This is a genomic window from Pseudomonas sp. NY15374 (genome assembly GCF_048068255.1).
Lineage (GTDB): Bacteria > Pseudomonadota > Gammaproteobacteria > Pseudomonadales > Pseudomonadaceae > Aquipseudomonas > Aquipseudomonas machongensis.
On the sequence record NZ_JBLUPZ010000001.1, the window covers coordinates 501,105 to 611,957 of the forward strand.

General features: G+C 64.7%; 100 protein-coding genes, 1 pseudogene and 1 riboswitch (2 of these 102 running past the window's edge). Of the genes and pseudogenes, 35 read left to right on the forward strand and 66 right to left on the reverse strand.

Annotated features, from left to right (window positions below):
* The 10 genes from ACNFHO_RS02520 to ACNFHO_RS02565 all read right to left on the reverse strand — a co-directional run.
* A protein-coding gene (locus ACNFHO_RS02520) for a GNAT family N-acetyltransferase (protein ID WP_416765079.1) crosses the window boundary here: on the reverse strand, positions 1 to 418 show its 5' portion. 38 nt of this gene lie to the left of the window's left edge; 418 of the gene's 456 nt are visible here — the first part of the coding sequence; it begins with the start codon at positions 416 to 418; the stop codon falls past the left edge of the window.
* The gene (locus ACNFHO_RS02525; RefSeq protein WP_416765081.1) at positions 415 to 1,707 is read right to left on the reverse strand and encodes a PD-(D/E)XK nuclease family protein; all 1,293 of its coding nucleotides are present in this window, start codon (positions 1,705 to 1,707) and stop codon (positions 415 to 417) included. The genes ACNFHO_RS02520 and ACNFHO_RS02525 overlap by 4 nt, the downstream gene beginning before the upstream one ends.
* Positions 1,708 to 2,011: 304 nt before the next feature.
* On the reverse strand, positions 2,012 to 2,353 hold the full coding sequence (locus tag ACNFHO_RS02530) for a copper-binding protein (RefSeq protein WP_416765083.1): 342 nt from the start codon (positions 2,351 to 2,353) through the stop codon (positions 2,012 to 2,014).
* Positions 2,350 to 5,508 (reverse strand): efflux RND transporter permease subunit, encoded by a 3,159-nt coding sequence (locus ACNFHO_RS02535; RefSeq protein ID WP_416765085.1) that lies wholly within the window; start codon positions 5,506 to 5,508, stop codon positions 2,350 to 2,352. Before ACNFHO_RS02535 ends, ACNFHO_RS02530 begins: the two co-directional genes overlap by 4 nt.
* Entirely contained in the window at positions 5,505 to 6,746 is a 1,242-nt protein-coding gene (locus ACNFHO_RS02540; RefSeq protein ID WP_416765087.1) for an efflux RND transporter periplasmic adaptor subunit, read from the reverse strand. Before ACNFHO_RS02540 ends, ACNFHO_RS02535 begins: the two co-directional genes overlap by 4 nt.
* Positions 6,743 to 7,996, reverse strand: coding sequence for a TolC family protein (locus ACNFHO_RS02545; RefSeq protein WP_063545160.1), 1,254 nt, complete (start codon positions 7,994 to 7,996; stop codon positions 6,743 to 6,745). Before ACNFHO_RS02545 ends, ACNFHO_RS02540 begins: the two co-directional genes overlap by 4 nt.
* Before the next feature lie 89 nt (positions 7,997 to 8,085).
* Entirely contained in the window at positions 8,086 to 8,439 is a 354-nt protein-coding gene (locus ACNFHO_RS02550) for a hypothetical protein (protein ID WP_416765089.1), read from the reverse strand.
* A gap of 245 nt (positions 8,440 to 8,684) precedes the next feature.
* Positions 8,685 to 8,993 (reverse strand): hypothetical protein, encoded by a 309-nt coding sequence (locus tag ACNFHO_RS02555; RefSeq protein ID WP_063545158.1) that lies wholly within the window; start codon positions 8,991 to 8,993, stop codon positions 8,685 to 8,687.
* A gap of 350 nt (positions 8,994 to 9,343) precedes the next feature.
* On the reverse strand, positions 9,344 to 10,321 hold the full coding sequence (locus ACNFHO_RS02560) for a D-2-hydroxyacid dehydrogenase family protein (protein ID WP_416765090.1): 978 nt from the start codon (positions 10,319 to 10,321) through the stop codon (positions 9,344 to 9,346).
* A gap of 71 nt (positions 10,322 to 10,392) precedes the next feature.
* The gene (locus ACNFHO_RS02565) at positions 10,393 to 10,800 is read right to left on the reverse strand and encodes an ACT domain-containing protein (RefSeq protein WP_416765091.1); all 408 of its coding nucleotides are present in this window, start codon (positions 10,798 to 10,800) and stop codon (positions 10,393 to 10,395) included.
* A gap of 180 nt (positions 10,801 to 10,980) precedes the next feature.
* On the opposite strand from ACNFHO_RS02565, the gene ACNFHO_RS02570 reads away from it, so the two are divergent.
* Entirely contained in the window at positions 10,981 to 11,436 is a 456-nt protein-coding gene (locus ACNFHO_RS02570) for a VOC family protein (RefSeq protein WP_416765093.1), read from the forward strand.
* 21 nt (positions 11,437 to 11,457) lie between these two features.
* Here ACNFHO_RS02570 and ACNFHO_RS02575 read toward each other — a convergent pair whose 3' ends face one another.
* Positions 11,458 to 12,345: an NAD(P)/FAD-dependent oxidoreductase gene (locus tag ACNFHO_RS02575; RefSeq protein ID WP_125929704.1), complete on the reverse strand. Its 888-nt coding sequence runs from the start codon at positions 12,343 to 12,345 to the stop codon at positions 11,458 to 11,460.
* 121 nt (positions 12,346 to 12,466) lie between these two features.
* Here ACNFHO_RS02575 and ACNFHO_RS02580 point away from each other — a divergent pair, with 121 nt between their 5' ends.
* Positions 12,467 to 12,913 carry an Rrf2 family transcriptional regulator gene (locus tag ACNFHO_RS02580; RefSeq protein ID WP_125929705.1) on the forward strand — a complete coding sequence of 149 codons (447 nt, stop codon included), beginning with the start codon at positions 12,467 to 12,469 and terminating at the stop codon, positions 12,911 to 12,913.
* A 30-nt stretch (positions 12,914 to 12,943) separates the two neighbouring features.
* Here ACNFHO_RS02580 and ACNFHO_RS02585 read toward each other — a convergent pair whose 3' ends face one another.
* The 4 genes from ACNFHO_RS02585 to ACNFHO_RS02600 form a co-directional block, all read right to left on the reverse strand.
* Complete coding sequence (locus ACNFHO_RS02585; RefSeq protein WP_112898466.1) at positions 12,944 to 14,197, reverse strand: OprD family porin; 1,254 nt, start codon at positions 14,195 to 14,197, stop codon at positions 12,944 to 12,946.
* A gap of 60 nt (positions 14,198 to 14,257) precedes the next feature.
* Complete coding sequence (locus ACNFHO_RS02590; RefSeq protein ID WP_054891438.1) at positions 14,258 to 15,562, reverse strand: CitMHS family transporter; 1,305 nt, start codon at positions 15,560 to 15,562, stop codon at positions 14,258 to 14,260.
* 95 nt (positions 15,563 to 15,657) lie between these two features.
* Entirely contained in the window at positions 15,658 to 16,974 is a 1,317-nt protein-coding gene (gene dctA, locus ACNFHO_RS02595) for a C4-dicarboxylate transporter DctA (RefSeq protein ID WP_063545153.1), read from the reverse strand.
* Between the two features lie 56 nt (positions 16,975 to 17,030).
* The gene (locus ACNFHO_RS02600; RefSeq protein ID WP_082430640.1) at positions 17,031 to 18,110 is read right to left on the reverse strand and encodes a 4-oxalomesaconate tautomerase; all 1,080 of its coding nucleotides are present in this window, start codon (positions 18,108 to 18,110) and stop codon (positions 17,031 to 17,033) included.
* 147 nt (positions 18,111 to 18,257) lie between these two features.
* On the opposite strand from ACNFHO_RS02600, the gene ACNFHO_RS02605 reads away from it, so the two are divergent.
* Positions 18,258 to 19,151, forward strand: coding sequence for a LysR family transcriptional regulator (locus ACNFHO_RS02605; protein WP_054891435.1), 894 nt, complete (start codon positions 18,258 to 18,260; stop codon positions 19,149 to 19,151).
* A gap of 36 nt (positions 19,152 to 19,187) precedes the next feature.
* Here the strand turns inward: ACNFHO_RS02605 and ACNFHO_RS02610 are convergent, their stop codons facing one another.
* Together ACNFHO_RS02610 and ACNFHO_RS02615 are read right to left on the reverse strand one after the other, a co-directional pair.
* Positions 19,188 to 20,123, reverse strand: a complete 936-nt coding sequence (locus tag ACNFHO_RS02610) for a cyclase family protein (protein ID WP_416765097.1) — start codon at positions 20,121 to 20,123, stop codon at positions 19,188 to 19,190.
* Positions 20,124 to 20,339: 216 nt separating this feature from the next.
* The gene (locus ACNFHO_RS02615) at positions 20,340 to 21,251 is read right to left on the reverse strand and encodes a LysR family transcriptional regulator (protein ID WP_054895604.1); all 912 of its coding nucleotides are present in this window, start codon (positions 21,249 to 21,251) and stop codon (positions 20,340 to 20,342) included.
* A gap of 212 nt (positions 21,252 to 21,463) precedes the next feature.
* Here ACNFHO_RS02615 and ACNFHO_RS02620 point away from each other — a divergent pair, with 212 nt between their 5' ends.
* Genes ACNFHO_RS02620 through ACNFHO_RS02630 form a run of 3 tightly spaced genes read left to right on the forward strand, consistent with a single transcriptional unit; the run spans position 21,464 to position 25,059 of the window.
* Positions 21,464 to 22,768, forward strand: a complete 1,305-nt coding sequence (locus ACNFHO_RS02620; RefSeq protein WP_054895603.1) for an MFS transporter — start codon at positions 21,464 to 21,466, stop codon at positions 22,766 to 22,768.
* Between the two features lie 27 nt (positions 22,769 to 22,795).
* Positions 22,796 to 24,037, forward strand: a complete 1,242-nt coding sequence (locus ACNFHO_RS02625) for a Zn-dependent hydrolase (protein ID WP_416765407.1) — start codon at positions 22,796 to 22,798, stop codon at positions 24,035 to 24,037.
* Positions 24,037 to 25,059: a histone deacetylase family protein gene (locus tag ACNFHO_RS02630; RefSeq protein ID WP_416765100.1), complete on the forward strand. Its 1,023-nt coding sequence runs from the start codon at positions 24,037 to 24,039 to the stop codon at positions 25,057 to 25,059. Before ACNFHO_RS02625 ends, ACNFHO_RS02630 begins: the two co-directional genes overlap by 1 nt.
* Positions 25,060 to 25,159: 100 nt before the next feature.
* Here ACNFHO_RS02630 and ACNFHO_RS02635 read toward each other — a convergent pair whose 3' ends face one another.
* From ACNFHO_RS02635 to ACNFHO_RS02660, 6 genes are all read right to left on the reverse strand, one after another.
* The gene (locus ACNFHO_RS02635; protein WP_416765102.1) at positions 25,160 to 26,815 is read right to left on the reverse strand and encodes a GMC family oxidoreductase; all 1,656 of its coding nucleotides are present in this window, start codon (positions 26,813 to 26,815) and stop codon (positions 25,160 to 25,162) included.
* 54 nt (positions 26,816 to 26,869) lie between these two features.
* A complete protein-coding gene (locus ACNFHO_RS02640) occupies positions 26,870 to 28,087 on the reverse strand; it encodes a mandelate racemase/muconate lactonizing enzyme family protein (RefSeq protein ID WP_416765103.1) in 1,218 nt (405 codons plus the stop codon).
* The gene (locus tag ACNFHO_RS02645; RefSeq protein WP_416765105.1) at positions 28,084 to 29,376 is read right to left on the reverse strand and encodes an MFS transporter; all 1,293 of its coding nucleotides are present in this window, start codon (positions 29,374 to 29,376) and stop codon (positions 28,084 to 28,086) included. The genes ACNFHO_RS02640 and ACNFHO_RS02645 overlap by 4 nt, the downstream gene beginning before the upstream one ends.
* A gap of 82 nt (positions 29,377 to 29,458) precedes the next feature.
* Positions 29,459 to 30,883: an aldehyde dehydrogenase gene (gene aldA, locus ACNFHO_RS02650; RefSeq protein ID WP_416765107.1), complete on the reverse strand. Its 1,425-nt coding sequence runs from the start codon at positions 30,881 to 30,883 to the stop codon at positions 29,459 to 29,461.
* Positions 30,884 to 31,396: 513 nt separating this feature from the next.
* The gene (locus ACNFHO_RS02655; RefSeq protein ID WP_416765109.1) at positions 31,397 to 32,335 is read right to left on the reverse strand and encodes a LysR substrate-binding domain-containing protein; all 939 of its coding nucleotides are present in this window, start codon (positions 32,333 to 32,335) and stop codon (positions 31,397 to 31,399) included.
* A gap of 47 nt (positions 32,336 to 32,382) precedes the next feature.
* Entirely contained in the window at positions 32,383 to 33,552 is a 1,170-nt protein-coding gene (locus ACNFHO_RS02660; RefSeq protein ID WP_416765111.1) for a porin, read from the reverse strand.
* 292 nt (positions 33,553 to 33,844) lie between these two features.
* On the opposite strand from ACNFHO_RS02660, the gene ACNFHO_RS02665 reads away from it, so the two are divergent.
* Positions 33,845 to 34,720, forward strand: coding sequence for a LysR substrate-binding domain-containing protein (locus ACNFHO_RS02665; RefSeq protein ID WP_125929716.1), 876 nt, complete (start codon positions 33,845 to 33,847; stop codon positions 34,718 to 34,720).
* Between the two features lie 53 nt (positions 34,721 to 34,773).
* Here ACNFHO_RS02665 and ACNFHO_RS02670 read toward each other — a convergent pair whose 3' ends face one another.
* The 8 genes from ACNFHO_RS02670 to ACNFHO_RS02705 all read right to left on the reverse strand — a co-directional run bounded on the left by ACNFHO_RS02670 (position 34,774) and on the right by ACNFHO_RS02705 (position 43,243).
* Positions 34,774 to 36,123 (reverse strand): MFS transporter, encoded by a 1,350-nt coding sequence (locus ACNFHO_RS02670; RefSeq protein ID WP_416765113.1) that lies wholly within the window; start codon positions 36,121 to 36,123, stop codon positions 34,774 to 34,776.
* Positions 36,124 to 36,220: 97 nt separating this feature from the next.
* Entirely contained in the window at positions 36,221 to 37,660 is a 1,440-nt protein-coding gene (locus ACNFHO_RS02675; RefSeq protein ID WP_063545142.1) for an NAD-dependent succinate-semialdehyde dehydrogenase, read from the reverse strand.
* On the reverse strand, positions 37,657 to 38,691 hold the full coding sequence (locus tag ACNFHO_RS02680) for an aldo/keto reductase (RefSeq protein ID WP_416765115.1): 1,035 nt from the start codon (positions 38,689 to 38,691) through the stop codon (positions 37,657 to 37,659). Before ACNFHO_RS02680 ends, ACNFHO_RS02675 begins: the two co-directional genes overlap by 4 nt.
* A gap of 9 nt (positions 38,692 to 38,700) precedes the next feature.
* Complete coding sequence (fae, locus tag ACNFHO_RS02685; protein WP_054895590.1) at positions 38,701 to 39,213, reverse strand: formaldehyde-activating enzyme; 513 nt, start codon at positions 39,211 to 39,213, stop codon at positions 38,701 to 38,703.
* Positions 39,214 to 39,579: 366 nt separating this feature from the next.
* Entirely contained in the window at positions 39,580 to 39,927 is a 348-nt protein-coding gene (locus ACNFHO_RS02690; protein WP_112898455.1) for a hypothetical protein, read from the reverse strand.
* An 83-nt stretch (positions 39,928 to 40,010) separates the two neighbouring features.
* On the reverse strand, positions 40,011 to 41,033 hold the full coding sequence (gene uvsE, locus ACNFHO_RS02695; protein ID WP_416765118.1) for a UV DNA damage repair endonuclease UvsE: 1,023 nt from the start codon (positions 41,031 to 41,033) through the stop codon (positions 40,011 to 40,013).
* A 64-nt stretch (positions 41,034 to 41,097) separates the two neighbouring features.
* Positions 41,098 to 42,672, reverse strand: a complete 1,575-nt coding sequence (locus ACNFHO_RS02700) for a sensor domain-containing diguanylate cyclase (protein ID WP_416765408.1) — start codon at positions 42,670 to 42,672, stop codon at positions 41,098 to 41,100.
* A 91-nt stretch (positions 42,673 to 42,763) separates the two neighbouring features.
* The gene (locus ACNFHO_RS02705; protein WP_063545136.1) at positions 42,764 to 43,243 is read right to left on the reverse strand and encodes a hypothetical protein; all 480 of its coding nucleotides are present in this window, start codon (positions 43,241 to 43,243) and stop codon (positions 42,764 to 42,766) included.
* Between the two features lie 178 nt (positions 43,244 to 43,421).
* Here ACNFHO_RS02705 and ACNFHO_RS02710 point away from each other — a divergent pair, with 178 nt between their 5' ends.
* The gene (locus ACNFHO_RS02710; RefSeq protein WP_112898452.1) at positions 43,422 to 43,760 is read left to right on the forward strand and encodes a hypothetical protein; all 339 of its coding nucleotides are present in this window, start codon (positions 43,422 to 43,424) and stop codon (positions 43,758 to 43,760) included.
* Between the two features lie 18 nt (positions 43,761 to 43,778).
* Here ACNFHO_RS02710 and ACNFHO_RS02715 read toward each other — a convergent pair whose 3' ends face one another.
* The 4 genes and pseudogenes from ACNFHO_RS02715 to ACNFHO_RS02730 all read right to left on the reverse strand — a co-directional run bounded on the left by ACNFHO_RS02715 (position 43,779) and on the right by ACNFHO_RS02730 (position 48,068).
* Complete coding sequence (locus ACNFHO_RS02715; protein WP_153773843.1) at positions 43,779 to 43,934, reverse strand: hypothetical protein; 156 nt, start codon at positions 43,932 to 43,934, stop codon at positions 43,779 to 43,781.
* 54 nt (positions 43,935 to 43,988) lie between these two features.
* Positions 43,989 to 45,140: a DUF1624 domain-containing protein gene (locus ACNFHO_RS02720; protein WP_416765120.1), complete on the reverse strand. Its 1,152-nt coding sequence runs from the start codon at positions 45,138 to 45,140 to the stop codon at positions 43,989 to 43,991.
* Between the two features lie 153 nt (positions 45,141 to 45,293).
* Positions 45,294 to 45,748, reverse strand: a pseudogene (locus tag ACNFHO_RS02725) (REP-associated tyrosine transposase).
* A gap of 193 nt (positions 45,749 to 45,941) precedes the next feature.
* Entirely contained in the window at positions 45,942 to 48,068 is a 2,127-nt protein-coding gene (locus tag ACNFHO_RS02730; RefSeq protein WP_416765121.1) for a TonB-dependent receptor, read from the reverse strand.
* 112 nt (positions 48,069 to 48,180) lie between these two features.
* Positions 48,181 to 48,384, reverse strand: a riboswitch (cobalamin riboswitch).
* Positions 48,385 to 48,545: 161 nt separating this feature from the next.
* Here ACNFHO_RS02730 and ACNFHO_RS02735 point away from each other — a divergent pair.
* Positions 48,546 to 49,292: an outer membrane beta-barrel protein gene (locus tag ACNFHO_RS02735; protein ID WP_054890880.1), complete on the forward strand. Its 747-nt coding sequence runs from the start codon at positions 48,546 to 48,548 to the stop codon at positions 49,290 to 49,292.
* 85 nt (positions 49,293 to 49,377) lie between these two features.
* Here the strand turns inward: ACNFHO_RS02735 and ACNFHO_RS02740 are convergent, their stop codons facing one another.
* The 3 genes from ACNFHO_RS02740 to lpxO all read right to left on the reverse strand — a co-directional run bounded on the left by ACNFHO_RS02740 (position 49,378) and on the right by lpxO (position 51,372).
* Positions 49,378 to 49,947: a GNAT family N-acetyltransferase gene (locus ACNFHO_RS02740; protein ID WP_416765122.1), complete on the reverse strand. Its 570-nt coding sequence runs from the start codon at positions 49,945 to 49,947 to the stop codon at positions 49,378 to 49,380.
* Positions 49,948 to 50,025: 78 nt separating this feature from the next.
* The gene (locus ACNFHO_RS02745; RefSeq protein WP_054890878.1) at positions 50,026 to 50,370 is read right to left on the reverse strand and encodes a carboxymuconolactone decarboxylase family protein; all 345 of its coding nucleotides are present in this window, start codon (positions 50,368 to 50,370) and stop codon (positions 50,026 to 50,028) included.
* A gap of 102 nt (positions 50,371 to 50,472) precedes the next feature.
* Positions 50,473 to 51,372: a lipid A hydroxylase LpxO gene (lpxO, locus tag ACNFHO_RS02750; RefSeq protein ID WP_054890877.1), complete on the reverse strand. Its 900-nt coding sequence runs from the start codon at positions 51,370 to 51,372 to the stop codon at positions 50,473 to 50,475.
* Between the two features lie 195 nt (positions 51,373 to 51,567).
* Here lpxO and thpR point away from each other — a divergent pair, with 195 nt between their 5' ends.
* Complete coding sequence (thpR, locus tag ACNFHO_RS02755; protein WP_416765125.1) at positions 51,568 to 52,116, forward strand: RNA 2',3'-cyclic phosphodiesterase; 549 nt, start codon at positions 51,568 to 51,570, stop codon at positions 52,114 to 52,116.
* On the opposite strand, the gene ACNFHO_RS02760 is transcribed toward thpR, so the two are convergent.
* Entirely contained in the window at positions 52,077 to 52,694 is a 618-nt protein-coding gene (locus tag ACNFHO_RS02760; RefSeq protein ID WP_054890875.1) for an NAD(P)H-dependent oxidoreductase, read from the reverse strand. The genes thpR and ACNFHO_RS02760 overlap by 40 nt on opposite strands.
* Before the next feature lie 90 nt (positions 52,695 to 52,784).
* Here ACNFHO_RS02760 and ACNFHO_RS02765 point away from each other — a divergent pair, with 90 nt between their 5' ends.
* Entirely contained in the window at positions 52,785 to 53,384 is a 600-nt protein-coding gene (locus ACNFHO_RS02765) for a TetR/AcrR family transcriptional regulator (RefSeq protein WP_112898447.1), read from the forward strand.
* Positions 53,385 to 53,392: 8 nt separating this feature from the next.
* Here the strand turns inward: ACNFHO_RS02765 and ACNFHO_RS02770 are convergent, their stop codons facing one another.
* On the reverse strand, positions 53,393 to 54,298 hold the full coding sequence (locus tag ACNFHO_RS02770) for an AraC family transcriptional regulator (protein WP_054890873.1): 906 nt from the start codon (positions 54,296 to 54,298) through the stop codon (positions 53,393 to 53,395).
* A gap of 181 nt (positions 54,299 to 54,479) precedes the next feature.
* On the opposite strand from ACNFHO_RS02770, the gene ACNFHO_RS02775 reads away from it, so the two are divergent.
* Positions 54,480 to 55,532: an NAD(P)-dependent alcohol dehydrogenase gene (locus ACNFHO_RS02775; RefSeq protein WP_054890894.1), complete on the forward strand. Its 1,053-nt coding sequence runs from the start codon at positions 54,480 to 54,482 to the stop codon at positions 55,530 to 55,532.
* Positions 55,533 to 55,588: 56 nt separating this feature from the next.
* Here the strand turns inward: ACNFHO_RS02775 and ACNFHO_RS02780 are convergent, their stop codons facing one another.
* Positions 55,589 to 56,881 carry a hypothetical protein gene (locus ACNFHO_RS02780; RefSeq protein ID WP_112898446.1) on the reverse strand — a complete coding sequence of 431 codons (1,293 nt, stop codon included), beginning with the start codon at positions 56,879 to 56,881 and terminating at the stop codon, positions 55,589 to 55,591.
* A 194-nt stretch (positions 56,882 to 57,075) separates the two neighbouring features.
* Here ACNFHO_RS02780 and ACNFHO_RS02785 point away from each other — a divergent pair, with 194 nt between their 5' ends.
* The gene (locus ACNFHO_RS02785) at positions 57,076 to 58,287 is read left to right on the forward strand and encodes a sugar transporter (protein WP_054890871.1); all 1,212 of its coding nucleotides are present in this window, start codon (positions 57,076 to 57,078) and stop codon (positions 58,285 to 58,287) included.
* Positions 58,288 to 58,290: 3 nt separating this feature from the next.
* On the opposite strand, the gene ACNFHO_RS02790 is transcribed toward ACNFHO_RS02785, so the two are convergent.
* Positions 58,291 to 58,875, reverse strand: a complete 585-nt coding sequence (locus ACNFHO_RS02790; RefSeq protein WP_151924839.1) for a LysE family translocator — start codon at positions 58,873 to 58,875, stop codon at positions 58,291 to 58,293.
* Positions 58,876 to 58,923: 48 nt separating this feature from the next.
* The gene (locus tag ACNFHO_RS02795; protein ID WP_416765128.1) at positions 58,924 to 59,754 is read right to left on the reverse strand and encodes an AraC family ligand binding domain-containing protein; all 831 of its coding nucleotides are present in this window, start codon (positions 59,752 to 59,754) and stop codon (positions 58,924 to 58,926) included.
* A 135-nt stretch (positions 59,755 to 59,889) separates the two neighbouring features.
* On the opposite strand from ACNFHO_RS02795, the gene ACNFHO_RS02800 reads away from it, so the two are divergent.
* Positions 59,890 to 60,759, forward strand: a complete 870-nt coding sequence (locus tag ACNFHO_RS02800; RefSeq protein WP_416765130.1) for a hypothetical protein — start codon at positions 59,890 to 59,892, stop codon at positions 60,757 to 60,759.
* Here the strand turns inward: ACNFHO_RS02800 and ACNFHO_RS02805 are convergent.
* The gene (locus tag ACNFHO_RS02805; protein WP_416765131.1) at positions 60,756 to 61,652 is read right to left on the reverse strand and encodes a LysR family transcriptional regulator; all 897 of its coding nucleotides are present in this window, start codon (positions 61,650 to 61,652) and stop codon (positions 60,756 to 60,758) included. The two genes, ACNFHO_RS02800 and ACNFHO_RS02805, sit on opposite strands and share 4 nt — an antisense overlap.
* Positions 61,653 to 61,754: 102 nt before the next feature.
* Between ACNFHO_RS02805 and ACNFHO_RS02810 the strand changes: the two genes are divergently transcribed.
* Positions 61,755 to 62,405 carry an oxygen-insensitive NAD(P)H-dependent nitroreductase NfsB gene (locus ACNFHO_RS02810; RefSeq protein ID WP_054890866.1) on the forward strand — a complete coding sequence of 217 codons (651 nt, stop codon included), beginning with the start codon at positions 61,755 to 61,757 and terminating at the stop codon, positions 62,403 to 62,405.
* A 37-nt stretch (positions 62,406 to 62,442) separates the two neighbouring features.
* Here the strand turns inward: ACNFHO_RS02810 and ACNFHO_RS02815 are convergent, their stop codons facing one another.
* Positions 62,443 to 63,003, reverse strand: a complete 561-nt coding sequence (locus ACNFHO_RS02815; RefSeq protein ID WP_054890865.1) for a TetR/AcrR family transcriptional regulator — start codon at positions 63,001 to 63,003, stop codon at positions 62,443 to 62,445.
* Between the two features lie 88 nt (positions 63,004 to 63,091).
* Here ACNFHO_RS02815 and ACNFHO_RS02820 point away from each other — a divergent pair, with 88 nt between their 5' ends.
* Entirely contained in the window at positions 63,092 to 63,823 is a 732-nt protein-coding gene (locus ACNFHO_RS02820) for an SDR family oxidoreductase (protein ID WP_416765132.1), read from the forward strand.
* A gap of 40 nt (positions 63,824 to 63,863) precedes the next feature.
* Positions 63,864 to 64,454 carry a 2-hydroxychromene-2-carboxylate isomerase gene (locus tag ACNFHO_RS02825; RefSeq protein ID WP_112898439.1) on the forward strand — a complete coding sequence of 197 codons (591 nt, stop codon included), beginning with the start codon at positions 63,864 to 63,866 and terminating at the stop codon, positions 64,452 to 64,454.
* On the opposite strand, the gene ACNFHO_RS02830 is transcribed toward ACNFHO_RS02825, so the two are convergent.
* From ACNFHO_RS02830 to ACNFHO_RS02850, 5 genes are all read right to left on the reverse strand, one after another.
* Positions 64,446 to 64,733 (reverse strand): DUF7693 family protein, encoded by a 288-nt coding sequence (locus ACNFHO_RS02830; protein WP_063545120.1) that lies wholly within the window; start codon positions 64,731 to 64,733, stop codon positions 64,446 to 64,448. The two genes, ACNFHO_RS02825 and ACNFHO_RS02830, sit on opposite strands and share 9 nt — an antisense overlap.
* Before the next feature lie 6 nt (positions 64,734 to 64,739).
* Entirely contained in the window at positions 64,740 to 65,285 is a 546-nt protein-coding gene (locus tag ACNFHO_RS02835; RefSeq protein ID WP_063545119.1) for a cupin domain-containing protein, read from the reverse strand.
* A gap of 88 nt (positions 65,286 to 65,373) precedes the next feature.
* Positions 65,374 to 66,585 carry an MFS transporter gene (locus tag ACNFHO_RS02840; RefSeq protein WP_063545118.1) on the reverse strand — a complete coding sequence of 404 codons (1,212 nt, stop codon included), beginning with the start codon at positions 66,583 to 66,585 and terminating at the stop codon, positions 65,374 to 65,376.
* A 56-nt stretch (positions 66,586 to 66,641) separates the two neighbouring features.
* The gene (locus ACNFHO_RS02845) at positions 66,642 to 67,175 is read right to left on the reverse strand and encodes a cytochrome b (protein ID WP_063545117.1); all 534 of its coding nucleotides are present in this window, start codon (positions 67,173 to 67,175) and stop codon (positions 66,642 to 66,644) included.
* Positions 67,172 to 68,218, reverse strand: coding sequence for a catalase family peroxidase (locus ACNFHO_RS02850; protein ID WP_065862706.1), 1,047 nt, complete (start codon positions 68,216 to 68,218; stop codon positions 67,172 to 67,174). Before ACNFHO_RS02850 ends, ACNFHO_RS02845 begins: the two co-directional genes overlap by 4 nt.
* A gap of 130 nt (positions 68,219 to 68,348) precedes the next feature.
* Here ACNFHO_RS02850 and ACNFHO_RS02855 point away from each other — a divergent pair, with 130 nt between their 5' ends.
* The 3 genes from ACNFHO_RS02855 to ACNFHO_RS02865 are packed head-to-tail and all read left to right on the forward strand — an operon-like array spanning position 68,349 to position 70,073.
* Entirely contained in the window at positions 68,349 to 68,870 is a 522-nt protein-coding gene (locus tag ACNFHO_RS02855) for a sigma-70 family RNA polymerase sigma factor (protein ID WP_416765135.1), read from the forward strand.
* Positions 68,867 to 69,619 (forward strand): anti-sigma factor family protein, encoded by a 753-nt coding sequence (locus ACNFHO_RS02860; RefSeq protein ID WP_063545115.1) that lies wholly within the window; start codon positions 68,867 to 68,869, stop codon positions 69,617 to 69,619. Before ACNFHO_RS02855 ends, ACNFHO_RS02860 begins: the two co-directional genes overlap by 4 nt.
* A 52-nt stretch (positions 69,620 to 69,671) precedes the next feature.
* On the forward strand, positions 69,672 to 70,073 hold the full coding sequence (locus tag ACNFHO_RS02865; protein ID WP_054890856.1) for a hypothetical protein: 402 nt from the start codon (positions 69,672 to 69,674) through the stop codon (positions 70,071 to 70,073).
* Between the two features lie 3 nt (positions 70,074 to 70,076).
* Here the strand turns inward: ACNFHO_RS02865 and ACNFHO_RS02870 are convergent, their stop codons facing one another.
* The 4 genes from ACNFHO_RS02870 to ACNFHO_RS02885 form a co-directional block, all read right to left on the reverse strand.
* Complete coding sequence (locus ACNFHO_RS02870; protein ID WP_414155583.1) at positions 70,077 to 70,694, reverse strand: LysE family transporter; 618 nt, start codon at positions 70,692 to 70,694, stop codon at positions 70,077 to 70,079.
* A 106-nt stretch (positions 70,695 to 70,800) separates the two neighbouring features.
* Positions 70,801 to 72,051 (reverse strand): carbohydrate porin, encoded by a 1,251-nt coding sequence (locus ACNFHO_RS02875; RefSeq protein WP_063545113.1) that lies wholly within the window; start codon positions 72,049 to 72,051, stop codon positions 70,801 to 70,803.
* Between the two features lie 78 nt (positions 72,052 to 72,129).
* On the reverse strand, positions 72,130 to 74,547 hold the full coding sequence (locus ACNFHO_RS02880; RefSeq protein WP_416765139.1) for a glucose/quinate/shikimate family membrane-bound PQQ-dependent dehydrogenase: 2,418 nt from the start codon (positions 74,545 to 74,547) through the stop codon (positions 72,130 to 72,132).
* Between the two features lie 219 nt (positions 74,548 to 74,766).
* Positions 74,767 to 75,681, reverse strand: coding sequence for an AraC family transcriptional regulator (locus ACNFHO_RS02885; RefSeq protein WP_416765141.1), 915 nt, complete (start codon positions 75,679 to 75,681; stop codon positions 74,767 to 74,769).
* 102 nt (positions 75,682 to 75,783) lie between these two features.
* Between ACNFHO_RS02885 and ACNFHO_RS02890 the strand changes: the two genes are divergently transcribed.
* Genes ACNFHO_RS02890 through ACNFHO_RS02910 form a run of 5 tightly spaced genes read left to right on the forward strand, consistent with a single transcriptional unit; the run spans position 75,784 to position 80,220 of the window.
* A complete protein-coding gene (locus ACNFHO_RS02890; protein ID WP_063545110.1) occupies positions 75,784 to 76,344 on the forward strand; it encodes a carboxymuconolactone decarboxylase family protein in 561 nt (186 codons plus the stop codon).
* A 46-nt stretch (positions 76,345 to 76,390) separates the two neighbouring features.
* Entirely contained in the window at positions 76,391 to 77,455 is a 1,065-nt protein-coding gene (locus ACNFHO_RS02895) for an acyl-CoA dehydrogenase family protein (RefSeq protein WP_416765143.1), read from the forward strand.
* Positions 77,452 to 78,273, forward strand: coding sequence for an ABC transporter ATP-binding protein (locus tag ACNFHO_RS02900; RefSeq protein WP_054890849.1), 822 nt, complete (start codon positions 77,452 to 77,454; stop codon positions 78,271 to 78,273). Before ACNFHO_RS02895 ends, ACNFHO_RS02900 begins: the two co-directional genes overlap by 4 nt.
* Positions 78,260 to 79,465 carry an ABC transporter substrate-binding protein gene (locus ACNFHO_RS02905; RefSeq protein ID WP_416765145.1) on the forward strand — a complete coding sequence of 402 codons (1,206 nt, stop codon included), beginning with the start codon at positions 78,260 to 78,262 and terminating at the stop codon, positions 79,463 to 79,465. The genes ACNFHO_RS02900 and ACNFHO_RS02905 overlap by 14 nt, the downstream gene beginning before the upstream one ends.
* A complete protein-coding gene (locus tag ACNFHO_RS02910) occupies positions 79,465 to 80,220 on the forward strand; it encodes an ABC transporter permease (protein ID WP_054890847.1) in 756 nt (251 codons plus the stop codon). Before ACNFHO_RS02905 ends, ACNFHO_RS02910 begins: the two co-directional genes overlap by 1 nt.
* Before the next feature lie 69 nt (positions 80,221 to 80,289).
* Here the strand turns inward: ACNFHO_RS02910 and ACNFHO_RS02915 are convergent, their stop codons facing one another.
* The 6 genes from ACNFHO_RS02915 to ACNFHO_RS02940 all read right to left on the reverse strand — a co-directional run bounded on the left by ACNFHO_RS02915 (position 80,290) and on the right by ACNFHO_RS02940 (position 89,267).
* A complete protein-coding gene (locus ACNFHO_RS02915) occupies positions 80,290 to 81,378 on the reverse strand; it encodes an LLM class flavin-dependent oxidoreductase (protein ID WP_054890846.1) in 1,089 nt (362 codons plus the stop codon).
* A gap of 30 nt (positions 81,379 to 81,408) precedes the next feature.
* Positions 81,409 to 83,961: a TonB-dependent receptor plug domain-containing protein gene (locus ACNFHO_RS02920; RefSeq protein WP_416765146.1), complete on the reverse strand. Its 2,553-nt coding sequence runs from the start codon at positions 83,959 to 83,961 to the stop codon at positions 81,409 to 81,411.
* Positions 83,962 to 84,177: 216 nt separating this feature from the next.
* Positions 84,178 to 85,731, reverse strand: coding sequence for an ABC transporter substrate-binding protein (locus ACNFHO_RS02925; protein WP_416765148.1), 1,554 nt, complete (start codon positions 85,729 to 85,731; stop codon positions 84,178 to 84,180).
* 4 nt (positions 85,732 to 85,735) lie between these two features.
* A complete protein-coding gene (locus ACNFHO_RS02930; protein WP_065862716.1) occupies positions 85,736 to 86,935 on the reverse strand; it encodes an LLM class flavin-dependent oxidoreductase in 1,200 nt (399 codons plus the stop codon).
* 12 nt (positions 86,936 to 86,947) lie between these two features.
* Positions 86,948 to 88,171, reverse strand: coding sequence for a lipase family protein (locus ACNFHO_RS02935; protein WP_063545105.1), 1,224 nt, complete (start codon positions 88,169 to 88,171; stop codon positions 86,948 to 86,950).
* A gap of 22 nt (positions 88,172 to 88,193) precedes the next feature.
* The gene (locus ACNFHO_RS02940; RefSeq protein ID WP_416765150.1) at positions 88,194 to 89,267 is read right to left on the reverse strand and encodes an ABC transporter substrate-binding protein; all 1,074 of its coding nucleotides are present in this window, start codon (positions 89,265 to 89,267) and stop codon (positions 88,194 to 88,196) included.
* A gap of 440 nt (positions 89,268 to 89,707) precedes the next feature.
* Here ACNFHO_RS02940 and ACNFHO_RS02945 point away from each other — a divergent pair, with 440 nt between their 5' ends.
* Positions 89,708 to 90,784, forward strand: a complete 1,077-nt coding sequence (locus ACNFHO_RS02945; protein ID WP_416765151.1) for a sigma-54 interaction domain-containing protein — start codon at positions 89,708 to 89,710, stop codon at positions 90,782 to 90,784.
* A 43-nt stretch (positions 90,785 to 90,827) separates the two neighbouring features.
* Here ACNFHO_RS02945 and ACNFHO_RS02950 read toward each other — a convergent pair whose 3' ends face one another.
* The 4 genes from ACNFHO_RS02950 to ACNFHO_RS02965 form a co-directional block, all read right to left on the reverse strand.
* The gene (locus tag ACNFHO_RS02950; protein WP_416765153.1) at positions 90,828 to 92,297 is read right to left on the reverse strand and encodes a carbohydrate porin; all 1,470 of its coding nucleotides are present in this window, start codon (positions 92,295 to 92,297) and stop codon (positions 90,828 to 90,830) included.
* Positions 92,298 to 92,383: 86 nt separating this feature from the next.
* On the reverse strand, positions 92,384 to 92,743 hold the full coding sequence (locus ACNFHO_RS02955; RefSeq protein WP_416765155.1) for a RidA family protein: 360 nt from the start codon (positions 92,741 to 92,743) through the stop codon (positions 92,384 to 92,386).
* A 110-nt stretch (positions 92,744 to 92,853) separates the two neighbouring features.
* Positions 92,854 to 93,849 carry a dipeptidase gene (locus ACNFHO_RS02960; protein ID WP_416765157.1) on the reverse strand — a complete coding sequence of 332 codons (996 nt, stop codon included), beginning with the start codon at positions 93,847 to 93,849 and terminating at the stop codon, positions 92,854 to 92,856.
* A gap of 2 nt (positions 93,850 to 93,851) precedes the next feature.
* Positions 93,852 to 95,504, reverse strand: a complete 1,653-nt coding sequence (locus tag ACNFHO_RS02965) for a serine hydrolase domain-containing protein (RefSeq protein WP_416765159.1) — start codon at positions 95,502 to 95,504, stop codon at positions 93,852 to 93,854.
* A 189-nt stretch (positions 95,505 to 95,693) separates the two neighbouring features.
* Here ACNFHO_RS02965 and ACNFHO_RS02970 point away from each other — a divergent pair, with 189 nt between their 5' ends.
* The 4 genes from ACNFHO_RS02970 to ACNFHO_RS02985 all read left to right on the forward strand — a co-directional run bounded on the left by ACNFHO_RS02970 (position 95,694) and on the right by ACNFHO_RS02985 (position 101,051).
* Positions 95,694 to 96,404: a helix-turn-helix domain-containing protein gene (locus ACNFHO_RS02970; RefSeq protein ID WP_416765161.1), complete on the forward strand. Its 711-nt coding sequence runs from the start codon at positions 95,694 to 95,696 to the stop codon at positions 96,402 to 96,404.
* A gap of 86 nt (positions 96,405 to 96,490) precedes the next feature.
* On the forward strand, positions 96,491 to 97,630 hold the full coding sequence (locus tag ACNFHO_RS02975; RefSeq protein WP_416765163.1) for an NAD(P)/FAD-dependent oxidoreductase: 1,140 nt from the start codon (positions 96,491 to 96,493) through the stop codon (positions 97,628 to 97,630).
* A gap of 54 nt (positions 97,631 to 97,684) precedes the next feature.
* Positions 97,685 to 99,025: a serine hydrolase domain-containing protein gene (locus ACNFHO_RS02980; protein WP_416765165.1), complete on the forward strand. Its 1,341-nt coding sequence runs from the start codon at positions 97,685 to 97,687 to the stop codon at positions 99,023 to 99,025.
* 22 nt (positions 99,026 to 99,047) lie between these two features.
* Positions 99,048 to 101,051, forward strand: coding sequence for a S9 family peptidase (locus ACNFHO_RS02985; RefSeq protein WP_416765166.1), 2,004 nt, complete (start codon positions 99,048 to 99,050; stop codon positions 101,049 to 101,051).
* A gap of 178 nt (positions 101,052 to 101,229) precedes the next feature.
* On the opposite strand, the gene metH is transcribed toward ACNFHO_RS02985, so the two are convergent.
* Positions 101,230 to 104,937 carry a methionine synthase gene (gene metH, locus ACNFHO_RS02990; RefSeq protein WP_416765168.1) on the reverse strand — a complete coding sequence of 1,236 codons (3,708 nt, stop codon included), beginning with the start codon at positions 104,935 to 104,937 and terminating at the stop codon, positions 101,230 to 101,232.
* 173 nt (positions 104,938 to 105,110) lie between these two features.
* Here metH and ACNFHO_RS02995 point away from each other — a divergent pair, with 173 nt between their 5' ends.
* From ACNFHO_RS02995 to ACNFHO_RS03015, 5 genes are all read left to right on the forward strand, one after another.
* Positions 105,111 to 107,411: a fatty acid cis/trans isomerase gene (locus ACNFHO_RS02995; RefSeq protein ID WP_112898424.1), complete on the forward strand. Its 2,301-nt coding sequence runs from the start codon at positions 105,111 to 105,113 to the stop codon at positions 107,409 to 107,411.
* A 189-nt stretch (positions 107,412 to 107,600) separates the two neighbouring features.
* Positions 107,601 to 108,635, forward strand: coding sequence for an acyltransferase family protein (locus tag ACNFHO_RS03000; protein WP_414155575.1), 1,035 nt, complete (start codon positions 107,601 to 107,603; stop codon positions 108,633 to 108,635).
* Between the two features lie 58 nt (positions 108,636 to 108,693).
* Positions 108,694 to 109,278, forward strand: a complete 585-nt coding sequence (nfuA, locus tag ACNFHO_RS03005; protein ID WP_063545100.1) for a Fe-S biogenesis protein NfuA — start codon at positions 108,694 to 108,696, stop codon at positions 109,276 to 109,278.
* A 297-nt stretch (positions 109,279 to 109,575) separates the two neighbouring features.
* On the forward strand, positions 109,576 to 110,184 hold the full coding sequence (locus ACNFHO_RS03010; protein ID WP_063545099.1) for an SCO family protein: 609 nt from the start codon (positions 109,576 to 109,578) through the stop codon (positions 110,182 to 110,184).
* Complete coding sequence (locus ACNFHO_RS03015; protein ID WP_153773802.1) at positions 110,185 to 110,667, forward strand: copper chaperone PCu(A)C; 483 nt, start codon at positions 110,185 to 110,187, stop codon at positions 110,665 to 110,667. It abuts the gene before it with no gap.
* A 51-nt stretch (positions 110,668 to 110,718) separates the two neighbouring features.
* On the opposite strand, the gene ACNFHO_RS03020 is transcribed toward ACNFHO_RS03015, so the two are convergent.
* Positions 110,719 to 110,853, reverse strand: partial view of a hypothetical protein gene (locus tag ACNFHO_RS03020; RefSeq protein ID WP_054890833.1) — the 3' portion only. 93 nt of this gene lie beyond the right edge of the window; only the last 135 of its 228 coding nucleotides appear in the window; the start codon falls outside the window, past its right edge; the stop codon is at positions 110,719 to 110,721.

Sequence of the window (110,853 nt, forward strand, 5' to 3'; positions counted from 1 at the left end):
GGTTGAAGCCGTCTTCGCTGCGCCGTGCGACCTCGACATAGCCAAGCCTGGGGTAGAGGCCGAGGTTGTCGGTCATTCGCTCGTTGGTATAGAGCTGCACTGCATTCAGCCCGAGTTGGCGCACGCGGCTTTCGCACAGGTTGATCAGCGCCTTGCCGATACCACGTCCGGCGGCACTGGGCAGCACGGCCACGTTTTCCAGCAGCATGCAATTGTCGTCGGGGTAGAACACGATGAAACCCTGCAGATTGGCCTGTTCATCAATGGCCACATGAACCTGGCCTTCGGCGATCTGACGGGCATAGTCGGCCAACATCGGTGCGGGCTTGCGCCCGATCAGCGGGATGTAGCGGGCGTAGGCCTGTTCGGCGCAGGCCTGGATGGCGGGTTGGTCGGTGGGGGTGGCGGGGCGGATCATGTTGGGTCTCCTGCTGAGGCCTGCGCCCGCATCGTGCTGTGCGAGAGGGGCGAGATCGTCCATAGCCTGGTGTTCTGCTCCTCGATCCTTTTCAGCAGTTCTACAAGCGACAGCCCCGTGGCGATGGGCACCCGGCGCAGTTGGCTATCACCGAACGAGCTGAACCGAGCGTCGATCTGCACAAGCTGTTGCTGCAATGCCTTGGCATCCTGCACATCAACGTAGGCAGCTGCGTTGCGGACCAGCCAGAGTGTAAATCGGGTCTGGTCTCTGTTCGAGAACCGTACGCACATGTAGACCGGCCACAGATTTCCATCCGTTTGTTCCCAGCCAGGGGGGCACAGGTTCAGCCAGGCACGAGCGTGTTCGACACTGGACAGCGGTATCGTCGGCAGGTGCTTGTGAATGGCTGTCTTGACCGACGTCATGCCCCTGGTATCGCGCAGCGTCTGGATGACGTCCTTGTTCTGCAGCATGAACATTAAGGTGTTACCAGGGGTCTGGGCATGCAGCCAGTTCTTCTCGATACGTTGCGAACTGGGCTTGAGCAGCTCTTTTATCGCGATCGGATGCTTCCAGTGAAGGGCAGCAGCCAGTTCGTTGCAGCGCTTGGTTTCCGGGCTCTGCCAGTCGCTCTGCCTGTTGCAGTAACTCACCACCAGCCTGGCGGCTGCGTTGCCGCGCTCAACGTGCACAAGCGCACGATCGGCCGAGGTTTTCAGCCATTCGTAGCCGAGATGAAGCCAGGTATCGACACACGGACGTAGCTTGTTGTCTTCAGCGTAGAAGTCGCGGTCCAAGGCAATGTAGACCGGCTTGTAATGGCGTAAATGGGGAGACTTGGCAACCAGTGCGGTGAAACTGTCGCGGTATCCATTGAGTTGGGCGGCAGTGTGCCCGCTGCGCGACTTGTTCTCTATCAGCAGAATGAACTTGTTCTGTGGGTCGATGATGAACAGGTCCACGCGTTCGGAGGGCTGCATGCCCAATTCCCGCGCATAGAAAGCCGCTCCGAAACTGGAGATACGGATTCGCGAGGGTGGCCATTTTTTGAAAAATTGCGCGGTGTTATAGCGGTTGTCCAGCCCGCTTTCGCCACTGGCTGCGCGCATCGAGGCGGCCATCAGCAAGTCGCGCAGGATCTGGTCGCCTTGCCCGTGCCCCTCTCGCGGGTCGAACATCCAGCCAAGAATATCGGAGTGCTGGTTCTCGTGGAGGGAGATGACGTCGAGTATTTCATCGCCGGTTCGCTGCAACTCGCAGAGCGAGATGAGGTCCTGGTCGGCCATGAATTGCTCTAGTGCTGCGTCGAGGTCGGTAACATCCATTTTGTTGGCCCGATGAGTAATCGAAACCTGCGAGTGTCGTGAAGCAGAGGAGCGGCTAGCACATTCCGTTGCAGGAGGCGGTGCAATCTACCTGACCCTCTGCGGCCAGGGAAGCGCTGTCCCGAGCAATGCCGGGCAGGATGCGAGGAGAAGGGCGTTTCGGTGCTTGCGAGACCGATAGGATTGCATGGTACGTACCGCGTTACATTACGCATGAGGCTACCTGGACTGGTGCCTGATGGCACAAGCCCAGGCGCGCCGTTACTTATTGCCTGCGGATACCGACGATAGTCGCTGCGCCCCCTTGCATGCGGAAGTCGAAATCGACCTTGTCACCAACCTTCAAGCCATCAAGTTGTTCGCCGGTGGCGCTGAAACCCATGGTCATCGCCGGCCATTTCAGCGCTGCCACAGCCCCATGGGCCAGCGTCACCTTGCCGTGCTCGGTGTCGATCGCCTTGACCGTGCCTTCGGCATGCGCGCTTGGCGCTGCCTTGCTGGCCGACATGTCCATGCCCTCCATCGTCATGCCTTCCATGCTTTGCTGCGCTTGCGCGCCGGCGGCAAAGGCGACCATCAATACAGCGCCGAGGTACAGATTTTTCATTGGGTTTCTCCTGGTTGGGGGGTATCGGTTACTGCAAGATCGCGACGCCTGATCAGCCAGTACGCCGCGGGAATCACGAACAACGAGAGCAGCGGGGCGGTCAGCATGCCGCCGACCATGGGTACGGCGATGCGGCTCATCACTTCGCTGCCGGTGCCGCTGCTCCAGAGAATCGGCAACAGCCCGGCGACGATCACTGCCACCGTCATTGCCTTGGGCCGGATACGTTGCACGGCGCCCTGGCGAATCGCCTCGCGCAATGCCGCTTCGGAGTGCTCGCCCGTGGCCTGGCGCTCGGTCCAGGCGTTGTTCAGGTAAATCAGCATGATTACCCCGAACTCCGCCGCGACCCCGGCCAGGGCAATGAAGCCGACCCCGGTGGCCACAGACAGGTTGAAGCCCATCAGGTACAGCAGCCACACCCCGCCCGTCAGGGCGAAGGGCAGGGTGCCCATGATCAGCAGCGCCTCGCCGAGACGGCCGAAGGTCAGGTAGAGCAGTACGAAGATGATTGCCAGGGTCGCCGGCACCACCCAGGCCAGGCGGGCATTGGCGCGCTCCAGGTACTCGAACTGGCCGGAGTAGCTCAGGCTCATGCCGGGGTCGAGCTTCACCTCGCGGTCCACGGCCTGGCGCAGGTCGGCGACCACCGACGACAGGTCGCGCCCACGCACGTCGATGTACACCCATCCGGAGGGGCGGGCGTTCTCGCTCTTGAGCATGGGCGGGCCTTCGGCAATGCGCACCTGGGCCACGCTGGCGAGGGTGATCTGGCCGCCCAGGGCGGTGTAGATCGGCAATTCGCGCAGTGCCTGGACCGAGTCGCGCCACTCGCGGGGGTAGCGCAGGCTGATCGGGTAGCGCGCCAGACCCTCGACCGTTTCACCCACCGTATCGCCACCGATGGCGCCGGCGACGATGGCCTGCACGTCGGCGATGTTCAGGCCATACCGCGCCGCGGCCTGGCGATCGATGTCGAGGTCGATGTAGCGCCCGCCGGTGAGACGCTCGGCCAACGCCGAGGTGACGCCCGCTACGCCCTTGGCTGCGCGCTCGACCGCCTGGGTGGCGCGGTCGATCTGGGCCAGGTCGCTGCCGGCCACCTTGACCCCGATCGGGCTCTTGATACCGGTGGCGAGCATGTCGATACGGTTGCGGATCGGCGGAATCCAGATGTTGGTGAGCCCCGGCACACGCACGGTGCGGTCGAGTTCCTCGACCAGTTTTTCGCTGGTCATGCCTGGGCGCCACTGGTCCTTGGGCTTGAGTCGCACGAGGGTTTCGAACATCTCAAGCGGCGCCGGATCGGTGGCCGACTCGGCGCGCCCAGCCTTGCCGAACACACTGGCCACCTCGGGTACGGTGCGGATCAGGCGGTCGGTACGTTGCAACAGCTCTGCGGCTTTTTGCGCCGACAGACCGGGCAGGGCGGACGGCATGTACAACAGGTCGCCCTCATCCAGCGGTGGCAGGAACTCGCCGCCCAGGTGGCTCAGCGGCCACAGGCTGCTGAGCAGCACCAGCAGTGCCCCGGCCAGGGTCAGCAACGGCTTGCGCAGCACCTGCTCCAAGGCTGGGCGATAGAGGCGGATCAGCCCGCGATTGAGCGGGTTGCGCGCCTCGGCCGGCAGAGGGCCGCGGATCCAGTAACCCATCAGTACCGGCACCAGGGTCACCGCCAGCCCGGCAGCGGCGGCCATGGCGTAGGTCTTGGTGAACGCCAGCGGTGCGAACAGCCGGCCCTCCTGGGCCTGCAGGGTGAACACCGGGACGAACGACAGGGTGATGATCATCAGGCTGAAGAACAGCGCGGGCCCGACTTCCTGCGCCGCCTCGGTCATCACCTTCCAATGCTGCTCTCCGCGCAGCACCTGCCCGGGATGCCGCGCATGCCAGGCCTCGACATGCTTGTGCGCGTTCTCGATCATCACCACGGCCCCGTCCACCATCGCGCCGATGGCGATGGCGATACCACCCAGCGACATGATGTTGGCGTTGATGCCCTGGTGACGCATGACGATCAGTGCGATCAGCACCCCCACCGGCAGCGACACGATCGCCACCAGCGAGGAGCGCAAGTGCCAGAGAAACGCGGCACAGACCAGCGCGACGACGATGAACTCCTCGAGCAGCTTGTGGGTGAGGTTGTCCACTGCACGGTCGATCAGCTGGCTGCGGTCATAGGTGGTGACCAGCTCCACGCCGGCCGGCAGGCTTTTCTTGAGTACTTCAAGCTTGTCCTTGACGCGCCCGATGGCCTCGCGGGCATTCTTGCCGCTGCGCAGGATCACCACGCCACCCACGGCCTCGCCCTGGCCGTCCAGCTCGCCGATACCGCGGCGCTCCTGCGGGCCAAGCTGGACCCTGGCCACATCGCCCAGGGTCACCGGTGCACCATTGGCCGCCAGGCGCAGAGGGATGGCGCGAAAGTCATCGAGCGTCTTCAGGTAGCCCGAGGCGCGCACCATGAACTCCGCCTCGGCCTGTTCCAGCACGCCGCCACCGGTCTCCTGGTTGGCCTTGCCGATCGCCTGCGCCACCTCGTCCTGAGTGATACCCAGGCTTGCCATGCGCAGCGGATCGAGCACCACCTGGTACTGCTTGACCATGCCACCGATGCTCGCGACCTCGGCCACATCGGGCAGGGTCTTGAGCTCGAAGCGCAGGAACCAGTCCTGCAGGCTGCGCAACTGTGCAAGATCGTGCCCACCGCTGCGGTCGACCAGGGCGTACTGGTAGATCCAGCCCACCCCTGTGGCATCCGGGCCAAGCACAGGCCTGGCCGTGGCCGGCAGACGCGACTGCACCTGGCTCAGGTACTCCAGCACCCGCGAGCGTGCCCAGTACAGGTCGGTGCCGTCCTCGAACAGCACGTAGACGAAGCTGTCGCCGAACGCGGAGAAACCGCGCACGGTCTTGGCCCCCGGCACCGAAAGCATGGTGGTGGTCAGTGGGTAGGTGACCTGGTTCTCGACGATCTGCGGGGCCTGCCCGGGGTAGGAGGTGCGGATGATCACCTGCACGTCCGACAGGTCCGGCAAGGCATCGATCGGCAGGCTGCGCAGGGAAAACACGCCCCAGGCTGCCAGGAACAGCGTGGCCAGCAACACGAGGATGCGGTTGCCGACCGACCAGCGAATCAGTTTCGCGATCATGGCCGAGCCTCCTGCGCGGCAGGCATCGAATCCGGCGCAGTGGTGGCCTCGATGCCCTTGAGGCTGGCCTCGGAGTCGATCAGGAACTGTCCCGATGCAACGACCTTCTGGCCTGCCTGCAACCCCTGCAGCACGGCGACCTGGCCGCCGCTCTCCTGGCCCAGCAGCACCTCGACCGGACGGAAGCGGCCCTGGTCCTCGGCGAGCATCACCAGGTCGCGCTTGCCGGTCCGGATGACGGCCTCGGCCGGCAGCGTCAGGCCCTCATCGTCTGGCGCTGCCGGGCTCAGGGTTACCTGTGCCGTCATGCCGGGTCGCAGTCGTCCCTCGCGGTTGGGCAGCTCGATGCGCAGGCGCAAGGTGCGGCTTTGCGGATCGGCATCGGCCAGCAGGGCGGTCAGTGTGCCGCTCACCGTCTCGCCGGGATACGCCGGCAGGCGTGCTTGCACCGCCTGGCCCTCGCGCAGACCCTGGGTCTGGGCTTCGGGTACCGCGGCTTCGAGCCATACCTGGGCGATGCCGTTGATCCGCGCCAGTGTTGCGCCCGGCGTCAGGGTCATGCCCGGTCGCAGGTCCAGGCTCTGCAGCGAACCCGCGCTGGGCGCCACCAGGGTCACCCACTGCTGTACCTTGCCGCTGCGCGCGACTCGCTCGATCAGCTCGGCAGGCATGCCGGCCAACAGCAACCGCTGGCGCGCAGCAGCCTGCAACCCCGCATCGCCGGTACGGCGCAGTGCGAGAAACTCCTCCTGCAACCCGGCCCACTCCGGTGCCAGCACATCGGCCAGCGGCGCGCCTTTGGCCACCACATCGCCGGTGGCGCGCCCGTAGGTGCGCTCGACGAAACCCGCGGTACGTGCCTGCAATACGCTGAAGTCGCGTTCGTCGAAGGCCAGCACGCCGCTGACCTGCAGCGTGCGTTGCAGCCGGCTGCGCGTCACGGTCGCCAGGCGTACCCCCAGATTCTGCTGAACGCCCGGGGAGATCTGCACCGCCGGTTGCCCCTGAGCGCCATCACCCTCGGCATACTTGGCCACCAACTGCATGTCCATGAAGGGCGACTTGCCCGGTGCCGGGAAATGCTGCTGCGGGTACATCGGGTCATACCAGTACAGCGCCTTCTGTTCTGCGAGTGCCGCCGCCGTGCTCGGGCCGCCTTTGCGGGCGAGCCCGTAGCCGACGCTGGCGCCGACCGTCAGCGCGAGCACCGCGATCAAGCCGATGGATGTGTGTTTCATGCCTGCACCTCGCCATAGATGAAGTGCAGCCGTGCGGCGGTCGCCGCCAACTGCCCTTGCCAATCGATATCCTGCAATTGCGCCTCGACCCGCTGACGGCGGGCTGCGAGCAGATCGCCCAACGCCGACTTGCCGGCCCGGTAATCGGCCAGGGCCAGGCGCACCCGTTCTTCGGCCAGGGGTAGCAATGTCTCGCGACTGCGCGTGACGGCCCGTTGCAGGCGCTGGTACTCGGCCAGGTCCGTTTCCAGTTGCGCGGTGTGCTCGCGCAGCGCGGCTTGCTGCTCATCCTCGAGCTGACGCACCTGGGCCTGGCGAGCGGCGATGGTCGGGTCCTGGCGCGAGCCGGTGAACAGCGGCAACTGGAAGCTGACTTGCAGGCTGACCATGTTGCTGAATGCCGGGCCGCGACGTTGGTAGTCCAGCTCCCAGCCCCAGTCGGATTTCTTCTCGGCTTGTGCCTGGTGCACCTGCGCCTGGGCTTCGCGGGTCATCGCGCCATAGGCGGCCAGTTCCGGGTGCACATGCAGGGCGTGCAGGTATGCCGGGGCATCCACTGCCCATTGCGGGAAGCTGCGCGCCAGGGTCTCGCCGTCCTGGCCGATCCAGCGTTTGAGCGCCGCACGCGCCTGGGAGGCCTGGCTGAGCAACTGGTCTTTCTGCTCATCCAGTTGCGCGGCCTCCTGCCCAGGTGCCAGGGCATCGGCCGCGGCGCCGCCACCACCGGCCAGGCGCGCCCGCACGGCGGCGTCCAGCAGACGGTTCTCGTGGTAGAACGCCTCGAACTGCTGCAGCTTGCGTTGCACGGTATAGGCCGCGATCCACGCCTGGGCCGTGGCTGCGCGTACTTTCAGGCGCTCCACCAAGGCTTCGGCATCGGCCCGTTCGACGGTCGCCTGGGCGGTCTCGACCCGCGCCTTGCGCTTGTCGCGGTTGGGCACTTCCTGGGCCAGGCCGACCACTTGCATGGTCATGAAGTCGCGGTTCGTGCTCCAGCGGTCGCTGCCGTCCACCGGCAGGTTCTGCAGCCCGAGGTTCAGGCGTGGATCGGGCAATTCACCGGCTGGCAGCACCGCATTGCGTGCCGCAGTGACCTGCTCCTGGCGCGCCTGCAGGGAAGGGGCGTTGCGTTCGGCCAGTCGTAGCGCATCGTCCAGGGACAATGCAGCGGCCTGCGCCGACAGTGCCGGCAGCAGGATCAGCAGGGTGGCCGCAAGCGTCCACCCGGCTTGGAAACGTAGGGGAGTCATGGACATGATTCCTTGAAAACACTCGCGCACAGGCGCATGCCATTGCCTGGCCGCTAGGGCAGGGCAATGGAGTGAGGGTCAGCAAGGGATCAGGCGCGCGGAGGACGCCAGCGATCAGGCGGTGCGCGCGACAGCAGACTGTGGGCGTAGCTGTCGGAGGGGCGTGGGGTGGCGAAGGTCAGGGCAGGTGTCGCGAGGCTGACCTGCAAGGTGGTGGCGGTCTTGCACTCTTGGCCGGCCTTGCAGGCCTTGGAGACGTGCTGGGAGGAGGATTTGCCGCTGTCCTGGTCCTGGCAGCAGTCATGGTCCATCCCCGCCATCATGCTCATGCCCATGGCCTGCATGGGGCAGGGTTCGGTAGGCGACTCGATGCCCGCCATCCCGGAGAGGGGAAGCGAGAGCATCAAAAGCAGGATGATCAGGCGGCGCAGGGTGGCGGACATGGCGCGAGTCTAGCGGGAATTGCGTTAGGGGAACATTAACAAAATCTGTCTACGCCAGGCTGGCTGCTTGCTTCGAAATCAAAAGCCAGCCCAATCCTCGTTCAACATCCAAAAGCCAGCCCAATCCCTGTGGGAGCGGGCTTGCCCGCGAAAAGGGCACTGCGGTGAATGGCACGGGCTACGCCCGTGTTCGCGGGCGAGCCCGCTCCTACAGAGATCCGGGCTGGCCTTTAATGCCGGGCGGTTCAGTGAACGGCGCCGAACCCCGATCCTGGTACCTGCCGCAATGCTCCGACCAGGGCATCTGCCTGTCCGAGCGCGATCTCAAGGCTGCGCATGCTGGCACTCATCAACTGGCGCACCTCGACATCGGCACAGGTATCGTGGGCATGGTACGCATCGGTATAGGCGTGGAGCATGAAGTGGCAGGCGTTGGACAGCACCTCCTCGATGGGGACCAGACCTTCGAGAATGGCGGTGGAGAGGGATTTGCCGGCGGGGACTGCGAATTTGCGGAGGAGATTTTCGGGTGGGTCGGGGACGATTTTTTTCATGACAGCTCCGTGTAGGTTGAACTGCATCCTTTCGTTTCCACACGTTAGGGTGGCAGCTGTTCACGGGGTGGAAAGCCGGGTACACGGAAAACCCCGGTAGGTCCGAAGACCTCCCGCGCACAGCTGCCATAAAGGGCTGCCGCTTTCCATGTATCCGGGTTTCCACACCCGGTCGCTGAACACCAGCGACCGGGGAAGCCTATTGGCCAGGCTTCCCCGGGACAATCAGACGGGAGTCGACAGGTTACGTAGGGTATTTCCCTGTGGCCATTGCTCTCTGTCAGACGCGGAGTAGTCCGCTGTAGGAATCAGCCCTTTATCGCGGTGCTTACGGCAAGTCCAGGCTGTGCTCAGCGGCCGCGCTCCAGCGCATCCGGATTGGCCACGTTCATCGGCGCACCCTCGAAAAACGCCAGCACATTGTCGAAAGCATCACCGAAGTACAGCTCGTAACCCGCCTTCTCCACATACCCCAGGTGCGGCGTGCACAGTACGCGCGGGTGCTGGAGCAAGGGGTGGGCAGGGTCGAGCAGCGGTTCGCTCTCGTACACATCCAGGGCAGCAAAGCCCGGGCGTCCATTGTTCAGTGCCGCGAGCAGGGCACCGGGGGCGATCAGCTCGGCACGGCTGACGTTCACCAGCAGGGCATCGGGCTTCATGCGTGCCAGGTCATCGCCGGTCACGAGGTGGCGAGTGCTGTCGGACAGGCGCAGGTTGAGGCTGACAATGTCGGCTTCGGCGAAGAACGCCTCGCGCGAGGCTGCAGCCCGGTGGCCATCGGCCTGGGCAGCCGCGCGGCTGCTCTCGCTGCCCCAGACCAGCACCGGCATGTCGAAGGCCTGGGCGTAGCGCGCCAGGCGTTGGCCGATCTTGCCGTATCCCCAGATCCCCAAGGTCTGCCCCGCCAGGGCCTGCCCCAGGTTGACCTGCCAGCGCCCTTGCCTGAAGGCATCGATGGCCGGCACTAACTGACGGCGGGCGTTGAGGATCAGCGCCCAGGCCAGCTCAGCCGGCGCTACCGGCGAGCCGCGGCCTTCGGTCACGACAACGCCGCGTGCGGTGCAGGCAGCCAGGTCAAGGTGGCTGGATACCTTGCCGGTCTGGCTGATCAGCTTGAGCTTGGGCAACCGGTCGAGCAGCGCCGCGTCGATGCGCGTGCGTTCGCGGGTGAGCACCAACGCGTCGGCATCGGCGAAGCGCTCGACGAGCTGATCCTCGGTGGCCGGTTGCAGTTGGTGGAGCACAGTGACCTTGTGGTTGCCCAGGCGGGCGAAGCAGTCGAGCGTGCTGACCACATTCTGGTAGTCGTCGGGGATGACAATGTGCATGTGCGGCGGTCCGGGCGGGTCTGGGGGAGGTCAGACGATAGCCGAATTCGCCAGCGGTGCACGAGCCCTCTTCAGTGTGTATCGCCACCGCGCGATAGCGCCTGGAGTACGGTCATCGCCTGTGCGGCGTCGTCACTGGCGACAAAGATATGGTCGTGATAATAGGCGGCGATCACGTTGCAACTGATGCCCGCTTCCCCAAGTGCGCTGGCGAAGGCCGCAGTGAGGCCGACGGCATCGAGCGCGGAGTGAATGGTCAGGGTGATCCAGGCCGCGACGAAGCTGTACTCCAGGCCCAGCGCATCGGCGCGTGAACGGTCGAGTATCGCGGTCAGACCTTCCTGCTCGCGGAAGCTGCCGAGCACTTCGCTGCCCTGCAAAGCTGCGCTGTCGGCCACGGTGCAGAACACGTATTCGCCGGGGTTGAGTTTGGGGCTCATGCCGCGCAGCAGCGCGGTGATGGATTTTTCGCCTGACATGGGGGAGCTCTCCGTCTGAAAAGTTCGCCAGTGTGCCTGGCCGGTACTGATCAGTAGAGCGAATGTTGCTGATAGCCGATTAGCCTGGCTTATGTAAACAACGATGGACGCGGGGTTGCGGCCCGTGGAAGATTGATTCCCCTTTCGCGCCAGACTGTCCCCCGCAAAGCGAGTCAAGCAATGGATCTGAAATTCAGTCATGTCGATGTACTGGTGAGCGACCTCGAGGCCGCGTGTGCGTATTACGCACGGATACTCGGTGCGCGGATCTCGAAAACCCAGGTCTGGGAGCGCGGCGGCCTGCATGTGCACTACGCCGTTGTGCTGATGGGGGCGGAGCGTTTCATGCTGGTCCAGCCGCTGGCAGGCAATCTCAAGACGCTGCTCGAGACCCAGGGCGAGGGCACCATCTACCGCCATTGCTATTCGACCCCGGACATCGAGGTGGTGTACGACCAACTGATGGCGCAAGGTGTTCAGCCCGAGGACGAAAATGGCAACCCGCTGGCCCGGAATGACCTGCAAGCGCCGGGAGGCGGGCGGATCATCTGGCTGCCCAAGCAGTTCGGGCACCTCTCGATCGAGATCCTCGAGGCCGAGGGGCTGGAGCGCTTCATCGAAGAGGTGTTTGCCTGACCTGGCATCGACCTCGACCGATCAACGGAAGATCAGCGACTGATGGGCTGCACCGCCAGTACGGGCGCCGTCACCTACCGCAATCGCCACGTTCCCTGCGGCCACTGCCGCATCGCCGCAGGCGAACACACCCGGCACGCTGGTTTCGCGCAAGGCATCGACCTTGATGAAGTCGCCGGTCGGTCCCGCCTCGAGGGCGCAACCCAACTGCTGCGCCAGCGGGCTGGCGATACGCGTGTGTGGCTGGGTGAACAGGCCCGCCAGGGCGATCACCCGGCCGCTGGCCAATCTCACCTCGGCGTGCTCGCCGCCCACCGCTATCACCGCCTCGCGCTCGACCACCACACCGCGCTTGTCGAGCAGCGCCTGCTGTTCGGCATCGGGCTCGAAGACCTGATTGAGGAACAAGGTGGTCGGCCCCCAGTCGGGGACCAGCAATGCGTGGTGGATGGCCAGGGGTGAGGCGGCCAGAACGCCAATCGCCGCACCGCCCATTTCATACCCATGACAGTACGGGCAATGCACCACGCTGCGGCCCCAGCGCTCCTGCAGACCGGGCACATCCGGCAGTTCATCGACCACACCGGTGGCCAATATCAACCGCGCACCGGTGAAGGTCTGGCCATCGGCGCAGGTGACCGCGAAGCCTTGGTCAGCCTTGCTGGCCTCGACGGCTGCTTGTGCTAGCCACTCGACGGTCGGGTAGGCAAGCAACTGCTCGCGTGCCTGACGGGCGATGAGGGCGGGGTCGGTGCCGTCCTGAGCGAGGAAGCCGTGGGCGTTGCGGGCGAAGCGGTTACGCCGCTGCCCGGCATCGATCACCAGGACCTTGCGGCGTGCCCGCGCCAGTTGCAGGCCGGCCGAGATACCGGCGTAGCTGCCGCCAACGATGATCACATCGAATTGCATGGGAGGTTCTCCGTGAAAGTCTCGACACAACGTAAGTTGCGTGAATGAGCGCGTCAAGTTTCTCGTAACTTTTGTTGTGTCGGGTGATACTGCGCGCACCTCCCTCGACGATTGCCCTCCCATGAGAAACGACACCCGCCTGTCCCGCATGCTCCATGTGCTGATTCACATGGCGCGGCACGAACAGCCTGCGACGTCCGAAACCCTCGCGCAGATGCTTGGCACCAACCCGGTGGTGGTGCGGCGCACCATGGGGCTTTTGAGAAAGCAGGGCTATGTGCAGTCCGAAAAGGGCCACCGCGGCGGGTGGACATTGGCCCGCCCGCTGGAACAGATCACCCTGCTGGATATACACGAAGCACTCGGGGCTTCGACGTTGTTCGCCATTGGTCTTGCGACCGATCACCCGCAATGCCTGGTCGAACAGGCAGTGAACGCCGCGCTGACCGACGCCTTCGATGCAGCACAGGCGCTGCTGCTCGAGCGCCTGGGGAGCGTGACCCTGGCGCAGTTGGCAGAAGATTTCGAACGGCGTTACCAGGGCCGTGTGCCCTTGGCCAAAGCGTGATTTGCCGGTATCGATCAATACCGGCACCGGTCACCAAAGCACGATATCGTAGGTCAGGTAGAGCCGATTGCTATCGCGGCCACGGGCGAAATCCGAGCGGTACACGTAGTTGCGCAGCTTGGCGCCCAGCCCCTTGAACGGTCCGGATTGCACAACGTAGGCCAGTTCCGCGTCGCGTTCCCATTCGCGCAACCCGTCTTCGCCTGAACGGTGGTTGTCGCCACTCAGGTAGCGGGTCATGAAGGTCAGTCCCGGCACCCCTGCGGCAGCGAAGTTGTAGGCATAGCTGGCCATCCAGGTCTTCTCGTCTTCCTCGATGAATTTTCCGATACCGACGTTGCTGAACGAATACACGGTCGCGCCGCTGATGTAGGGCAGGCCGGCGTCGCCGCGCAGCACCTGGTAGCCGGTGCCGAAGGCATGGCCGCTGTGGCTGTAGGTCAGTTGCCCGCTGAGCATGTGGTTGTCGATGCGTCCGGCCTGGGCCGCGCCCTCGTCGCGACTCCTGAAATAGCGCAGGTCGCTGGCAAGTGTGCCACCGGCCAGCGGTAGGTCATGCTGGATGCCGGCGAAGTCCTGGCGGTAGAAGTCGCTCAACTCACCGTGGAAATAACTCAGGCGCAGTTGCTTGCTGACCGCGTAGTCGGCGCCGCCGTAGCTGAAATCGCCGGATTCACGACCGCTGTAGCCGTCCACAAACAGCCCAGTGCTGTTCGATGAGTCGCGCTGCTTGAAGCGATCCAGATGCCCGAACGTGAGGGTGAGGTTGTCGAAGTCGTTGCTGACCAGTTGGCTGCCCTGGTAGGTCTGCGGCAGCAGGCGCGCGTCGTTGTAGACCAGTACGGGTGTCTTGGGCAGCAGTGTGCCGTGCTTGACGACTGTCTTGCCCAGACGTGCCTTGGCAGTGACGCCGGCGCTGGCGAATTCTTCGGCGGCGTGGCCGTCGTCGTGTACCGGCAGCAAGCCGGTGCCACTGCGTCCGGGGCCTGAGTCCAGGCGCACGCCAACCAGGCCCGACGCGTCGATGCCAAGCCCCAGGACACCCGGGGTATAGCCGGATTGATAATCGAGCAGAAAGCCTTGCGCCCATTCCACTCGCTCGCTTTTGGCGTTGGCGGCGGCGCGGCTGCTCATGCCCTGTTCGTCACGGAAATTCTCGTTGAAGTAGACGTTGCGCAGTTGCAGCTTCAGTGTGCTGTCGTCGATGAAACCGGCAGCGTCGACAACAGGCATGCAACCGCAGAGCAGGGCACAGCCGGCCCCTCGCAGAACGATTCGAGACATGATCGGTACTCTAATGTGGGACGCGCAGAAGGCGGGCGCCAGTGGGCGCCGCGCAATAGTTCAGACGAAGAACGACAGGGCGCCGGTGAGCAGCGCCAGTGCGGTGATCACCAGTGAGGTCAGCACCGCCCATTTCACCGTGGCCTTCTGGAAATCGCCGATGTCGCGGTCGACCATGCCCACCAACAGCAGGGTCGAAGCCACCAGTGGGCTCATCAGGTGCACCGGTTGACCGAGTACCGAGGCCCGGGCGATCTCCACCGGATCGATGCCGTAGGCTGCCGCAGCGTTGGCCAGGATCGGCACCACACCGAAGTAGTAGGCGTCGTTGGAGAGCACGAAGGTCAGCGGCATGCTGGTCAGCGCCACCACCAGCGGGAACCAGTGGCTCCAGGCCTCCGGGATCCAGTCCACCAACGTCTGGGCCAGCGCATCGACCATCTTGGTGCCGGAGAAGATACCGGCGAAGATGCCCGCTGCGAACACCAGCAGCACCACGGTCATGGCGTTGCCGGAATGGGCGAGGATGCGTGCTTTCTGCACCTCGAGTTGCGGGTAGTTGATCATCAGTGCGGCGACGAAGCCAATCATGAACAGGATCGCGGCGTGCATCAGGCCCATGACCAGGGCGCTCATCACGATGATGACCAGCACCAGGTTGACGTAGGCCAGGCGTGGGCGCTTGTGCGGGTTATCGCCGAGGATCTCCTTGATGTAGCAGTTGCCGCCCCCGGACTCCAGCGCCACGTTGCCGATGCGTCGGCGTTCGGCACGACCGAGCAGGAACGCGGTGAATACCACCCAGGCGGCACCTCCGATCACCGTCGGCAGCATCGGGATGAAGTATTCGGTCGCATCCAGGCCAAGTGCGGCGATGGCGCGGGTCGCCGGGCCACCCCAGGGGCTCATGCCGCTCATGATGCTCAGCGACAGCATGGAAATGGTGGCGAGGATCATCGGGTTCATGCCGATGCGCTTGTAAAGCGGCAGCATCGCCGCGCAGGTGATCATGTAGGTGGTGGTGCCGTCGCCGTCGAGGGCCACCAGCAACGACAGCAGCGCGGTGCCGATGGCGATCTTGATCGGGTCACCATTGACCCGCTTGAGGATCTTGCGAATCAGCGGATCGAACAGGCCGGCATCGATCATCAGGCCGAAGAACAGGATGGCGAACAGTAACAGGGCGGCCGATGGTGCGACCATTTTCAGGCCGTCGAGCATCATCTTGCCCAGGTCCGGGGCGAAGCCGCCGATGATCGCGAAGACGATCGGCACCACGGTGAGTGCGACGATCGGTGACAGGCGTTTGCTCATGATCAGGTAGGTGAAGGTCACCACCATGACCAGGCCAAGGAGTGCAAGCATGGGTCGTTTCTCTTGTTTTTATTGTCGTCATGGTCGCCTGGCGCGCAGGCGTCCGCCAGCCCCCGCCCGAGGCGGGGGATCAAGTGAGGTGAATGTCAGTGAGTACGATGGGGTGGGGTTGCAGCCTGGGTAGGCTGCCAGGCCTGCTCGGCCGGGGTGTCGGCTTTGCCGCTGGCCAGGGTGCGCATGAGCGTTTCACGGTCGCAGGCGTTCTCCGACAACGAAATGACCACGGTGGCCACCGCGTTGCTCGCCAGGCTGGTGAGGGCTCGCGCCTCGGACATGAAACGGTCGATACCGATCAGCAGTGCAAGGCCGGCCAGCGGGATGTCATGGATGACCGTAAGGGTCGAAGCCAAGGCGACGAAGCCACTGCCGGTAACACCTGCAGCCCCTTTGGACGACAGCAGCATGATCGCCAGCATGGTCAGGATCTGGCCGAGGCTCAGGTCGATGTTGCAGGCCTGGGCGATGAACACCGCGGCCAGCGACAGGTAGATCGCGGTGCCGTCGAGGTTGAACGAGTAGCCGGTCGGTAGCACCAGGCCCACCACGCCTTTCTTGCAGCCCAGAGCCTGAAGCTTTTCCAGCATGCGTGGCAGCACCGGCTCTGTGGACGAGGTCCCCAACACCACCAGGAACTCTTCGCGCAGGTAGCGCAGCAGCTTCCACAGGCTGAAGCCATGCGCCCGGCAGATGCCGCCCAGCACCACCATGACGAAGAAGGCGCAGGCGATGTACAAGGTGCCGATCAGCTTGGCCAAGGCACCGAGCGAGGTGATGCCGTATTGGCCGACGGTGAAGGCCAGTGCGCCGAAGGCACCGATCGGGGCGAAGCGCATCAGGTAGCCAAAGATGCGGAACACCATCTGCGACGCGGACTCCAGCACCTCCAGCACTGGCCTTGCGGATTCGCCCATGGCTGAAAGAGCGAAACCGCAGAGCACGGCGATGAACAGCACCGGCAGCACTTCGCCTTTGTCGAAGGCACCGATGAAGGTCTCGGGGATGATATGCATGAAGAAGTCCACCACGCCCAGTTTGGCGGCGGAGGTGGTGTATTGGCTCAGGCCCGCAGTACTGAGCGTTGCTGGGTCGATGTTCATGCCCACGCCTGGACGGAACAGGTACACCGCGACCAGGCCGATGATCAGGCTGACCACGGTCAACACCAGGAACAGCAACAAGGTCTTGCTCATCAACCGACCCAGCGAACGGCGGTCGGTCATGCCGGCGATGCCGGTGACGATGGTGCAGAACACCACGGGCGCGATCATCATCTTGATCAGCTTGATGAAGGCATCGCCCAGCGGCTTGAGCGCAACGGCCTGTTGCCCCCAGAAGTGGCCGACCACCACGCCTAGCAGGACGGCGCAGAGAATCTGAAAGTACAGCGATTTCATGAGTTTCATAAGGCATCACCCATTATTGAAGTTGTGCGGATGCGCTGGATGGAGCTGGATCGGGCTTAGCCCGCGAGTCGCCGCGTGGACGGTGCGTAGACGAACCCCGAGAACAATCGGCGTGCGGTGCGTACCACCGAGGCTTGCAGTGTCTGGCCATCGGCACCGGAGCGCGACAGGGCGATGTCGATGGCCCCGCTTGGATGCTCCAGACGTACCTCACGCAGGGTCAGGGCCTGTTCACCGAGCAGGTCGCCGATCACTGTGCCGGGGCTGACACAGGCAGTGGCCAGTCCGATCGCACCGGTGATCGCCAGCGCCCGGTGGCAGCTGTGCGGCATGAAGTAGCGAACCTGCAGAGTGCCATCGAAGCGTGGTGCGGATACCACGACCGGCTTCGGGATCACCATGTTGCTTACATCTCCCAGGCCCATGGCCCGGCCGGCCTTCAGCCGCAGGGCTTCGAGGCGTTTGAGCAGCTTTGCATCGGCGTCCAGTTGAGCCGGGCTCTCGCTGCCCTCAAGCCCCAGGTGACGGGCGTCGACGATCATCATCGGCATGGCCATGTCGATACAGGTGACCGGTACGCCATCGATTACCTGCTGGGACTGGCCAGTGGGGAACAGGCTGCCGGTCTTGCTGCCGACGGCATCGAGGAATGTCAGGTGCACAGGGGCCGCAGTCCCAGGAACGCCGTCGATGGCGGTACGGCCCTCGTAGCGCACGATCCCGCCAGGCGTCTGTACCAGCGAGTTGACGAATGTGCCGGTATTGAGGTTGCGGATGCGGACCAGTGTCTGGCCGTCGTTGCCCTTGACCAGCCCTTGTTCGATGGCGAAGGGGCCGACCGCGCAAAGCATGTTGCCGCAGTTGGGCGCAGTATCGACACGGCGCTCGGCGACCATCACCTGCACGAACAGATAATCGACATCGGCATCGGGGTGCAGTGAGGGGCTGATGATCGCAACCTTGCTGGTCTGCGGGCTGCCGCCGCCAATGCCGTCGATTTCCAGTTCATGGCCCGAGCCCATCAGGGCGATCAGCATCTCGTCGCGCTCGACGATATTGGACGGCAAGTCCCAGGCATGGAAGAAGGGGCCCTTGGAGGTCCCGCCGCGCATCAGCACACAAGGAATTCGTTGCATGAAGTCTAGCTCTTGTTGATCAATGGACATCATTGATGTGTATGGGACAAGAGTGACAGGGGTGGATAAATCAATCCAATGCAAATATCGTCGCTATTATTGCGTTATACACATAAATTATCGGCCAGTGTCTGAAAGAGAATCAGCATGGAATATGAGCTTCAAGACATACGATCTTTCGTGAAAATCGCCGAACTGGGCAGTTTCCATGAGGCGGCAGAGGTTTTGCACTTGTCGCAGCCAGCCTTGAGCCGCCGCATCAAGAAGCTTGAGGACGGCCTTGGGACACCCCTGCTCGAACGCACCACGCGGCGCGTCGGACTGACCAGTGTCGGGCGTGACTTTCTACCCAAGGCCCGGCGCCTGCTGGACGATTTCGAGGATTCGATCCTGAGCATTCGCGAGCTGGCCGAGCGTCAGACCGGACAGGTGACTTTGGCCTGCATCCCTACCGCAGCGTTCTACTTCCTGCCCTCGGTCATTCGCCTCTACAACGAACAGTACCCCAAGATTCGCATTCGCCTGCTCGACCTCAGTGCCAACGACGGGCTCGAGGCGGTGCTGCGTGGCGAGGCCGATTTCGGGATCAACATGATGAGCGGGCAGCACCCGGACATCGAGTTCGTTCCACTGGTGCAGGAGCAGTTCGTGCTGGCCTGTCGGCGCGACCATGTGCTGGCCGGGCGCGTATCGGTGAGCTGGACGGAACTGGCCGAGCACCGGCTGATCGGGGTAGGGCGGCTCAGCGGCAACCGCATGCTGCTCGACCACGCGCTGTCGGGATTGGGGCTGCGGCCCAAATGGTTCTACGAGGTACAGCATCTGTCGACCTCGCTGGGCATGGTCGAGGCCGGGTTGGGGGTGTCGGCGATGCCGAGCCTGGCGATGCCGGCGGCCGATCACCCGACCCTGGTCAGCGTGCCGCTGATCGAGCCCGAGGTGACTCGCACGCTGGGCCTTGTGTATCGCCGCGGCGCTTCATTGTCGCCAGCGGCGGAGAAATTCGTCTCGATCCTGCTGGAACAGTGGCCGAACGTGTGAGCCGCCCTGTAGACAGGGCGGGCTGTTGCGCCTCGGTCAGCGAATCGCCACCGGGTTGATGTTCACCTGGGTCGAGCCTTTGTAGAGCGGCTGGCCAAGCACGAACATGAACTCGAAGGCCTTGTCCTTGACCAGCGCCCGAGTGTCGATCAGCTCGAGGTTGTAGATCCCGCGCTTGGCCAGCATGAACTGGTTGACCGGGAACTCTTCGCCCGTGGGGTTTGGATACACCTCCGAGGCCCAGGTATCACCGCCGAAGGCGACGATGCCCTGGTCGGCCAGCCATTGTGCAGCCGGCAGGTCGATGCCGGGCTCGGTGGCGAGAAACTGCGCGTTATCCTTGCCGATCAATTCCAGCCAACCGGTGTTGAACAGCACCACATCGCCTTTGCGCAGGGTGATGTGCTGCTTTTTCAGCACGGCCTGGATGTCGGCGACGGTGAACGCGGTGCCGCCGGGAACGATGGCCTGGCCGTAGTGTGCGGTCATGTCCAGCACCACGCCGCGGGTCACCATCGGCGGTACCTTTTCGATCCCAAGCTTCGTCACGCCTTCGACCGTGACGAAATCGGCGGCCTTGTTGCCGTTGTAGTAGACGTTGTCGATGCCGATATGGCCGATGCCGTTGAGCTGGGTGCCGACGCCGGTCCAGCCGTTGACCAGTTCATCGTTGAAGGTGAACTTGTTGCGACCGAGGGTCTGGCCGGCCTGTTCGCCGGGCTGGATGTTGTAGAGGTGGAAGCTGCGGTGGCGAAAGGCTGGCAGGTCCTTGCTCACCGGCACGGCAAGGGGGTAGGTCTTGCCGGTCTTGATCAACTCGGCGGCCTGCTTGACCACGTCGGGGGTGAGCAGGTTGGCCGCGCCGATTTCATCCTGGGCGCCATAAGGCGAGGCTTGCCAGTCGGCGGCCAGTGCACTGTGCGCAGTGGCGGCCAGTGCGGTGGCCAGGAGCAGGGGTTTGAACGCTTTCATGGAATCTCCGAGGTGTGAAATGCAGTCGGGAGATTCTCGGCAGCGGGCGGTCTGGGAAAAAGTAGCGGTCGGGACAATCACTTTTGTCTGTGGGGCAACAGGGGGGCCATCGCGGGACAAGCCCGCTCCCACAGGAATTGAGCTGGCTTTTAGATTGATGGATGAGGCCGTTGCTTCCGCCATCACGGTGTCCAGCTACCTGAGAACACTCGACAATCACACCTCCAGACACCGCTGCAACGCCTCGATAAACACCCCCTCTGCCCGACTCAAGCGCTGCTCGCGGTTCCACAGCAGGTGGATATCCACATCGGCAATCCCTTCATGCGGCGCCAGCTTCCATAGCAGCCCGGCCTGCACATCTGCGGCCACCACATGCTCGGGCAGGCACCCTATACCGAACCCTGCGATCACCAGCCGACGCACTTCTTCAAGGCTCGGGGAGGACGCGACGATCCTGCCGGAAAACCCTTGCTGGTCGCGGAAGATGGTCAATGGCGAGAGCATGCCGCCAATCTGGTCGCTGGTGAAACTGACGAAATTCTCCCGTTGCAGGTCGCCTTCCTGGGCGCCGAACAGCGCATGGTGCTTGCCGCAGAAGAAGGCATAGCGCTGGCGCAGGAACAGGCGTTGCTCCAGGCGCGGTTGGGCACGGCGGTTGAGGCTCAGGCCTGCGGTGGCGGTCTTTTCCTGCAGGGCGGCGACGATGTCGGAGCTGCGCATGACGTCGATTTCCAACTCCACCCGTGGGTGCTGGCGATGAAAGTCGGCGAGAAAGTCGTCGAAGCGCTCACTGACGATACGGCTGATCATCAGCAGGCGCACCTTGCCCACCACTTCGTCAGCAGGCTGCTCCAGCAGCCCACCGATCTGCGACATCTGCCCATACACCTCGCCTGCGAGCTGGAACAGTTGCTCGCCCGTTTCGGTAAGCACGAAGCGTGGGCCGCGGCGGGCGATGAGCTGGCGGCCGAGTTGTTCTTCCAGGCGCTTGAGCGCCTGGCTCACGGCAGGTTGCGTAAGGTGCAGGCGAGCGGCCGCGCGGCTGATGGAGAGTTCCTGGCCGATCACGCGGAAGGTGCGCAGCAGGTTCCAGTCGAGGCGGTCGTTGAGCAGGCGGTCGGACATGATGGGCTCGAATTATAAGTGCGTCTAATAATTCGAATAATAAATAGAAAATTGACTAATCATAGCCCCAGGCCGATAAATCAAGGGCATGCAGGGGCCAGTAAAAGCGGGCTTGCCCGTGAAACGGCCACCCCTGCAGCAAGACCAAGCGCCAAAGAGCGCCACCGTGACCCTCAACTCCTGCCAGAACAACAAGCAAAGGAGCCACCCCCATGCAGCCTTCCGCTTCGCCCCAGCCACGCCGGGCCGCGGCCGCCGCGTTCATCGGCACCATGATCGAATGGTACGACTTCTACATCTACGCCACTGCCGCCGCCCTGGTGTTCGGTGCCTTGTTCTTTCCTTCCGACAACAGCCTGTTCAGCACCATGGCGGCCTTCGGCACCTTCGCCGTGGGCTTTTTCGCCCGGCCATTGGGCGGCATCGTGTTCGGCCATGTGGGTGACCGCATCGGGCGCAAGAAATCCCTGGTCATCACCCTGCTGATGATGGGCGTCGTCACCATCGGTATCGGCCTGCTGCCGACCTACGCACAGATCGGCGCCACCGCACCGGTGCTGCTGATCCTGCTGCGTATCGTCCAGGGCATCGCCGTGGGTGGCGAGTGGGGCGGGGCGGTGTTGATGGCGGGCGAGCATGCGCCCAAGGGCCGACGTACCTTTTTCGCATCGTTCGCCCAGCTGGGCAGCCCGGCCGGGTTGATCCTCTCGTTGCTGGCCTTTGGCGCCGTCACCCGCCTTCCGGAAGAAGACCTGATGAGCTGGGGCTGGCGCCTGCCGTTCCTGGCCAGTGCGTTGCTGCTGCTGGTGGGCCTGGCGATTCGCCTGGGGGTCAACGAGTCGCCGGAATTCATCGCCAGCCGCGAGCAGGCGCTCAAGGCCCAGCGCAAGGAGCAGGCGCCGGTGCTGGAGGTGCTGCGTACCGCCTGGCGTCCGCTGTTGCTGTGCATCGGTGCCAATACGCTGGGCATCGCCGGCGTCTACTTCACCAACACCTTCATGATCAGTTACACCACCCAGCAGCTGCACCTGGAGCGCGCGCTGATCCTTGAGTGCCTGTTCTTCGTGGCGATCATCCAGTTCTGTGTGCAGCCGGTTGCGGCCTGGCTGTCGGAGAAGCTCGGCGCCACCCGCTTCCTTGCCCTGATGGCGCTGCTGGCGATGGCTTCGCCCTACCCGATGTTCGTGCTGGTCAGCTCCGGGCAGGGGCCGCTGATCGTGCTCGGTATCGCCCTGGCGGCGGCTTGCATGGCGTCGTTCTACGCGGTGATTGCCGGCTTCGTCAGCGGCATGTTCCCGACGCGGGTGCGCTACACCGCGATTTCCCTGGCCTACCAGGTGTGCGGCGCCATCGCCGGTGGCCTGACGCCGTTGATCGGCACCTGGCTTGCCCATCAGTTCAGCGGCCACTGGTGGCCGATGGCGCTGTTCTACACCTTGATCGCCAGCATCTCGCTGGTCTGTGTACTGGCCCTGGCCCGCCAGTATGCCCACAGCCAGCGCCTCGAGCTGGCCTGAAATCCCGATTCGACTGGAGTACCCATGATGTTGAAAAGCAGTGGCGAACGCCTGTGGGCGAGCCTGATGGCCATGGCCGAGGTCGGCGCTACCGCCCGTGGTGGCAGTTGCCGCCTGGCCTTGAGCGAGGACGACAAGGCCGGCCGCGAGCTGTTCGCCGGTTGGTGCCGCGAGGCTGGCTTGAGCCTGTCGGTGGATGCCATCGGCAATCTGTTCGCCCGGCGCCCCGGCCTCGACCCGCAGGCCGCGCCGGTGATGATGGGCAGCCACCTGGACACCCAGCCTGAAGGTGGGCGCTTCGATGGTGTGTATGGCGTGCTGGCGGGCCTGGAGGTGATGCGCCGCTTGAACGACCTCGGCATCCAGACCCGCAAACCCCTGGAAATCGCTGTGTGGACCAACGAGGAGGGCGCACGCTTCACCCCGGCGATGTTCGGCTCGGCGGTGTTCACTGGCGTGCTCGACCTGCAGCAGGCCCTGGCGATCCACGATGCCGATGGCATCAGCGTCGCCGAGGCGCTGGCCTCCACTGGCTATGCGGGTGAGCGGCCATTGGGCGGGCCGGTGGACGCCTATTTCGAGGCGCACATCGAGCAGGGGCCGATCCTGGAAGACAATGCCAAGAGCATTGGCGTGGTGACGGGCGGTCAGGCGATTCGCTGGCTCGACGTGACGGTCCAGGGCATGGCCGCCCACGCGGGCACCACGCCGATGGCTCTGCGCAAGGATGCGTTGTATGGCGCTGCGCGAATGATCCAGGCGGTGGAGCAACTGGCGGTCGACTTCGCCCCTGAAGGCCTGACCACGGTGGGCGAACTGTCCATCGCCAAAGCGTCGCGCAACACGATCCCGGGCTTGGTGCGCTTTACCGTCGACCTGCGCCATCACCGCGACGAAGCCATCGAGGCCATGGAACGTGGCCTGGGTGAGTTGCTGCAGGCTGTCGCCGCCCAGCGCGGGCTGCAGGTGAGCGTCACGCGGCACTGGGTCAGCCCGGCCACCCCGTTCGACGCCGAGTGTGTGGCGACGGTGCAGCACGCGGTCGATGCCCTCGGCCATACCCAGCAGCGGATCGTCAGTGGCGCCGGGCACGATGCGATTCTGCTGGCGCGCTACTGCCCGACAGCCATGATCTTCATCCCTTGCGTGGGCGGCCTGAGCCACAACGAAGCCGAAGACGTGCTGCCCGACGACGCCCGTAACGGCGCCGATGTATTGCTCAACGCCGTGCTGGCCCGTGCCGGCCGTGTCGAACCAGGAGAGGCCTGATGCGCTGCTATTTCCACCCCGAACAACTGCTGCACCATCCGCGCAGCTACTACTCCCGGGGTGCCATGCGCACCTCCCAGGAAGTCCCTGAGCGCGCTCAGCGCCTGCTGCAAGCGGCCCGCGACCTGGACATGGACATCCGCCAACCGCAGGATGCCGGCCTGGCGCCGCTCGCTGCGGTGCATGGCGAGGCCTACCTGGCCTTCCTCCAGGAGGCCCATGCGCGCTGGAAAGAAGTGCCCGAGGATTGGGGCGATGAAGTGATGTCGAACATCTTCGTGCGCGAACCCAACGCCTTGCGCGGCATCCTGGCCCAGGCCGCGCGCTACCTGGCCGATGGCAGTTGCCCGGTGGGCGAGCAGACCTGGCGCTCGGCCTACTGGTCGGCGCAGAGTGCGGTTGCCGGGGCACGGGCGATTCTCGACGGTGAGCGTGCGGCCTACGCGCTGTGCCGACCGCCAGGGCACCACGCACGCGTCGAGGCTGCAGGCGGTTTCTGCTACCTCAACAATGCGGCCGTCGCCGCCCAGGTATTGCGCGAGCGTTACCACAAGGTCGCAGTGCTGGACACCGACATGCACCACGGCCAGGGCATCCAGGAGATCTTCTACGCGCGCAACGACGTGCTGTATGTCTCGGTGCACGGTGATCCCACAAACTTCTACCCGGGCGTGGCCGGCTTTGCCGACGAGCGCGGCACGGGTGAGGGCGAGGGTTACAACCTGAACTTGCCGATGGCCCATGGCGCGAGCGAAGGGGATTTCATGGCGCAACTGGGCATTGCCCTGGATGCGGTGAAGGATTTCGATGCCGAGGTGCTGGTGCTGTCGCTCGGCTTCGATATCTACGAACTCGACCCGCAGAGCAAGGTGGCGGTCACGACCCAGGGCTTCGCCACGCTCGGCGAGCGGATTCGCGAGCTGGGGCTGCCGTGCCTGATCGTGCAGGAGGGCGGCTATCACCTGCAGAGCCTGGAAGCGAATGCCCAGGCGTTCTTCGCTCAAACGAGTGACTGGCGTTGATATTGGCATCCAAATGGATTGTTTTGCCGCGTTAAGTCGCCTTTTTGCTCGCCAAAACCGGGCAAGCTGCTGTGCAGCTCGCCCGGTTGGCCTTTGCCGCTCAGGCCGAGCGGCGTTGAGTCTCGGCCATGGCCGGGGCCGTTTGCCCGGCCGATTCCAGAATCAGGTCTGCACCTTTTTCTGCCACCATCATCACTGCCGCGTTGGTATTGCCTGAGGTCACATTGGGGAATACCGAGGCATCGACGATGCGCAGCCCCTCCAGCCCATGCACTGCCAATCGCGCATCCACCACGCTGGTCGACGGGTCGTTGCCCATCGCGCAACTGCCGCACAGGTGATAGATCGATCCGCAGTTCTCGCGAAAGTACTGCAGCATGCTCGCGTCGTCGTCCACCGCCGGGCCCGGCAGCACTTCCTCGACCGTGATCGCGCGCAGCGCCGGGGCCTGCATGATCGAGCGCATCAGACGGCTGCCCTGGATGGCCTCGTCGATGTCTTTCTGCGTGCTCAGGTAGTTCGGATCGATCAGCGCAGGCTCACGCGGATCGCGCGAGGCGATGCGGACTTCGCCGCGGCTGGTCGGTCGGCAGGGGTTGAAGCACAGCAGGAAGCCCGAGTAAGGCTCCGGCTGCAAACTGGCCTTGTTGTTCTTGGGAATCTGGTACGACAGCGGGTTGAAGTACAGCTGCAGGTTCGGGTGCGCCTGTTGGGCATCGCTGCGGAAGAACCCGCCGGACTGGTTGACGCTCAGCGCCAGCGGCCCCTTGCGGGTCAGCAGGTATTGCAGGCCGAGCTTGAGCTTGCCCAACAGCGAGCCGAACACATCGTTCAGGGTCGGGATATTGGCCTTGTAGTAGTAGCTCACGCACAGGTGGTCCTGCAGGTTCTTGCCCACGGCCGGCAGGTGGTGGCGGGTGTCGATGCCGTGCCGGTCGAGCAGGGCGCGGTCACCGATGCCGGACAGTTGCAGGATCTTGGGCGTGTCCACCGCACCTGCCGCCAGGATTACCTCGCGGCGGGCACGAAACTCGCGCGCTACGCCGTTTTGCGAAATGCGGACGCCGACCGCGCGCTTGCCCTCGAGCAACACCTGTTCGACCAAGGCGTGATGCTCGATGTGCAGGTTCGGGCGCCCCAGCGCCGGGTGCAGGTAGGCGAAGCTGCTGGAGCTGCGTTGGCCGTCACGCACGTTGACGTCGTAGATGCCGGCGCCTTCGAAGTGCTTGCCGTTGAAGTCTTCGCTGCGCGGGTAGCCCAGTTGCTCGCAGCCTTCGAGAAACACATCGCAGATCGGATGGGCCTGGCCCTTCATCGGGGTGATGCCGATCGGCCCGCTGGCACCGTGGTATTCGCTGGCCCCAGCCGGGTGCGATTCGAGCTTGCGAAAATACGGCAGCACGTCCTTGAACGACCAGCCCTCGGCGCCATTGGCGGCCCAGTCATCGAAATCATGAGCCTGGCCGCGTACGTAGATCATCGCGTTGATCGAACCGGAACCCCCTTGCACCTTGCCGCGCGGCGCATACAGGTTGCGCCCGGCCAGATGGGCCTGGGGCTGGGTGTAGTACATCCAGTTGAAGGTGGGGTTGTAGTAGAGCTTGGCGAAGCCCACCGGCAGCTTGAACCATGGCGAGCTGTCCTTGCCGCCGGCTTCGAGCAGCAGCACGCTGTGGCGCCCCGACTCGCTCAGGCGCGCGGCGAGGATGCAGCCAGCCGAGCCTGCGCCGGCGATGATGTAGTCAAAATCGTTCATTTATCGCTAACCCTGTGAATAGAGGGCCGCCCCGAGGCCGGGGCGGCTTGACGCTCAACCTTTGGCCGGCGAGACGTCCTTGACGTCGACCGGATGCGGCGCCATCTGCAGGTGCAGGCGCTCGCCTTGGTAGCCCGAGTGACGGCGTACCACGTCCATGTCCAGCTCGACCCCGAGGCCCGGCTCGCGGGACGGGATGATGTAGCCGTCTTCCCATTGCAGGGGCTTCTTGAGGATTTCGGCGTGGAAGCCACCCCAGGTGCCGATGCTTTCCTGGATCAGGAAGTTCGGTGTGCAGGCCGCCAGCTGGAAGCTCGCCGCCGCGCCGATCGGGCCGTTGTAGAGGTGCGGGGCGATCTGCGCGTAGTAGGCCTCGGCCATGCTGGCGATCTTCTTGCCTTCGAGCAGGCCGCCGCAGCGTCCGACGTTCATTTGCAGGATCGACGCACCGCCCGCCTGCAGCAGCTTGAAGAACTCGTACTTGGTGGTCAGCCGCTCGCCGGTGGCAATCGGAATGCTGGTCTTGGCCGCGACCTGGGCCATGGCTTCTTCCTGGCCCGGTGGGATCGGCTCTTCGAACCACAGCGGATCGTATTTTTCCAGGCGCTTGGCCAGGCGGATCGCCGACGACGGCACCATCTGCCCGTGGGTGCCGAACAGCAGGTCGCAACGGTTGCCCACCGCTTCACGGATGCGCTTGCAGAAGGTTTCGCAGCGCTCCAGCACCTCCAGCGACAGCTGATGGCCGGAGAACGCGGTGTAGGGGCCGGCCGGATCGAACTTCAGCGCGGTGAAGCCCAGTTGCATGTTCTGCACGGCGCACTCGGCGGCCAGGTCTGGGTCGCTGTAGTCGTACTCGCCCTGGGCGTTGACGGGGTAGAGGTAGGTGTAGGAGCGCAGGCGCTCGTGCACCTGGCCGCCGAGCAGCTCGTAGACCGGCTTGTTCGCGGCCTTGCCGATGATGTCACAGCAGGCCATTTCCAGGCCGCTGACCACGCCCATCATGGTCAGGTCCGGGCGCTGGGTGAAACCGCTGGAGTAGGCGCGGCGGAAGAAGCGCTCGATATGGTGCGGGTCCTGGTCGAGCAGGTAGCGCTCGAACACATCCTCGATGACCGGCACCATGGCGCGCGGATGGAAGGTCGCGGCGTAGATCTCGCCGACGCCCTCGATGCCGCAGTCGGTCTTGAGGGTGACGAACAGCCAGTACATGCCGCCGACATGCGGCGGTGGCACGGCCACCACGTGGGTTTGCAGGGATACGATCTTCATGCTTTGCCCGCCTTGGACTTGATGCGTTTGTTCAGGATGAGGGTGGCGACAACGCCGAGCAGGCCCATCACCACGACGTAGGAGAAGTAGATCTGGTAGCCGAGGAAGCCTGGGAAGTGATCGATGATCCAGCCGTTGAGCAGGGGCAGGAACACGTCAGGCGAGTAGCCGACCAGAGAGATGATGCCGATCGCCAGGCCCGTGACCCGCAGTGGCACCTGGCAGTCGTCGAGGATGGCCCAGTACAGGCCGCGGATGGCGTAGGTCATCAGGCCGATGAAGATCACCAGGAACACCAGCACGCCCAGCACCCGCAGGCTCGGCAGCACGATCAGGCCGATCATGCCGAAGGCGGCGAGGACCATGGCCCAGGCCAGTACGCCGGTCTTGGAGAAGCGGTCACCCAACCAGCCGCCGCCGATGCCGCCCAGCGGGCGCATCCACAGCTTGATGGTGGTGATCAGGCCGGCTGCGGTGGCGCTGAGTCCGAAGCCACCCTCCTGCAGGTAGGCCGAGAAGCTGTAGGTGGCCCAGAAGAAGTGGTAGCCGCAGAACACGATCGCAGTGACCAGCCACAGTTCAGGGATCGCCATCAGGGTGCGCAGGTCGTGCAGCAGGTTGGCCTTTTCGCGGGCCTGCTGGGCGCTGCTCTTGACCTGCGGGTCGCGCACCAGCATCAGCGCCAGGCCCAGGATCACGCAGCAGGCAGCGTAGAAGTGGATGACCCGAGTCAGGCCCACGGCGCTGCCACCGGCACTGTCGGCGACCTTGGCGAACAGGGCGATGGCGATGGTCGCCAGCAGCGCTTCGACCAGGCCACGGCCGCCATCGAGCACGCCGAAGAAGCGGCCTTGTTCGCTGTCACCCGCGATCATCTTGACCCGCTTGATCAGCGAGGCCCAGAAGGTCAGGCCGGTGGTGATGCCAAAGCCGCAGAAGATCGCCAGCAGTGCTTCGAAGCCTGGCAACTGGGCGTACCAGACGCCGAGCAGGCCGGTGCCGACCAGCGAGAAGCTGATCAGGAAACGCGGTGAAATGCGGTCGGCGAGCCAGCCGCTGGGCAGGTAGCTGACCAGGAAGGCGGTGCCGAGGATCGAGTACAGGTAGCCCAGCTCGCTGTTGCTGATCGACAGCGCCTCGAGCATGGTGCTCTGGTACACCTGGCGCAGGTACAGCATCGGGTAGATGGCGCCAGCGGCCAGCACCAGCAGGGCCAGTTGCAGGTAGCGTGAGAAGTTGGCAGAAGTGCTGGGCACGCTGAGCGCCTCGGGGTTTATTGTTTTTTTCATTGTTGTTCTCGTGGGCGGATCTGTCGTTGGGGTTGTCGCAGGGCAGTGGAGCAGGGCACGCAGGCAGCGTGCCCTGCGCGGGTCAGTACTTGAGGACCACCAGGCGGGTCTGGGTGAATTCGAGCATGCCGTGCTTGCCGTCATCGCCGCCCAACCCCGAGCGTTTCCAGCCGGCGTGGTAGCCCTGGTACGGATCGGCAGGCGTGCGGTTGACGTACAGCTCGCCAGCCTCGATGGCGTTGGCCAGCTTCATGGCGCTGCGGTAGTTCTCGCTGTAGAGCACCGACGACAGCCCGAACTGGTGGTCGTTGGCCATGGCCAGGGCCTCGTCGAGGGTGTCGTAGGCCAGTACCGGCAGCACCGGGCCGAAGGTCTCTTCCTGGACGATTTCCATGTCCTGGCGGCAAGCGCTGAGCAGGGTCGCGGGGTAGAAATTGCCTGGGCCCTCGGGCAGGTAGCCGCCGGTTTCGATACGGGCCCCGGCCGCCACGGCGCGCTGCACCTTGGCGTGGATCTCCTCGCGCGAGCCTGCACTGATCAGCGGGCCCATGCAGGCGGCATCCTCGGCGCGGTTGCCGATGCGCACGGCGGCGAACTTGTCGCGCAGCAGGTCAAGGAAGCGCTGGTGCACGCTGGCCTGCACATAGACGCGCTCGATGGCGGTGCACAGTTGGCCGCAGTGGGTGGTCTTGGAGGCGACGATGGCGGCGGCAGCGGCCTCCAGGTCGGCATCGGCCTCGATGATGGCCGGGGTCTTGCCGCCCAGCTCCAGCGAGGGCTTGGCGATGTTGGCCTTGCAGTATTCGAGCACCGTGCGCCCGGCGCGCACGCTGCCGGTGAGGGTGATCATGCCGACCGCCGGCTGGGTGCAGAGGGTGGCGGCGACATCGTGCTGCATGGCCAGGATGTTGATCACCCCGTCGGGCAGTTGTGCCTGTTGCACGGCGCGGGCGATGGCGAAGGCCGACAGCGGGGTGTTGTTGCTTGGGCGCACGACGACGGTGTTACCGGCGATCAGCGCCGGGGCAACCTTGCGCAGCAAGGTGTAGACCGGGTAGTTGAACGGGATCAGGCAGGCGACCACGCCGATGGCTTCGCGCTTGAGCAGGAGGGTTTCGTCGCGGGTGTCGCTAGGGATCACTTCGCCTTCGATGCGGCGTGCCCATTCGGCGTGGTAACGGGTGATCTCGGCGGCGTACAGCGCCTCGTTGCGGGCTTCGCCGGGGGCCTTGCCGGATTCGCAGGCCAGCGCTGCACCGATGTCGTCGGCGCAGGCTTCGAGGGCATCGGCCAGGCGGCGCAGGTGCTGGGCACGCTCGATCGAGGGCAGGGCAGCCCAGCTGCGCTGGGCGCGGCTGGCGGCTTCGACGGCCTGGATCGCCTGGGCAGGGCTGGCGGCGCTGACGTTGCCGACCTGCTCGTCGGTGGCCGGGTCGAACACGCTCAGGGCGGGTTGCTCGGGGGCGACGACGAAGCGACCGTCGATGAAGTTGTGCTCTGTACGCATGAAATTGTCCGCTTGCGGGGTGAACGGGCCCACAAGGGCTGGCGAGCGGGCACGGGGCGGCGCTGGCGCAGCGGTTTTTCTTGTGGGTTATGGCGAACAATTTGTCGCAGGCAGGGACGGGGAACAAACGATTAATGCGTGGGGGTAATGTGCTTTAAATGCATGTTACTTGGGGGGACTGCTTCGCGGGCAAGCGGGGTGCCGAACCGCCACTCCTACAGGTACCCCACCGACTCTGAAATCGGCGCGGTACCTGTGGGCACCTGTCTTGCTCATAAATCCAAGGCCAGCCCAATCCCTGTGGGAGCGGGCTTGTCCCGCGATCACCGGCGTAGCCGGTGCCATGCTCCGCGGTGTTCTTTTCGCGGGTAAACCCGCTCCCACAGGGATTGGGCAGGCCTCAGATTTTTGAGCAAGACAGTTGCTCAACAGGTAACTGGAGCAGTATTCAGAAGTTGCGGGGCTGTTGTAGGCGGTTCGGCGCCGCGACTTGCCCCGCGATGGCGGCGCCGCCTATTCGCAGCCTGCCACCTCGGAGGCGCCGCCCAGGTTGCGCTCGGCCAGCCACACCTCCTGCATCAGCCACTCGCGAAATTGCTCCACATGCACGGGCAGGTGCTGGTCCGGTCGGGTCACGAACCAGTACGACTGATGTCCATCGACCTGCACGTCCAGCACCTGCACCAGTTGCCCGGCAGCCAGCTCCCTGGCGACCATCTGCCGGTCGGCGATGGTGATGCCCAACCCGTCGATGGCGGCGCGGATGGCCATGTCCAGCAGGTCGAATTCATAGCCGCCACGCAGGTCCACGCCCTGGATCCTGGCGGCGTCCAGCCAATGGCGCCAGGTCAGGAAGCGTTGGTCCTCGCGGGCCAGTACATGCAGCAAGGTCATATGGTGCAGGTCGACCCGGCGCTCCTCCTGCTGTGCCAGCAGCGAGGGCGAGCACACCGCGATGTGCCGTTCGTGCATCAGCAGTGAACTGTCCAGGCCATCCCATTCGCCATTGCCGAAACGGATCGCGCAGTCGAGCGTGGCGATTTCCGCGAGGTTGTCCTGCAGCTGGGTCGTCAGCGTCACCTCCAGGCCCGGACACGCCTCACGCAGGCGCCCAAGGCGCGGCAGTAGCCAGCGGCTGGCAAAGGTTGGCGGGGCGTTGAGGCGGATGCGCGTGGGGTGCTGGCGTTGCTGGATGCCGCGTACGGTCAGCTCGATGCGGTCGAACGATTGCTGCAGTGCATTGAGCAGCGTACGCCCGGCGTCGGTGAGCTGCAGGTGATGGTGGCGGCGCTGCAAAAGCGATTCGCCAAGCTGCTCTTCAAGCTGACGCACCTGGCGGCTGACCGCGCTCTGGGTGACATTGAGCAGTTCGGCGGCGCGGGTGAAGCTGCCGGTGCTGCCGGCCACCTCGAAGGCTTTGAGGGCGTTGAGTGCCGGGATCTTGCGTTTCACTCGCCGGGTCTCCTGGTGGGAGTGGGGCCGCACAGCGGCCCGGGGTTTCAGAAGTAATAGCCGATGTTCATGTACAGCTGGTTCTCCCAATGGTCGGTGCCGCCCTGGGCGAGGCTTTCGGTGTAGCTGCTGCCGCCGATGTACGGGTCGTTGCGTCCGTTGAGCCACTCCACCGCGATGTAGAAGCTGCGCACCGAGAACGAGGTGCCGAGGATGAAGCGTTCGGAGCTGTCGAAGCCGCTGGCGGACTTGTCGAAGCGGCTGTAGTTGCCATACAGCGTGACCCCGCTGACCCAGTCGCCGAGAAAGGTGCCGGGCACGCTGTAGCTGAGGTCGCCGACGTACAGGTTACCGCGACTGGCGACGTTGTAGGTGCCGTCGTAGCCACCGAAGGTCACTCGCTCGCTGTTGTCCGGGTTGCGTGGCGACATCTGCTGGCGCGCGGCAAGCATCTGCACGCCCCAGGGGCCGTTCTTGCCCAGGTAGTGCACGCCGATCACATTGCGCCGGCCGTCGTCGTGGGTGTCGCGGTTTTCCAGGCGCGAGGTCAGGCCCGAGATGCCGGCCTCCGATTGCCAGTCGCCGAGCTTGAACGAGCGCGCCAGGCGCGCCACGGCGAGCTGGCGCTCCTGGTTGCGGCTGCCGTTGGCGACATAGTCGTCGGCCGAGGTCACCACGCTGGAGTAGGTGGTGCCGTTGCTGGTGCCGCGGCCAGGCCAGGCGGGGCGTCCGTAGAGACCCAGTTGCAGGTTCCAGTCGCCTTGCTGGTGGATGTACTTGGCGCCCACCGCCTCGACGTCCTCCAGGCCGATCACGTTGCCGAGGGTCTCGTAGAAGGTGCTGCCGAAGTACGGCTGCAGGCCGAAGGGGATCTTGTTCAGGCCGACCTGGACCTGGCGGTTCTCGTCGAACTTGTAGCCGACCCAGGCGTACTCGGCGAACTGGATGTCGCCGACCTTGTCGGTGTACTGGTAGGGGTAGGCCTTGCCATAGAAGCGGTAGCGCACGGCGCCGATCCAGCTGTCCGAATCGTAGTTGGCGCGCAGCATGATGGTGTCCAGGCCGGCCTTGTCGATCTTGCGGTCGGGGTCGTGGTCGAAGCGTGCGCGGATCGCACCGCCGACGTCGAGGTTCTCGGTGATCGGCACGGCGTGGGCGGCGGCGCTGAGGGTCAGCAGGGCGGGAAGCAGGGTGTGACGCAACGGAAGTGCGGGCATGGGTGGAGGCACCTTTGGTGGTTTCTTGTCGTTATTGGGGCCGCTGTGCAGCCCAATCGCGGGGCAAGTTGCAGCGGCGAACCGCCCCTCCCACAGATACAGCGGTGCGCTTAGGAACGGCGCGGTACATGTGGGAGCGGGCTTGTCCCGCGATTGGGGCGACCCTATCCAACGCCCGTGCCCCGGCACAAACGAGCATTACGCAGCGGTAACCCGAGAAAAACGCATGTTTGCAGGCAGTCGCACGCCTGTAGAATCGCCCTACAAAAACAACGATCAGCAGAGCCCCACCATGCGCACCCTGCCGCCTTTGAACATGCTCAAGGTCTTCGAGGAAGTTGCCCGCCACCGCAGCTTCAATCGCGCCGCCGATGCGCTGAACGTCACCCAGGGCGCCATCAGCCGACAGATCAAGCAGCTGGAGGATTACCTGGGCGTGGTGCTGTTCGTTCGGGGGCCGCGCGGCTTGACCCTGACCGACGCCGGCAACGCCCTGGCCCCGCACCTGGGCGAGGCCTTCGATCGCATCGAGCGGGCACTGGAGGCGGTGCGCGTGCCCAATCTGCGCCAGCGTCTGCGCATCCTCGCGCCACCGACCTGGGCCACCCGCTGGCTGTCGCCACGCCTGCGCGGTTTCATGCAGCGCTACCCGGACATCAGCCTCAGCGTCACCAGCCAGCGTGACGACGAACACCCCGGCGAGCTCGATTGCCGCATCCTGTTCAGCCGCGAAGGCGAGGGCACGGGCAATCGCCGTTTGCTGGTGATGGAACGGCACATCGCCGTGGCCAGCCCCGAGCTGTTCCAGGACGGCCGCGAGCCGTGCCTGCGCGATCACCCGCTGCTGCACATTCTCCATGAAGGCCGCCGCCTGCGGGTGTGGGAGAACTGGCTGGCGGCCACCGGGCGCAGCGATGTCGATGCCGACAGCGGTATCGAGTTCAGCACCCTGGACCAAGTGATCCATACCGCGCTGGCCGGCGGCGGCCTGGCGGTGATCGACCGGCAGATGATCGAGCGCGAATTGGCCAGCGGCAGCCTTGTGCCGATCACCCCGGTGGAGGTGATCGGGCCTTATGGCTATTGGCTGGAGGTGCCGGGCGACAAGCGCGGGTTGTCCAAGGTGGAGCGCTTTGCCGATTGGCTGGCAGTGGTGAGCAATCCTTGAGATTGCGGCGGCTTCTTCGCGGGCTTGCCCGCGAAGAAGCCAACACTGTCCGATCAGACCGCCGCCACCTTGCCCGCAGGCGCCGGTTTCTCCTCGCCGCGACAGGCCTCGGCCAACGACAGGCTCTTGGTCTCCGGTGCCCAGGCCATCGACACCAGCGCCCCGAACAGCAGGATCCCGGCGAGGATCGCCATGGTCGGGTTAAGGCCGATCCCAGCCACGCTCACCGGCAACAGGAAGGTACTGATCGCCGATCCCAACCGGCTTGCTGCAGTGGCCAGGCCGATGCCGCTGGCGCGCACTTCGGTGGGGAAGCTCTCGGCCGGGTACACCCCGACCAGGTTGCTCACCGCCGACAGCACCAGGGTGAACAGCCCGAACAGCGCCACCATCGCCCAGGCCATGCTGCTCGGCATCAGCACCAGCAGGAACAGCGCCGCCGCCAGGATCAGGAAGCTGTTGATCAAAAAGCCTCGGCGGCTGAACTTGATGGTGCACCAGATCCCCAGCAGCGCGCCGACGATCAGCAGGGCATTGAGCATCATCTCGGTGCCGAAGCCTTCGGCCAGCCCCATTTTCTGCAGGATCGCCGGCAGGAAGGTGTAGATGGCGAAGTAAGGCATGACGATGCAGATGAAGAACAGGCAGTTGAACGCTGTGCGCTTGCGGTACTCACGGCTGAACAGCGCGGCGAAACCGCTGTGGCTGGGGCGGGCGATTTCGTCGTCGAGCACCACGTTGGTACCCAGGTGCTTGCGCACGATGGCCCTGGCTTCCTCGGCGCGGCCCTGGTGCATCAGCCAGCGTGGCGATTCCGGCGTGCCGATGCGGGCGATGAGGATCATGGCTGCCGGAATGGCCGAGGACGCCAGCATCCAGCGCCAGGCGTCGTCGCCCAGCGGCAGCAGGGCGGTGCCGACGAAGGTCGCGGCGACATAGCCGAAGGTCCAGATCACGCTGAACGAGCCCAGCAGCACGCCACGGTGCTTGCGTGGCGAGAACTCGGCGAGCATGGCGTGGCCGACACTGAAGTCGCCGCCAAGCCCGATGCCGATCAATACCCTGCAGAGGAACAGTTGCGTCGCCGTCTCGACGAAGAACTGCATCACCGAGGCGAGGGTGATCAGCACGAAACTGATCAGGAAAATTTTCTGCCGCCCCAATCGGTCGGAGATCCAGCCGAAGAACAGGCTGCCCAGAAACAGCCCGAGCAGCGCCGAGGCGCCGATCAGTCCTTGCCAGAAAGAGCTCAACTGCATCTGCGGATTGATCAGGGTAAAGGCGATGCCGATCAGGCCGAGGATATAGCCGTCGGTGAAATGCGCGCCGAAGGTCAGACCGGCGATCTTGATATGAAAACGTCCGATCGGCAGGTCGTCGATCTTGATTGTCTGTCCCGTCATGTTGACACCTCGTTGTTATTGTTTGGGTCAGGGGCGTTGCTCTGAGTCGCGCGCGATACGTGTAGACGCGGCACAAGGCCGCGTCTACAGGGCTGGATCAGCTGTTCAGCCCACCCATCAGCACGTACTTGATCTCCAGGTAATCCTCCAGGCCGTACTTGGAGCCTTCGCGGCCCATGCCCGACTCCTTGATGCCACCAAACGGCGCCACCTCGGTGGAGATGATCCCTTCGTTGACGCCGACGATCCCGGCCTCCAGGCCCTCGGCCATGCGCCAGACACGGCCGATGTCGCGGCTGTAGAAGTACGCCGACAGTCCATAGGGCGTGTCGTTGGCCAGGCGCAGGACCTGGGCTTCATCCTGGAAACGGAAGCAGGCAGCCACCGGGCCGAAGGTCTCCTCGTTGGCGATCAGCATCTCTGTAGTGGCTTCGGCCAGCACCGTCGGCTCGTAGAAGGTGCCGCCCAGCGCATGCCGACGGCCACCACAGAGCAGGCGTGCGCCGTGCTCCAGGGCATCGCCCACGTGCTGCTCGACCTTGGCCAGGGCCGCAGCGTTGATCAGCGGCCCTTGCTCGGTCTCGCCCTGCAGCGCCTCACCGACGCGCAAGGCCTGCACGGCTTCGGCGAGCTTGTGGGTGAAGGCTTCGTACACACCGTCCTGGATATAGAAGCGGTTGACGCATACGCAGGTCTGCCCGGTATTGCGGAACTTCGAGGCCATCGCTCCGCGCACGGCGGCGTCGAGGTCGGCATCGTCGAAGACGATGAACGGGGCATTGCCGCCCAGTTCCAGCGACACCTTTTTCAAAGTGTCGGCGGCCTGGCGCATCAGCAGCTTGCCAGTGCGGGTGGAGCCGGTGAACGACAGCTTGCGCACCACCGTGGAGGCCTGCAGGGCGCCACCGATGGCCGGGGCGTCGCCGGAAACGATGTTGAACACACCTGCCGGTACGCCGGCCTGTTCGGCCAGCAGCGCCAGGGCGAAGGCCGACAGTGGCGTCTCTTCGGAGGGCTTGAGGATCAGCGTGCAGCCGGCCGCCAGGGCCGGGCCGACCTTGCGGGTGACCATTGCCAGCGGGAAGTTCCATGGCGTGATCGCCGCCACCACACCGATTGGCTCCTTGGTCACCAGCACCCGCGCGTCGGCCTTGGGCGTAGGAATGACGTCGCCGTACACGCGTCTGCCTTCCTCGGCGAACCACTCGAGAAAGCTTGCTGCATAGGCCACTTCGCCCTTGGCTTCGGCCAGCGGCTTGCCTTGCTCGCGGCTTAGCAGGGTGGCGAGGGCGTCGCGCTGCTCGAGCATCAGCTCAGACCAACGGCGCAGGATCTGCGCACGCTCCTTGGCCAGCTTGCCTCGCCAGGCGGGCAGGGCGCGTTCGGCAGCAGCGATGGCCGCCTGGGTTTCCTCGGCGCCGCCGCGCGGCACCTGGGCGAGGGTTTCACCGGTGGCCGGGTTGAGCACTGGATAGGTGGCAGCGCCACTGAGCCATTGCCCGTCGATGTAGTGACCCGCCTTGAGCAACGTACTCATGCCACCGCCTCCTGGATCGCGAAGTCGCCACGTGGCGGACGACCGACGCGCAGAATGCGCTTGCCGGCGGTGTAGTCGTTGATCAGGTCGCAGGGCGTGTAGTTGCGCTCCAGTTCATACAAGTCTTCTTCGTCCAGGCGCATGTCCAGGGCCGCGAGGGCGCTGTCGAATTGCGCGGTGGAATCGGCGCCGACCAGCATGCTGTCCACGCCCGGGTGTTGCAGGACCCAGGCCTGGGCCACCTGGGCGTTGGACACGCCGTGACGATGGGCCACGCGCTGTACCGAACGGGCGATGGCGAACGAGGCTTCGTCGCTGTACATCTGCTGGGTGAAGAAGTCGGTCTGGTTGCGGGTCGACTGGACGTCGCCAGTGAGCAGGCCGCGGGCCAGCGGGCTGAACACCGAGACGCCCAGGCCCTGGTCGCGGCAGAACGGGATCATCTCGCGTTCTTCTTCGCGGTAGGCGCAGTTGAGCTGCAACTGCATGTTGATCGGCTTGGCCCAACCATGGCGCTCGCAGGCCAGGAGGATTTTCGCCAGTTGCCCGGTGAGCATGGTCGAGACCCCGATGTAACGGGCCTTGCCGGCGCGGACGATATCGTTGAGCGCTTCCATGGTTTCTTCGACGGGGGTGTTCACGTCGAAGAAATGCAGCATGTAGACGTCGAAGTAATCCATGCCGGCGCGCTGCAGCGAGGCGTCGATGCCGTCGAGGATGTGCTTGCGCGAATGGCCACTGGCGTTGATGCCGCTGCGTGTGCCGTAACCGACCTTCGTCGTCACTACCACGTCGTCACGCCGTACCAGGCGCTTGAGGATACGCCCGACCACTTCCTCGCCGACGCCGGCGGAATAGAAGTCGGCCAGGTCGATGAAGTTGACCCCTTTGTCCAGCGCGTGGCGCACGATCGGCTCGCTGGCCGCCTCGTCGAAGATCCACGGCTTCCACTGCGGGGTGCCCATGTTCATGGTGCCGAGGCACAGCTTGGAAACCTGCAGGCCGGAGTTGCCCAGACGAATGTATTGCATGATCGGACCTCAGGCTTTCGGGGTGTAGAAGGGGTTGGCGATCTGATTGACCACATCGGCCAGCTGCGCACGCGCCGGCAGGCCCTGGAGGGCGGCGCGGATCGCGGTGCGGCAGGCGTTGTAGTTGTTCAGGTAGACGGCATCGAGATCGTCGCAGGCCGGATTGACCCAGTTGGCGGTGACGATGGCCCATTCATCCTCGGCTTCGGCCGGCAGGGTGCCGTCGAGCAAGGCTTCGGTGACCGCCTTGGCGATACCGGCCTGGGACGCCCCCCACGTGGCGTTGGCGTGCAGGTCGCCGGCGATCACCGCCTTGTTGACGTACAGGGTCATGGGTTTGACCGGGATGTTCGGCTGGGCGATGACCATGAACGGGCAGTGGCCCTGGCTGGGAGACGCCAGGCTGTTGGCGAAGGCCTGGCCGGCCGGGCCGTTGCGTGGCCCCATCATGATGTTGATGTGCGCGGCGTTGACGCCGGGACCTTCGAAACCTTCGCCGATGTACAGGGCAAGTTGCTTCATGACAAAACCTCGATCACTCACTGGATGAACGAAGCCTCGGCGGCGCCTGCCGCGCGAGGCGCGAAATCAGGTGCTCGGCACGCAACAAGGGCGAAGGGATAGCTGCAATGCAGGCATGGCGCGACGCTCTTTGTTGTTTTTGGGCGAGCAGTGCTGGCGGTCGCCAGTCGTGAGGATTTTTATCAGGCCGGCGTGGGGAGGCAGTAGGGAGAAGAAATCAAGAGGGTATGAGGGCAGGTCATAGCTGTGCAGCGGGCCTTGTACGAGCCATTGCCTTGAAGACCAGCGCAGGCCATTGGAGCTCCCACATGAGCTCCACATGGATTGCGCTGGTTTGCGGTTTTCGAGCCGCAGGCGGCGAAAGCGCTAGCTGCCGCTGCCGCCCGATCCGGAACCTCCAGATCCACCGGAACCCCCTCCGCCGATGCCGCCGCCGGTACCGCCACTGGTCGAGCCGCTGCGAGTGCCGTCGCCACCAGTGCCATTGGTATCGTTGCGATCGGTTCCACCGCTGCCGGAGCCCATGCCGTCACCCGGCGTGCCGGAGCCACTGCCGGTGCCACTGCCACTGCCGTTGTCCTGCATGGTGCCGCTGCCGTGGGGCTGTTGACCCGGTGCGCGCTGGTCGTTCATGTCGGTGGCTGCCAGGGCCAATGGGGCGGCCGTGGCCAGACACAGTGCGAAGAGACTTGCGTGTATGCGTTTGCCGATCATGGTCGATCTCCTGTCCAAAGGTTTACCCTTGTTAAGGCTTTGGCGCAGTGTCGATGTGCGGATGGATCGACCGGAGGTCGCAGTCACTGGGGTACTTGAATATAGCGCTCGAAGAAATCCAGCGTGGCCAGGTTCTTGTGCTTGGCCTCGAACATGATGTCGAAGCGCTCGATGAACTGCAGGGCATAGCGATTGGTCCAGTCGTTCCACATACGTTCGCTGTGCTGGTAGAGATCGCGCTTGCTGACCTGCTTGAGCAGCATGTTGATCGTCAGTTTTTCCCCGGCGCAAAAGCCCAGTTCCTGCAGGCGCTCGGGTGGTTGCGAGTAGTGCATGGTCGGCCGCACGCCGCGCCAGCTGTCGATGATCCGCGCAACCCGCGGGTCGTGCGGGTCGATGTAGTCATTTTCATGGATCCAGCAGTGATGGATGTCGAGCACCACAGGCGCAAGGTCGGCCAGGGCCAGGCAATCGTCCACGCCATAGGTCTTTTCGTCGTTCTCGAACGTGATGACATTACGCGCCTCCTGCGACAGTCGCGGCCAGACGGCGCGCACGCCCGCTGCACCCAGGCGACCGGCGATATGGATATTGCACTTGAAGTCCTGGAAGCGCCGGCCGTAGCCCATCATGCGGATCATGTCGGCGTGGTACTCGAACTCGGCCAGGCTGTTCTCGACCACTTCGGCGCGGTCCGAGCCGAGCACGCAGTACTGGCCAGGATGGAACGACAGGCGGATGTCGTGCGCTCGGGCGAAATCGCCGATGCGCGCGAAGCGTTGCTCCAGCATCGCCTGGACGGGTGGGTCGCGGTAGAAGGCGGCCACCTCGGGGTGGCTGTACAGCGGCAGCAGGTCGCTGGACAGGCGCATCATGTGCAACATCGCCGGCAGCTCGGCCACATAGCCGAGCAGGCGCAGTTGGGCATCGAGGTTGTGCTCCACCAGCTCCAGCAACTTGGCACGTGCCGCTTCCTGGCTCGCGCCAGACAGCCACCGCAGCGTGGTGGTGCGCGGATTGAAGGCGCGTTCGATGGCCTCCAGCGTCTTGATCGATTGGTCGCGGTGAGGATGGCGGTACTGGCAAGCGAAACCGAGGCGCGGCATGGGACATTTCCTGAAGGGGTACGGTCAGCTTGGACAGCGGCATGGCGGCAAGCGATCCGCGCGATCAGGCCTGGCTCGCTTCCACGCGGTTGCGGCCGCTGCGCTTGGCGACGTAGAGGGCGCGGTCGGCCTGATTCAGGGCCAGCGCCGGATCTTGTTCGTCGCTTGCACAATGCGCGACCCCCAGCGAGATGGTCACCGTACCCACTGGGGCGATCGGTGTTTCGGCGACGATCCGGCGCAGGCGTTCGGCGACATTCATTGCCACGTCCAGGCTGGCACCGGGCAGCAGCATGAGGAACTCCTCGCCGCCGATGCGGCACAGCACATCGCCTTCGCGGCAACAGGTGCGCATCAGCTCGGCCAGCGAGCGCAGTACCTGGTCGCCGATGTCGTGGCCATGCTGGTCGTTGATTCGCTTGAAGTGATCGATATCCAGGACGATGACGCAGAAGCTGCGGTTATCGGCCTGCAGCAGCGACAAGCTCAGGTCCAGGTGACGACGGTTGCCAAGGCCGGTGAGCGGGTCGGTCTGTACATCCCGGTTCAGGCGCCCGATGCGCTCCTGCAACAGGTTCAAACCGAACAGCAGGGCACGCTTGAGCTCGGCGGCCTCGAAATACCAGGCACGCACGGCATGGATGCGTTCGTGAGTGTCGGCCTTGTCCAGGCTGCGGGCGCCGGCAGCCAGTTGCCAGAGTGGTCGGGTGATGGTCAGCGCGAGCCACCACAGGGCAAGGCCGCCGAGCAGGGCAAGCGGTACGGAAATGCCGACCACGTTGAGGATCAGCCGCTGCGACGGTTGCACGGTCTGTGACAGCGGCTGCTGGGCGACGATGCCCCAGCCGCTGATCGGCACCGTGGCGAAGCCTGCGACCATTTCCTTGCCCAGGCTGTTGGTGAACTGTTGGGTGCCGCTGCGCTTTTGGTGCAATTGATTGATCAGCGGGTTGTCATTCACCACCGTGCCCACCCGTTCGGCGTCGGGATGATAGAGCAGGCGGCGGTTGTGATCGACCACGTAGAGGTAGGAGCCATCCTGATAGAAATGTTCGCCCAGCAGGCTGTTGAAGATGTTGTGCTGGCGAAGATAGAGGCTGCCGCCGACATAACCCAGGTAGCGCCCGTCCTTGGCGAAGATCGGCTGCGAGGCGACTACCACCAGGTTGTTGGCCTTGGAAATGAACGGCGTCGAGATCAGCGCCCGGCGCTCACGCAGCGCTTCCAGTGACCCCGGCGTTTCCAGGTGTTGTCCGAGCATGGTGCGCAGGGGCGCGGGCGAGATCGCCCGCAGGACACCTTCGCTGTCGACGAAGAAGGTGGAGTTGAAGGCATTGCTCTGGGCCAGCAGGCGTTCACTTTCGCGTTGCAGGCGGGCCGTGTCGTCAAGCGTCCCTCCACTGGTGTCGGCACTGAACGCGAGCTGCTTGAGCGCGCCCTCCAGGAACAGTTCGGTGATCGAGGCCAGCTTGGCTGCATATACCAGGTTCGATTCCAGGGAGTGATCGATCAGCAGTTGTCGCTGCACCCGATAGCTGGCGAAGTAGCTGGTCAGCAGCATCACCACGGCGGTGAGTGTCGACAACAGGAGGATGAGCGTGCGCAGGTCCAGGCGCAGGCCTTTCTTGGCGTGTGGCAATCCGGAACTCACTGGGAAGTCGATTTGCGCAACATTACTCGGAATGCGTGCAGTCAGCTACGGGGCGAAACGAACGGGCCGCCAGCGGGTTTCATTTGCCGGGTGCGCTCAGCTCCGACAGTTCGTCTTCCACCTGCTGCATGCGCTCTTCAGCCAATGCCTGTACGTGTTTGTCCTGCGCTGTGGCGCGCATCAAACCGGTCAGTTTCTCGCTCAGGCGCTTGCCTTCCTCGCTCTCGCCCAGCTGCCGGGCTTTCTGCGGGTCCTGGGTGGCGGCAACGATGGTGTCGAACTCGGCATCGCTGAAGTTCTTCTCGCTGTAGAGCTTGAACAGGTCCTTGCGTTGGTCCTCGACGGTCAGGTGCTTGCGCAGCACGTCCTTGATCTTGTCCTGCGGCACCTGCGGGTGGGTCATCGCCAGCAGTTGGGCCATGCGCTCGATGTTGTGGTCGTAGGCTTCCTGCAACGGCAGGTTGGCCAGGATCCGCTCTTCGCGGGTGGGTTTCTGGTCGCAGGCGGCGAGGGTGGCGAGCAACAGCAAGGGCAGCAGCAGTTTCGGCAGGCGAGGCATGGGGGTGGCTCTGGAGGTTCGAGGGAAGTGAGTTTACTGCAAGGCCCGCAGGCGCGGCAGTGTGGGAAAGGTCGTGGGCAAGTGTCCTGCGCTGCCAGGTAGCGGCTCAACACCGCGTTTTTGACGTGGGGCCTGTTGCGCTCGGTTAATACGGGCCGTACCGACCAAGGAGACCTCCATGCATATCGACCACTTGATTAGTGGCATCGTGCCAGTTCTGCCCTTCGCTTCGTCCGAAGACGCCCAGGCGTTTCTATCGAACCTGGAGGCCGAGGATCAGATTGCCCTGATCTCGGCGCTGTACTTCGGCCGCTCGCATCTTCACAGCGATACCGTCAACGAAGACTACCTGCCCTACCTGCTTTCCGGTGACATGAACCGGTTCTGGGAACAGGGCAATGTCGCACCGAGCGACTTTGCCACCGTCCTTTATGAAAAGGGCAGCAACCTGGTCAGTTACTACGACGCGTTCATCCGCGCAACCGACGGATCGGGCTACGACCGTTCGAACTACTGAACCCTGGGTCGCCCGGGATCAGTCCTTCATCGGATTGCGCAAGCGCACCCAGACGATCGCGGGCAACGCCATCAGCAGCCATTTGAGGTACTGGTTCACGCCAAAGTGTTCGCAGAGCGTGCCGATGGCCGTGCAGAGCACGACCACCACCACGAACTGAATCATCCTGTTCATCTCGGGGTTTCCGTCGTTGGGAGCGGCGATGGTAAACGATTCGGGCGCTTTCGCTCACAGATACTTGAGCCAGCGAATGTCACGGCGGCGGGCCTTGAATCCGGCGAACTGCCGCACCGGCCAGTACAGGGCGGCGGCCAGCAACGCTGCAACCAGCCACAGTGCGCCCACGCTATCGAAACCGAAGTACTCGCCCTGGTTGTGCCCGAACAGGCCGACGCTTGCCAGGTAGAGGGCTTTCAGTGCGTAAAGGTGCAGCAGGTAGAAGAACATCGGTGCACTGCCGAACACGGTCAGCACGCTGATCCAGCGTGCCTGGCCGGCGCGTTCGAAAGCTCGCAGCAGCAACAGGCCGACACCCAGTGTCAGCAGCAGGAACAGCAGCGACGGTGGGTACTTGGTGATGTTGAACAGGCTCATCAGGGTCTGCGTCAGAGCGGGGTAGAGCTGCCACTGGGCCTCGCCGTAGCCGTTGAGCAGACGCAGCGCGACGAAACCCACCAGCGCAGCGCTACCGACGAACAACAACTGACGCTGGCGCTTGGCGGTATCGCTGCCACGCGCGAACCATGGCCCCAATGCATAGCCCACGGCGATCACGCCGATCCAGGGCAGCAGTGGATAGGAGGTCCGCAGGCGCAGGTTCTGCGACACCTCGAGCCAGCCGCGATCATGCAGAATCGCCCAGGGTGCGTGCAGCAGCGTACCGGGGGCAAAGTGCAGGCCGTCGAGCAGGTTGTGGCCGGCGATGATGATTACACCCAGGGCCATCAGCAACGGGCGCGGCAGCCACACCAGCAGCGACAGGACGATCATGCTCAGGCCGATGGCCCAGATCACTTGCAGGTAGATCACGCTGGGCGGCAACTGGAAGGTCCAGGCGAAGTTGACCAGGGTGAACTCCAGCACCACCAGGAACAGCCCGCGCTTGAACAGGAACGCCGAGACATCGCCCAGGCCCTGGTGTTTTTCGCCATAGAGCCAGGCGCTCAAGCCGGTCAGCAGGACGAACACCGGGGCACACAGATGAGCGAGGGTGCGGCTCGCGAACAGCGCGGGCTCGGTGGCGTCGATGGTCATCGGGTCGCTGACCTGGCGATGCAGGAAGAAGGTTTCGCGCACGTGGTCCAGTAGCATGAACAAGATGACCAGGCCGCGCAGGGCGTCGATGCTGTGCAGGCGGGAAGAGGGTGGAGTGGATGGCATGGGGCTTTAGCTGAAGTTGAGTTGATTTTGGAATGTTATCTTATATCTCTATTGTTGGGGTGATTTGCCGGGCCCTATCGCGGGACGAGCCCGCTCCCACAGGATCAGTGAAGAACCTGTGGGAGCGGGCTGGTCCCGCGATAGGGCCGGCACTTACAACCAAACAGCATCCCAGTGCGAATACTCCCGCACACTCCCAACCAGCCCCGCACGCAGCGGGTTGGAAACGATGTACCGCGCCACGGCCTGAACATCCTCCTCCCTGCGGATAGCCCTGTCCTGGTACCCAGGCTGCCAGATCCGCCCTGTACCCCCACCTGTCTGGTAAAGCGCATGACTGGTCCTGGACTTGAACCTGCGCATCAACGCCCCTAGTGTCCCAGTGCGCAACTCGATCAGCCAGTGGAGATGATCCGGCTCACAACCCAGGCCAGAGAGCGACATGACTGTTCCTCTTCGGCGTGACGCAGTTGCTGGACGACTGCACGTGCCGGACGCAGAAACTGGAAAAAAGGCTGGCGGGAGCGCGTGACGGTAGTGAGCAGATAGATTCTGCCGGGCTCGGAAAAGCGGCCACGGCGCAACAGGCTGGAATGAGGGCGATCCATGCTTTCTCCTTGAACATTCTTTCTTTGCTCAAGGTAGCGAGGCTGTGGCTGGTTGCCCGGGAGATTTTTTGCTGAATGTGCCGGCCCTATCGCGGGACGAGCCCGCTCCTACAGGTGCTCCACCAGTCTTTAGGAGGGTGGTTACCTGTGGGAGCGGGCTGGTCCCGCGATAGGGCCGGCGAGGCCTACGGCATCAGAAGCTGTAGTCCACCGTTGCGAAGTACGAGCGTGGCGCGCCCAACAGCCATTGTTCGCCACTGTGCGCGGCAACCACGTAGTCGCGGTTGAACAGGTTGTTCAACTGCAGGCCCAGGCGTACGTCGGGCAGTACCTGCCAGCCGAGATTGGCATCGACCACGGTGTAGCCGGGGACGCTGTAGGCGTTGGCGGTGTCGGCATAGCGCTGGTCGACGTAGCGCAGGCCGATGCCGGCGTCGACGGTCTGGCCGAAGCCCTTGTTGAGCCAGAGGTTGGCGGTGCGGCGCGGAACGTTGGCGGGGCGGTTGCCGGCGCGGTCCTGGGCGATGCCGCCGACGATCTCGTCGAAGTCATCGTACTTGGCGCGGACCACCGAGGCGTTGGCCGATACCTGCCATTGATGGCCCAGATCCAGCTCAAGCGCGGCTTCCAGGCCGTCGGAGGTCTGCTGGCCGGCCTGCTGTTTCTCATGGCTGATCGGGTCGTCGACCAACAGCTTCTTCTTGACGATGTGATACGCCGCCAGGGTCCATTCACCACGCCCATCCCAGAAGCGCTGCTTGAGCCCCAGCTCGGTCTGCTTCGATTCGGTCAGGTCGTAGTTGATCTGGCTCGGGCTGAGGCTGATCAGGTTGCTCACCCCGTCTTCGCTGGTGGAGTACTGGCCGTACAGCGACAGATTGTCGGTTACCGCGAATACCAGGCCGGCGCGCCAGTTGCCGCCTTGCAGGCTGCGGTCGACTCGCGTGTCGTTGGTCAGGTTGTCACGGTCTATGTGGTTCTGGTCGCGGCGGATACCGGTCACCAGCGACAGGCGATCGGTCAGTTGGGTACGGTTCTCGGCGAACAGGGCGAAGGTGTGGGTGGTCGAGAGGGTTTGCGGACGTGTGACGTTCTGGCTCTGGAACCCGCCCGGTGCCGGACTCCAAGGATCGACGTAATCGCCGCCGACATCGTTGTACGGCGAGTTGCTGTCGACATTGAAACGGATCTTGTTGTACTCGGCACCGACCACGGTCGTGCTGTTCAGCCCGAACAGCGAATGATCGAAGGTGAAGCTCTGGCGGTCGCCGATCTGCTCCTGGTTGTGCTTGATCTCCAGGTAGCTTGCCCGCTCCAGCTGCTCGCGGGTCGGATCCCAGGTGTAGTCCTCGGCATTGCGCCAGTGCCGACGGCTCTTGATGTAGTACAGCTGGTTGCTGGCCGTGACGCTGTCGCTGAGGGTCCAGTCGGTGTTGAAGCGGGTCCATTCGTCGTGGTAGCGCTGCACGTCGTTCTGGATGTTGTAGTTCTTCTTGCGCAGGCTGTCGCGCAGGTGGCCGTCGATCAGCGGCGTGCCAAAGTAGTTCGAGGGCTGTGCGTCGCCACGCTCATGGGCGAGGGTGAAGCTCAGGTCGTCGGTGGCATCGAAGCGCAAGGCTGCACTCAAGGCCAGGCTGCGCGAATCGGTGCGGTCGACCCAGCCATTGCCTTCCTGCTTGTTCACGGTCACGCGGTAGCTGAGGCGCTCGCTCAGGCTGCCGCCGCTGTCCAGCCCCAGTTGCTGGCGATCCCATGAGCCATAGCCCAGGCGCAGGTGGTTGCGGATCTCGCCGGCGAAGGGTTTTTTCGGGATCACGTTGATCACAGCGCCCGTGGCGCCTTCGCCATAAAGCACCGAGGCGGGGCCGCGGATCACATCGATGCGCTCGACCATCCACGGGTCGACCGGGAAGGTCTGGGTGCCGGCGCCGGTGTACAGGCGCGAGCCGTCGAACAGTGTCATCACCGAGGCGTGTCCGGTGAAACCACGGGCGGAGAGGGCGGTGTTGCCGTTGCCCGGGGTGCCGACGGAGGTGATGCCGGGCGATCGGGTCACTGCATCCTGCACCGTGAGGTTGGCGCGCTGCTGGATCTGCTCGGCGGTGATGCTGGTGGTGCTAGCCGGGGTTTCCAGGGCGCTGAGGTTCAGGCGCGAACCGGCTTGGGTAGGGGTTGCCAGGTCGACGATCTGTTCGTCGCGGGTCTCGGTGATCGCCGTCGAGGGCAGGTCGAGGACCTTGCCTTGCGGCTGCTCGGCCAGCGCCGGCAGGGACACGGCCATGCAGGCGGCCAGAGTTTGAAGCTTGAAGTGTCGGGACATGTCGTTCCACGGGTTCAGGAATGAATGGATCCCGGTGGAAACAACGCAAAGACGAGCAGACACGCACGCAGGCGCGCACGCGAACACCGGCCTGCGCCCGCCCACCGCGGGTTTGCCAACAGAAGCGTCAGGCCGGTCTCCGGGCTTGCGAGGGTCGTGAAGCCTTCACCTTCCCATGCATGAGCACAGTGGTGTGTCGAAGGATTCGCTCGCTTACCGTTGCGGGGGCAGCGCCGGACTTGTCTGCAAAGACGCACCGGCTTCCCGTTTCACCCTGCGCACGGCGGCGCAGGACACCTGAAACTGGCGGCATCTGACCATCGAACGCAGGGGGAGTCAATCGTTTGGATAGGCGAAAAAACGTGATGGGCTGCAGGGTTGCGCGTTTTTATTAGATTTTTTTCGAACTTTTCCGACTGACGTTGTCTCGAACCGCTCGTTCGCCCTTTTTATTCAACGTCATGGAGACTTTTGCGAATGTTTACTGGAAAACTGCTGCGTCACACTTGCGCCCTGGCCCTGCTCGGCGCGCCGTTGGCAGCGATGGCAGCCCCCAGCACCGAGCCCCTGTTCACCTTCGGCCTGCTCGGTTCCTACGACAAGTTCAAGTTCGAAGGCGGCGGCGACTCCGACAAGGAGCACCTGGGCCAAGGCGGTGTGTTCGCCAACTTCGGCAACAAGATGACGGCCGAGTCCGGCTTCATCTACCAGATCGGTGCCGAAGCCAAGTATGGCAAGAAGAACGACAACAAGCTCAAGGAGGCGCAGGCCGACCTCGACCTTGGCTGGCGTGCCGCGCTGGATGCGCGCAACTTCGTCGACGTGATCGTCGGTGGCGGTTACAGCTGGACCCGTTTTGAGCCCGAGATCAACGACCTGGACACCAAGTTGACCTACAAGTCGCCGTTCGCCAAGGCCGCGCTGGGTTACAACCACCAGTTCGATGCCTCGACCCTGCGTGTCGAAGTCGGTGCTCGTCACACCATCGATGGCCGTGCGCGCTTGAAGGTCGACGACTTTGGCAGCGACAGTGTCGACATGAAGGACCGCACCAACCCGTATGCCGAAGTCACCCTGCTGATGAACCAGCAAGGCAGCATGCCGATCCAGGCGGGCGTGTACTACACCCGTACCGAGTACAAGATCGACGAGGACTCGCCGGTTGCCGACAACAACAAGCTCAAGCGTGACGAGTTTGGCGTGAAGGTCGGCCTGGCGTTCTGATGCCTTCGATGGTTGTACGCCGTTTGTAAGGGCAGCCTCGTGCCGCAATCTCGGCACGAGGATTCCCCTGCAGGCTCAAGGGCGCCTAGCGGCCCCGGCGCCGCGATACCCGCGCCTCGATGTTCTTGCGTCCGATCAGCAGCGCCGGTTTCTCGGTCACCGGCTCATCGGCCAGCCACTTGTACATCACCAGACAATCCACCAGCCCCAGTGCTGCATGACGAAAAGCCTTGGGCAGGCGCCCGACGGTCTCGAAACCGAGCTTGTGCCACAGCCCCACGGCCACCTCGTTGCTCGCCACTACCGAATTGAACTGCAAGGCCAGAAAACCCTCCTGGCGCGCCAGCTTCTGCGAGTGCTCGCACATCAGCCGTGCCACGCCACGTCCGCGTGAACGGGGTGTGACCATGTATCCGCAATTGCCCACGTGCGCGCCCGGGCCGGCGGCATTGGCCTTGAGGTAGTAGGAACCGAGCGGCTCGCCATCCTCTTCGGCCACCAGGGTGTGCAACGGAAACTCCAGCCACAGCGTGCGCGCCTGCTCCTGCGACATCTGCGGGTCGTATGCGTAGGTTTCGCGCGCCTGGACGATGGCCTGGAAGGTCGGCCAGAAACGCTCGAAGTCTTCCGGGGTCATTGGGCGAATGTGGATCATGTCGGTTCCTGCTCGGGCTGGGCCGGCAAGTCTGGGTGGATGGGCGCCGTCATGCAAGGGCTGTGGCGCCCAAAAGCGTCAACTGCCGGCCTTGCCGACCGCATCCAGCGCCCGTGCCGAATACACCAGGGCGGCGCCCGCGTTCATGGCCACGGCCACGCCGAGGGCTTCGGCGATTTCCTCGCGGGTCGCACCGTGCTTGACCGCCTGCTGCGAATGCACGGCGATGCAGCCGTCGCAGCGAGTGGTCACCGCCACGGCCAGGGATATCAGCTCGCGGGTCTTGGCGTCGAGGTGGTTGGTCTTGGCGCCGGCAGCGCTGGCGGTGGCGTAGCCGGCCACGGTGTCGGGGGACAGCTGCTTGAGATCGCCGATGCCGGCCATCAACTGCTTACGGTAGGCGTCCCAGTCCATCATGCTCATCGTCTTCACCTTGTCAGGTTGGCAACAGGAGCTTTCAGGCTAGTCGAAGATGGGGGGAAGGGCAGGCCTCGTCACCGAGGGGCAAAGAGGCCGCAGGACGTGTCAGATGTAGATGAACAGCAGCACCAGTGCCGCCACCACGGCCCATTTCTCGAGGTAGTAGCGGGTGCGGTTGCGCTTCTTCATGGCCTTGCCACGTTCACGGATCTTGTAGATGCGCGTGAACAGTCGATTGATGCCGCCAGTCTTGTCGTTGGCATCGTTGGGCGCGGCTGCCGCGGCCATGACGTTGCGGCTGAACCAACGGTTGAAGGCGCTTGCCCAGCGGTACTTCAACGGGCGCTCGACGTCGCAGAACAGGATGATACGGTTGTGCTCGGTGGTATTGGCCGCGTAGTGGATGTACGTCTCGTCGAAGATCACCGCCTCGCCGTCGCGCCAGGAATACTTCTCGCCGTCCACATCGATGTAGCAACCATCGTCGTTCGGTGTGTCCAGGCCCAGGTGGTAACGGTAGGAGCCGGCATAGGGGTCACGGTGACGAACCAGCTTGGCTCCCGGCGGCAGGGTGGCGAACATCGCCGCCTTGACCGTGCCGATACCTTGCAGCAGTTCGGTCGTGCGTGGGCACAGGGTCATCGCCGAAGGGTGGCTCTCGCCGTACCACTTCAGATAGAAGCGCTTCCAGCCGGTCTTGAAGAACGAGTTGAAGCCAACGTCATCGTAGTTGTCGGATTTTTTGATCTCGCCGGCGTGCAGCAATTGCTGGGCTTCTTCGCGGATTTCCTGCCAGTGGTCCTTGAGCGGCTGCAGCTCAGGGAACGACTCGACGGGCAAATAGGGCTTGGCCGGGTGCTTGGAGAACAGGTACAGGAAACTGTTGACCGGGGCGAGGAAGCTCGAGTGGTCGCCCAGCTGGCGAGTCAGCTTGTGGCGAACGCGACCGCGCAGGTGAACATAGGCGATCGAGAGGACGAAGATCAGTACGAGTGCAATTTTCATGGACGGTTACTTGTCGAATAAAAATGGCCATGCGCCATGGCTGTAGCCCGCCAGCATAAACAATCGTGTCGCCAGTTTGTACTTATTGTTAAGTCATCGCTGATGGACGAAGGTGGAATGCCCTGCAAGCTGCGCAAACGATTCAACCCTGGCAGCGTTTGAACCTGCATGCCCTTCAGCCTCGAGGAGTTTCCGATGGTTCAGGATGTACGCCCAAGCGGCGCGCCCTTCAAGCGCCTGTTTTTCGCCCTGGCTTTGCCCGAAACCCAGCGCCGGGCCGTTGCCCAGTGGCGTCGTGAATTGGGGTTGCGGGCCGGCAAGCCGGTACCGGCCGAGAATTTTCATGTGACGTTGCTGTTTCTGGGCGATGTGGATGCCGCCCAGGTACCGGCACTGTGCGCGGCGGTAGACGGCATGACGCGCCCAGGGGCGCCGATACGCCTGTTGCTCGACCGTCTGCAGGTGTGGCGACGTGCCGGCGCGCTGGTGCTCGAACCTGGCGATACCCCTGCCAGCCTGCGCCAACTGGTCTACGGGCTGGAGCAGCGCCTACTGCCACTGGGCATCTCCGAGCAGGCCCGTGAATACCGTCCGCACCTGACGCTGTCACGGGATTTCCAGGGACAGCCACCAGAGGCGGCGCAGGCTCCGGAGTTCTTCCTCAATGCCCGCCGGTTCGGTCTCTATGAATCGCGCAAGGGCCGTTACTGTCCGCTGGCCGAGTGGCCGCTGGACGAAGCCTGAGCGGCGAACAGACGTTGTCCGAGGGTGTAGGCGGTGGGTAAGTGCCTGGCGGTATCCGGGCCTTCGCTCTCGTCCAGAAGGATCGAGCTCGATACCTGGGCGCCGCACCAGTCGAAGATGCCATGCTCGATCTGTACGCGCATTGCTGCGCCGTAGCCATGGCGGTCGAACAGGGCAGCGTCGGCGCCGCCGACCGCCACCAGGTGGACCTTCAGGTGGTTGAGCAGCTTGGTGGTCTTGCCGTCTTCGTAGCTGAAGGCCCAGCCATTGCTGAACACACGGTCGATCCAGCCCTTGAGCAGTGCGGGGAACGACCACCAGTACACCGGGTAGACCAGCACCAGGGTATCAGCCCGTTCGATGCGTGCCTGCTCGGCAAGGACGTCCGCCGGCGGCTTGGCCAGGTGACGATGGACATTGAGGTCGGGCAACTCGAAGCGCGGATCGAAGCCCTCTGCGGCCAGGTCGGCGATTTCGCTGGTATGGCCTGCTTGGGCCAGGCCGTCGGCGATCTGCCTGGACAATGCGTGGGTGAGTGATTGGGCGTCGGGGTGGGCGAGTACGATCAGGGCGTGCATGAATGCGTTCCTTATGGGATGCGGGAAGAGGCCGGGCGCTATATACTCGGCATAAGTTACGATTAGTAAGTTACTTTTGGTAGGTAAACTATGTCAAGCGGTGAGACGCGTCCTGTACGCAAACGCCTGTCCCGTGAGGATCGTCGGCGGCAATTGATAGCGGTGGCCTGGCAGATGGTTCGCGAGGAGGGCACCGATGCGCTGAGCCTGGGGCGCCTGAGCGAGCTGGCAGGGGTGACCAAGCCGGTGGTGTACGACCACTTCGAAACCCGCAACGGCTTGCTGGTGGCGCTTTACGAGGAATACGACGCGCGCCAGACCGCCATGCTCGAGGTCGTGCTGGCGGACTGTCCTGTGGACCTTGAGGCGCGTGCGGCGGTAATCGCCGCAGCCTATGTCGATTGTGTGATGACCCAGGGGCGTGAGATACCGGGCGTCAGTGCGGCGTTGGCCGGTTCGCCGGAGCTCGAGGCGCTCAAGCGGGGGTACGAGGATCCGTTCCTGGACCGGTGCCGCCAGGCGCTGGCGCCGTTTGCGCCGGGCGGGGATATCGGATTGGCCGGCTTGCGTCTGCTGGTCGGCGCCGCCGAGGCATTGTCACAGGCGGCGGCGTCGGGGGAAGTCGAGCCAGGGCAGGCCAAGGCGGAACTGAGCGCCGGTATCGTGGCGATGGTCCGGCGCCAGGGCTGAGGGCTGGGTCATACCGGCAGGCTGCGGTAGGGCAGTTCGTCTCCCGGGCTGCGGGCGAATTCGCGCTTGTATTCGCGGCTGAACTGCGAGGTGCTCTGGTAGCCTACCCGGTGCGCCACCTGGGCCACGCCCAGGCTCTCGCCGATCAGCATCTGCTGCGCCTTGAGCAGGCGCAGGCGTTTGAGGTACTGCATCGGCGCCAGTTCGGTGCAGCGCTTGAAGTGTTCGTGGAAGGTCGAAACGCTCATGTTGGCACGGCTGGCCAGCGCTTCGACACTCAACGGCTCGGCGAAATGATCGCGCAGGTAGGCGAGCGCGACGCCGATCCGGGCAAAGTGCCCCTGCTGTTCGACCAGCGCCCGCAACACACCGGCTTGAGGGCCGCGCAGGGCCGTATACAGCACCTCCCGCACCCGTGCCGCCCCCAGCATTTTCGCATCCAGCGGGTCCTGCAGACATTCGAGCAGACGCTCGACGCTGGCGCGCATTGGAGCACCCAGCGCCGCCGAGCTCATCGACTGCGGCGTCTGCGCCTGTACCGCCGGGTCCGGCGGCAGGGCCATGTTCTGCACCAGTTCGCTCAGCACGGTACGGTCGATGCTCACGGCCACGCCGAGCATGGGCGCCTGGGGCGTGGCGAAGGTTTCGCACATGAAGGGCACTGAAAGCGCCTGGATCAGGTAGTGCCCGGCACCGTATTCCAGCGTGCGCGGCCCCAGGCGCGCGAGCTTGCTGCCCTGGGCGATGATGATCAGGCTCGGTTCGTAGATCTGTGGGCTGCTCGCCACATAGTGGTCCCACGACAACACCTGGACCTGGGGCAGGTAGGTGTCGACGAATCCGGGGCGCGAGGCGAGGGCGCGGATCAGCGAGCAGAGAGGGGCATTGGCGTCGACGTGTTGGGTCAGGTGCATGGCAAACCAGGGACAGAGAATCAGACACTGGCATCTTCGCAGATTGACAGCCCAGCGCCAGATCGCTGCGGCCAATTCCGGAGAATAAGACACGAATGCCGGAGGATCGGCTGTGGGCCGGGCCCGTTTCGATGCGCAGAATGCGTGGCCTGAATCGTTTCAATATTGCGAGGTCCAGAGCATGTACACCGCCATCGGTTATGCCGCCCAGTCTTCCACCGCGCCCCTGGCGCCCATGACCTTCCAGCGCCGTGGCCTGCGCCCGGATGATGTCGCCATCGACATCCTCTACTGCGGCGTGTGCCACTCCGATATTCACCAGGCCCGCAATGAGTGGGGCATTGCCGTCTACCCACTGATGCCCGGCCACGAGATCGTCGGTCGTGTCACCGCTGTAGGTGAAAAGGCCGGCAAGTACCAGGTCGGTGACCTGGTCGGCGTCGGCTGCATGGTCGATTCCTGCCGCCATTGCGAGGCTTGCCGGCAGGACCTGGAGCAGTATTGCCTGGAAGGGCCGACCCAGACCTACGCCAGTCCCGACCGTATCGACGGCAGCAATACCCTGGGTGGCTATTCCAGCAGCATCGTGGTCAGCGAGCACTTCGTCCTGCGTATTCCCCAAGGGATGGACCTGCCCAGTGCAGCGCCGATCCTCTGCGCGGGCATCACCACTTACTCACCGCTCAAGCACCACGGCGTGGGGCCCGGGCACAAGGTCGGCGTGCTGGGCATGGGCGGCCTGGGCCACATGGGCATCAAGTTCGCCAAGGCCCTGGGCGCCGAGGTGACGCTGTTCACCCGCTCCCCGGCCAAGGCCGAGGAAGCCCGTCGCCAGGGCGCCGATCATGTCATCGTCTCCACCGACGAGGCGCAGATGCGCGAGGCGGCGGGTCGCTTCGACTTCCTGCTCGACACCATCCCGGTGCAACACGACCTGAACCCCTACCTCGAAACCCTGAAGTTCGACGGCGTGCACATCCTGGTCGGCCTGATCGAGCCGGTCGATCCGCCCGTGCATGCGGCCAACCTGGTGCTCAAGCGGCGGGTGCTGGCCGGCTCCTTGATCGGCGGGATCGCCGAAACCCAGGAAGTGCTGGATTTCTGCGCCGAGCACGGCATCAGCTGCGATATCGAGATGCTGGATATCCGCCACATCAACGAGGCGTTCGAGCGGATGATCAAGGGTGATGTGAAGTACCGCTTCGTGATCGACATGGCGACCTTGAAGGCCTGATCTGGGCGTTGAACGCAATCGCGGGGCGAGTCCCGCGATTGCGGCCAGTACAGGCGCTACCAGACCATTGCTTTCTTCCACCCTTTCCAGAACAACCAGCGCCGCACCTCGGCGTGCTCGCCAGTACCGATCTGCCAGGCAGGCCGCTTGCTGTCCAAGGCGATCAGCGAGATGAATCCGGCATGGCTGGCTGCGACCAGGGTGCGGCCGTCGGCGCTGATGTCCATGGCGCTGATGGCCGACCCCAGATAATGCTGCCAGTGCGCGCGACCGTCTTCGCCGAAGCCACGCAGGTAACCTTGGGCATCGCCGACGATGTACTCGCCTTGACGTGCGACGCCGGCATGGATCTGCACGCCGTCCTGCAGCATCGAGACCTGCGGATCTGTTGCCAGATTGGCGAGCGTTACGCCAAGGCTGGCGCCGCCGTCGCCCTGGCAGGCATTGAGCAGCAACTGGTCGCCGCAGTGGTTGAACAGGGCGAAGTGCGGATGTTCCCCCGCCGGGACGATCTCGGCCAGCGGCTCCAGGTGCTCGTCGAGTACCTGGTGGTTGCCGCGCTGCTCGCCCAGCACGATCCGTCGGCCGTCCGGCGACAGTGCGGCATGGGCTTGGGTCAGGGTCAGCGCGATGTCGTCAGGGTCGGTGCCGTCGGCCAGTTGCGCGAGGATGTCTGCTTCGCGGCGCAGCAGGCGGGTGGCACCTCGAGGTGTGAGCAGGAAGATGCCCTCGCGGCTGACCAGCAGTACCCGTCGGCCATCCGGCAGGGGGAGCAGGCGGGTTGGGGTGGGTGGCAGGTCGAAGGGATCGAACGGGTAGCCAGGCGGCAGGCCTTCCAGGCCATGGGGCCAGGACAGCCGAGCGACCTGAGGGCCGCCCCAGCCGTCGGTGACCCTTACGCCCTCCGCATTGGCCAGGGCGAAGTAGCGTCGTCGCGGGCAGCGGCCGAAGTGCTCGACACCGATCATCGGGGTCACCCCGTTGCGGTCGATCTGCACCACCTGGCCGTTGTCATGGGGCATGCCGATGCGTGCCAGCAAGCGGCCGTCATCGAGCAGCAGCACCTGGGCGATACCCTGGCCATGGCTCGGGAGCAGTGGCAGCAAGGGATCATGGGCGGGCGGCCAGGCTTCGCGAAACAACTGACGCTGGTGCTCGTCGATGCCAGGCCGGTTGATGGCGTGCAGGGCGAGCTGCCAGGCGTCGAGCAGGTGATCGATGGCCGGTGGGCAGGGCGCTTGTGCTGTGTCGTGTCCTTGTGCGCAACCTTGCGCAACATGGCGGTTGACGGCCTCGGCGTAGGCGGTGACCGCCTGTTGCCACTGCTGCTGAGGGTGTTGCTTGTCCATGAGCGGATCGGACTCCTTGTTCCGCATGTTGCTACAGTGCGTCATGGTACTCCGTGCGCGCGCGGTTGTGAGGCCTGGCCTTGACGCGTACCATGCCGAGTATTCCTACCAATAACAAACGTGCATCCGCGACCCGAATCTGGGCACGTGGGGCGCGTCCTATCGCTTTGCCTGCGGAGATTGCATTGGCCTCGATGAATGGACCCCTACCTGATTCCCTACCTGCACCGGCAGGCGGCGGCAGTTGGCTGAGCGTGATCGCGCTGGCGCTGGCGGCGTTCATCTTCAACACCACCGAGTTCGTGCCGGTGGCACTGCTCAGCGACATCGGTCGCAGCTTCGACATGACCACCGCGCAGGTGGGCCTGATGTTGACCATCTACGCCTGGGTGGTGGCACTGGCTTCGCTGCCGATGATGCTGATGACCCGTAACATCGAGCGGCGGCGCCTGTTGCTGTTCGTGTTCCTGGTATTCATCGTCAGCCACTTGCTGTCGTGGATGGCGCAGAGTTTCGCCATGCTGCTGGTCAGCCGCATCGGCATCGCCTTGTCGCACGCGGTGTTCTGGGCGATCACCGCGTCGCTGGCAGTGCGCGTGGCGCCGGCTGGCAAGCAGGCCAAGGCGCTCGGGTTGCTGGCCACCGGCACTACCCTGGCGATGGTCCTGGGCATCCCGCTCGGGCGTGTGGTGGGCGAGGCGCTGGGTTGGCGCATCACCTTCCTCAGCATTGCGGGCGTGGCGCTGGCGACCATGCTGTGCCTGATGAAGTCGCTGCCCTTGCTGCCGAGCCAGAACTCCGGTTCGCTGCGCAGCCTGCCGATCCTGTTCCGCAGGCCTGCCCTGGTCATCACCTATCTTCTGGTCACGCTGGTGATCACCGCACAGTTCACCGCCTACAGCTACATCGAACCGTTCGCCCTGCATGTGGCGCAGATCAGCGGTGAGCACACGACCCTGATCCTGTTGCTGTTCGGTGGGGCGGGTGTGCTCGGCTCGGTGCTGTTCAGCCGTTACAGCGATCGCTTCCCGCACGGTTTCCTGGTCGGCTCGATCGGTTGTCTGGCCGCGTGCCTGTTGCTGCTGTTGCCGCTGTCGGGGAACTTCGCCGCGTTCGCCGTGCTGAGCATGTTCTGGGGCGTGGCGATCCTGAGCTTCAGCCTGTCGCTGCAGTCGAAGACGCTCAAGTTGGCGTCCGACGCTACCGATGTGGCCATGGCACTGTTCTCGGGGATCTACAACATCGGTATCGGTGGCGGGGCATTGCTGGGCAGTATCGTCAGCAGCCAGATCGGTGTGGCCAATATCGGCCTGGTCGGTGGTGTGGTGGCGGTGCTGGGGTTGGGCCTGGCCTTGGCCAGCAGCCAGCGCTTTCGCGATGCCCTGGCCGCGCCCCCCGCGCCTTGAACTTCACGCCAGTAAAGCCGACCACGCCGACACCAGCAGCAACAGTGCCAGCAACTGATTGAAGCGCTGCAGGTGCCGGGGCGAACGCAACCAGCGGGCACTGCCGATCCCAAGCAGGGCCCAGGCGCCCATGCAGGGCAGGGCGATGATCAGAAATACCAGCGCCAGGTGCCACACCGGCAATCCTGGCGTGGCAAACACCCCGATCACCGCCACCGCCATCAGCCAGACCTTGGGGTTGACCAGTTGCAGCGAGGCCGCGCTGCCGACCCCGAAGCGCTGCCGTGCCGTGGCATGCAAGGGCTCGCCAGCGGCGCGGAACAACTGCCAGGCCAGGCGACTCAACCACAGCACGCCCACCCAGCTCATCACCTGCTGCGCCAGCGGGTGGCGCAGCAGCACCTCTCCCAGCCCCAGGCCTACCACCCAGACGATCGCCGCGGCCGCCGCGCAGGCCGCGAAGATCGGCGCCAGGCTGGCACGCAGGCCGTTGTGCGCGCCGTGGGCGAGAATCAGCAGGTTGGTCGGCCCGGGGCTGATGCTGGCGGCCAAGGCGAAAAGGATGAAGGGCAACAGCGATGACGACATGGTGAGGCTCCTGTGGTTCGGAACACCATGGTCAGGCGTGGGGGCGGTTCAGTCTGGAAGCTTTGAGCAGCGTCGGCGGTAGTCGGCCGGTGTCAGCCGGTAGGCACGACGGAACCAGCGGCCCAGGTGGCTCTGGTCGGCAAAGCCCAAGGCCATGGCCACTTCGCTGGGCGTGTCGCCGCGAGCCAGCAGGCGCCGGGCGCGGGCCAGGCGCAACTGGATCAGGTAGGCGTGCGGCGCCAGGCCGAAGGCGGCCTTGAAGGCGCGGGTCAGGCGAAAGCGATCGACGCCGCAGGCCTGCGCTACTTCGTCCAGGCCGATGTCCTGGTCGATATGGGCGTGCAGGTAGTCGCGCGCTCGCTGGGCGCACAGCGGCAGGCGTGGATCGGGGTCGAGGCGCTTGCGCCAGTGCAGGTGCCGGGTCAGGCAGGCCAGCAGGTCGTCCATGGCGGTCTGGCGCACGATTCGTAGCTCGCCGCCGTGCATGACCTGGAAGGCGCGCAAGGTGGCGCCCGCCAGTCGCGGGTCGGCACACAGGGTGTCGGCGAAGGCCGGCAGGCAGCCTGTCGGGGCCTGTTCGAACAGCGCATGCAGTTCGTTTTCCAGCCACTTCGAGTCCAGGTACAGCGTGGAGTAGGTGAAACCTTCGCGCGTGGGAGCGTCGCCGTCGTGAAGGTCGCCCGGCTCCAGCAGGAACACCTGGCCCGGCGTGCTCTGGTGCCGAACCCGGCGGCAATTGAACTGCTGCACACCCTGTTCGGTGACCCCGACCAGGAAGCTGTCGTGCCAGTGCGGGTCGTAGGCGTGGCCGACGAAATGCGCGCGGACCGACTCTATGCCGGTGTCGGCGTCTTGCTTGAGGTCGATCCAGTTGGGCATGGGCGGGGCCTGCGGAAGGGAGTCTTCACCTTAGCCCAAAAGCGCTTCGGATTTTAGAACGCATGTGCATGGGGTGGCCTGGGTAGTGGCATTGAGCCGGTATACTGGGTGTTTTTGCAGGAAGCTGTTGATCTGATGAAAAAGACATCCGGAAATTGGCTGCGCGCGTTGCTGGTCACGATCGTCGCTGCGGTGACCGCTCAAGTGGTAGCGATCTTGATACTGATTCCCTTGGTCCAGAACATGGGCGCTACGAGCACCTCGCTGTTGTTCGTCTACCTGGTGTTCGTCGGCTTGTGCTCCCTGGCGAGCGGAGCTCTATCCTTCCGAGCGCCGACGGTGGGGTTTGCCCATGACTGGAAAATCATGTCGCTGATCGCCTCCAGCAAACTCATGCTTCTGGTGACTGTGGCCCTGAGCGTCGTGCCTCTGGCGGTCGAAGGGTTCAAGCTGGCGGGATATATCAAGCAAATGCCCTTCAGCTTGTTCATGTATTGGCTGAGCGGTTTGAGCCTGCTGGTTTTTTCCGTGCTGTATCACCTGTGCGCACCCGTCGCGTATCGGTATCCGACCTTTGAAGACCTGATCAGGCGTGAAGGCAGTGCCAGGGTACTCCGTGGCGATGCTGGCAAGATCTTGGAGGGCTTGCGCGCCAGGCAAACGGCGAGCGAGGCTGCTGGTGCGGCGCCCTTCACGAGCCAGGACGAGCATGTTCTGGAAGTGCTCGCCCAAGGCCGTGTCATTGACGATGCCCAGTGTTATTTCGTCATGCGCGTGCATAGCGCCAACGCCAATTGGAAGGTGCGTTGGGTGCTGACGCTGGCGCTGCTGATTCCCGCCTATGTCATTCCAACCGTGACCGTGGGCAAGATGTTCGCGGTGGTGGACACCGCTCGACAGCAGGTGCACGAGCGGGGTGGCTGGTTGTGCGCCATCTATGGCAACGTGCTGATGCTTGGCAAGGATGCCAACGAGAGGGCCGAGTCTTCCTGCAAAGCGCACTAACCAGGGTCGGGCTGCAACTGCCCGAACTTGCCCTGCAACCACTGATGCAAGCGCGCTACTGCCGGCGACAGCTGCTTGCGGTGCGGGCACACCAGGATCAGGGGGCGCAGGTCGCCGGGGAAATCCGGCATCAGCACCTCGAGTTCGCCGGCCGCGACATTGGCGTGCACGTCCAGCCATGACTTGAAGGCGATGCCTTCGCCGGCCAGTGCCCAGCGCCGTACCACATCGGCGTCATCGCAGAACAGCGGCCCGCTGACCTGCACCGTCTGCTCACCCAGTTGCCAGCGGTCGAAGACCCGCGACTGCTGCAGGTACAGCAGGCAATCGTGCTGTTGCAGGTCTTGCGGGGTGTGCGGGCGGCCGCGGCGGGCGAGGTAGGCGGGGGCGGCGACCAGTACCCTGCGGTTCCACGGCGCCAGTGGCAGCGAGATGTAGTTGGCAGCGTCGTCGATGCCATAGCGGATGCCGACATCCACCGGGTCGCGGTACAGGTCGGCGAGTTCGTCGGAGAGAAAGAAGCGCAGGCTCAAGCCCGAGTGTTCGCGGCGAAACTCGGTGAGCCAGGGCAGCACCAGGTTGCGTCCGACATCCGAAGGCGCCGACACCTGCAGTACACCACGCAGTTCACTGTGATCGCCATGCAGGCTCTCCCGCCCGTGACGCAGGGTCTCCAGCACACTGTGGGCGGTGGGCAGGTAAAGTTCACCCTCGGCGGTCAGGCGCAGGCTACGGGTGGTGCGGGCAAACAGACGCACGTCCAGCTCTCGCTCCAGGCGCTTGATCGCTGCTGCGACCTGGCCCGGTAGCAGGTCGGCTTCCAGGGCGGCGGCGGTGAAGCTGCCCAAGGCGCTGGAGCGAATGAACAGGTGTAGATCGTCAAGGCGCAGCATTTTCACTCCTGGAATGAAAGTGTTGCTGCATTGTGCTGGTTTTTCTTTCCTGTGGGAAAGATAAGATACGCGCCATCACCTTCCCTGACAGGAGCAGTTCCGATGGATACCGTCACCCTGGCCAAGCGCCGCTACACCACCAAGGCCTACGACGCCAGCCGCAAGATCCCGCAGGCCACCGTCGATGCACTGCTCGAGCAATTGCGTCATAGCCCGTCCTCGGTCAACTCGCAGCCCTGGCACTTCATCGTCGCCGACAGCGCCGAAGGCAAGGCACGCCTGGCCAAGGCCACCGAAGCCTTCGCCTACAACACACCCAAGATTCTCAACGCCTCGCACGTGATCGTGTTCGCGACCCGCACCGAAATGACCGAGGCGCACCTGCACGCCGTGCTTGACCAGGAAGCAGCCGACGGCCGTTTTCGCGATGATCAGGCCCGTGCCGGCCAGGACACGACGCGCCGTGGCTATGTGAACCTGCACCGCTACGACCTCAAGGATGCGCAGCACTGGATGGAAAAGCAGACCTACCTGGCCCTGGGCACCGCTTTGCTGGGCGCTGCCGCCCACGGGCTCGATGCGACCCCGATCGAGGGCTTCGACAGCAAGGCGCTGGACGCCGAGCTGGGCCTGCGCGAGCGTGGCTTCACCAGCGTCGTGCTGCTGAGCCTGGGGTATCGCAGTGAAGATGACTTCAATGCCGGCCTGAGCAAGTCGCGGCTGCCGGCCGAGACGGTGTTCACCTTCCTCTGAAAAAACCGGGGCAGGCCGCTACGGTCTGCCCCGGCTTTCAATCTTCCTCCAGCGCCTGCTCGACCACGTCGCGGCTGGCGTCCAGCACTTGCTGCTGTACTTCCTCGCTGGCCAACATACGCCCGACCACCAGAGCACCGACGCACTGGCTGATCAACGCCCAGGCCCTGCGCTCGTCCCCAAGCGTTTCACTCCACGCGGCCTGCAGTTCGAGCAGCCAGTGTTCGGCCTGTTCACGGACCGGTCGCTCGGCGCGAGCGATCTCGACCCCCAGCGGCGGCAGCGGGCAGCCACCTTCGGGATTGTGCAGGTGGGCCAGGCTCAAGTACTGCTTCAGGCAGCGGCGCAGACGTTCGCGGTCGGCGCCCTGGCTGGCCAGGCGAGCGAACGGGCTATTGCACAGCTCGCGTCGCACCACCTCGCTGAACAGGTCATCCTTGGACGGGAAGTGATTGTAGAAGGCGCCACCGGTAAGGCCGATGGCCTTCATCAACTCGGCGACCCCGGTACTGGCGAAACCACCACGTTTGGCCAGGACGCCGCTGCTGGCCAGCAATTTCTCGCGAGTCTGTTGCTTGTGATCGGTGGAGTAGCGCATCCGCGACCCTCGGTGTGCTGGCTTGACGGTGCAGCGATCATAGCATAGCGTTCGTTTACTAAATGATCGTTCATCAATGGAGGTGCCGATGACAGAACAACGAAAAGCGGTCCTGGTGATAGGGGCGGGTGATGCCACCGGCGGCGAGATCGCCAAGCGTTTTGCCCGCGAAGGTTATATCGCCTGTGTGACCCGTCGCGACGCTGACAAGCTGCAACCACTGGTGGACGAGATCCGTGCGGCTGGCGGTCAGGCCTACGGTTTCGGCTCCGATGCACGCAAGGGAGAGGCGGTGGCCGAGCTGATCGAAACCATCGAGCGTGATATCGCCCCGATCGAGGCCTTCGTGTTCAACATCGGCGCCAACGTGCCCTGCAGCATCCTCGACGAAACGCCGCGCAAATACTTCAAGATCTGGGAAATGGCCTGCTTCGCCGGCTTTCTCACTTCTCAGGCAGTGGCGCGGCGCATGGTCACCCGCGAACGCGGCACCCTGATCTTCACCGGCGCCACTGCCGGCACCCGCGGCGCCGCCGGTTTTGCTGCCTTCGCCGGTGCCAAGCACGCCTTGCGCGCCCTGGCCCAGAGCATGGCGCGCGAGCTGGGGCCGCGAAACATCCACGTGGCGCACGTGGTGGTCGACGGCGCCATCGACACGGCGTTCATTCGCGATACCTTCCCTGAGCGCTACGCCCTGAAGGACCAGGATGGCATCCTTGACCCGGCGCATATCGCCGACAGCTACTGGTACCTGCACACCCAGCCCCGGGACGCCTGGACGTTCGAACTTGACTTGCGCCCCTGGATCGAACGCTGGTGATCCGCTGTGCCCAACCACCTTCCGCCACAAGGAGTGCTGCATGAGCAAGTGCGTCGAGTTCTACTTTGATCTGGGCAGTCCGGCCAGCTACCTGGCTTGGACCCAGTTGCCCGCCCTGTGTGCCCGCCGAGGCGCCACCCTGGCGCTGCGGCCAATGCTGCTGGGCGGCGTGTTCCAGGCCACCGGCAATGCCTCGCCGGCGACGATACCGGCCAAGGGGCGCTACATGATCGGTGACCTGAAACGCTTCGCTGCCCGTTATGGCGTGCCGTTCAGCCTCCCGCCCGGGTTTCCGGTCAATACCCTGAACCTGATGCGGGGCGTGCTCGGCACGCAGATGCGTTCGCCCGAGCGCCTCGAACCCTTGCTCAAGGCGTTGTTCGACGGGCTTTGGGTGCAACAGCGCAATCTGTCGGAACCTGAGGTGCTCGATGCGACGCTGCGCGAAGCAGGCATGGACCCCGAGGCGTTTCGTGCCCTGGCGGCCGACGTCGAGGTCAAGGAGCGGCTCAAGCAGGTGACCCAGGAGGCGGTCGAGCGGGGCGTGTTCGGCGCGCCGATCTGTTTTGTCGGCGGGCAGATGTTCTTCGGTCAGGACCGCTTGGACTTCATCGAAGAAGCATTAACCTAACAGCCGCTCCAGTTGCGTGCGTTCCCAGACGCTGAGCAGCTCGACCGGGTCGGTGCCATAGCGCTGCCAGTGGCCGCGCTCGGCCTCGCGGCCATCGGGGGCGCGGCATTCGCTGCAATGGGCGAGGCCTTCGTCGTCGAGGGTCAGGATCAGTTGCCAGTGGCCGATCTGTACCCTGACCCGCCCGTCGCTCAGGTGCTCGTGCACGTCCAGCGCCTGGACGCCGAGGGCGGCGTCACGCAGGCACTGGTAGATCTCACGGCTGTTGGGGGCGGACATGAACGATCAGAAGTTCGCCGGGGTGTTGGCGCTGATGATTTCTGCTTCGTCCGGGCCGATGTTCTTGAAGCTGTGCGGCAGCGTGGTGGGGATGTAGTAGCCGTCGCCCGAGTTGAGCACGCTGACCTGGCCATCGACCCACAACTCGACCGTCCCCCGGGTGACCAGCCCGCATTCCTCGCCTTCGGCATGCACGATCGGCTCGCCCGAGTCGGCACCCGGTGCGTAGAGCTCGCGCAGCATGCGCATCTGTCGGCCTTCGACACTGGCGCCGACCAGCAGCATGCGCAGGCCGTTGCGACCCAGGTCGGGTTGCTCGCTGCCGCGGAACACGTAGCGCTCTTCGCGTGCAGGTTCATCGAAGCTGAAGAACTCGGCGAGGCTCATGGGGATGCCTTCGAGGAGTTTTTTCAGGGAACTGACCGAGGGGCTGACGCGGTTCTGCTCGATCTGCGAAATCGTCGAGTTGGTCAGGCCGCTGCGGCGGGCCAGCTCCCGCTGGGAGAGGTTGTTGCGTTCACGCACCAGTTTGAGTCGTGTCCCCGTGTCCATAGCCGCCTTGAGTAGTGAGTGATCAGAGGTGTCAAAAATAATGGGCAGCGCATTAAAACACACTCTGACCGGCAACGCGCTGTGCTTGTCAGGTGCGCTGGACGGCGGGGGCAGGCCACAGCCCGACCAGCAGCAACAGCACGGCCACGGCCACGAACGGCAGGCGCGGATCGACGGCGTAGACCAGCGTCCCGGCCAGCGGTCCGATCACCGCTCCCATGCCTTGAGCAGCGCTGATCGACCCCGCGGTGGCCCCTTGTTCGCTGGCTTGCATGGCATTGGCGGCCAGCGCCGAGAAGGCAGGGAAGACGAAGCCCATGCCCGCGGCGGCGACGAAGAAGCACGCCCACAATGCCGGAGCAGTGGTGGCCAAGGCCCCGGCGGCAAAGCCCAGCGCGCTGATGCTGGCGCCCACGCGGATCATCTTCAGCGGTGGCCACTCCAACTGGCGCAGCAGAATCTGCGAGCCAATCAGCGCCACGCCCACGGCGGTCAGGGCGATGCCTGCGGCCTGGGCGGCATCGGCACTGTTCAGTTGCAAGCGATCGAGGGCGAAAAAGCCCACGGTGATCTGCGACACGGTCACGCTGAGCATGGCGCTGAAGGCCACAATCAACGGTCGGCGCAGGCGCGGGTCACCCAGGCGCACAGGGCTTGGCGCGTGGTTGTGGGGCAGCGGCTGAGGCTTGAGCTTGAACAGCAGCACGAGGAATGCGCTGGCCGGCAGCAGCGACATGATGAAGAACGGGGCGCTCAGGCTATGGCGAGCCAGCAACGCGGCCAGTGCCGGGCCGAGCACCAGCCCTACGGCATTGGCTGCGCCGAGCAAGGCCATGGCGCGGGCGCGGCGCTCGGGCTCGACATGGTCGGCGATCAGTGCATTGCCGCCCACCGGCAGCGCGGCATAGAAGGCGCCGATCAGGCCGCGGGTCAGCATCAGGCCGAGAAAGGCCAGGGTCGCGCCCGGCAGCCAGCGCAAGGCGCCATCGATGAACAGGCACAGCAGCCAATAGGCGACGGTGAAGCCGGCACTGCCCATCAGCAGGATGCGTCGCCGGCCCAGGCGGTCGGCGGCCCGGCCCCATGGGCGTGCAAGAATGACCCAGACCACGCCTGCCACGGTGACCGCCGCACCGGCTTGCCAGGTGGCCATCCCCAGCAGGCGGGCGATGGGGCCGATCAAGGCGACGAACGCCATCATCGACATGGTGCAGGCCATGTTCACCAGCAGCAGCGGGCGCAGGTCCAGGGCGGGGGCTTGGGGCGGGGTGGGAGATGCAGTGTCCTTCGCGGTGGTCATTGAAACATCCATGGCAGGCGGAAAGGTATCGGCCCCATTCCGCCTGCAGGCGTTTTTCAGTCGCTGCGGCGCAAGGGCCCTGGCCACATGCTACGCAATACGCCATCGCGACGCACCAGTGCATGGAACAGCGCTGCGCCGAGGTGGGCCAGGATGGTGACGAACAGCAGGTAGCCCGCCCAGCCGTGCGCCTGGCGCAGCACGGCATACAACTGCAGGTCGTGAGGCATGATCGCCGGCAGTTGCAAGGGCCGTGGGTAGCCGCCGGCCGAGAGCATCGCCCAGCCGAGCAACGGCATCGCCAGCATCAGCCCGTACAGCGCCAGGTGCGAGGCGCCGGCAGCGAAACGCTGCAGCGGTGGCAGGTCGGCGGGCAGTGGCGGGTGCGGCAGGGTCAGGCGCAGGATGATGCGCAGCACCACCAGTGCCAGCAGCGCCAGGCCCGTGGCCTTGTGCAGCTCCACCAGCCAGGGGTGACGTGGCGACAGGTCGCCGACCATGCTCACGCCGATGAACAGCATCGCCAGGATCAGTATCGCCATGAGCCAGTGCACCAGGCGGGCCACGGGGTGGAAGGCGGACGGTTTCATGGGCGGGCTCCTGCGCCGAGGCTTTCACGGCTACGGCGGTTGAACGATTCCGAGTAGGCGGCCGAGCGCGCGGCGAGAATCGGATCGGCGGAGGCTTCGATGCCGCTGGGCAGAATCAGCGGGTCGAAGTTGAGGTCGCGGCAGGCGCCTTGTTCCGGTGCATCGACGTGGTCGATCACCAGGGTGCCGGCATCGATGCTGCGGCGCGAGTCGGGCCATTGGCTGGCCGGGTCGTCGATGGCGTCGCCGGGTTCGGCGAGGGTCAGGCGCAGTGTCCAGCGCAACGGCGCCTGGCTCAGGCGTTGTTGCAGGTCGTGTTGCAGGTACAGATTGTCCTCGACCTGGGCGGGCAGAGGGGCAAAGGGTGTTTGCGCGACCATGCGCCAGCGCACGGCTTGCGCCTTGCCGCTGGCATCGATCAGGCGAAAGGCGTTGATGCTGTTGTAGTCGGTGTTGGCGAAGCTGTCGCTGGGCTTGGCGCTGGCGGCCCATTGGCGAAAGGCTGCGCTCTCCGGGTGGGCGGCGAAGAACGCCTGCAGCTTGGCCGGGTCCGGTTTGCCGGTGGCCGGGCTCGGGCCGCTGGCCACGACCAGTTCATAGAAACCTTGCGGGGTGCTTACCGCCAACACGGGTGGATTGTTCATGCCGGTACGCCAGACCTGGCCGTCGTCGGTACTCAGCTGGACCGCCAGGCTGCGGGTCGGTACGCCGGCGTCGGGGCTGTAGGGGTTGGCACCGCCGATGGCGAAGCGGCCGATCACCGGCACCCGTGCCTGGCTGAATACCCGCGCACTCGACAGCGCCTGCGCCTGGCCGCTGCTTTCGAAGTAGCCGCTGACGCACAGGCCCTTGGCGTGGTTCTTGCGGTAGCCGGGATGGTGGCCGGCCTGGGCTTCGAAGGTGTCGATGATGCGCTGTGGCGTCAGGGCAGGGGTGCCGATCCATCCGGCGGCATAGGCGAAGCCCGCACCCAGCGCCACGACCGTGGCGCCTATGGCGGCCAGGCGCAGGGCCTTGGCAGGGCCTTGCAGGGGTGTGTTCATGGTGACGTTCCGAGTCAGTGAATGAGCCGGTATGACGTGGGAGCGAAAAATTTATTCCCTCGACGGGAATAGATTTCGTCGCGCCCCGTCTGCCCATTACACTGACAGCCCATGGGGCCGGGGCCTGACCATGCATGACCTGGATGAACAACAATGGCGCGAACTGCTGCAGAGCCTGCGGCGCTTCGCCCTGTGGCTGACCCGCGAAAGCGGCAGTGCCGACGACCTGGTCCAGGCCACCGTCGAGCGTGCGCTCACCCGCAGCGGTCAACAGCAAGAGGAACAGAACCGGCGTGCCTGGCTGTTCACCATCCTCTATCGGCTGTTCCTCGACGGCAAGCGTCGCGATCGCCTGCACTCGCGCTGGCTGAACTGGTTCGGTCGTGGCGGACAGGCCGAGGAGCCGCTGGGCTACGAGACCGAGAGCATCGTGCTGGCCCAGGCCGACCTGCAGGCCTTCGCCCGCCTGCCCAGCGAACAGCGCGCGCTGTTGCTGCTGGTCAGCGTCGAGGGCTTGAGCTACAAGGAAGTCGCCCAGGCCCTGGATATACCGATCGGCACCGTCATGTCGCGCTTGTCGCGCGCCCGTGCCGCGTTGCGTGAACTGACCGAGGGCAAGCCATCGTCCCCGGCCTTGCGGAGACTGAAATGACTCGCCTGATCCCCACCGAGCAAGAGCTGCACGCCTTTGTCGACGACCAACTGGAGCCTGTACGCCGGGCCGAGGTCGAGGCCTGGCTTGCGGCCAACCCGGAGCAGGCCGCGCGGATCGAGGCCTGGCGCAGCGATGCCCGGCGCCTGCGCGCGGCGCTTGCCGGTTTCAACGACATGCCCCACAACCCGCAACTGGAACTCGCCCACCTGCGACGGCGGGTGCGTCAGCGTCGCCAGCAGCGCTTCGCGTCGGCCGCTGTCCTGCTGCTGGCGTTGGGGCTTGGTGGGCTAGGGGGCTGGCAGGCACGTGAATCGACGATGCTGGCAGGCGATTTGCCGATGGCCGACGCGGTGCAGGCACACAAGCTGTTCGCCGACGCCACGGCCCTCGATGTCCAGGCCGATGACCCTGCGCAGTTGCAGTCGTGGCTGGGGCGGCATTTCAACCGGGTCGGCCAGGTGCCGGATCTCAGCGGATACGGCTTCCAGCCTGTGGGTGCACGCCTGCTGGCCAACGAGGACGGCCCGGCGGCATTGTTGGTGTTCCAGGACAAAAAAGGCGAACGCATCAGCCTGTTCATGCGCTCCCCAGGCGGGCGCTACGACCAGATGCCCAGCGGGCAGCGCGTCGATGGGCAGCTCGAGGCGCGCTACTGGTCCCATGGTGACTACAACTTCGCCCTGGTCAGTGCGGCAGACGATGCTCGCGCGGAACAGGTCAGGAGGACCTTGGGCGTCAGTCTCTAGCGACGATTTCCAGGGGAGGCGAACTTTCATTTGAAAGCGCTATGCTTGGCCCATGTCCAGCACACCTGCCTTGCGCCAGCCTTGCCCTCCCGGCGCCTGTGATTGCGGGCGCGAGCAGTTGCACGCGCACCCACCCCAGGCCCAACGCATTCTTCTGCTCAACCGCCAGGAGGAGAAGCGCCTGCTCGAACGCCTGGAAAACCTCCAGAGCCTGGAAGACCTGCAGCGCCTGCAGTCACGCCTCTACGAGCAATTGGGCATTCGCGTGCATATCGCACCAGGCTACAACGAGGTGCGTACCATGCGCGGCTTCGTCATCGAGCTGGACGACCAGCCGGGGCTGTGCCGCAAGACCCGCCAGTCGATCCCAGCCGCTATTCGCAAAGGCCTGGAGCGCAATCCGGAAGTGGCCTTCCGGCTGCTCGATGCCCACGACCTGCTTGGTGGTGCCTGAGTCTCAGCGCATCGCCGCCAGCTTGATGCCAAACCCGACCAGACAAGCACCGGCCAGCCGCTCGAGCAGGTTGGATATCCGCGGATTGGCGCGCATGCGCTCGGCCAGGTGGTGGGTCAGCAGCACCGCGAACAGGCCGTAGAGAAGGGTCAGCCCGGCGACCGTCACCGCCATGAAGGCGAAAGTGATGAAGCCCTGATGCTGTACCGGATCGATGAACAGTGGGAAGAAGGCCATGTAGAACATGATCGCCTTGGGGTTGAGCAGGGTGATCATCATGGTCTGGCGCAGGTAGTGGCCGCTGTCCATGCGGCTTTCACGCGGCGCAGTGCCGGGCTTGCTCAGCACCATGCGCAGGCCGAGCCAGGCCAGGTAGGCGGCGCCAGCCCACTGCACGACGTGAAAGGCGGCCGGGTAGGCGGCGAGCAGGGTGGCGACGCCTGCAACGGCCAGCCACATCAGCACCTGGTCGCCGAGGATCACCCCGAGGGTCGCCGCCAGCCCGCCCTTGATCCCACCCTTGCCGGTAGCGGTGATCAGGGCGAAGTTGCCGGGGCCGGGAATGGCCAGGAGGACGATGAAGGCGATGACGAAGGCGCCGTAGTCGGTTACGCCGAGCATGGGAAAGTTCTCCTGGGGGAATGCCAGGATATATGCCACGTTCCGCCCGCCTTGCATAGCGGCCCATCATGAATGCGCTGGAACCTGCAGAAGCGGATCTTGCCGGTCAGAACGTCGCCTTCACCTGCAGCCCGACGACCAGTGCGTTGTCGATCGCTTCGCCGGAGAAGGCGCCCGGCTCGATGATGTACTGCACATCCGGGCGCAGGTTCAGCCACGGCGTGGCCTGGTAGCCATAGCTGAGTTCGATCAGTTGCTCGGCGCTGTCCAGGCCGGGGAAGTCACGCCCGGCATCCAGCGCGGTGGTTTCCAGCAACTGACGGCTGCGCGGATTCGGCACCGCCCGCCCGTAGCCCAGCGCCAGGGTGTCGCGCGGTCGTCCTTCGAAGGGCTTGTACAGCACCACACCGGCGCCATACCAGCGAGTGAAGGGCGAGGCGGCCTTGCTCGACGCTGAATATTGGCCGAACGCATGCAGGCTGCGACCCGCAGAGGCTGGGTCGTTCCACAACGCCTGGTCGACCAGCAGGTAATGGCCACTGCGTCCGGCCACGTCCTGGTCGCTGCCGATGCGCTTCACGTTGGAGCTGTCGTAGTAGTAGCCCAGCTTGTACTCGCCCGGCCGTTCGCCCTGCACCTTGTAGACCAGCTCCACAGGCACCACGGTGCCGGTACTGTGCTTGGGCCCCAGGTGCCAGGCGCGGCTGGAGTTGCCGTTGCTCTGCGGATCGACGTTGAAGGCCGCCACGCGCAGTTGCCAGGAGGGCGAGAGATCGTATTTGACCCGGGCGCCGAGGTGCGCGTTGGGGTAGTTGGTCCAGCCGCTGCCACCGGACATGTTCAGCGGGTGGCCGCAGAAGCCGGCATTCATGAAATTGCACAGGATGCCGCTGTCCAGGCCGCCGAGGTCGTTGCCCATCGCCATGTAGCCGAGCTTGAGGTTCAAGGCCGGAGTGAACAGGCTGCGCTCGTAGCTCAGTTCGGTGAGGCGGGTATACAGGCCGCCGTAGTTCTCCTGGATCGGCAGACGGTTGCCGACCAGGTCTTCAGAGGCGCTGTTGCCACGACGGTCGTTGACGGTGAGCTGGACCTTGCCGCCGTTGTCCAGGCCATACAGTTTCGACAGGTCGAACTGCACGCCGAACTTGAGGTTCTGCGAGTAACGCGCCGAGCGGTGCAGGCCACCGTGGGCGTTGTAGGCGGTCTCGCCGCTGTAGTCGCCGGTGATGTGGATGCCGTCTTCTTCCAGTTGCTGGCGCAGGCCGCCCCAGTCACCGGTCAGGGTGTTGTCGGCGGCGAGCGAAGCGGTGCTGGTCAGGGCGAAGACAAGAGGGGTTAAGCGAAAAGCGGGGGACATTGCAGGGTCTCGGATGGTCTGTGAGGGCCCCTTCGCGTGCAGGCCGCAGCGACTTGCACGCGAAGGGAGCAACGCGGTCTATGGCAAGGCGTACGAAATCACATAGTCGCCACGGTCAGTCGACTGTCGCGCGCCACCGGCGGTGATCACCACGTACTGCTTGCCGGTCTTGGGCGATACGTAGGTCATCGGCCCGCCCTGGCTGCCGACCGGCAGGCGCGCCTTCCAGATCTCGTTGCCGTTGCTGCTGTCGTAGGCACGCAGGTAGAAATCCTGGGTGCCGGCGATGAACACCAGGCCGCCTTGGGTGGACAGGGTGCCGCCCAGCGTCGGCAGGCCGATCTTGATCGGCAGGTGCATGCGGATACCCAGGGGGCCGGTGTCCTCGACGGTGCCGACCGGCACCTGCCAGGCGATCTGCCGGGTCTTCATGTCGATCGCGGTGAGGGTACCGAACGGCGGCGCCTGGCAGGGGATGCCGGCCACCGACAGGAAGCGGTTCTTGTTCACCGCGTAAGGCGTGCCCTTGAGCGGCACGGCACCCATGCCAGTGTTCAGCGCCTCGCCACCGGAGGCTGCCTGGCCACTGTTCTGCGAAGGGATCATCTGGATCCACAGGCCCAGGCGCATGTCGTTGACGAAAATGAAGCCGTGCACCGGATCAGTCGAAAGGCTGCCCCAGTTCATGCCGCCCAGCGAGCCGGGGAAGCTCAGCGACAGGTCAGTGCCGGGGGCGGTGTACAGGCCGTCGTAGCGCATCTTCTTGAAGTCGATGCGGCACAGCAGTTGATCGTACGGGGTGGCACCCCACATGTCCGACTCGGTCAGGGTCTGCGCGCCGATCTGCGGCATGCCGACGGATTTGGGCTGGGTCGGCGAGTAGGGCTCGTTGGGGATGTTGCTCGGCTTGACCGGTACTTCATCGACCTGGGTCAGCGGTGTACCGGTGGCGCGGTCGAGCACGTAGATCTGCCCGGCCTTGGTGCCGATCACGACTGCCGGCACCGTGCTGCCGTCGTCCTTGGTGAAGTCGATCAGGCTTGGCTGCATCGGCAGGTCGAAGTCCCAGAGATCGTTGTGCACGGTCTGGTAGACCCACTTCTGGTTGCCGGTGGTGGCGTCCAGGGCCAGCACCGAGGCACCGTAGGTGTGGTCGAGCTTGCTGCGCTCCACGCCGTAGATGTCGGTGGAGGAGGAGCCCATCGGCAGGAACACCGTGTTCATCGCCGGATCGTACGACATCGGCGCCCAGCTGTTGGGGGTGCTGCGCACGTAGGTGCTACCGTCGGCGGGGGCGTTGCGGTCCTGCGGATTGCCCGGATCGAAGGCCCAGCGCATCTGCCCGGTCATCACATCGAAGCCGCGCAGTACGCCGCCGGGCATGTCGGTCTGGACGTTGTCGGCGACCCGCCCGCCGACCACCACAGTGGTGCCAGCCATCAGTGGCGCCGAGGAAAGCTGGTAGTAGGAATCCGGGACGTCACCCAGGCCGGCCTTCAGATCGACCTGGCCGTTGTTGCCGAAGCCTTCGCAGAAGGCGCCGGTGTCGGCATCCACCGCGATCAGGCGACCGTCGATGGTGTTGGTCAGCAAGCGGCGCTGGCAGTTGGCGCCCGCCGGCAGCGCGGCAACGGTGATCGGCGAACTGTCCGGTTGGGTCGGCTGGACGATTGGCGCGGTGGCATCGAAGTAGGCCAGGCCACGGCAGCGCTGCCAGACCTTGGATTGCGCGTTGATGGCGTTTTTCCAGAGCTCCTTGCCGGTGTCGGCATCCAGGGCGATCAGGTTGTTGTGCGGGGTGCAGATGAACACCTTGTCGCCGACCTGCAGCGGGGTGAGCTGGTCTTCGGCGCCATTGCCGTCGCTGATCGCGACATCACCGGTGTGGTAGGTCCAGGCCACCTTGAGCTTGTCGACGTTGGCGCGGTTGATCTGGTCCAGCGCGGCGAAGCGGCTGCCGCCTTCGGTGTTGCCGTAGTGCGCCCAGTCCTTCTGCTCTTTGCCCGGCTCCACGGCGGTCAGGCCAGGGCCGTTGCCGGTCGGTGCGACGCTGGGGTGAGCGACGAACATATTGCCTGCGGCGATGGCCAGTACCACTGCCAGTGCTGCAGCCAAAGCATAGGCGCGTCGGCCGCTACTGCCGCCGTTGGCACGCACCAACAGGGGATAGACCAGCGTGACCACCAGGCCGATGGCGCCGAACATGAACAGTCGCGAGAACAGCGGCCAGAACACCAGGCCTGCATCGGCCAGCGCCCAGATAACGGTGCCGAGCAGGAACACGGCGTAGAGCCATGCGCCGGCAGGCTTGCGACGGGCGATGAGAAGGCCGGCGATGGCCATCGCCAGGCCGCCGATCAAGAAGTACCAGGAACCGCCCAGGCCGACCAGCTTGACGCCGCCTGCGGCCAGGAGCAGACCGAGCAGGGCGATGATCACGCCCAACCCGACCAGGAGGAATGTGGAGGCGCCAGAAGCGCGGGGTGTGTCGTTCATGCCAGGGATCTCGCAGGTGGAATGCGTGAAGTCTAAGCCCTTAGCAAGCTAATTAACAAGTTAGTACATTTTATTGGGTGACGGATTGTCGCAGGCGGCTAACAGCGTATTTCCGGGAATTCTCACGAAAATTGCGACTAAATGTAGCCAAATGGAGGTGAACAGCATTACTTGCGCATGCGACCAATGTCGTATGCGCAAGGTCGCGCTACGTCGAAATCAGCGCTTGAGTTCGTGTTGCTTGCGGTAGGCACCCGGTTGCATGCCGATCGCTTTTGCGAATGCTCGGGTGAAGGCCGCCACGGATTGATAGCCCGCCTGGGCGCCGACCTGTTCCACGGTATTGCCTGCGCGCAGCAACTGGCAGGCATGGCGCATGCGCAAGGCCAGCAGCACCTGGCCCGGCGACTGCCCGGCGAGTTCGTTGAAACGCTTGAAGAACGCCGAACGCGAAAGTCCGGTGCAGGCCGCCATGCTCTCCAGCGACCAGCTCTGGCCCGGGTCTTCGATCAGGCGTTCGAGCAGGCCGGCAAAGGCCGGCTGGCGGGCGAGGGCGATCAGCCCGCCCAGCGATTGGCCGCCATTTGCCTGCTGGCGCAGCACATAGAGGAACAGCAGGTGGGTCAGGCGTTCGAGCAACGTCTGCGACGGTGTCGGCTGGCGGCGGCACTCTTCCAGGATCAGCTCGAACAGTGCTCGCGCGGCGCTGCCAGCCGGATCGTTGGCCCGCAGCAGGATCCAGTCGGCCAGCCCTTCGACGATCAGCGATGACAGCCCCGACTGGAACTGGAAGAACCCGCACACCAGGCCCACGCCGTCCCCAGCGTCGAGGTCCAGCGGCTGCATGGTGCGCCGCGGCTGGGCGCAGGCATCGACGGGGTCTGCGTCGCTGGAGAGCCTGTAGGCCAGGTCGCGCAGCAGAAACACCGCATCACCGCTGTCCAGGCGGATCGGCTCCGGTTGCCCGTCGATGTGCAGCCAGCAGTGCCCCTGAACCACCAGGTGGAAGCTGGCCCGGCCCATGCCCTGGGTGCTGGCGTGCCAGCCGCCGCAGTAGCGGCCGACGTGAAAGAGGCTGGCGTCGAGCTCCAGGCCCTCTAATAACCAATCGACAAGGTGGCAGGACGAAATCATCTAATGCAAAGACTCAGGAGCAAGGAAAGGCGACTGATGAATATGGATGCTATTTCTTATAACCAACAGACTGTATGGACACACATCAAAGGAGACTACTCCATGTCCTCGCGCATTACTCTACACACTCTGCAGAGCGCCCCGGAAGCGGCACGTCCCTTCCTTGAAAACGCCCAGAAGAATTCCGGCTTCATCCCCAACCTGCTGGGCATTCTCGCCAACGCCCCGGCGGCCCTGGAAACCTACGTCACGGTTTCGGCCCTCAACGGCAAGTCCGAACTGACCCTGGCCGAGCGCGAAGTGGTGCAACTGATCGCCGCCACCCAGCACGGTTGCGACTTCTGCGTTGCCGGCCACACCGCAGTGGCCCTGAACAAGGCCAAGCTGCCGCAGGAGGTGGTCGATGCCCTGCGTGCGCGTGGCGAGCTGCCTGATGCGCGCTACGAAACCCTGGCCGAGTTCGCCCGTGAAGTCATCGCCACCCGCGGCAATGTCAGCGATGCCACCTACCAGGCCTTCCGCAATGCAGGTTTCAGCGAAGGCAATGCCCTGGAAGTGATTCTGGGCGTGAGTCTCGCAACCCTGTGCAACTTTGCTAATGTGTTCGCCCAGACGCCGCTCAACGACGAGTTGAGCAAGTACCGCTGGCAGCCTTCGGCGTAATCCACGCCTGGTGCCGGCGCGCCGGCGTTTTCAAAGGAGTAGGGACATGCTTGATTCTGCATTTCGACAATGGCTGGATGCCAATGCCGAGGCAATCGACCAGGGCCAGTGCGACCCGCACCTGGTGCTGGCCCATATCGCCGAGTCGCAGTTGCTGCGGGTTGGCGTCGATCCGGCACTTGGTGGCTCGGGCGGTGACGTCACCGACGCCGTGGAGGCCATCGCCGCCATCGCCAGCCGCTCGCTGGCCTCGGCCTTCGTCTGCTGGGGACAGCGGGCCTTCATCGAATACCTGCTGCACAGCCCCAACCAGGCCTTGCGCGAGCGGTTGCTGCCAGACCTGCTGACCGGCGAACTGGCCGGCGCCACCGGCTTGTCCAATGCCATGAAGTTCCTCTCCGGTATCGAGGCCCTGCAAGTGCAGGCGCGTACCGAGGGCGAGGGCTGGACCCTTGAAGGCCGCCTGCACTGGGTGACCAACCTGCGCAAGAGTGGCTTCGTGGTAGCGGCGGCGATCGAGGCTGAAGCGGGCCAGGCACCTTTCGTGATGGCGATCCCGTCCAGCAGTCAGGGCGTTGAGCGTTCCGACGACCTGCAACTGATGGGCCTGCAGTCGAGCAGCACCGCCGCGCTGGCGTTCCACCAGGTCGCCCTGGACCGGACCTGGCTGCTGCACGAGAACGCCCGCGAGTTCCTGCCTCGGGTGCGGCCGGCATTCCTGGCGCTGCAGTGCGGCATGTCCATCGGCCTGACCCGTCGCGCCCTGGATGAAGTGCGCGAACACCTGCAAGGGCGCGGTTCGTTCCTCGCCGAAGCGGAACAGGTGTTGCGCGAGCGTCTGGAGAATACCGTCGGCGAGCTCAAGCAGGGTCTGCTCGACGGGCGTTTCCTCAACCAGCCCGCGGCACTGTTCAAGCTGCGCATCACCCTGGCCGAAAGCGCCGCCGATGCGGTGCAGATGGAGCTTCAGGCCAGCGGCGGCAAGGCTTATCTCACTGCCTATGGCGAAGGCTTCGCCCGGCGTTGGCGCGAGTCGGCCTTCGTGCCGATCGTCACGCCGAGCCTGGTGCAACTGCGCGCCGAACTGCAACGCCAGGCGGCGAACGTATGACCGACGTGTTGCTCGAAGCCCGCGCCATCAGCCTGGGTTACCCCCGCGAGGGCGGCTGGCAGGCGGTGCTGGAACAGTTCGACCTCAAGCTGTCGCCGGGCGAAGTGGTGACCATCCTCGGCCCCAGCGGTGTCGGCAAGTCCAGCCTGCTCCGCGTGCTGGCCGGTCTGCAGCAGCCTGGTGGCGGTGCGGTGTCCCTGCACGGCGAGCCCCTGCAGGGGCCGCACCCGCGTCTGGCCGTTGCCTTCCAGGATCCAAGCCTGCTGCCCTGGCTGAGCCTTGAAAAGAACGTTGCCTTTGGCCTCGACTTCGCCCGTCAGCCTGCGCTGGCGGCGGCCGAGCGTCGTGCCCGGATCGACCACGCCATCGAGGCAGTGGGCCTGAACCATGCGCGCAGCCAGTACCCGGCGCAGCTGTCGGGCGGCATGGCCCAGCGCACGGCACTGGCCCGTTGCCTGGCGCGCCAGCCCGAAGTGCTGCTGCTGGACGAGCCCTTCGGTGCTCTCGACGAAGTGACCCGCGCGGACATGCAGCAACTGCTGCTGCAACTGATCGCCACCCACAACACCGCGGCGGTGCTGATCACCCACGATATCGACGAAGCCCTGCTGTTGTCCGATCGCGTGCTGCTACTGGGCAACCACCCGGCGCGCACCCTCGGGCAATGGCACATCGACCTGCCGCAGCCGCGCGCGCAGCGGGTCGAGGAGCTGGGCGCGCTGCGCATCGAGATCCTGAAAACCCTACGGCAGGCGAGCCGCCCCACCTCAACATCTTCTTCCCCCCTGTCGTCGGAGCCTGCCCATGTGCATGGATGATTGCTGCTCTTCCACGTCGCGTCGCGATTTCATCAAGCTCAGCGCCATGCTCACTGCCGCCGGCGCCTTGCCGATGCTGTCGAGCCTGCAGGCGCGCGCTGCCGCCGAGCCGGACGCGCCGGTGCGCATAGGCTACCTGCCGATCACCGACGCCACGCCCTTGCTGGTGGCGCACAACAATGGCCTGTTCGAGGCCGAAGGCATCAAGGCCGAGCGTCCGGTGCTGCTGCGCAGCTGGGCGCAGGTGATCGAAGCGTTCATCTCCGGCCAGGTCAACGTGATTCACCTGCTGTCACCGATGACGGTCTGGGCCCGCTATGGCAGCAAGGTGCCGGCCAAGGTCGTGGCCTGGAACCACGTCGGCGGCTCGGGCCTGACCGTTGCGCCGGACATCACCGACATGAAACAGCTCGGTGGCAAGACCGTCGCCATTCCGTTCTGGTACTCGATCCACAACGTGGTGCTGCAACAGATGCTCAGTGAAAACGGACTGACGCCTGTGTCCAAGCCTGCCAACGCGCAACTGGCGGCCAACGAGGTCAACCTGCTGGTACTGCCGCCTTCGGACATGCCGCCAGCGCTCGCCAGCAAGCGCATCGCCGGCTACATCGTCGCCGAACCCTTCAATGCCCTGGCCGAGAATCTCAAGGTCGGGCGCGTGCAGCGCTTCACCGGCGATGTCTGGCGCAACCATGCATGCTGCGTGGTGTTCATGCACGAGCATGACCTGAACAATCGTCCGGAGTGGTCGCAGAAGGTGGTCAACGCCATCGTCAAGGCGCAGCAATGGACCCGCGATCACCGCGCCGAGGCCGCGGCGTTGCTGTCCAAGGCCGGTCCCAACAAATACACCCCGCACGAGCCTGCGGTGTTGACCAAGGTCCTGGCGCCTTCGGCCGAAGACCGCGCCGGCTACATCGCCAGCGGTGCGATCCAGCATCAGCAGTGGGACGAAAAGCGCATCGACTTCCAGCCGTACCCGTTCCCCAGCTACACCGAGGAGCTGGTCAAGCGCTTGAAGAACACCCTGATCGAGGGCGAGAGCGGCTTCCTCGCCGGGCTGGATCCGGCGCAGACCGCGCGCGACCTGGTGGACGACCGCTTCGTGCGCAACGCCATCGCCGCCGTGGGTGGCCCGTCGGTGTTCGGCATCGCCGACAACTTCGAGCGTAGCGAGGAGTTCGCGGTCTGATGCGCAAGCATGTCGTACATGGCGCCCTGGGCCTTGCCGGGCTGGCGGTGCTGTTGCTGTTGTGGTGGGCGGGGGTGCAGGTGTTCGGCGAGGCCGACGGCCTGTCGGCGCGTTTCTCGCCCCAGGCGACGCTGGAGAGCCTGGTCGAGTTGCTGGGCCATGGCGAGGTCTACGGGCACATCTGGGTGAGTCTCAAGCGTATTCTCATCGGCCTGCTGTTGGCGCTGCTGATCGGTGTGCCGCTGGGTTTGCTGGTGGGCAGCTACCGGCATCTGGAGGCGGCGACCACGCCGGCGTTCCAGTTCCTGCGGATGATCTCGCCGCTGTCGTGGATGCCGGTGGTGGTGATGCTGATGGGGGTGGGCGATCAGCCGATCTACTTCCTCCTGGCGTTCGCCGCGCTGTGGCCGATCCTGCTCAACACCGCCGCAGGCGTGCGTCAGCTCGACCCGCGCTGGTTGCAGCTGTCGCGCAGCTTGAGTGCCACGCGCTGGGAAACCCTGTGCAAGGTGATCATCCCGGGGGTGATCGGCCATGTGCTGACCGGCGTGCGCTTGGCGATCGGCATCCTGTGGATCGTGCTGGTGCCGTGCGAGATGCTCGGGGTCAGCGCGGGCCTTGGGTACTTCATCCTCGACACCCGTGACCGCCTGGCCTATTCGGAGCTGATGGCGATGGTGCTGCTGATCGGTGTGCTGGGCTTCATGCTGGATGCCCTGGCGCGCGGGCTGCATCGGCGCTGGGTGCATGCCTGAGGTGTTGCTGGCGCCCGCAGGGTGGGCGCCGCACACCGGGCAGCGCCCCACCTGTGGCGGCGCTGACGGTCAGCCCGTGACGCGGGCCTGGCGCCGCCGCACTTCTTCTCGCACCGCCGGAATCACCCAGCGTCCATAGTCCACGGTGTCGTACAGCGGGTCGTAGCCACGGTTGAGGAAGGTGGTCACGCCCAGGTCGACATAGTCGAGCAGGGCCTGCGCCACGGTTTCCGGGGTGCCGACCAGCGCGGTGGTGTCGCCATAGGCACCGACTGCGGTCGCGGTCGGCATCCACAGTGCACGATCATGCCGGTCTGCACGTGCTGCAGCGGCGAGCAGGCGCTCGGAGCCGGTGCCCTTGATGCGCTTGCTCCAGGGGCTGTCGGCGGCGAACTGTGGGTTGGCCTTGATCTGCGCCAGGATCTGCTCCGCTCTCTGCCAGGCCAGCTCCTCGGTGGCGCCGAGGATCAGGCGTACCGACAGGCTTACCCGCGGCGCCGCCACCCCGGCGCTGCTGGCGGCCGCCTTGAGCTTGGCGATCTGCTCGGCCACGCCACTCAACGGCTCGCCCCACAGGGCGTAGAGGTCGGCGTGCTTGACCGCGATCTGGTAGGCGATGTCCGACGAGCCGCCGAACGAGATCGGGATGTGCGGCTGTTGCAGCGGCTTGACCGGCGAGAACGCGCCCTTGATGTTGAAGTAGCGCCCCTCGAAATCGAACGGCGCTTCGGCGGTCCAGGTGCGGCGGACGATTTCCAGGTATTCGTCGGTGCGCTGGTAGCGTTCGGTCTTGTCCAGCAGGGTGTCGCCTTCCTGGGGTTCGGCGGTGATCCCGGTAATCGCGTGCAGGCGGATACGCCCGCCGCCGGTGGTGTGGTCGAGGGTGGCGAAGGCGCGCGCCGCCACGGTCGGGGCGGTGAGGGCCGGGCGGTGGGCGATCATGAAGCCCAGGCGCTCGGTGTGCGCGGCGGCGTAGGCGGCGATCTGCAAGCTGTCGGCGCTGCCGGGGCCGCTGGCGATCAGCACCCGGTCGAACCCGGCGTGCTCGTGGGCGCGGGCATGATGACGAATGAACGGCAGGTCGAAGTCGGGCGTGCGTACGCCGCGGGTCTCGGACCACTGGCGGGGAAAGATCATACCGACGAATTCGATGGACATGGCAAAGCCTCCCGGGTGTGGGGTTGAGGGTCAGAACTGGTAATCGACCTGTGCCAGCAGGGTTCGGCCCGGCATGGGTTGCAGGAAGGTGTTGATGGAGCCGGCCAGGCCGCTGACGAAATTCAGCTCGTCGGTGACGTTGAGCATGCGCAGCGTCACCCCCCACTGCGGCTGGCGGTAGTACACGGCCAGGTCGAGGTTGTATTCGTCGGGCACTTTCACCGTCTTGCTCAGGTTCAGGTACCAGCTGCTGGTCCACCAGCCGGACAGCTCCACGCCAAAGCCTGAGTCGAAGCGATAGTCCACATAGCCCCCGGCGTTGTACTCGGGGATCTGCACGGCATCGAACTTGCCCGAGGGGCGCTGGTTGAGGCTGTTGTTGTCGCCGAACACGGTGCCGTTGTCGGGAATGAATCCGGCAGAGGCGAAGCCGGCCTGGCTGGTGAACTCGTTGTAGGCGCTGATGCGGCTGAGATTGAGGCCACCGCGCAGGTGTTCGTCCTGGTAGCGCAGCGTCGCTTCCAGGCCTTTGACGATCAGCCGGGCGATGTTGTTGTTGCTGTCCGGCGCCTGGTCGCGGGCCTGGCGATAGGCCGCCAGGGTCAGGAACAACTGGTCGGGCACGGCTTCGACCTTCAGCCCAAGCTCGTGCAATACGCTCAGGCTCTGGAACGCCAGGGGGTTGAGCTGGTTGGCGCCGGTGCCGCTGCCCCAGCCCAGGCCGTTGGTGAAGAAACCGGTGTTGACCGCCAGCGAGCGGTCGAAGGTGTAGTACAGGGTGCTGTTGTCGGTGGGCTTGACGTAGGGGCTGACCTGGACCGAGAACAACCGGTAGTTGTTTGCGTCCTTGCGCTGGCTGGCGCCATTGACCACGAAGGGGTTCTCGATGCGTGCGTCGATCCAGCTGCGGCTGGCGCCGATGTTCAGGCCTGCACGTTCGCCCAGGCGCAGGTTGTGCTGGCTGAACAGGGTCTTGGTGGCCCAGGTGCTGTCGGCGGTATACGGCGCGATGGATTCGGCGTACAGGCCATGCCCGGCCGGGTACATGGCCGGCAGGTTGAGCCAGCCGTAGAGGTTGGAGAACTGCGCCACACCGGGCTGGCCGATCCAGGCCGCGTTGCCGCCGGCGGGGTTGCGACCGGCGAGGCCGAGCAGGTCGCCTGGGTTTTTCAGGCGCGGGTCCTGGGTCAGGTCGTAGGCGTTGATGGTCGAGCCGAAGCTGTTGTTGGCGGCGATCGACTGGTTCGATTCGCGGCGATAGATCAGGCCGCTGTTGCTGTCGTCGACCAGGGTCAGGCCGCCGAGCTGCCATTGCCCGCGGGCACGGAACTCGAAGCGGTTGTCGAAGATGTCGTCCTTGCCCTGGACCTGGAAGGCGCCTACCGCATCGGTGGTGTCGGTGGAGTGCTGGTAGAAGGTGCTGTTGGCCAGGGTAATCGACGGTGTCAGCTCTCCTTCGATGCGCAGTTGCGTGGTGAAGCGTCTTGAGCGGTTCTCATCCTGGGCGCGCTGGCCGGTCTGCGACGACAGCGAGGTCAGGCCGTTGCCTTCCAGCGACGGGTCGTAGACCCAGCCGCGCAGGCTGCCGGGGTTGGCCTGGGTGTTGGGCGACGCGCCCTGGAAGCTGCCGTTGACCACCGAATACTGCCCTTGGGCATTGCGCTGGCGTTGCACCCAGCCCAGCACCTGGGCGTCGCTGGCACCGGAGGACAGCACCGGCGACCACAGCGTATTGCCGTTCTGGATGATCGGTGTGGCGCGGCCGGCGTAGTACTTGCCGTGGTCGACCAGGTCCTGGGTGGCGCGGTTCCAGCCGTGGGTGATGTTGTAGTCGTAGTAGTCGTCGTAGGCGGCGTTCCAGTCCACGCGCACATGGTCGTTGCGAAAGGCCAGGGCGCCGTAGAAGGCGTCGAAGTTGTTCTCGACGTTGTCGTAGAAGTCTTCCTGGCGCTGGCGGGTGATGCTGACCCGGTAGGCGAGGTTGTCGCTGATCGGGCCGGTGTTGTCGATGCTGAATTTGGTCGCATCGCGCGATTCGCCGTCGGGGATCCAGCTGCCGATTTCGCCGGAGAGTTTGGTGCGAAAACGTTCGAAGTCAGGCTTCTTGCTCAGGTAGTTGACGTAGCCACCGCTGCCGCTGACCGAGCCGTAGGTGACCGACGAGGGGCCGGCCACGATGTCGGCGCCTTCATAGGCGTTGAAGTTGGCAGGGTGGCGTACGCCATAGGCGCGCTGGCCGTCCTGGAACACTTCGCTGTTCTGGCCGCGCATCTGCGGGGCGATACCGGCGTTCTGGCCGCCGCCGCGGGTGATGCCGGGGGCGTACTTGACCAGGTCGTCGGCACTGCGGATCGGGTCGCGAGCCAGTTGCTCGGCGTTGACCTGGGTGACCGAACGTGGGGTGTCGAGCACCTTGGCTTCGAGGCCGCCGTAGATCGATGAGGGTGGGCGAGTGGGCAGGGCGTCGTCGTCGGGTTGTTCGGCCTGGACGGTGACGGTTTGCAGGACCGTGTCGTCGGCCAGCAACGGGGTGCTGGCCAGGGCCAGCAGGGCGAATGCAGGGTGCAGGGCTGCGCGGGGCATGGAGTGGGCCTCGTTCGGGTAGGGTGGAATGGAGGTGGGGCGCAGCCGCGCCTGCGGTTGTTTTTGGGGTTATGTGGGGGGTGTGCCGGCCCTATCGCGGGACAAGTCGGCGCGCCAAACCGCCGCTCCCATATGTACCCTGTGGTCTGGGAAATCGGTGAGGTACCGGTGGGAGCGGGCTTGTCCCGCGATAGGGCCGGCAAAGGCAGCGCGTGATCATGACTTGAGCCATAAACTTTCGAACCGCCAGGTACTGAACAGCGAGCGCTCCGGCTGCGCCCCGCCGACGCGGTTGCTGACGCTGTCGAGCAGGTCGGCGTAACCCCAGATCAGCATCCCGCCGCGCTGGTACTGGATCTCTTGCGCGCGGTGCACCAGCACTTTGCGCTTCTCCAGGTCCGGCTGGGCCATGGCGGCGAGAAACGCCTCGCTGAATTGCGCGTCGTGGAAGTGGGTCTTGTTGGCCACCGCAAACGGCGCATCGGTATGGATGGCGCTGGCCAGGAACGGCGCACCGATGCTGCCCCCGGTGCTCAAGGTCCAGTCGTCGCGCTGCGGCCCCTGGAACGTTGCCAGGTCAACCTGGCGCACCTTGAGGGTGACGCCGATGCGTTTGGCCTGCTCGGCCAGTACCAGCGCCGAGGCGAGTCCCGGCCCGGGTGTGGTCACCAGCTCCACCTCCAGCTGTTCGTGGCCTGCCTCGCGCAGCAACTGCGCGGCCCGCTGCGGGTCGTGCGGCCGCGGGCCGAGGGCGTTGTTGAAGGTTGGGTCGAAGGGGGCGTACAGGTCATTCGCCACGCGACCCTGACCGTTCAGCGCACGGCGTACCAGCTCCTCACGGTCAGCCAGCAGGCGGAAGGCCTCGCGTACCCGTGGGTCGTCGAACGGCGCCTTGGCGGTGTTCATGTCGAACGACAGCCAGTTGCCACTCACCGACTTGAGCAGGGTCAGCCGCGGGTCGGCCTGCAGCACCTGCAGGTGCTCGGTGGACATGATGTTGGCCATGTCGATCTGCCCGGCGCGCAGGGCCGCCAGGCGCCCGGTCTGATCCTTGAAGTCGATGATCTCCAACTCGTCGGCATAAGGCTTGTTCGGCTTGAAGTAGTTGTCGAAACGGGTGAACAGCGAGCGTTGCCCAGGGGTAAAACTCTTGAGCTTGAACGGCCCGGCGCCGACTGGATTGCTGACCGGATGGTAGTCCACCGGCACGATGCCGCCGAAATTGACCCAGGTCTCGGGCAGCGGCAGGTAGCTACGGCCTTCGCGAAAACGCAGGCGCACAGTGCGCTCGTCGAGCTTCTCCAGATGGTCACGATCGACCCAGTGCAGCAGCGCTGCATAGGGCGAGGCCAGTTGCGGATCGGTGAGGCGGCGGATGGAGAAGATCAGGTCGTCGGCATCGATGGTCTTGCCATGGTGGAACTCCAGGCCCTGCTTCAGGCGCAGGGTCCAGCCGCTGGCATCGGCGTTGGGCTCGGCGAACTCGGCCAGGGCCAGGCGCGGCTGCATCTGCTCGTCCCATTCCCACAGTTTGCTGTACAGCGCAAAGCCTCGCACGATGCCGCTGCCGATGGGCTTGTGGGCGTCGAGGTTGCCGCTCTGGTTGCCGTCGATGATACCCAGGCGCAGGCGCCCGCCGTGGCGTGGCTGGTCGGCGACTGCGGTGGCCGGGCTGTCGCTGGGGCCGCAACCGACCAGCAGCCCGCCCGCCAGCACGCCGGTATGGCCGAGGAAGCTGCGCCGGCTCAGGGGGTAACCGTCCCTGGTCATGGGCTCAGGCTCCGTTGGCCGCGTGCAGTTGCACGGGCGTTTCAGGCAGGCGGGCAAGGGCGGCGCGCTCGCCACGGAAGTGCGGCAGGATGTGCTCGCCGATCCGATAGGCCTCTTCCAGGTGCGGGTAGCCGGCGAGGAAGAACAGGTCGATGCCGATGGCGTTGTACTCGCGGATCCGCGCCACCACGTTCTCGTAGCTGCCGACCAGGGCGCAGCCGGGTGGGATGCCGATGTAGCCGAAGCCGGTCCAGACATTGGGATGGATGAAGAAGTCGTCGATGCCGGGGGTATCGCCCTTGTCGGTAAAGCCTTGCTCGTAGCTGAGCTTGCGTGCCGTGCGCAGGCCAGCGTGGGCGGCCCTGGCCTTGACCGCGCCCTTGGCGATGCCTTCGTCGAAGAAGCGCTGCGCCTCGGCGCGGGCCAGGGTCTCGGTCTCGCGGGCGATCACATCGATCGACAGGCCGAAGCGGATGTCGTTGCGTCCGTACTTCAATGCGCGGGCGCGGATGTCGGCGATCAGCGCGGCGATTTCGTCCGGGTGCTCGGCGCGCATCAGGTAGAAGTCGGCATGCTTGGCGGCGAACTCACGCGCCGCGACCGACGAGCCGGCGGTGCAGATCAGCGGCAACTCGGCCTTCTTCAGCGGTCCGCGCAGGCCACCGCCGTCGGCGTGGTAGTACTTCCCGTCGTAGTGGAACTGCTCGTTGTGCCAGTAACCCCTGACGACATCCATGAACTCGGTGGCGCGCGCATAACGGTCATCGTGGCTTTCGTAGTCGCCGACCTGGCGCTGGATCGCGTCCGAGCCGCCGTTGATGATGTTCCAGACCAGGCGGTTGCCGGTGGCTCGCTGGTAGGTCGCCGCCTGCTGCACCGCGACCCAGGGCGTGTAGTGATAGGGCTGGAAGGCCGTGACGAACTTCAGTGTCCGGGTCTCGCGGGCCAGCAGCGAGCACACCGTCCAGGGCTCCTCGCCGCTGGGGGCGTTGACCATCAGCGCGCCGCCGAAGCCGTTGATCTCGGCGGCGCGGGCCACCTGGCCGAGGTAGTCGATGTAGGTGAAGTGATCACCCACGGCGAACCCCGATACCGCGCCGGTGCTCGGCCCGCCCGGGTGCCAGTCGCCGCGGTTGCGGCTGTCGCCGGGAAGAAACTGGGTTTCGCCATGCAGTGGCAGGCGGGTGAAGAACTCGATGCTCATGTCGGGCCTCCTTTACTGGACTGTCGGTTTGCAGATCGGGGTGATGGGTTCGCCGTTGATGACTTTGTGGGCGAAGGGGATCGAATCCTTGAGCGAGGCGTTGACGGTCTCGCTGTGGCCCAGGCCCTTGTACAGGTGGCCTTCGACGATGGAGCCGGCGTCGCAGGCGTCCTGCATCAGCTTGGCCTGGCTGGCGGCGGTGGGGGTCTGGTCCTCGGCGCCGGTGCCGATGAAGATCGGCTGCGCCAGCTTCAGCGTCGGGTAGGAGACCTGCGCCAGCCATGGCTTGAGCTTGTCGCCCTGGTAGTCCTTCTTGGAGTTGGCGGTGGTAAGGCCGGTGCCGACCACGTCGCTGACCAACGATGACAGGCAGCTGCTGCGGGCCTGCTCGAACAGTGGCAGCGCCTTGTCGGTGTAGTGATCGCGAGGGTCGATGCTCGGGTCGTACTGCTGCGCGGCGAGCAAGGTGTAGAAGCCATAGGCCAGGGATGGGTCGACCTTGTTGTTGTCCCGTTCACCGACGTTCTTCGAGCCGACGGTGTAGATCACTCCGGTGCCGATGCTGCCCCTGACGCCCAGCTCCGGCGCGTAGGTGGCGGCATAGGCGCCTGCGGCGAAGGCACCGGCGCCGCCCTGGGACTGGCCGACGATCAGCACCTTGTCGGCCAGGCCCGGCACGCCGTGCACCACGGCACGCGCGGCGTCGAGGATGCCGTAGGCCGCGGTGCGGTTGTTCAGCAATGGGTGACCACCGGGCACGCCCAACCCTTGGTAGTCGGTGGCGACGATGGCGAAGCCCTCCTTGAGCCAGCGGTCGAGGTATTGCACGTCACGGTAGGAGCGCCCGGCCCAGGACGGCGCGCAGATGTCGGCGACGCCGACCGTGCCGTGGCCCCAGCTCAGCACCGGCCAACCGCCGGCGGGAGCCTTGCCCTTGGGGATGAACAGCGCCCCGGAAACCACGACCGGGGTCTTGCCGTCGCGTCCGTCCAGCGAGCTGTAGAGAATCCGCTGGGCGCTGGCGGCGCTGGGCAGGCTCAGCGTCTGCTCCAGCGGCTCGCTGCGTAGCAGCTTGCCGGGGGCGGCGGGGATCACTTCGCTCCAGCTGTAGAACGCCGAGACACGGCCGTCGCCTTGCTGCGGGTCGGGCTTGGGGGCGTAGGTCGGGGCGGCCAGGGCGCTGATCGAAAAGGCCAGGGCGCTAAGGCTGAAGACGAGGGTGGCAGGCAGTTTCATGGACGGGTCTCTTTTCGGAAATTCAGGGTTGTTTGCTCAATTGCGTGGCGACCGCAGGCCAGTAGCCGGTGAGCTGCAGGTCTTGCAGGGCCTGGCGGGTGAAGTGGGTGGCGAGGTCGTGGCGAATGTCGTAGGGCGTGCGGATCAGCCGGTTCTCCAGGGCGTAGCGGGCCAGGGCCTGGTAATGGGCTTCGAGCTGGGCGTCGGTCTTCGGTGCCCAGCGGTCTTTCCAGGCCACCGGGTCGTCCTGGTCATCGCGGCGCAGCACGCTTTCGGCAATGCCGGCGCGAGAGGAGAGCTTGTAGTAGGCGTCGCGGTTCTCTGCCTGGGAGATCCACCAGGCGGCCTTGACCCAGGCAGTGGCGACCAGTTGGGTGAGGTCGGGGTGCTGCTCGACGAACAGGTCGGTGCCGAACAGGTCGGAGACCAGGCGCCAGTCGTTGGCGCCTTGCTTGGTCGACCAGAGAATGCGCGCCACGCCTTTGTCTTCCAGGGCATAGGCTTCGTTGAGCAGCACGGCGGCATCGACCTTGCCGGCGGACACCGCGGCGGCGCCAACCTGCGGGTTGAGGTTGGCGATCTTGAAGTCGGTCAGGCTCAGGCCCTGGCTGTGCAGGAAATTGCTGAAGGCGAACTCCCACGGACGGCCACGGTGCAGGGCCAGGCGCTTGCCCTTGAGGTCCTGGATGCTGCGCACTGGCGAGTCGGCGGGCACGACGAGATAGATGTTGTTGCCGCTGCCACCGGGCACGACCAGCTTGCCCGGCACACCACCGGCACCGGCGATCACGGTCGGCAGGTCGCCGCGCACGGCGAAGTCCAGGCTGTTGTTGCTGAAGCCCTCGTTGATCTGCGGGCCGGCGCCGGCGTGGGGCAGGGCGACCCATTCGAGCTTGACGCCGCGCTCGGCCAGTTGTTGTGCCAGCCAGCCCTCTTCGATGACCCGGCCAGGGATGCCGCCGAATACCGGCGCGCCGCCCTGGGTGAAGGCGACGATGGCGATGCGCACGGCGGGCGGGGCTTCGGCGGCGACGGTGGAGAAGCTCAGTAGCAGGCCGGTGAGCAGGGCCAGGGCGTGACGCCAGGGGTTGTTCATATGCGGCTCCAGGAGGTGGTGGTGGGGTCGGGGCTGCGGTGCAGCCCATCGCGGGGCAAGCCCGCTCCCACAGGTACCGCGCGGTTCTCAGGACCTGCGCTGAACCTGTGGGAGCGGGCTTGCCCCGCGATGGCCGCACAGCGGCCCCAACCACCAACAGGGTGTTACCTCCCCTTGAGCGAAATGCATGCCAGCACCGACCCGGATCCGCTCCAGCCCCGGTGGCACTAGGCCTTCAGGCCCTAGACCCAGAGCCCTCGCGATGGCCTGGGTGCTGATCCCTGCGCAGGCCATTGCTGGCCCGTTGCTGCTCCAGCAGCAATCGAGGTGCTGATTTTTTCAATATGTCAATTTCGAATATATAAATATTTATTAATAATTTTTGGGTCTAAATTTATTCGTGCACTATGAGGGCGCGCTTCAACTGCCAGGAATGCATCATGTCGCTGATCACTCACCCCAATGCTCGAGAGCTGACCAAGTCGGTACGTGCCACCGTGCTCGTCTTCAAGGACCCACGCTCGCAGGAGCTGCTCAGCCGCATCGAGCGCCTGGCCCCGAGCGAGGCCAACACCCTGATCATCGGCGAGACCGGCACCGGCAAGGAGCTGGTTGCCCGCCACATCCATTACCTGAGCCGCCGTGGCCGTGAGCCGTTCGTAGCGGTCAACTGCGGCGCTTTTGCAGAAACCCTGGTGGAGAGCGAACTGTTCGGCCACGAAAAGGGTGCCTTCACCGGCGCAACCTCGAACAAGGCCGGCTGGTTCGAGGCCGCCAATGGCGGCACGCTGTTTCTGGATGAAATCGGTGACCTGCCGTTGAACATGCAGGTCAAGCTGCTGCGCGTACTGCAGGAGCGCGAGGTTGTGCGCCTGGGCTCACGCACGCCGATCCCGATCAACGTGCGGCTGGTGGCGGCGACCAACGTCAACCTGGCCGACGCGGTGGTGGCCGGGCATTTTCGCGAGGACCTGTTCTACCGTCTGCACGTGGCGACCATCCGCCTGCCGCCACTGCGCGAGCGACCTGGGGATATCCTGCCGCTGGCCGAATTCTTCATCGAGGAGCACTGCCGACGCCTGGGCTATGACCGCGCGTCACTGAGTCTCGAGGCTGAGCGCAAGCTGCTGGCGCATAGCTGGCCTGGCAACATCCGCGAGCTGGAAAACGCCATCCATCATGCGTTGCTGGTGTGCAGGCAGCAGGTGGTGGCACCGCAGGACCTGCACCTGGTGGACATGCGCCCGCAGGCGGTGTTGCCGGGAGAAGTGGCCGTGACGGCGGGATTGCCAGTAACGGCAGCGGCGCCGGTGAGCCTGGAAAGCGCACTGCTGGCACTGTTCGAGCAGAACGTGCCGAACCTGTACGAGCATATCGAGGAGACGGTGTTTCGCGCGGCCTACCGCTACTGCCATGGCAACCAGTTGCAGACTGGGCGTTTGCTCAATATCAGCCGCAACATCGTGCGGGCGCGGTTGGAGAAGATCGGTGAGCTGGGGAAAGTGGGCGCAGGGTGAAACAGGGGTATCGGCACAGGCTGCGAGGCCTGTGCCGAGCGGCTTAGAACACCAGCACCAGCGTCATGTTGGCATTGAGCGAACTGTCGAGCTTGGGCGCGAAGGTTGGATTGTCGGTATGGATCAGGGCCGATTGCAGGTAAATCCCCTGGCTGATCCGGTAGGCGTACGACAGCGAGATGCTGCTCGAGGCCTTCGCGTAGTCGATATCAGCGTCTGCCGCATTGCGCCGTGCCCAACTGCTGTACTGGTTCTTGGAAACGCCCAGCGCGAACAGGTCGTACGGACGCGAATCGAACGGCCCGAGGCTGTAGATCGAGGCGCCGAAGGCGCCGGGCAGGTAGTTGACGTTTTCCCGGCCCTGGTTGACGTAGGCGTTCATGTACCAGCCCTTGTAGGGCAACATTGAGTCCGGTTGAGTGAGCTGCACATCCCCCACGGCGTAGGCGCCGTAGTTGTTATTGGTCTTGTTCGGATCATCCAGGCGGGTGTAGTCGGAGTCGTTGTAGGCCACACCGGTACGCAGCCAGACCTTCTTCTGCGAAGGCGCGGACTCGACGCGATAACCGACTTCGTTCAGGACGATGGTCTTGGCGCCTTTCACCTTGAACTTCAAGCCATAGCGGTTTTCATCCGCGTCGGGAAACAAGCCTTGCGGGCTGATACTGCGTGCCACGCCGGCATGGTAGTAGTAGCGTTTGTCTTCGCTGTACAGGCGCACGTCGACCGCAGGCGAAGGCTTGAAACCCAAGGCTCCGACTTGTGCCAGCAGGCCGCTGCTCGGGCCCAGCGTCGAGGCGGCGATGTTGTTGCCCAGCAAGGTCCCGTAGAACTGGTTGGCCAGCGCGAAGTAACCTGCCTGAATGATGACGCGGTCGTCATACAGCGGTACGCGTGCGGAAAACTGGCTGATGAAGGCTTCGCGCAGTCCATCGCCGCGGAAACTGTTGTAGTTGAAGGAGCCGCCCAGCGTGAACAGGGAGCCCGCCGGTAGCCCGTGTCTCTCCAGGTCGTGAGTGAGCAGCAACGAACCGGTCGTGGTGTAGGAGGGTTTCTGACCGCTATAGACCTGCTTGCCACCATCGTGGCCTTTCAGGTCGTAGGTCAGGCCGTTGGTGTAGATCAACTGAGCGTTCCACCCTGCCTCGTAAAGGGCTTCACGAAGCCCGCCCAACTCTGGACTGATCGATTCGCAGTTGGACGGGAAGGGTGCTTCGGAACCTTTGTGGTTGTAGCGATCGTATTTCAGACAGGCAGGCGTTTCCGGCGCGGCTGCATTCTGGGCATCAGCGGCCTCGGCGGCTGGCGCGACGAGCGATGTTTCCTCGGTGGTCTGGGGATCGGCAGCGTAAGCAGCCGGGCCAATGAGCAACACCGAAACGAGCAAATACAGAAACAGGCACAAGCCTGAGTATTGAAGCCCCTTGCGTGCAGACGTGAGTACGCGCGAGCGCGATGTTTGCCGGGTGGTGGCGCCTGACGCGAAGGATGAATGCACGATGACCTGTTTCATCTGATTTCCTTTCTTGTTGTTCGAGAGTCACGCTCAAGGGCTGCTCAGCCCAATGTGGCGACCGTAGATACGGTCGCCGAGTGCATTCAGACTTCACTCACCGCAGCGGTGACGACAATCTCCACCTTGATTTCCGGGATCGCCAGACGGGCTTCGACTGTCGCGCGCGGTGGCGCATGGCCGGCGGGCACCCAGGCGTCCCAGGCTGCGTTCATCGCGGCAAAATCAGTGATATCGGCCAGGAAGATCTCGGCCCGCAGGATCTTGGACTTGTCTGTGCCCACGCGGGCCAACAGCGCATCGATGGCGTGCAGAACCTGTGTGGTCTGGCCTTGCACGTCGGCACTCAGGTCTGAGGGAATCTGCCCGGCGAGGTAGGCCACGCCCTTGTGAATGGCGATCTGGGAGATGCGTGGGTCGACGTCGATACGTTCTATTTTGCTCATGACATGCCTCTGGTTGAAGTAACGGGGGGCGGATCGCCGGGGTACTCAGGGCACAGTTGCCCCTGCCCAGGCGGGCCGACGGTGTCATCGGGTAGCGCGTGCTGTAGCCGCTAGTCGCGCCAGACCTGCTCGGCCATGCGCAGCCAGTTGCCGCCGAATACGGCCGCAAGGTCGGCTTCGCTCATGCCGTGCGTGGCCAGTTCGTTGGCCAGTGCCGGTAGCTCGGCAGGCGACAGCATGTCCATGCCGGCGCTGTAGCCCAGGTGCGGGGGGAATTTGTCCGGGTTCGCGGCGAGGAAGGCATCGACCTCCTGGCGGTCGTGGATGAAGTCCAGTCCGATGCCGACATGCTCGATCCCGACCAGCTCGGCGACATACAGCACATGCCGCGCCACATTGCTCGGGGAGGCGTCATTGCCGCCGAGGAACAGGCCAATGCCGTTGATGCCGATGACCCCGCCACGTGCCGCGCAGGCGCGGATCAGGTCGTCAGGGATATTGCGCGGGTGTTGGAACAGCGCGCGAGGGTTCGAGTGCGAGAAGATCAGCGGGGAGGGCGAGGCGTCGATGGCCTGGCGAGCGGTGCGGTAGCCGGTGTGCGAACAGCAACCGATCATGCCGACACGGGCCATTTCCTCAAGCATCGCGCGGCCGAAATCGCTCAGGCCTGGATCATCGTCCTGGCAGCCGCCGCCGGCGCGGTTGTTCTGGTTGTAGGCCAGCAGCATCCAGCGCACGCCCAGGTCGCGGTACAACTCGATCAGGCTGAGCTGGTCGCCGATGGCGTTGGCCCCTTCGATGTCGAAGCCCACCGCCAGTTGCCCGGCCTCCCGGGCGGCATGGATGTCGGCGACCGAACGGATCAGCCGGTACTGGGCGGGGCGTGCGGCCAGCCAGGCACGCAGGCTGGCAAGCATGCGCAGGTGCGCTTCGATCGAATCGTCGCCGAAGCCGACATTCAACATCACGACGTCGGTACCGTTGCGGTGATGCCACTGGAGCTGGTCGAGAAAACTGTGGTCGTGTGGACGCAGTGGCATGCAGACGTGGTTGTCCCATACCAGCATCGAGGACAGCGAAGGCGCTTGTTGTTCTTGTGCGTTCATCGTCAGCCGTTCCGTTGGAAGTGCAGATGCCGAGTGCGCAGGGTGTCGAGGGAGAAACCCGTGACGCGGCCTTCTTGTCGTTCGAGGTTGATGATCCCGAACAGCGACAGCGCCGGGACTTGTGATGTCATGCTGAACACCTCAGTACTGAGGGCTTCGAGCGGCATGACCGAGACTCCCAGCGCACCGTGGACATGCAGGTTCAAGGTATGACCGTCGAAGCGCACCCAGGCATCGGCGTCCAGGTCGAGGCAATGGTAGTGCCCCAGCAGTGCTGCCCCCGCTTGCGCCACTGATGGCGGCGGCTCCGGCAGACGTTCGAACACTGCGGCCTGGCCACCTTCACTGAAGGTGAGTGAGGCGGGGGCTTGCTGGCGGTCGGCCAGTTGCCCGACCGGCACGCTCAAGGGGCCTACGGCCAGCGTCTGGAAGCCGATGCACAGCGCATCCCCGCTGTCGGCCAGCGGAAGCGCGGGGCTGTTCAGGAACGACAGCCCCAGGGTGCCGCCTGCATCGTCGAAAGCGATGACGCGGCCGTCGCCCGGTGCGTGGTAGCGGGTGCCCACCAGCGCCTGGAAGCGTTCGGTGGAAGGCTTGCTGGCAGGCGGGCCGAGAGCGTCGCCGAGCAACAGATCCACGATCTGGTTGGCCAGTGCGATGGGGTTGACCAGTGCACCGTTGGTCATGATCACCACATCGAGTTCGTGGCTTGGCACGGTGAGTATCTGCGAAGAGCCACCGATCACGCCGCCGGCATGATGGATCACCTCGACGCCGCGATAATCGTGGCGCATGAGCCCCAGGGCGTAGGGCAGGGTCGTGCCGTTTTCAAGCGTTGCCAGTGTCGTCATCTGTGCCCAGGTGGCGGCGCTGCCGAGGGTTTTCGGGTTACGCAGGTGAGCGAGCCACAGCAGCATGTCGTCGAGCGTGGAGATTATCCCGCCTTCGCCGAGCACCTCTTCGCTGGGGAAGATGCCGCGTTGCCAGCGACCATCGGCCTGCGCCAGGTGCAGCGTCGCCATGGCGCGGTGGATCTGCAGGTCGCTCGGTGCCAGTGCGGTGTCGAGCATGCCCAAGGGCGTGAAGATGCGTGTTTGCAGGAACTGCTCGAATGGCATGCCGCTGGCCCGGGCGATCACCTGCGACAGCAGGTGGTAGCCGCTGTTGCAGTAAAGCGCTGACGTGCCCGGTGTGAAGTTCGCGGTGCTCTGGCGCAGCTGCATGGCCAGCCCGAAACCTTCAGGTTGTATAGCCATGCCGTTGGCGATGAAGCCCAGGTCGAGATGGCAGCGATAGCCGCCGGTATGTGTCATCAGTTGGCGCAGGCTGGGCTCGGTGTCGAGCGGTGGCAGTTCGGGAAGGTGGCGGCGCACGCTGGCATCGAGGTCGAGCTTGCCGTCTTCGGCCAGCAGTAGTGCAGCCAGGCAGGTGAAGTGCTTGCTGCTCGAGCCGATGCGCATGCGGGTGCCTGGCGTATTGGCCACACCCAGCTCGACACTGGCCAGGCCAAAACCACGGCGATAGAGCGTTTTGCCGCGCTGGGCGACACCTGCGACCAGGCCTGGTGCATCACTGCGGTTTACCGCCTGGAACAACGCGTCCAATGCAGCGGTGCCGGAATTGCCTGCGACGGCCGGGGAAGAAATCTCAGTCATTCGGACTCCTTGTTGGAGAACACGTCTGTCAGTGCGATTGGATAATCCCTGTGAGCGACCGCTGATGCCTGCCAGGTGACTGCATTGTAGCAACTAATTTTCCAAAACGGAAAATAAATTTCAGAAAAGTACATTCCCCAAGGCTGATTTTATTTGGGGGAATGAAATACGCCTGCTACAGTTCGCGCCATGAAGAAGACGACCGATCCCACTCAAGACAACCGCAACGGCAACCCGGGCGCGACGATCCGGGCGCTGCGCCGCAACGCGGACATTACGCTCGCCCAACTGAGCGCCAAGACCGGCATGGCCGCCTCGACCCTGTCGAAGCTGGAGGCCGGCCACATCTCCCTTTCGTTCGACAAGCTGATGACCATCAGTCGTGGCCTGGGCGTCGACATGACCGAGCTGCTCGGCGCCCCGCCGCCAGCTCCGGCGCCCGCCGCGGTGGTACCGCCGAGCAATCTCGGGCGCCGGGTGGTGCAGCGTGCCGGTGAAGGGCAGCAGGTGCAGACCCGCAGCTACAGCCAGACCTATCTTGCCACGGAACTGCTGCACAAGAAGATGACGCCGATGGTCGTCGAGGTGCACGCCCGGACCATGGAAGAATTCCTGGCCGAGTTCGGCGACTTCATCCGCCATCCTGGCGAGGAGTTCATCTACATCATCGAAGGCGAAGTGGACTTCCACACTGACCTCTATGCGCCCGTGCGTCTGTCGGCAGGCGATACGCTCTATTTCGACAGCGAAATGGGGCACGCCTACCTCAAGGCCAGCGACGCACCTTGCCGCATCGTTGCCGCGGCAGCGCCACGTGGCGCTGCGGAGCCGATGATCGATACCTTCGTCTCGCTCTCCGAGAAGCAGGACAAGCCACGGCTGCCAGTGCGCAAGAAATGACAAATATTTCCAAAATGGAAATTTAATTTCCAAATTGACGGTTTTGTTTCGTATAGTCGGCCCATCTCAACCAATGGGTGGCAGCGATGAGTCAAGTGAGGGAAGTTGATTTCGTGGTGATCGGCGCCGGTATCGCCGGGGCGTCGGCGGCAGCGCAGCTCGCCGCGCGAGGGGCGGTGCTGCTGGTCGAGGCCGAGGAGCATCCGGGTTACCACTCCACCGGCCGTTCGGCGGCGCTGATTTCGGAAATCTATGGCAACGAGGTGGTGCGCCGCCTGACCCGTGCCAGCCGAGGCTTCCTCTTCGAACCTCCTGCAGGCTTTGCCCCGACTGCGCTGGTGACGCCGCGAGACACCCTGTTCTTCGGCACGCCCGAGCAACTTGAGCTGCTACAGCGGTTGCGCGAAGAGCCCGAGGTGGCCGCCAGAACCCAGGTGCTGTCGCCCGAGCAGGCGCGTCAGCGGGTGCCGGCATTCCTTCCCGACTACCTGGGCGGCGCCGTGTTGGAAACCGGTTCGGCGGATATCGACGTCGATGCGCTGCATCAGGGCTTCCTGCGCCAGGCCCGTGCGCTGGGTGCCGAGATCCTGACCAATGTGCGGGTGCAGGCGCTTTCCCGTGTCGACGGTCGCTGGCACCTGGACACCCCCGCAGGGCGTTTCAGCGCACCCGTGGTGGTCAACGCCGCAGGCGCCTGGGGCGACGAAGTAGCGCGTATCGCCGGTGTCGCACCACTGGGCTTGCAGCCCAAGCGCCGCACGGCAGCGCTCATCGACGTGCCGTCCGGGCTGGATGCTACGCATTGGCCTGCCGCCATCGCCATCGACGAGCAGTTCTACTTCAAGCCCGATGCCGGCCTGCTACTGATCTCGCCTGCCGATGAGTCCGACTCACCGCCCTGCGACGCGCAGCCTGAAGAGCTGGATGTGGCCATCGCCGTGGACCGCTTCGAGCAGGCCACCGGCGCGCAGGTCCGGCGTATCGCCAACAGTTGGGCCGGGCTGCGGGTGTTCAGCCCGGACCGCACGCCGGTGGCAGGCTTCGATCCCTTCGCCGAGGGCTTCTTCTGGCTGGTCGGCCAGGGCGGTTACGGTATCCAGACCGCTGTGGCACTGGGCCGGCTGACGGCTGCGCTGTGCACCCGCAGCGCACTGCCGCAAGATCTCATCGACATCGGCCTGGACGCGCAAATGCTCTCGCCAGCGCGCTTTGGCGTCGCGATCTGAAACTTCACGCTCCACAACTACAAATCCGAGCAACAGACTCGAGGAGACACTGAAATGACCATCGATTTTGCCAGCGTCATCGCTGAGCTCACACAAAGCGGCGAGGTGACCGGCGCATCCTTCGCCTATTGGGATGGCGAGCAGATGCACCAGGTCGTGGGTGGCCTGCGCAACAGTGTGTCCGGTGACCCGGTGACGCTCGACACCTTGATGCACATCGGCTCGATCACCAAGGTGATCAATGCCACCCTGTTCATGCAACTGGTCGACGACGGCCTGATCGATCTCGACGACCCGGTGATCAAGCACTTGCCCGAGCTACGCCTGGGCGATCCGCAAGCGCTGCCGCGGATCACCTGTCGCATGCTTATCAACCACACCAATGGCATCGATTATGACTGCCCGGCCTATCGCGACTTCGACGAACAGCGCATCGTCGAGGCCATCGAAGATTGCGCAACCAAGACCCAGTTGCATGCACCCGGTGAAGCGACTGCCTACTCGAACATTGGCACCGTCATCGCGGGCTACATCACCCAGAAGCTGCGCGGCGAGGGATGGTACAGCCTGGTCAAGTCGCGAATCTTCGAGCCCCTGGGCCTTGAGCATTCGCTGGCCGATATCACCGAACTGCCGCGGTTCCGGGTCAGTGTCGGCGATCAGGTGGACGGCTTCGGCAAGCTGGTGCAGAGCACCAGGCCGTTCCTGCCGTTGAGCTTCGGCCCGGCCGGCGCCACGGTGATGATGACCGCCACCGACCTGGTGACCTTTGCCCGCGCGCTGATCAACGGTGGAGTGGGCGTCAACGGTACGCGCATCCTCTCGCAAGACAGTGCCGCGCTCATGGCGCAGGAGACCACCGGGTTCCTGTCTCCGCACACCTGGCGCATAGGGTTGGGGTGGATGCTGCTGTCGGGCGGCGTGCTGTTCCATGGCGGTGGCGGTCCGGGGGTTTCCTCGGTGCTCTATGCGCACCCCGAGAGCGGCAGGGTGTTCGCGCTGCTGACCAACTGCTCCCGATACGGAGCGTTCGACGCCCGTCTGGTGGAGCCGATGCTCGAAAGCTGGGGCTGGACGTCCGAGCCACTGGCGCCGATCCCGGGTGCCATCGATGCCACTCCCTACGAGGGCGCCTTCGAGAGCCAGCTGATCCGCTTCGATGTCTATACCGAGGGTGAGCAGCTGTTCGCCAGGATGGCGCCAAGGCAGGATCTTTATGAAACCGACAACGCCCAAGGTACGGTCTTTGCTCTGGAGCGGGTGGGCGATCACCTGTTCCAGATGAGCGTGAACGGTGTGCCGCATGCCTTCCCCCTGGCCTTCGTCGACCCGGACAGCAACGGAAAGATGCAGCGCCTGGGTTCGATGGTGCGAATCTTCAACCGGGTGTCCTGATTTCGATTCCAAGGGGAAGATGATGCAGACGGATTTTCGCGACCATCATTCGTTCATCGAAGCCGAGCGACTGACCCGTGCCTGGTTGCGTCCGGGCAGTGGCGAAGCGTCGAGCCTGAGTCAGTTGATGGTCAGCCCCGACGGCGCCATGGCCGTTGCCACAGCCGTGGTGTGCGAGGCGCTGCAAGGATTGCCAACGACCCGGCTCGCCCTTGTGGACCTGGTTACGGGTGCCATCAAGGTTGTCACCCAGGGGCCGGGTTCGGACAGCAGTCCCCAATGGTCGCCGGACGGCCACTCGATTGCCTACCTGTCGGACCGCGAGCAGGCGCATGTGAACCAGCTGCGTATGCTCGATGTGAAAACCCTTCACGACAAGGCCGGCCCGCGCCTCGATGGGGTGCTGGAGTCGCTGCAGTGGTCGGCTGATGGCCGGTCGCTGCTGCTTTGCGTCGCAGGCTTCGGCTCGGACCTTGCGGGCGCGCAGGGGGCTACTGCGGTGGCCCGCGGGCGGGGTGCCGACGCTGACTGGGTGCCCAGTGTCGAAGGCGCCCCCGAGGCCTCGCCCTGGCGCAGTGCGTGGATTCATGACGTCGCCTCGGGCAGCGTGCAGCAGCTCACCTTGCCTGGCGTCAATGTCTGGCAGGCGAGTTGGGCCGGGCCTGATCATATCGTCGCGATCTGCTCGGACCTTCCGGAGGAAACCTGGTGGTACACGGCCGATGTGCGCCTGATCGCGGTGGCCGATGGCGGCGTGCGCAGGCTGTTCAAGCCTGACGACCAGCTCAACTGCGCCGTGGCCACACCCTCGGGCAGCACCATTGCCGTGATCGAGGCGGTCTGCAGCGACCGCAATCTCGTGGCCGGTGATCTGCGCCTGATCGACGTCGCCAGCGGCGTGGTCACCCAGGCGTCGACCCTCGATGCGGACGTGACTCAACTGATCTGGCGTGATGAACATCGGCTGCTGTTCGCTGCGGGGCAGGGGCCCGATTTCGTCGCGGGGATATACGACCGCCGATCTGGTGTAGCCCGCGAGCTGTGGCGCGACAGCCATCGGCAGCCCCATGGTGCGATCTTTTCGGAGCTCGCGCCGCTTGGTCGACAGCCGGAGGACTTTCTCTGTCTCGTCGAATCCTTTCTGGAGGCGCCCACGCTGCTGGCGTTCGAGGCGGGCAGGGAACGTGCCATTCGTCGCTTCGGCGCGCCGGGGCTTGATGAGCAGGTGCGGGCGCTCGGCGCATCGGTGCGCGACTTCGTCTGGACGGCGCCGGACCGGCTGGCACTGCATGGCTGGCTGCTCCTGCCCAAGGGGAACGGCCCGCACCCGGTGATCATGCAGGTGCATGGCGGGCCGGTCTGGTATGTCAGGCCGCAGTACATCGCAAGATCGGCGCTGCAGCGCATGGCGCTGGCTGCGGGGTATGCGTTGTTCCTGCCCAACCCGCGCGGCTCGAGCGGTCGCGGGCAGGCCTTCGCACGGCGGGTGTTCGGTGACATGGGGGGCGCCGACACCTACGACTACCTGTCGGGCCTGGATGAGCTCATGGCGCAGGGCCTGATCGATCCGGCGCGTATCGGGGTCATGGGCAACAGCTATGGCGGCTATATCACCTCCTGGCTCATTACCCAGGACCAGCGTTTTGCCGCAGCGGTCCCTATGTCGCCGGTCACCGACTGGGTCAGCCAGCACCTGACCTGCAATGTGCCGACCTTCTGCGAGCTGTTTCTAGGCGACACGCTGAGCGACCCCCAGGGGCAATATTTCACGCGCAGCCCGATTCACCACGCAGGCCGGGTCAGGACACCAACGCTGCACGTCTGTGGGGCCCTGGACAAGATCACCCCGGCGGGGCAAGCCCTGGAGTTTCATCGGGCATTGCAGGGCCTGGGCGAGGTCGAGAGCGTGCTGCTGACCTATCCGCAAGAAGGGCATGGCGTGCGCTACATGCCCGCGGTGTTTGATTTTACGGCGCGGGTGATGGCGTGGTTCGGCAGGCATATGCCGGGGGCCAAGGCAGGTTGAACCGCCAGGGCTGAACCCACAGACCGGCTCGCCCCTACAGGGGGCCGAGCCGGCTTGTCCTCAAGTTACACCTTCGCCATCCAGCGCAACAGCAGGCAATCGGGATACTTCGGCTCACCTGGTGGCGACCGCCCGCGTCGCCGGGGCGAAATGGCACCGGCAGTCTGGGGCGGTTGGCTTAGCCTTCGTAGCCCAGATTCGGCGCCAGCCAGCGCTCGCTCACGCTGACATCCTGGCCTTTGCGGGCGCTGTAGCTGTCGATCTGGTCCTTCTCCACCTTGCCAACGGCAAAGTACTGCGCCTGCGGATGGGCGAAGTACCAGCCGCTGACCGCCGCCGCCGGGAACATCGCGAAGTGCTCGGTGAGGAACACGCCGCTGGGGCCGGTTTCGCCGATGGCCGTGCCATCGAGCAGGCGGAACAGGGTCTCTTTCTCGGTGTGATCCGGGCACGCTGGATAGCCCGGAGCAGGGCGGATGCCGCTGTACTGCTCCTTGATCAGCGCATCGTTGTCCAGTTGCTCGTCCTTGGCATAACCCCAGTAGTCCTTGCGCACCCGCTCGTGCAGCCATTCGGCGCAGGCCTCGGCCAGGCGGTCGGCCAGCGCCTTGACCATGATCGAGCTGTAGTCGTCGCCCTTGTCCTGGTAGGCCTTGGCCACTTCCTCGGCACCGATGCCGGCGGTGGTGATGAACCCGCCCACATAGTCGCTGATGCCACTGTCCTTCGGTGCGACGAAGTCGGCCAGCGACCAGTTCGGCTTGCCGTCGGGCTTGATGGTCTGCTGGCGCAGGTGGTGCAGGGTGGCCAGCGGCTTGCCGTCGTCGCCATAGACTTCGATGTCATCATGCGCGACCTGGTTGGCCGGCCAGAAACCGAACACCGCGCGGGCGCTGATGAGTTTTTCACTGATCAGCTTCTCGAGCATGTCGCAGGCGTCCTGGTACAGCGCGGTAGCCGCTTCGCCGACCACCTCGTCGGTGAGGATGCGCGGGAACTTGCCCGCCAGGTCCCAGGAGATGAAGAACGGTGTCCAGTCGATGTACTTGGCCAGTTCGCGCAGGTCGATGTCCTCCAGCACCTTGACGCCGGTGAAGGAGGGCACTGCTGCCTGGTAGTTGGCCCAGTCGTACTGCGGCTTGGCGGCGATCGCCTGCGCATAGCTCAGACGCTCGGTGCGGGCGCTGCGGTTGGCGGTGCGCTCGCGCACTTCCACGTACTCCTGGCGGGTCTTCTCGACGAAGCCAGGCTTGAGCTCCTTGGACAGCAATTGCGTGGCCACGCCCACGGCGCGCGAGGCGTCGGTGACGTAGATCACCGCGTCGTTGGCGTACTTGGGTTCGATCTTCACCGCGGTGTGCGCCTTGGAGGTGGTGGCGCCGCCGATCATCAAGGGCAGGTGGAAGTCCTGGCGCTGCATCTCGCGGGCGACGTGGACCATCTCGTCCAGCGACGGGGTGATCAGGCCGGACAGGCCGATGATGTCGCAATTCTGCTCGCGGGCGGTCTGCAGGATCTTCTCGGCCGGGACCATCACGCCCATGTCGACGATGTCGTAGCCGTTGCAGCCCAGCACCACGCCGACGATGTTCTTGCCGATGTCGTGCACGTCGCCCTTGACCGTGGCCATGAGGATCTTGCCCTTGGCTTCGGGCTTGTCGCCTTTTTCGGCCTCGATGAACGGGATCAGGTGGGCCACCGCCTGCTTCATCACCCGCGCGGACTTGACCACTTGCGGCAGGAACATCTTGCCCGCGCCGAACAGGTCGCCGACCACGTTCATGCCGCTCATCAGCGGGCCTTCGATGACTTCGATGGGGCGCGCCGCTTGCTGGCGGCACTCCTCGGTGTCTTCGACGATGTAGGCGGTGATGCCCTTGACCAGCGCGTGTTCCAGGCGCTTGTCCACGGGCATCGAGCGCCACTCTTCGTTTTCCACTTCCTTCGCCGCGCCGCCACCCTTGTAGTCGTCGGCGATGGCCAGCAGGGCGTCAGTGCCTTCGGGGGTGCGGTTGAGCACCACGTCCTCGACCTTCTCGCGCAGTGCCGGCGGGATCTCGTCGTAGATCTCCAGCTGGCCGGCGTTGACGATACCCATGGTCAGGCCGTTCTGGATGGCGTGGTAGAGGAACACCGAGTGGATCGCCTCGCGCACCGGGTTATTGCCACGGAACGAGAACGACACGTTGGACACGCCGCCGCTGGACAGCGCGTAGGGCAGGTGGTCACGGATGTAGGCGCACGCCTCGATGAAGTCGACGGCGTAGTTGTTGTGTTCCTCGATGCCGGTGGCGACGGCGAAGATGTTCGGGTCGAAGATGATGTCTTCGGGCGGGAAGCCCACTTCGTTGACCAGGATGTCGTAGCTGCGCTGGCAGATCTCTTTCTTGCGTGCCGCGGTGTCGGCCTGGCCGACCTCGTCGAAGGCCATCACCACCACGGCGGCGCCGTAGCGCTTGCACAGCCGGGCGTGGTGCTTGAACTGCTCGACGCCTTCCTTCATGGAGATCGAGTTGACGATGCCCTTGCCCTGGATGCACTTCAGGCCCGCTTCGATCACCTCCCACTTGGAGGAGTCGATCATGATCGGTACGCGCGAGATGTCCGGCTCGCCCGCGATCAGGTTGAGGAAGCGGACCATGGCGGCCTGGGAGTCGAGCATCCCTTCGTCCATGTTGATGTCGATCACCTGTGCGCCGGCCTCGACCTGCTGCAGGGCGACCTCCAGGGCTTCGGTGTAGTTTTCCTCGCGGATCAGCCGGGCGAACTTGGCGGAACCTGTGATGTTGGTGCGCTCGCCGACGTTGACGAACAGCGACTGGCGATCGATGGTGAACGGTTCCAGGCCCGACAGGCGGCAAGCCTTGGGAATGTCCGGAATGGCGCGCGGCGGGTACTTGGCCACGGCCTCGGCGATGGCCTTGATATGCGGCGGGGTAGTACCGCAGCAACCGCCGATGATGTTGAGGAAACCGCTGGCAGCGAACTCCTCGACCACGGCGGCCATTTCTGCCGGGGTTTCGTCATATTCGCCGAAGGCGTTGGGCAAGCCGGCGTTGGGGTGCGCTGACACGTGGGTGCCGGCCTTGGTCGACAGTTCTTCCAGGTACGGACGCAGGTCCTTGGCACCCAAGGCGCAGTTCAGGCCGACCGAGATCGGGTTGGCATGGCGCACCGAGTTCCAGAAGGCTTCGGTGGTCTGGCCCGACAGGGTGCGGCCGGAGGCGTCGGTGATGGTGCCGGAGATCATGATCGGCAGTTCGATGCCGTCATCCTCGAACACCTGCTGCACGGCGAAGATCGCCGCCTTGGCGTTGAGGGTGTCGAAGATGGTCTCGATCAGGATCAGGTCGGCGCCGCCTTCGATCAGGCCGCGCGTGGCCTCGATGTAGTTTTCCACCAGCTCGTCGAAGGTGACGTTGCGGTAGCCCGGGTCGTTGACGTCCGGGGAAATGGAGCAGGTGCGGCTGGTCGGGCCGAGCACGCCGGCGACGAAGCGCGGGCGGTCGGGGGTTTCGAGCGTCTTGGCGTCGGCCACCTGGCGGGCGATGCGCGCGCCCTCGACGTTGAGCTCGTACACCAGCGCTTCCATGCCGTAGTCGGCCTGGGAAATCTGCGTGGCGTTGAAGGTGTTGGTCTCGAGAATATCGGCGCCGGCGTCCAGGTAGGCCTTCTCGATGGCGGCGATGACATCGGGCTGGGTGAGCAGCAGCAGGTCGTTGTTGCCCTTAACATCGCTTGGCCAATCGGCGAAGCGCGTGCCACGATAGTCGTCTTCCTCGAGGCGGTAGCTCTGGATCATAGTACCCATGCCGCCGTCGAGAATCAGGATGCGCTCCTTGAGGGCATGCTGGAGTGCTTGGAGACGAGCGCTGCGGTCGGACATGAGAACTACCTGGTCGGACAAATAACGGAAGTGCGGAATAATAACAAAGCTGCACGGATTTTAGGCGCATCGCCCGGTCTCATGAATTTGATTCATGTTGGTGGTGCCAAGGCTCAGTCCCAGGGACAGAAAGGCAAATCGTGACAGCTATCAAGAACCAGGACATTCGGCACATGGTGCATCGTTTTATCGTTGCCATCTTCGCCCTGCTCGTCAGCGGCGCAGCATTGGCGCAGGCCCCTCAATCGAGCTCGGCCATCTCTTATACCCGTGACATCCAGCCGATCTTCACCCAGAAGTGCGTGGCCTGCCACGCCTGCAACGACGCCGCCTGCCAGCTCAACCTGGGCAGCGCAGAAGGTGCCGAGCGCGGCGCCTCCAAGGTGCCGGTGTACCAGGGCGAGCGCAGCCAGGCGGTCGCCACCACGCGATTGTTCTATGACGCGCAGAATGAAGAGGGCTGGCGCAAGAAGGGCTTCTACTCGGTGCTCGACAACCAGGGCAGCCAGGCCGCGCTGATGGCGCGCATGCTCGAACTGGGCCACAAGACGCCGCTCACGCCTAACGCCAAGCTGCCCGAGGAGATCGTCCTGGGCCTGAACCGCAACAACATGTGCCCGCTGCCGCACGAGTTCGACGCCTATGCCGGTGCGCACCCGAAAGAGGGCATGCCGCTGGCGGTTACCGGGCTGACCGACCAGGAATATTCGACCCTGCAGCGTTGGCTGGCGGCCGGTGCACCGGTCGAGTACCAGCCGATCCAGCCAAGCCCCAGCGAAGCGAAGCAGATCGCCGACTGGGAAGCTCTGCTCAACCGTCCGGGCTCCACCGAGGCGCTGGTCGGGCGCTGGCTGTACGAGCATTTGTTCCTGGCGCACATCTATTTCGTCGGCGGCGAGCAGGGGCACTTCTTCCAGTGGGTCCGCTCGCGCACGCCCAGTGGCCAGCCGGTCGACGTGATCGCCACGCGCCGCCCCAACGACCCGCCGGGCAATGATTTCTACTACCGGTTGATCCCGGTGCAGGGCGTGATCGTGCACAAGACGCACATCACCTACCCGATGGGGCCGCAGAAGCTCAAGCGGGTCAAGCAGCTGTTCTACAGCGGCGACTGGCGCGCCACCTCGCTGCCGGGCTATGGCCCGCAGCGCCGGGCCAACCCGTTCGAGACCTTCGAGGCGATCCCGGCGGTGGCGCGCTACCAGTTCATGCTCGACAACGCCGAGTACTTCGTGCGCACCTTCATCCGTGGCCCGGTGTGCCGCGGGCAGATCGCCACTGACGTGATCCGCGACAACTTCTGGGCGCTGTTCCAGGAGCCGGCCCATGACCGCTACGTCACCGATGCTGCCTACCGCGGCCAGGCCACGCCGTTGCTGGCCATGCCGGGGCAGATCGACGATGTCGGCAGCGTGCTGAGCCTGTGGCGTGCCTACCGCGACAAGCGCAACGACTACGAGACCCTGCGCCGCGAGGCCTACGCCGAAATGCCAGCGCCGAGCTGGTCGACGCTGTGGGCAGGCAACGACAACGCCTTGCTCAGCATCTTCCGTCACTTCGACAGCGCCTCGGTGAGCAAGGGGCTGATCGGTGACGTGCCGTTGACCATCTGGCTGTTCGACTACCCACTGCTGGAGCGCACCTACTACCAACTGGCGGTCAACTTCGATGTGTACGGGAATGTCTCGCACCAGTTGCAGACGCGCCTGTACTTCGACCTGATCCGCAACGGCGCCGAGGTCAACTTCCTGCGCCTGATGCCGGCCAATAAACGCGGCGCGATCCTCAGCGACTGGTACCAGAACAGCGGCAAGGTGAAGATGTGGCTCGACTACACCGACATCGACACCGATACCCCAAGCGCCCTGCAACTGAACGAGCACAATGCCACGCGCGACTTCGGCCTCAAGCTGCTGCAACGCACCGGCAGCCTGAACGCAGCGCCCGATCCGATCAACCGTTGCACCGGTGCCTACTGCTCGCGACCACAGATGAACGAAGAGTTTCGTGATGTGGAGCAGAGCCTGAGCCGCCTGGTGTCGCGTCCGGCGGCAGGGCTCAAGGTGATCGGCCAACTGCCCGAGGCGACCATGCTGCGCATCGAAGGGCAGGGCGGTCAGCGTCAGGTCTACAGCCTGTTGCGCAACCGCGCGCACAGCAACGTCGCCTTCCTGCTGGGCGAGGCCTATCGCTACCAGCCGGGGCTGGACACCCTGACCCTGTATCCGGGCGTGCTCAGCAGCTACCCGAACTTCATCTTCAACATTCCGGCCAGTGACGTACCGGAGTTCGTCGAGGACATGGAGGCTGCGCGTGACGACCAGGGCAAGTTCGAGCGTATCGTCGAGCGTTGGGGCGTGCGCCGCAGCCACCCGCAGTTCTGGCGGTACTTCCACGACCTGAACACCTACATCAAGGAGACCGAGCCGGTGGAGGCGGGCGTGCTGGACATGAACCGCTACGAGAACCTCTGATCGATTGCCGGGAAAGGCGTCCGACCTTTCCCGGCTTTCTGCGGTCGGACCTGTGGGTGGCCCCGGCGATGCGTTGCAGCCCATCGCGTGACAAGCTCGCTCCCACAGGCGGGAGCAGGCGGGTTCCGTGATTCGCGCGAGCAGTGCTCGCCGGTGGGCCTGAATGCACCAAGAACCGCAGGACAACCCATGCTGTATTCGCTTCAAGCGCTTCGGGCGTTCGCCGCCTGGGTGGTGGTCTGCCACCACTTCATGCAGATCTTCTTCGATTTCAATGCCAAAGGCCCCGTCGGCCGCCTGCTCGCCGAGCGCGGTGCGGTGGGGGTCGACATCTTCTTCGTCATCAGCGGCCTGGTGATCTACCTCTCGACCCGCGACAAGGAGATCGCCCCGCGCGAATTCCTGCTCAACCGCGCCTTGCGCATCGTCCCGGCGTACTGGTTCTACACCTTGCTCATGGCGCTGCTGTTGCTGGTGGCCAGCCGCTGGATGCCGCATCAGGTGTTCGAGTGGCAGCACCTGGTGCTGTCGCTGTTGTTCGTGCCAGCGGAAAACCCGGGTGGCTATGGGCTGTACCCCACCCTCAACGTGGGTTGGACGCTGAACTTCGAGATGTTCTTCTACCTGCTGTTCGGCCTGGCGTTCCTGGTACGCCAGCGTCATCACCTGGTGCTGGTCACCGCGGCGCTGCTGCTGGTCAGCGAGGTGCTGGGGCGCCTGGGTGTGCTCAGCCGCTTCTACAACAACGACATCATCTACGAGTTCCTGCTGGGCATCGGCCTGGGTGTGCTGTACCGGCGCGGGCTGATCCGCGAGGGGCTGTGGCTGCCGCTGGCGGTGCTGGCGGCGGCGGGGTACGCGCTGTACCAGCTCGACGCCTCGCAGCGCCTGCTGCACTGGGGCCTGCCGAGTGCGATGGTGGTGCTGGCCTTCATCGCGCTGGAGCCGTACTTTCGCGGCAACCGGGTGCTCAAGGCGCTGGGCGACTGTTCGTACTCGGTGTATCTCACCCACGTGCTGGTACTGTGGGGCGGCTGGTTCATCAGCCAGCGGCTGCGGCTCAATCCGTATCTGGTGTTCGCCTTCTGCGTACCGTCAATCGGACTAATGTCGTGGTTCAGCTACCAGTGGCTGGAGCGCGGCCTGTATCGGCGCCTCAAGGCCTGGTTCGGGGCGCGGGGGACACACCAGGCGCAGCCGGCATTATCCCGAGTCAATTACTAGGACTTTGTTCGAGGCCTGGCTTGGCGTACACTGGGCGGCAAGTCTGTGAGGAACTTCCATGAGCGCTATAACCATTACCGACGCCGCCCATGATTATCTGGCCGATCTGCTCTCGAAGCAGAACACGCCCGGGATCGGCATCCGCGTTTTCATCACCCAGCCGGGCACCCAGTACGCCGAGACCTGTATCGCCTACTGCAAGCCGGGCGAAGAAAAGCCTGACGACACCGCCGTGGGTCTGAAGAGCTTTACCGCCTACATCGACGCCGTCAGCGAGCCGTTTCTCGAAGACGCACTGGTCGACTACGCCACCGACCGCATGGGCGGGCAACTGACCATCAAAGCGCCGAACGCCAAGGTGCCGATGGTCAACGAAGACAGCCCGATCAACGAGCGCATCAACTACTACCTGCAGACCGAGATCAACCCCGGTCTTGCCAGCCACGGCGGCCAGGTGAGCCTGGTCGATGTGGTCGACGACGGCATCGCCGTGCTGCAGTTCGGTGGCGGTTGCCAGGGTTGCGGTCAGGCGGACGTCACCCTCAAGGACGGCATCGAGCGTACGCTGCTCGAGCGCATCCCGGAGCTCAAGGGTGTGCGTGACGTGACCGACCACACGCAAAAAGAGAACGCCTACTACTGATTGATTCAGGGGTGGCGCCGGTTGAACCGGTGATCGCGGGGCAAGCCCGCTCCCACAGATCGTTCTGTGCCGGAGCGGCTTGCCCCGCGACAGTTTCAACGCCCTTTGCACTGATCTCTAGCAACAAAGTGTTACTGTTTCAAGCCCTGCGACAACAGGCCGCAGCCCGTAAATCAAGGGCTGCGGGCCGATCTTCCGGGTGTCGGGTAGCTGGTCTCGGGGTGTCATGCCAGAATGCCCCGGTTTTTCGACCGGCCCTGCTCGAGGGCCGGCACCTTCCCTGTAAAGGATGGTTCCATGACTGATCTACTGACCCGGCGCGCGGTCGTCGCCGGGATGGGCGTACTGGGGCTTGGCCTGCTGGCGGGTTGCAACCCGGCCCGGGGCCTGGACTTCAAGTACGGCAAGAACATGAGCAACGAGATCCTTGGACGCAAGTTCAAGCTCAAGGATCCGCAGGGTAACGAGCGTACCCTGTCGAGCTTCTACGGCTCGATGCCGATGATCTTCTTCGGTTTCACCCAGTGCCCGGCGGTCTGCCCGACCACGCTGGCACGCGCCGCGCAGATCCGCAAACTGCTCAAGGGCCGTGACCGCGACCTGTTCCAGGTGGTGTTCATCACCCTGGACCCGGAGCGTGATACCCCTGAAGTGCTCGACGCCTACGTCAAGGCCTTCGATCCATCGTTCGTCGCCCTGACCGGCACCCCGGAAGAAATCGAGGAGGTGGCCAGGGAGTTCAAGGTGTTCTACGAAAAGGTCCCTGCCGGCGACACCTATACCATTTCCCACTCGTCCACCAGCTACGTCTACGATACGCGTGGCACCCTGCGCCTGAGCCTGGGCCATTCCCTGAATGCCCAGGAATGCGCCGAAGACCTGCGCACCCTGATGGAGATCTGCTGAATGTCGATGCAACCGATCAAGCGCGGCCTGGCCGCTCTCGCCCTGCTGGGCCTGGCCCTGCCGGCCCTGGCCGACACCACCGTAAGCGACGCCTGGGTGCGCGCCAGCGTGCCGCACCAGCAGTCCACCGGCGCCTTCATGACCCTGACCGCCAGCACCGACAGCAAGCTGGTGAACGTGGCTTCGCCGGTGGCCAAGACCGTGCAGGTGCACGAGATGACCATGAATGGCGATGTGATGGGCATGCGTGAAGTGAAGGGCGTGGAGCTGCCGGCCGGCAAGCCGGTGACCCTCGATCCCAACGGTTTGCACGTGATGTTGATGGGCCTGAACGAGCAGGTGAAGGAAGGGCAGCAGGTGCCACTGACCTTGACCATCGAAGATGCCAAGGGCCAGAAGCAGACACTCGAGGTGCAGGCGCCGGTCAAGCCGCTGACTGCCGAGATGGATGCCGGGCACGACCACATGCACATGAAGCACTGAGCACCGACAAGGGCCGCGCAAGCGGCCCTTGTACTTTCTGCTTGCTGTCGTTCAGCTACGGAATCGCGGCAGCGGCCGGTCGATGGTCAGCGAAGTCAGGGTTTTGCGAACCTGGGCTTCGTCGGCCTCCAGGGCCTTGAGGCTCGCGCGGATCTTGCCGGCCGAGGGCACATCGCCCTGCCGGTC

Bases quoted from the DNA above. Each gene is read 5' to 3' on its own strand.
- ACNFHO_RS02785 (WP_054890871.1), top strand. From the start codon at position 57,076: ATGAATGGACCCCTACCTGATTCCCTACCTGCACCGGCAGGCGGCGGC.
- ACNFHO_RS02925 (WP_416765148.1), bottom strand. From the start codon at position 85,731: ATGACCAGGGACGGTTACCCCCTGAGCCGGCGCAGCTTCCTCGGCCAT.
- ACNFHO_RS02975 (WP_416765163.1), top strand. From the start codon at position 96,491: ATGAGTCAAGTGAGGGAAGTTGATTTCGTGGTGATCGGCGCCGGTATC.
- fae (WP_054895590.1), bottom strand. From the start codon at position 39,213: ATGAAGCAACTTGCCCTGTACATCGGCGAAGGTTTCGAAGGTCCCGGC.
- ACNFHO_RS02950 (WP_416765153.1), bottom strand. From the start codon at position 92,297: ATGAAACAGGTCATCGTGCATTCATCCTTCGCGTCAGGCGCCACCACC.
- ACNFHO_RS02800 (WP_416765130.1), top strand. From the start codon at position 59,890: ATGAAAAAGACATCCGGAAATTGGCTGCGCGCGTTGCTGGTCACGATC.
- ACNFHO_RS02915 (WP_054890846.1), bottom strand. From the start codon at position 81,378: ATGTCCATCGAATTCGTCGGTATGATCTTTCCCCGCCAGTGGTCCGAG.
- ACNFHO_RS02620 (WP_054895603.1), top strand. From the start codon at position 21,464: ATGCAGCCTTCCGCTTCGCCCCAGCCACGCCGGGCCGCGGCCGCCGCG.
- ACNFHO_RS02680 (WP_416765115.1), bottom strand. From the start codon at position 38,691: ATGCAATACATTCGTCTGGGCAACTCCGGCCTGCAGGTTTCCAAGCTG.
- ACNFHO_RS02615 (WP_054895604.1), bottom strand. From the start codon at position 21,251: ATGTCCGACCGCCTGCTCAACGACCGCCTCGACTGGAACCTGCTGCGC.
- ACNFHO_RS02835 (WP_063545119.1), bottom strand. From the start codon at position 65,285: ATGGACACGGGGACACGACTCAAACTGGTGCGTGAACGCAACAACCTC.
- ACNFHO_RS02820 (WP_416765132.1), top strand. From the start codon at position 63,092: ATGACAGAACAACGAAAAGCGGTCCTGGTGATAGGGGCGGGTGATGCC.
- ACNFHO_RS03000 (WP_414155575.1), top strand. From the start codon at position 107,601: ATGCTGTATTCGCTTCAAGCGCTTCGGGCGTTCGCCGCCTGGGTGGTG.
- ACNFHO_RS02630 (WP_416765100.1), top strand. From the start codon at position 24,037: ATGCGCTGCTATTTCCACCCCGAACAACTGCTGCACCATCCGCGCAGC.
- ACNFHO_RS02900 (WP_054890849.1), top strand. From the start codon at position 77,452: ATGACCGACGTGTTGCTCGAAGCCCGCGCCATCAGCCTGGGTTACCCC.
- ACNFHO_RS02840 (WP_063545118.1), bottom strand. From the start codon at position 66,585: ATGACCACCGCGAAGGACACTGCATCTCCCACCCCGCCCCAAGCCCCC.
- ACNFHO_RS02825 (WP_112898439.1), top strand. From the start codon at position 63,864: ATGAGCAAGTGCGTCGAGTTCTACTTTGATCTGGGCAGTCCGGCCAGC.
- ACNFHO_RS02600 (WP_082430640.1), bottom strand. From the start codon at position 18,110: ATGCAACGAATTCCTTGTGTGCTGATGCGCGGCGGGACCTCCAAGGGC.
- metH (WP_416765168.1), bottom strand. From the start codon at position 104,937: ATGTCCGACCGCAGCGCTCGTCTCCAAGCACTCCAGCATGCCCTCAAG.
- ACNFHO_RS02715 (WP_153773843.1), bottom strand. From the start codon at position 43,934: ATGAACAGGATGATTCAGTTCGTGGTGGTGGTCGTGCTCTGCACGGCC.
- ACNFHO_RS02530 (WP_416765083.1), bottom strand. From the start codon at position 2,353: ATGAAAAATCTGTACCTCGGCGCTGTATTGATGGTCGCCTTTGCCGCC.
- ACNFHO_RS02905 (WP_416765145.1), top strand. From the start codon at position 78,260: ATGTGCATGGATGATTGCTGCTCTTCCACGTCGCGTCGCGATTTCATC.
- ACNFHO_RS02810 (WP_054890866.1), top strand. From the start codon at position 61,755: ATGGATACCGTCACCCTGGCCAAGCGCCGCTACACCACCAAGGCCTAC.
- ACNFHO_RS02555 (WP_063545158.1), bottom strand. From the start codon at position 8,993: ATGAAAAAAATCGTCCCCGACCCACCCGAAAATCTCCTCCGCAAATTC.
- uvsE (WP_416765118.1), bottom strand. From the start codon at position 41,033: ATGCCGCGCCTCGGTTTCGCTTGCCAGTACCGCCATCCTCACCGCGAC.
- ACNFHO_RS02960 (WP_416765157.1), bottom strand. From the start codon at position 93,849: ATGAACGCACAAGAACAACAAGCGCCTTCGCTGTCCTCGATGCTGGTA.
- ACNFHO_RS02535 (WP_416765085.1), bottom strand. From the start codon at position 5,508: ATGATCGCGAAACTGATTCGCTGGTCGGTCGGCAACCGCATCCTCGTG.
- ACNFHO_RS02850 (WP_065862706.1), bottom strand. From the start codon at position 68,218: ATGAACACACCCCTGCAAGGCCCTGCCAAGGCCCTGCGCCTGGCCGCC.
- ACNFHO_RS02770 (WP_054890873.1), bottom strand. From the start codon at position 54,298: ATGCACCTGACCCAACACGTCGACGCCAATGCCCCTCTCTGCTCGCTG.
- ACNFHO_RS02790 (WP_151924839.1), bottom strand. From the start codon at position 58,875: ATGTCGTCATCGCTGTTGCCCTTCATCCTTTTCGCCTTGGCCGCCAGC.
- ACNFHO_RS02910 (WP_054890847.1), top strand. From the start codon at position 79,465: ATGCGCAAGCATGTCGTACATGGCGCCCTGGGCCTTGCCGGGCTGGCG.
- ACNFHO_RS02765 (WP_112898447.1), top strand. From the start codon at position 52,785: ATGTCAAGCGGTGAGACGCGTCCTGTACGCAAACGCCTGTCCCGTGAG.
- ACNFHO_RS02605 (WP_054891435.1), top strand. From the start codon at position 18,258: ATGGAATATGAGCTTCAAGACATACGATCTTTCGTGAAAATCGCCGAA.
- ACNFHO_RS02580 (WP_125929705.1), top strand. From the start codon at position 12,467: ATGAGAAACGACACCCGCCTGTCCCGCATGCTCCATGTGCTGATTCAC.
- ACNFHO_RS02940 (WP_416765150.1), bottom strand. From the start codon at position 89,267: ATGAACAACCCCTGGCGTCACGCCCTGGCCCTGCTCACCGGCCTGCTA.
- ACNFHO_RS02735 (WP_054890880.1), top strand. From the start codon at position 48,546: ATGTTTACTGGAAAACTGCTGCGTCACACTTGCGCCCTGGCCCTGCTC.
- ACNFHO_RS02965 (WP_416765159.1), bottom strand. From the start codon at position 95,504: ATGACTGAGATTTCTTCCCCGGCCGTCGCAGGCAATTCCGGCACCGCT.
- ACNFHO_RS02955 (WP_416765155.1), bottom strand. From the start codon at position 92,743: ATGAGCAAAATAGAACGTATCGACGTCGACCCACGCATCTCCCAGATC.
- ACNFHO_RS02575 (WP_125929704.1), bottom strand. From the start codon at position 12,345: ATGCAATTCGATGTGATCATCGTTGGCGGCAGCTACGCCGGTATCTCG.
- ACNFHO_RS02525 (WP_416765081.1), bottom strand. From the start codon at position 1,707: ATGGCCGACCAGGACCTCATCTCGCTCTGCGAGTTGCAGCGAACCGGC.
- ACNFHO_RS02625 (WP_416765407.1), top strand. From the start codon at position 22,796: ATGTTGAAAAGCAGTGGCGAACGCCTGTGGGCGAGCCTGATGGCCATG.
- ACNFHO_RS02780 (WP_112898446.1), bottom strand. From the start codon at position 56,881: ATGGACAAGCAACACCCTCAGCAGCAGTGGCAACAGGCGGTCACCGCC.
- ACNFHO_RS02645 (WP_416765105.1), bottom strand. From the start codon at position 29,376: ATGAAAAAAACAATAAACCCCGAGGCGCTCAGCGTGCCCAGCACTTCT.
- ACNFHO_RS02585 (WP_112898466.1), bottom strand. From the start codon at position 14,197: ATGTCTCGAATCGTTCTGCGAGGGGCCGGCTGTGCCCTGCTCTGCGGT.
- ACNFHO_RS02565 (WP_416765091.1), bottom strand. From the start codon at position 10,800: ATGTCAGGCGAAAAATCCATCACCGCGCTGCTGCGCGGCATGAGCCCC.
- ACNFHO_RS02845 (WP_063545117.1), bottom strand. From the start codon at position 67,175: ATGAAACCGTCCGCCTTCCACCCCGTGGCCCGCCTGGTGCACTGGCTC.
- ACNFHO_RS02660 (WP_416765111.1), bottom strand. From the start codon at position 33,552: ATGCCCGCACTTCCGTTGCGTCACACCCTGCTTCCCGCCCTGCTGACC.
- ACNFHO_RS02885 (WP_416765141.1), bottom strand. From the start codon at position 75,681: ATGATTTCGTCCTGCCACCTTGTCGATTGGTTATTAGAGGGCCTGGAG.
- ACNFHO_RS02545 (WP_063545160.1), bottom strand. From the start codon at position 7,996: ATGACTCCCCTACGTTTCCAAGCCGGGTGGACGCTTGCGGCCACCCTG.
- ACNFHO_RS02865 (WP_054890856.1), top strand. From the start codon at position 69,672: ATGTCCAGCACACCTGCCTTGCGCCAGCCTTGCCCTCCCGGCGCCTGT.
- ACNFHO_RS02875 (WP_063545113.1), bottom strand. From the start codon at position 72,051: ATGTCCCCCGCTTTTCGCTTAACCCCTCTTGTCTTCGCCCTGACCAGC.
- ACNFHO_RS02675 (WP_063545142.1), bottom strand. From the start codon at position 37,660: ATGAGTACGTTGCTCAAGGCGGGTCACTACATCGACGGGCAATGGCTC.
- ACNFHO_RS02560 (WP_416765090.1), bottom strand. From the start codon at position 10,321: ATGCACATTGTCATCCCCGACGACTACCAGAATGTGGTCAGCACGCTC.
- ACNFHO_RS02540 (WP_416765087.1), bottom strand. From the start codon at position 6,746: ATGAAACACACATCCATCGGCTTGATCGCGGTGCTCGCGCTGACGGTC.
- ACNFHO_RS02705 (WP_063545136.1), bottom strand. From the start codon at position 43,243: ATGCCTCGCCTGCCGAAACTGCTGCTGCCCTTGCTGTTGCTCGCCACC.
- ACNFHO_RS02760 (WP_054890875.1), bottom strand. From the start codon at position 52,694: ATGCACGCCCTGATCGTACTCGCCCACCCCGACGCCCAATCACTCACC.
- ACNFHO_RS02550 (WP_416765089.1), bottom strand. From the start codon at position 8,439: ATGTCCGCCACCCTGCGCCGCCTGATCATCCTGCTTTTGATGCTCTCG.
- ACNFHO_RS02980 (WP_416765165.1), top strand. From the start codon at position 97,685: ATGACCATCGATTTTGCCAGCGTCATCGCTGAGCTCACACAAAGCGGC.
- ACNFHO_RS02710 (WP_112898452.1), top strand. From the start codon at position 43,422: ATGCATATCGACCACTTGATTAGTGGCATCGTGCCAGTTCTGCCCTTC.
- ACNFHO_RS02795 (WP_416765128.1), bottom strand. From the start codon at position 59,754: ATGCCCAACTGGATCGACCTCAAGCAAGACGCCGACACCGGCATAGAG.
- ACNFHO_RS02805 (WP_416765131.1), bottom strand. From the start codon at position 61,652: ATGCTGCGCCTTGACGATCTACACCTGTTCATTCGCTCCAGCGCCTTG.
- ACNFHO_RS02745 (WP_054890878.1), bottom strand. From the start codon at position 50,370: ATGAGCATGATGGACTGGGACGCCTACCGTAAGCAGTTGATGGCCGGC.
- ACNFHO_RS03015 (WP_153773802.1), top strand. From the start codon at position 110,185: ATGTCGATGCAACCGATCAAGCGCGGCCTGGCCGCTCTCGCCCTGCTG.
- lpxO (WP_054890877.1), bottom strand. From the start codon at position 51,372: ATGAAAATTGCACTCGTACTGATCTTCGTCCTCTCGATCGCCTATGTT.
- ACNFHO_RS02665 (WP_125929716.1), top strand. From the start codon at position 33,845: ATGCGCACCCTGCCGCCTTTGAACATGCTCAAGGTCTTCGAGGAAGTT.
- ACNFHO_RS02970 (WP_416765161.1), top strand. From the start codon at position 95,694: ATGAAGAAGACGACCGATCCCACTCAAGACAACCGCAACGGCAACCCG.
- ACNFHO_RS02720 (WP_416765120.1), bottom strand. From the start codon at position 45,140: ATGCCATCCACTCCACCCTCTTCCCGCCTGCACAGCATCGACGCCCTG.
- dctA (WP_063545153.1), bottom strand. From the start codon at position 16,974: ATGAAACTCATGAAATCGCTGTACTTTCAGATTCTCTGCGCCGTCCTG.
- ACNFHO_RS02740 (WP_416765122.1), bottom strand. From the start codon at position 49,947: ATGATCCACATTCGCCCAATGACCCCGGAAGACTTCGAGCGTTTCTGG.
- ACNFHO_RS02930 (WP_065862716.1), bottom strand. From the start codon at position 86,935: ATGAGCATCGAGTTCTTCACCCGCCTGCCACTGCATGGCGAAACCCAG.
- ACNFHO_RS02570 (WP_416765093.1), top strand. From the start codon at position 10,981: ATGGATCTGAAATTCAGTCATGTCGATGTACTGGTGAGCGACCTCGAG.
- ACNFHO_RS02890 (WP_063545110.1), top strand. From the start codon at position 75,784: ATGTCCTCGCGCATTACTCTACACACTCTGCAGAGCGCCCCGGAAGCG.
- ACNFHO_RS02670 (WP_416765113.1), bottom strand. From the start codon at position 36,123: ATGACGGGACAGACAATCAAGATCGACGACCTGCCGATCGGACGTTTT.
- ACNFHO_RS02640 (WP_416765103.1), bottom strand. From the start codon at position 28,087: ATGAAGATCGTATCCCTGCAAACCCACGTGGTGGCCGTGCCACCGCCG.
- ACNFHO_RS03010 (WP_063545099.1), top strand. From the start codon at position 109,576: ATGACTGATCTACTGACCCGGCGCGCGGTCGTCGCCGGGATGGGCGTA.
- ACNFHO_RS02855 (WP_416765135.1), top strand. From the start codon at position 68,349: ATGCATGACCTGGATGAACAACAATGGCGCGAACTGCTGCAGAGCCTG.
- ACNFHO_RS02860 (WP_063545115.1), top strand. From the start codon at position 68,867: ATGACTCGCCTGATCCCCACCGAGCAAGAGCTGCACGCCTTTGTCGAC.
- ACNFHO_RS02920 (WP_416765146.1), bottom strand. From the start codon at position 83,961: ATGCCCCGCGCAGCCCTGCACCCTGCATTCGCCCTGCTGGCCCTGGCC.
- ACNFHO_RS02610 (WP_416765097.1), bottom strand. From the start codon at position 20,123: ATGAAAGCGTTCAAACCCCTGCTCCTGGCCACCGCACTGGCCGCCACT.
- ACNFHO_RS02945 (WP_416765151.1), top strand. From the start codon at position 89,708: ATGTCGCTGATCACTCACCCCAATGCTCGAGAGCTGACCAAGTCGGTA.
- aldA (WP_416765107.1), bottom strand. From the start codon at position 30,883: ATGCGTACAGAGCACAACTTCATCGACGGTCGCTTCGTCGTCGCCCCC.
- ACNFHO_RS02690 (WP_112898455.1), bottom strand. From the start codon at position 39,927: ATGATCGGCAAACGCATACACGCAAGTCTCTTCGCACTGTGTCTGGCC.
- ACNFHO_RS02870 (WP_414155583.1), bottom strand. From the start codon at position 70,694: ATGCTCGGCGTAACCGACTACGGCGCCTTCGTCATCGCCTTCATCGTC.
- ACNFHO_RS02935 (WP_063545105.1), bottom strand. From the start codon at position 88,171: ATGAAACTGCCTGCCACCCTCGTCTTCAGCCTTAGCGCCCTGGCCTTT.
- ACNFHO_RS02635 (WP_416765102.1), bottom strand. From the start codon at position 26,815: ATGAACGATTTTGACTACATCATCGCCGGCGCAGGCTCGGCTGGCTGC.
- ACNFHO_RS02830 (WP_063545120.1), bottom strand. From the start codon at position 64,733: ATGTCCGCCCCCAACAGCCGTGAGATCTACCAGTGCCTGCGTGACGCC.
- ACNFHO_RS02775 (WP_054890894.1), top strand. From the start codon at position 54,480: ATGTACACCGCCATCGGTTATGCCGCCCAGTCTTCCACCGCGCCCCTG.
- ACNFHO_RS02995 (WP_112898424.1), top strand. From the start codon at position 105,111: ATGGTGCATCGTTTTATCGTTGCCATCTTCGCCCTGCTCGTCAGCGGC.
- ACNFHO_RS02590 (WP_054891438.1), bottom strand. From the start codon at position 15,562: ATGCTTGCACTCCTTGGCCTGGTCATGGTGGTGACCTTCACCTACCTG.
- ACNFHO_RS02880 (WP_416765139.1), bottom strand. From the start codon at position 74,547: ATGAACGACACACCCCGCGCTTCTGGCGCCTCCACATTCCTCCTGGTC.
- ACNFHO_RS02815 (WP_054890865.1), bottom strand. From the start codon at position 63,003: ATGCGCTACTCCACCGATCACAAGCAACAGACTCGCGAGAAATTGCTG.
- nfuA (WP_063545100.1), top strand. From the start codon at position 108,694: ATGAGCGCTATAACCATTACCGACGCCGCCCATGATTATCTGGCCGAT.
- thpR (WP_416765125.1), top strand. From the start codon at position 51,568: ATGGTTCAGGATGTACGCCCAAGCGGCGCGCCCTTCAAGCGCCTGTTT.
- ACNFHO_RS02985 (WP_416765166.1), top strand. From the start codon at position 99,048: ATGCAGACGGATTTTCGCGACCATCATTCGTTCATCGAAGCCGAGCGA.
- ACNFHO_RS02895 (WP_416765143.1), top strand. From the start codon at position 76,391: ATGCTTGATTCTGCATTTCGACAATGGCTGGATGCCAATGCCGAGGCA.
- ACNFHO_RS02730 (WP_416765121.1), bottom strand. From the start codon at position 48,068: ATGTCCCGACACTTCAAGCTTCAAACTCTGGCCGCCTGCATGGCCGTG.